Source organism: Leifsonia sp. TF02-11, assembly GCF_017565305.1.
GTDB lineage: Bacteria > Actinomycetota > Actinomycetes > Actinomycetales > Microbacteriaceae > Leifsonia.
Genome location: NZ_JAGEKP010000007.1, coordinates 1 through 115343 on the forward strand (window position 1 = coordinate 1; position 115343 = coordinate 115343).

The 115343-nt window shown below is 70.4% G+C and carries 104 protein-coding genes and 1 pseudogene (1 of these 105 running past the window's edge); 68 read left to right on the forward strand and 37 right to left on the reverse strand.

Annotated features, from left to right (window positions below; genetic code table 11):
* Positions 1-199: 199 nt before the first annotated feature.
* The 3 genes and pseudogenes from JNB50_RS10310 to JNB50_RS10320 all read right to left on the reverse strand — a co-directional run.
* A pseudogene (locus JNB50_RS10310) lies at positions 200-1099 on the reverse strand (NAD-dependent epimerase/dehydratase family protein); the annotation flags it as partial.
* Positions 1096-2433, reverse strand: a complete 1338-nt coding sequence (locus JNB50_RS10315; protein ID WP_208040050.1) for a Gfo/Idh/MocA family protein — start codon at positions 2431-2433, stop codon at positions 1096-1098. The gene JNB50_RS10315 and the pseudogene JNB50_RS10310, both read right to left, overlap by 4 nt.
* A gap of 109 nt (positions 2434-2542) precedes the next feature.
* Entirely contained in the window at positions 2543-3544 is a 1002-nt protein-coding gene (locus JNB50_RS10320; protein WP_208040051.1) for a LacI family DNA-binding transcriptional regulator, read from the reverse strand.
* A gap of 87 nt (positions 3545-3631) precedes the next feature.
* Between JNB50_RS10320 and JNB50_RS10325 the strand changes: the two genes are divergently transcribed.
* Both JNB50_RS10325 and JNB50_RS10330 read left to right on the forward strand, forming a co-directional pair.
* Positions 3632-4663, forward strand: a complete 1032-nt coding sequence (locus JNB50_RS10325) for a Xaa-Pro peptidase family protein (RefSeq protein ID WP_243768346.1) — start codon at positions 3632-3634, stop codon at positions 4661-4663.
* A 48-nt stretch (positions 4664-4711) separates the two neighbouring features.
* Positions 4712-5470, forward strand: coding sequence for a 3-hydroxybutyrate dehydrogenase (locus JNB50_RS10330; RefSeq protein ID WP_208040052.1), 759 nt, complete (start codon positions 4712-4714; stop codon positions 5468-5470).
* Positions 5471-5478: 8 nt separating this feature from the next.
* On the opposite strand, the gene JNB50_RS10335 is transcribed toward JNB50_RS10330, so the two are convergent.
* Together JNB50_RS10335 and JNB50_RS10340 are read right to left on the reverse strand one after the other, a co-directional pair.
* On the reverse strand, positions 5479-6120 hold the full coding sequence (locus JNB50_RS10335; RefSeq protein WP_208040053.1) for a CoA transferase subunit B: 642 nt from the start codon (positions 6118-6120) through the stop codon (positions 5479-5481).
* Between the two features lie 58 nt (positions 6121-6178).
* Entirely contained in the window at positions 6179-6886 is a 708-nt protein-coding gene (locus JNB50_RS10340; RefSeq protein WP_208040054.1) for a CoA transferase subunit A, read from the reverse strand.
* Between the two features lie 176 nt (positions 6887-7062).
* Between JNB50_RS10340 and JNB50_RS10345 the strand changes: the two genes are divergently transcribed.
* From JNB50_RS10345 to JNB50_RS10355, 3 genes are all read left to right on the forward strand, one after another.
* Complete coding sequence (locus JNB50_RS10345; protein ID WP_307794682.1) at positions 7063-7833, forward strand: IclR family transcriptional regulator; 771 nt, start codon at positions 7063-7065, stop codon at positions 7831-7833.
* Between the two features lie 200 nt (positions 7834-8033).
* Entirely contained in the window at positions 8034-9776 is a 1743-nt protein-coding gene (locus JNB50_RS10350) for an MFS transporter (RefSeq protein WP_208040056.1), read from the forward strand.
* Positions 9760-10224, forward strand: coding sequence for a MarR family transcriptional regulator (locus JNB50_RS10355; RefSeq protein WP_307794683.1), 465 nt, complete (start codon positions 9760-9762; stop codon positions 10222-10224). The genes JNB50_RS10350 and JNB50_RS10355 overlap by 17 nt, the downstream gene beginning before the upstream one ends.
* Before the next feature lie 90 nt (positions 10225-10314).
* On the opposite strand, the gene JNB50_RS10360 is transcribed toward JNB50_RS10355, so the two are convergent.
* The 3 genes from JNB50_RS10360 to JNB50_RS10370 form a co-directional block, all read right to left on the reverse strand.
* On the reverse strand, positions 10315-11904 hold the full coding sequence (locus JNB50_RS10360; RefSeq protein ID WP_208040058.1) for an amino acid permease: 1590 nt from the start codon (positions 11902-11904) through the stop codon (positions 10315-10317).
* An 87-nt stretch (positions 11905-11991) separates the two neighbouring features.
* Positions 11992-12837, reverse strand: a complete 846-nt coding sequence (locus tag JNB50_RS10365) for an EamA family transporter (RefSeq protein WP_208040059.1) — start codon at positions 12835-12837, stop codon at positions 11992-11994.
* Positions 12837-13406, reverse strand: coding sequence for a dihydrofolate reductase family protein (locus JNB50_RS10370; protein WP_208040060.1), 570 nt, complete (start codon positions 13404-13406; stop codon positions 12837-12839). The genes JNB50_RS10365 and JNB50_RS10370 overlap by 1 nt, the downstream gene beginning before the upstream one ends.
* A gap of 129 nt (positions 13407-13535) precedes the next feature.
* On the opposite strand from JNB50_RS10370, the gene recQ reads away from it, so the two are divergent.
* Positions 13536-15530, forward strand: coding sequence for a DNA helicase RecQ (gene recQ, locus JNB50_RS10375; RefSeq protein WP_208040061.1), 1995 nt, complete (start codon positions 13536-13538; stop codon positions 15528-15530).
* Between the two features lie 305 nt (positions 15531-15835).
* On the opposite strand, the gene JNB50_RS10380 is transcribed toward recQ, so the two are convergent.
* Both JNB50_RS10380 and JNB50_RS10385 read right to left on the reverse strand, forming a co-directional pair.
* Positions 15836-16411, reverse strand: coding sequence for a dihydrofolate reductase family protein (locus tag JNB50_RS10380; protein WP_208040062.1), 576 nt, complete (start codon positions 16409-16411; stop codon positions 15836-15838).
* An 89-nt stretch (positions 16412-16500) separates the two neighbouring features.
* Positions 16501-17313 (reverse strand): DeoR/GlpR family DNA-binding transcription regulator, encoded by an 813-nt coding sequence (locus JNB50_RS10385; protein WP_208040063.1) that lies wholly within the window; start codon positions 17311-17313, stop codon positions 16501-16503.
* A gap of 122 nt (positions 17314-17435) precedes the next feature.
* Here JNB50_RS10385 and melA point away from each other — a divergent pair, with 122 nt between their 5' ends.
* The 9 genes from melA to JNB50_RS10430 all read left to right on the forward strand — a co-directional run bounded on the left by melA (position 17436) and on the right by JNB50_RS10430 (position 28870).
* Positions 17436-18746 (forward strand): alpha-galactosidase, encoded by a 1311-nt coding sequence (melA, locus tag JNB50_RS10390; protein WP_208040064.1) that lies wholly within the window; start codon positions 17436-17438, stop codon positions 18744-18746.
* Between the two features lie 152 nt (positions 18747-18898).
* On the forward strand, positions 18899-19780 hold the full coding sequence (locus JNB50_RS10395; RefSeq protein ID WP_208040065.1) for an SIS domain-containing protein: 882 nt from the start codon (positions 18899-18901) through the stop codon (positions 19778-19780).
* A 62-nt stretch (positions 19781-19842) separates the two neighbouring features.
* Positions 19843-21177: an ABC transporter substrate-binding protein gene (locus tag JNB50_RS10400; RefSeq protein ID WP_208040066.1), complete on the forward strand. Its 1335-nt coding sequence runs from the start codon at positions 19843-19845 to the stop codon at positions 21175-21177.
* Positions 21178-21196: 19 nt separating this feature from the next.
* A complete protein-coding gene (locus JNB50_RS10405) occupies positions 21197-22159 on the forward strand; it encodes a carbohydrate ABC transporter permease (RefSeq protein ID WP_208040067.1) in 963 nt (320 codons plus the stop codon).
* A complete protein-coding gene (locus tag JNB50_RS10410; RefSeq protein ID WP_208040068.1) occupies positions 22159-23049 on the forward strand; it encodes a carbohydrate ABC transporter permease in 891 nt (296 codons plus the stop codon). The genes JNB50_RS10405 and JNB50_RS10410 overlap by 1 nt, the downstream gene beginning before the upstream one ends.
* The gene (locus JNB50_RS10415) at positions 23046-24005 is read left to right on the forward strand and encodes a carbohydrate kinase family protein (protein ID WP_208040069.1); all 960 of its coding nucleotides are present in this window, start codon (positions 23046-23048) and stop codon (positions 24003-24005) included. Before JNB50_RS10410 ends, JNB50_RS10415 begins: the two co-directional genes overlap by 4 nt.
* A 166-nt stretch (positions 24006-24171) precedes the next feature.
* Positions 24172-25965, forward strand: coding sequence for a glycoside hydrolase family 3 protein (locus tag JNB50_RS10420; protein ID WP_208040070.1), 1794 nt, complete (start codon positions 24172-24174; stop codon positions 25963-25965).
* A 167-nt stretch (positions 25966-26132) separates the two neighbouring features.
* Positions 26133-26585, forward strand: a complete 453-nt coding sequence (locus JNB50_RS10425) for a DapH/DapD/GlmU-related protein (RefSeq protein WP_208040071.1) — start codon at positions 26133-26135, stop codon at positions 26583-26585.
* Positions 26586-26749: 164 nt separating this feature from the next.
* The gene (locus tag JNB50_RS10430; protein WP_208040072.1) at positions 26750-28870 is read left to right on the forward strand and encodes an acyl-CoA dehydrogenase; all 2121 of its coding nucleotides are present in this window, start codon (positions 26750-26752) and stop codon (positions 28868-28870) included.
* 412 nt (positions 28871-29282) lie between these two features.
* Here JNB50_RS10430 and JNB50_RS10435 read toward each other — a convergent pair whose 3' ends face one another.
* Positions 29283-30263, reverse strand: a complete 981-nt coding sequence (locus tag JNB50_RS10435; RefSeq protein ID WP_208040073.1) for a malate dehydrogenase — start codon at positions 30261-30263, stop codon at positions 29283-29285.
* Between the two features lie 206 nt (positions 30264-30469).
* Between JNB50_RS10435 and pip the strand changes: the two genes are divergently transcribed.
* The 14 genes from pip to JNB50_RS10505 all read left to right on the forward strand — a co-directional run bounded on the left by pip (position 30470) and on the right by JNB50_RS10505 (position 50121).
* On the forward strand, positions 30470-31429 hold the full coding sequence (gene pip, locus JNB50_RS10440; protein WP_208040074.1) for a prolyl aminopeptidase: 960 nt from the start codon (positions 30470-30472) through the stop codon (positions 31427-31429).
* Positions 31430-31537: 108 nt separating this feature from the next.
* The gene (locus tag JNB50_RS10445) at positions 31538-36010 is read left to right on the forward strand and encodes a DUF4082 domain-containing protein (protein ID WP_307794684.1); all 4473 of its coding nucleotides are present in this window, start codon (positions 31538-31540) and stop codon (positions 36008-36010) included.
* 66 nt (positions 36011-36076) lie between these two features.
* Positions 36077-37162: a Gfo/Idh/MocA family protein gene (locus JNB50_RS10450; protein ID WP_208040075.1), complete on the forward strand. Its 1086-nt coding sequence runs from the start codon at positions 36077-36079 to the stop codon at positions 37160-37162.
* Positions 37159-38154: an NAD-dependent epimerase/dehydratase family protein gene (locus tag JNB50_RS10455; protein ID WP_208040076.1), complete on the forward strand. Its 996-nt coding sequence runs from the start codon at positions 37159-37161 to the stop codon at positions 38152-38154. The genes JNB50_RS10450 and JNB50_RS10455 overlap by 4 nt, the downstream gene beginning before the upstream one ends.
* Positions 38151-39302: a DegT/DnrJ/EryC1/StrS aminotransferase family protein gene (locus JNB50_RS10460; protein WP_243768347.1), complete on the forward strand. Its 1152-nt coding sequence runs from the start codon at positions 38151-38153 to the stop codon at positions 39300-39302. The genes JNB50_RS10455 and JNB50_RS10460 overlap by 4 nt, the downstream gene beginning before the upstream one ends.
* Positions 39299-39940 (forward strand): acetyltransferase, encoded by a 642-nt coding sequence (locus tag JNB50_RS10465; protein WP_208040077.1) that lies wholly within the window; start codon positions 39299-39301, stop codon positions 39938-39940. Before JNB50_RS10460 ends, JNB50_RS10465 begins: the two co-directional genes overlap by 4 nt.
* Positions 39937-41157, forward strand: a complete 1221-nt coding sequence (locus JNB50_RS10470; RefSeq protein ID WP_208040078.1) for a glycosyltransferase — start codon at positions 39937-39939, stop codon at positions 41155-41157. The genes JNB50_RS10465 and JNB50_RS10470 overlap by 4 nt, the downstream gene beginning before the upstream one ends.
* Positions 41154-42221, forward strand: a complete 1068-nt coding sequence (locus tag JNB50_RS10475) for a glycosyltransferase (protein WP_208040079.1) — start codon at positions 41154-41156, stop codon at positions 42219-42221. The genes JNB50_RS10470 and JNB50_RS10475 overlap by 4 nt, the downstream gene beginning before the upstream one ends.
* The gene (locus JNB50_RS10480; RefSeq protein WP_208040080.1) at positions 42218-43747 is read left to right on the forward strand and encodes an oligosaccharide flippase family protein; all 1530 of its coding nucleotides are present in this window, start codon (positions 42218-42220) and stop codon (positions 43745-43747) included. The genes JNB50_RS10475 and JNB50_RS10480 overlap by 4 nt, the downstream gene beginning before the upstream one ends.
* Positions 43744-44853, forward strand: coding sequence for a DegT/DnrJ/EryC1/StrS aminotransferase family protein (locus tag JNB50_RS10485; RefSeq protein WP_208040081.1), 1110 nt, complete (start codon positions 43744-43746; stop codon positions 44851-44853). Before JNB50_RS10480 ends, JNB50_RS10485 begins: the two co-directional genes overlap by 4 nt.
* A complete protein-coding gene (locus JNB50_RS10490) occupies positions 44850-45959 on the forward strand; it encodes a glycosyltransferase family 2 protein (protein WP_208040082.1) in 1110 nt (369 codons plus the stop codon). Before JNB50_RS10485 ends, JNB50_RS10490 begins: the two co-directional genes overlap by 4 nt.
* Before the next feature lie 7 nt (positions 45960-45966).
* The gene (locus JNB50_RS10495; protein ID WP_208040083.1) at positions 45967-47211 is read left to right on the forward strand and encodes a glycosyltransferase family 4 protein; all 1245 of its coding nucleotides are present in this window, start codon (positions 45967-45969) and stop codon (positions 47209-47211) included.
* Positions 47212-47263: 52 nt separating this feature from the next.
* Positions 47264-49192 (forward strand): DUF4082 domain-containing protein, encoded by a 1929-nt coding sequence (locus tag JNB50_RS25500; RefSeq protein ID WP_208040084.1) that lies wholly within the window; start codon positions 47264-47266, stop codon positions 49190-49192.
* Positions 49189-50121, forward strand: coding sequence for a glycosyltransferase (locus tag JNB50_RS10505; RefSeq protein WP_208040085.1), 933 nt, complete (start codon positions 49189-49191; stop codon positions 50119-50121). Before JNB50_RS25500 ends, JNB50_RS10505 begins: the two co-directional genes overlap by 4 nt.
* Here JNB50_RS10505 and JNB50_RS10510 read toward each other — a convergent pair.
* From JNB50_RS10510 to JNB50_RS10530, 5 genes are read right to left on the reverse strand one after another with little or no spacing between them, the layout of a single operon-like run.
* Positions 50068-51435 carry an O-antigen ligase gene (locus JNB50_RS10510; RefSeq protein ID WP_208040086.1) on the reverse strand — a complete coding sequence of 456 codons (1368 nt, stop codon included), beginning with the start codon at positions 51433-51435 and terminating at the stop codon, positions 50068-50070. The genes JNB50_RS10505 and JNB50_RS10510 overlap by 54 nt on opposite strands.
* The gene (locus JNB50_RS10515) at positions 51432-52160 is read right to left on the reverse strand and encodes a hypothetical protein (protein ID WP_208040087.1); all 729 of its coding nucleotides are present in this window, start codon (positions 52158-52160) and stop codon (positions 51432-51434) included. The genes JNB50_RS10510 and JNB50_RS10515 overlap by 4 nt, the downstream gene beginning before the upstream one ends.
* A 17-nt stretch (positions 52161-52177) precedes the next feature.
* Positions 52178-52879 carry a hypothetical protein gene (locus JNB50_RS10520; protein WP_208040088.1) on the reverse strand — a complete coding sequence of 234 codons (702 nt, stop codon included), beginning with the start codon at positions 52877-52879 and terminating at the stop codon, positions 52178-52180.
* Entirely contained in the window at positions 52876-53754 is an 879-nt protein-coding gene (locus JNB50_RS10525; RefSeq protein ID WP_208040089.1) for a glycosyltransferase, read from the reverse strand. Before JNB50_RS10525 ends, JNB50_RS10520 begins: the two co-directional genes overlap by 4 nt.
* Positions 53751-56453: a WecB/TagA/CpsF family glycosyltransferase gene (locus JNB50_RS10530; RefSeq protein WP_208040090.1), complete on the reverse strand. Its 2703-nt coding sequence runs from the start codon at positions 56451-56453 to the stop codon at positions 53751-53753. The genes JNB50_RS10525 and JNB50_RS10530 overlap by 4 nt, the downstream gene beginning before the upstream one ends.
* Positions 56454-56705: 252 nt before the next feature.
* Here JNB50_RS10530 and lhgO point away from each other — a divergent pair, with 252 nt between their 5' ends.
* The 6 genes from lhgO to JNB50_RS10560 all read left to right on the forward strand — a co-directional run bounded on the left by lhgO (position 56706) and on the right by JNB50_RS10560 (position 63040).
* Entirely contained in the window at positions 56706-57896 is a 1191-nt protein-coding gene (lhgO, locus tag JNB50_RS10535; protein ID WP_208040091.1) for an L-2-hydroxyglutarate oxidase, read from the forward strand.
* Positions 57897-58229: 333 nt separating this feature from the next.
* Entirely contained in the window at positions 58230-59759 is a 1530-nt protein-coding gene (locus JNB50_RS10540) for a sugar transferase (RefSeq protein ID WP_307794685.1), read from the forward strand.
* A 52-nt stretch (positions 59760-59811) separates the two neighbouring features.
* Positions 59812-60459 (forward strand): acyltransferase, encoded by a 648-nt coding sequence (locus JNB50_RS10545; RefSeq protein ID WP_208040092.1) that lies wholly within the window; start codon positions 59812-59814, stop codon positions 60457-60459.
* Positions 60456-61136, forward strand: a complete 681-nt coding sequence (locus JNB50_RS10550) for a hypothetical protein (protein WP_208040093.1) — start codon at positions 60456-60458, stop codon at positions 61134-61136. The genes JNB50_RS10545 and JNB50_RS10550 overlap by 4 nt, the downstream gene beginning before the upstream one ends.
* 93 nt (positions 61137-61229) lie before the next feature.
* The gene (locus JNB50_RS10555; RefSeq protein ID WP_208040094.1) at positions 61230-62243 is read left to right on the forward strand and encodes a hypothetical protein; all 1014 of its coding nucleotides are present in this window, start codon (positions 61230-61232) and stop codon (positions 62241-62243) included.
* Between the two features lie 86 nt (positions 62244-62329).
* On the forward strand, positions 62330-63040 hold the full coding sequence (locus tag JNB50_RS10560; protein ID WP_208040095.1) for an SOS response-associated peptidase: 711 nt from the start codon (positions 62330-62332) through the stop codon (positions 63038-63040).
* On the opposite strand, the gene JNB50_RS10565 is transcribed toward JNB50_RS10560, so the two are convergent.
* The 5 genes from JNB50_RS10565 to JNB50_RS10585 all read right to left on the reverse strand — a co-directional run bounded on the left by JNB50_RS10565 (position 63021) and on the right by JNB50_RS10585 (position 68193).
* A complete protein-coding gene (locus tag JNB50_RS10565) occupies positions 63021-64142 on the reverse strand; it encodes a hypothetical protein (RefSeq protein ID WP_208040096.1) in 1122 nt (373 codons plus the stop codon). The genes JNB50_RS10560 and JNB50_RS10565 overlap by 20 nt on opposite strands.
* A gap of 46 nt (positions 64143-64188) precedes the next feature.
* Positions 64189-65778 carry a hypothetical protein gene (locus JNB50_RS10570; RefSeq protein WP_208040097.1) on the reverse strand — a complete coding sequence of 530 codons (1590 nt, stop codon included), beginning with the start codon at positions 65776-65778 and terminating at the stop codon, positions 64189-64191.
* 362 nt (positions 65779-66140) lie between these two features.
* Positions 66141-67178, reverse strand: coding sequence for an L-glyceraldehyde 3-phosphate reductase (gene mgrA / locus JNB50_RS10575; protein WP_208040098.1), 1038 nt, complete (start codon positions 67176-67178; stop codon positions 66141-66143).
* Positions 67179-67271: 93 nt separating this feature from the next.
* Positions 67272-67430: a hypothetical protein gene (locus JNB50_RS10580; RefSeq protein WP_208040099.1), complete on the reverse strand. Its 159-nt coding sequence runs from the start codon at positions 67428-67430 to the stop codon at positions 67272-67274.
* 82 nt (positions 67431-67512) lie between these two features.
* Entirely contained in the window at positions 67513-68193 is a 681-nt protein-coding gene (locus tag JNB50_RS10585) for a hypothetical protein (protein WP_208040100.1), read from the reverse strand.
* Positions 68194-68395: 202 nt separating this feature from the next.
* Here JNB50_RS10585 and JNB50_RS10590 point away from each other — a divergent pair, with 202 nt between their 5' ends.
* A complete protein-coding gene (locus JNB50_RS10590) occupies positions 68396-68587 on the forward strand; it encodes a hypothetical protein (RefSeq protein ID WP_208040101.1) in 192 nt (63 codons plus the stop codon).
* A 41-nt stretch (positions 68588-68628) separates the two neighbouring features.
* Positions 68629-69567 (forward strand): helix-turn-helix domain-containing protein, encoded by a 939-nt coding sequence (locus JNB50_RS25745; RefSeq protein WP_208040102.1) that lies wholly within the window; start codon positions 68629-68631, stop codon positions 69565-69567.
* A gap of 7 nt (positions 69568-69574) precedes the next feature.
* Here JNB50_RS25745 and JNB50_RS10600 read toward each other — a convergent pair whose 3' ends face one another.
* Entirely contained in the window at positions 69575-69775 is a 201-nt protein-coding gene (locus JNB50_RS10600) for a hypothetical protein (RefSeq protein WP_208040103.1), read from the reverse strand.
* A 263-nt stretch (positions 69776-70038) separates the two neighbouring features.
* On the opposite strand from JNB50_RS10600, the gene JNB50_RS10605 reads away from it, so the two are divergent.
* The 5 genes from JNB50_RS10605 to JNB50_RS10625 all read left to right on the forward strand — a co-directional run bounded on the left by JNB50_RS10605 (position 70039) and on the right by JNB50_RS10625 (position 74734).
* Entirely contained in the window at positions 70039-70716 is a 678-nt protein-coding gene (locus JNB50_RS10605) for a GntR family transcriptional regulator (RefSeq protein WP_208040104.1), read from the forward strand.
* Positions 70716-71375: a GntR family transcriptional regulator gene (locus JNB50_RS10610; protein ID WP_243768367.1), complete on the forward strand. Its 660-nt coding sequence runs from the start codon at positions 70716-70718 to the stop codon at positions 71373-71375. The genes JNB50_RS10605 and JNB50_RS10610 overlap by 1 nt, the downstream gene beginning before the upstream one ends.
* A gap of 280 nt (positions 71376-71655) precedes the next feature.
* Positions 71656-72975, forward strand: coding sequence for a sodium:proton exchanger (locus JNB50_RS10615; RefSeq protein ID WP_208040106.1), 1320 nt, complete (start codon positions 71656-71658; stop codon positions 72973-72975).
* Positions 72976-73091: 116 nt separating this feature from the next.
* Entirely contained in the window at positions 73092-73523 is a 432-nt protein-coding gene (locus tag JNB50_RS10620) for a hypothetical protein (RefSeq protein WP_208040107.1), read from the forward strand.
* Positions 73520-74734, forward strand: coding sequence for a serine/threonine-protein kinase (locus JNB50_RS10625; protein ID WP_243768348.1), 1215 nt, complete (start codon positions 73520-73522; stop codon positions 74732-74734). The genes JNB50_RS10620 and JNB50_RS10625 overlap by 4 nt, the downstream gene beginning before the upstream one ends.
* 6 nt (positions 74735-74740) lie before the next feature.
* Here JNB50_RS10625 and JNB50_RS10630 read toward each other — a convergent pair whose 3' ends face one another.
* The 6 genes from JNB50_RS10630 to JNB50_RS10655 form a co-directional block, all read right to left on the reverse strand.
* Positions 74741-75259: a DUF2127 domain-containing protein gene (locus JNB50_RS10630; protein WP_208040108.1), complete on the reverse strand. Its 519-nt coding sequence runs from the start codon at positions 75257-75259 to the stop codon at positions 74741-74743.
* Positions 75260-75353: 94 nt separating this feature from the next.
* Positions 75354-76961, reverse strand: coding sequence for an ABC-F family ATP-binding cassette domain-containing protein (locus tag JNB50_RS10635; protein WP_208040109.1), 1608 nt, complete (start codon positions 76959-76961; stop codon positions 75354-75356).
* Positions 76962-77146: 185 nt separating this feature from the next.
* Positions 77147-78415 (reverse strand): saccharopine dehydrogenase family protein, encoded by a 1269-nt coding sequence (locus tag JNB50_RS10640; protein WP_208040110.1) that lies wholly within the window; start codon positions 78413-78415, stop codon positions 77147-77149.
* A gap of 5 nt (positions 78416-78420) precedes the next feature.
* Entirely contained in the window at positions 78421-79446 is a 1026-nt protein-coding gene (locus tag JNB50_RS10645) for a carbohydrate kinase family protein (RefSeq protein ID WP_208040111.1), read from the reverse strand.
* Positions 79422-79748 (reverse strand): hypothetical protein, encoded by a 327-nt coding sequence (locus JNB50_RS10650; RefSeq protein ID WP_208040112.1) that lies wholly within the window; start codon positions 79746-79748, stop codon positions 79422-79424. The genes JNB50_RS10645 and JNB50_RS10650 overlap by 25 nt, the downstream gene beginning before the upstream one ends.
* Positions 79748-80656: an SIS domain-containing protein gene (locus tag JNB50_RS10655; RefSeq protein WP_208040113.1), complete on the reverse strand. Its 909-nt coding sequence runs from the start codon at positions 80654-80656 to the stop codon at positions 79748-79750. Before JNB50_RS10655 ends, JNB50_RS10650 begins: the two co-directional genes overlap by 1 nt.
* A gap of 171 nt (positions 80657-80827) precedes the next feature.
* Between JNB50_RS10655 and JNB50_RS10660 the strand changes: the two genes are divergently transcribed.
* From JNB50_RS10660 to JNB50_RS10695, 8 genes are read left to right on the forward strand one after another with little or no spacing between them, the layout of a single operon-like run.
* On the forward strand, positions 80828-82132 hold the full coding sequence (locus JNB50_RS10660) for a sugar ABC transporter substrate-binding protein (protein ID WP_208040114.1): 1305 nt from the start codon (positions 80828-80830) through the stop codon (positions 82130-82132).
* Positions 82132-83073, forward strand: a complete 942-nt coding sequence (locus JNB50_RS10665; protein ID WP_208040115.1) for a carbohydrate ABC transporter permease — start codon at positions 82132-82134, stop codon at positions 83071-83073. Before JNB50_RS10660 ends, JNB50_RS10665 begins: the two co-directional genes overlap by 1 nt.
* A gap of 11 nt (positions 83074-83084) precedes the next feature.
* A complete protein-coding gene (locus JNB50_RS10670; protein ID WP_208040116.1) occupies positions 83085-83984 on the forward strand; it encodes a carbohydrate ABC transporter permease in 900 nt (299 codons plus the stop codon).
* Complete coding sequence (locus tag JNB50_RS10675; protein ID WP_208040117.1) at positions 83981-84994, forward strand: D-2-hydroxyacid dehydrogenase; 1014 nt, start codon at positions 83981-83983, stop codon at positions 84992-84994. The genes JNB50_RS10670 and JNB50_RS10675 overlap by 4 nt, the downstream gene beginning before the upstream one ends.
* The gene (locus JNB50_RS10680) at positions 84978-85757 is read left to right on the forward strand and encodes a DeoR/GlpR family DNA-binding transcription regulator (RefSeq protein WP_208040118.1); all 780 of its coding nucleotides are present in this window, start codon (positions 84978-84980) and stop codon (positions 85755-85757) included. The genes JNB50_RS10675 and JNB50_RS10680 overlap by 17 nt, the downstream gene beginning before the upstream one ends.
* Positions 85751-86593 carry a class II fructose-bisphosphate aldolase gene (locus JNB50_RS10685; RefSeq protein WP_208040119.1) on the forward strand — a complete coding sequence of 281 codons (843 nt, stop codon included), beginning with the start codon at positions 85751-85753 and terminating at the stop codon, positions 86591-86593. The genes JNB50_RS10680 and JNB50_RS10685 overlap by 7 nt, the downstream gene beginning before the upstream one ends.
* 14 nt (positions 86594-86607) lie before the next feature.
* Positions 86608-86967 (forward strand): hypothetical protein, encoded by a 360-nt coding sequence (locus tag JNB50_RS10690; RefSeq protein WP_208040120.1) that lies wholly within the window; start codon positions 86608-86610, stop codon positions 86965-86967.
* Complete coding sequence (locus JNB50_RS10695) at positions 86964-87644, forward strand: polysaccharide deacetylase family protein (RefSeq protein WP_208040121.1); 681 nt, start codon at positions 86964-86966, stop codon at positions 87642-87644. The genes JNB50_RS10690 and JNB50_RS10695 overlap by 4 nt, the downstream gene beginning before the upstream one ends.
* 61 nt (positions 87645-87705) lie before the next feature.
* Here JNB50_RS10695 and JNB50_RS10700 read toward each other — a convergent pair whose 3' ends face one another.
* The gene (locus JNB50_RS10700) at positions 87706-88401 is read right to left on the reverse strand and encodes a hypothetical protein (protein ID WP_208040122.1); all 696 of its coding nucleotides are present in this window, start codon (positions 88399-88401) and stop codon (positions 87706-87708) included.
* Between the two features lie 69 nt (positions 88402-88470).
* Between JNB50_RS10700 and JNB50_RS10705 the strand changes: the two genes are divergently transcribed.
* The 5 genes from JNB50_RS10705 to JNB50_RS10725 are packed head-to-tail and all read left to right on the forward strand — an operon-like array spanning position 88471 to position 93835.
* The gene (locus JNB50_RS10705; RefSeq protein WP_208040123.1) at positions 88471-89295 is read left to right on the forward strand and encodes a fumarylacetoacetate hydrolase family protein; all 825 of its coding nucleotides are present in this window, start codon (positions 88471-88473) and stop codon (positions 89293-89295) included.
* 36 nt (positions 89296-89331) lie between these two features.
* Entirely contained in the window at positions 89332-90699 is a 1368-nt protein-coding gene (locus tag JNB50_RS10710) for a hypothetical protein (protein ID WP_208040124.1), read from the forward strand.
* Positions 90696-92468 carry an IlvD/Edd family dehydratase gene (locus JNB50_RS10715; RefSeq protein WP_208040125.1) on the forward strand — a complete coding sequence of 591 codons (1773 nt, stop codon included), beginning with the start codon at positions 90696-90698 and terminating at the stop codon, positions 92466-92468. The genes JNB50_RS10710 and JNB50_RS10715 overlap by 4 nt, the downstream gene beginning before the upstream one ends.
* A gap of 3 nt (positions 92469-92471) precedes the next feature.
* Entirely contained in the window at positions 92472-92948 is a 477-nt protein-coding gene (locus tag JNB50_RS10720) for a hypothetical protein (protein ID WP_208040126.1), read from the forward strand.
* On the forward strand, positions 92930-93835 hold the full coding sequence (locus tag JNB50_RS10725) for a PfkB family carbohydrate kinase (RefSeq protein WP_208040127.1): 906 nt from the start codon (positions 92930-92932) through the stop codon (positions 93833-93835). Before JNB50_RS10720 ends, JNB50_RS10725 begins: the two co-directional genes overlap by 19 nt.
* Positions 93836-93851: 16 nt before the next feature.
* On the opposite strand, the gene JNB50_RS10730 is transcribed toward JNB50_RS10725, so the two are convergent.
* Together JNB50_RS10730 and JNB50_RS10735 are read right to left on the reverse strand one after the other, a co-directional pair.
* Positions 93852-95483 (reverse strand): glucoamylase family protein, encoded by a 1632-nt coding sequence (locus tag JNB50_RS10730; protein WP_208040128.1) that lies wholly within the window; start codon positions 95481-95483, stop codon positions 93852-93854.
* A gap of 99 nt (positions 95484-95582) precedes the next feature.
* Positions 95583-96098, reverse strand: coding sequence for a GNAT family N-acetyltransferase (locus JNB50_RS10735; RefSeq protein ID WP_208040129.1), 516 nt, complete (start codon positions 96096-96098; stop codon positions 95583-95585).
* A gap of 54 nt (positions 96099-96152) precedes the next feature.
* Here JNB50_RS10735 and JNB50_RS10740 point away from each other — a divergent pair, with 54 nt between their 5' ends.
* Together JNB50_RS10740 and JNB50_RS10745 are read left to right on the forward strand one after the other, a co-directional pair.
* Positions 96153-96626 carry an ASCH domain-containing protein gene (locus JNB50_RS10740; protein ID WP_208040130.1) on the forward strand — a complete coding sequence of 158 codons (474 nt, stop codon included), beginning with the start codon at positions 96153-96155 and terminating at the stop codon, positions 96624-96626.
* Between the two features lie 103 nt (positions 96627-96729).
* Positions 96730-97284, forward strand: coding sequence for a hypothetical protein (locus JNB50_RS10745; RefSeq protein ID WP_208040131.1), 555 nt, complete (start codon positions 96730-96732; stop codon positions 97282-97284).
* Between the two features lie 62 nt (positions 97285-97346).
* Here the strand turns inward: JNB50_RS10745 and JNB50_RS10750 are convergent, their stop codons facing one another.
* Positions 97347-97943 carry a hypothetical protein gene (locus JNB50_RS10750; protein WP_208040132.1) on the reverse strand — a complete coding sequence of 199 codons (597 nt, stop codon included), beginning with the start codon at positions 97941-97943 and terminating at the stop codon, positions 97347-97349.
* Between the two features lie 172 nt (positions 97944-98115).
* Between JNB50_RS10750 and JNB50_RS10755 the strand changes: the two genes are divergently transcribed.
* Positions 98116-99327 (forward strand): MFS transporter, encoded by a 1212-nt coding sequence (locus tag JNB50_RS10755; protein WP_208040133.1) that lies wholly within the window; start codon positions 98116-98118, stop codon positions 99325-99327.
* 37 nt (positions 99328-99364) lie between these two features.
* Here the strand turns inward: JNB50_RS10755 and JNB50_RS10760 are convergent, their stop codons facing one another.
* Both JNB50_RS10760 and JNB50_RS10765 read right to left on the reverse strand, forming a co-directional pair.
* Entirely contained in the window at positions 99365-99829 is a 465-nt protein-coding gene (locus tag JNB50_RS10760; protein WP_307794687.1) for a GNAT family N-acetyltransferase, read from the reverse strand.
* Between the two features lie 47 nt (positions 99830-99876).
* Positions 99877-100881 (reverse strand): LacI family DNA-binding transcriptional regulator, encoded by a 1005-nt coding sequence (locus tag JNB50_RS10765; RefSeq protein WP_208040135.1) that lies wholly within the window; start codon positions 100879-100881, stop codon positions 99877-99879.
* Positions 100882-101028: 147 nt separating this feature from the next.
* Here JNB50_RS10765 and JNB50_RS10770 point away from each other — a divergent pair, with 147 nt between their 5' ends.
* From JNB50_RS10770 to JNB50_RS10795, 6 genes are read left to right on the forward strand one after another with little or no spacing between them, the layout of a single operon-like run.
* Complete coding sequence (locus JNB50_RS10770) at positions 101029-102312, forward strand: ABC transporter substrate-binding protein (protein ID WP_208040136.1); 1284 nt, start codon at positions 101029-101031, stop codon at positions 102310-102312.
* Positions 102313-102368: 56 nt separating this feature from the next.
* A complete protein-coding gene (locus JNB50_RS10775; RefSeq protein ID WP_208040137.1) occupies positions 102369-103340 on the forward strand; it encodes a carbohydrate ABC transporter permease in 972 nt (323 codons plus the stop codon).
* A complete protein-coding gene (locus JNB50_RS10780; protein ID WP_208040138.1) occupies positions 103337-104107 on the forward strand; it encodes a carbohydrate ABC transporter permease in 771 nt (256 codons plus the stop codon). The genes JNB50_RS10775 and JNB50_RS10780 overlap by 4 nt, the downstream gene beginning before the upstream one ends.
* Positions 104104-104460, forward strand: coding sequence for an L-rhamnose mutarotase (locus JNB50_RS10785; RefSeq protein WP_208040139.1), 357 nt, complete (start codon positions 104104-104106; stop codon positions 104458-104460). The genes JNB50_RS10780 and JNB50_RS10785 overlap by 4 nt, the downstream gene beginning before the upstream one ends.
* Positions 104457-106214: a hypothetical protein gene (locus JNB50_RS10790; protein ID WP_208040140.1), complete on the forward strand. Its 1758-nt coding sequence runs from the start codon at positions 104457-104459 to the stop codon at positions 106212-106214. The genes JNB50_RS10785 and JNB50_RS10790 overlap by 4 nt, the downstream gene beginning before the upstream one ends.
* A 29-nt stretch (positions 106215-106243) precedes the next feature.
* Entirely contained in the window at positions 106244-109813 is a 3570-nt protein-coding gene (locus JNB50_RS10795; RefSeq protein WP_208040141.1) for a hypothetical protein, read from the forward strand.
* A 92-nt stretch (positions 109814-109905) separates the two neighbouring features.
* Here JNB50_RS10795 and JNB50_RS25010 read toward each other — a convergent pair whose 3' ends face one another.
* On the reverse strand, positions 109906-110478 hold the full coding sequence (locus JNB50_RS25010) for an LCP family protein (RefSeq protein ID WP_307794689.1): 573 nt from the start codon (positions 110476-110478) through the stop codon (positions 109906-109908).
* Positions 110391-111221 (reverse strand): hypothetical protein, encoded by an 831-nt coding sequence (locus JNB50_RS25015; RefSeq protein ID WP_243768349.1) that lies wholly within the window; start codon positions 111219-111221, stop codon positions 110391-110393. Before JNB50_RS25015 ends, JNB50_RS25010 begins: the two co-directional genes overlap by 88 nt.
* A gap of 251 nt (positions 111222-111472) precedes the next feature.
* Here JNB50_RS25015 and JNB50_RS10805 point away from each other — a divergent pair, with 251 nt between their 5' ends.
* Positions 111473-112570: an FAD-dependent oxidoreductase gene (locus JNB50_RS10805; RefSeq protein ID WP_208040142.1), complete on the forward strand. Its 1098-nt coding sequence runs from the start codon at positions 111473-111475 to the stop codon at positions 112568-112570.
* A gap of 36 nt (positions 112571-112606) precedes the next feature.
* Here JNB50_RS10805 and JNB50_RS10810 read toward each other — a convergent pair whose 3' ends face one another.
* Entirely contained in the window at positions 112607-112954 is a 348-nt protein-coding gene (locus JNB50_RS10810; protein WP_208040143.1) for a MerR family transcriptional regulator, read from the reverse strand.
* Between the two features lie 57 nt (positions 112955-113011).
* On the opposite strand from JNB50_RS10810, the gene JNB50_RS10815 reads away from it, so the two are divergent.
* The 3 genes from JNB50_RS10815 to JNB50_RS10825 all read left to right on the forward strand — a co-directional run.
* Positions 113012-114226 (forward strand): MFS transporter, encoded by a 1215-nt coding sequence (locus JNB50_RS10815; protein ID WP_208040144.1) that lies wholly within the window; start codon positions 113012-113014, stop codon positions 114224-114226.
* A 98-nt stretch (positions 114227-114324) separates the two neighbouring features.
* On the forward strand, positions 114325-115062 hold the full coding sequence (locus JNB50_RS10820) for an SDR family NAD(P)-dependent oxidoreductase (RefSeq protein WP_208040145.1): 738 nt from the start codon (positions 114325-114327) through the stop codon (positions 115060-115062).
* A 35-nt stretch (positions 115063-115097) separates the two neighbouring features.
* Positions 115098-115343, forward strand: the beginning of a protein-coding gene (locus JNB50_RS10825; RefSeq protein WP_208040146.1) for a TetR/AcrR family transcriptional regulator. 333 nt of this gene lie beyond the right edge of the window; only the first 246 of its 579 coding nucleotides appear in the window; the start codon lies at positions 115098-115100; its stop codon lies beyond the right edge, outside the window.

Here is a 115343-nt window from a genome sequence, read left to right on the forward strand (position 1 = left end):
CTGGAGAACTGCTGTCTGGGGAAGTGCTGTCTGGGGAAGTGCTGTCTGGGGAAGTGCTGTCTGGGGAAGTGCTGTCTGGGGAAGTGCTGTCTGGGGAAGTGCTGTCTGGGGAAGTGCTGTCTGGGGAAGTGCTGTCTGGGGAAGTGCTGTCTGGTGAAGAGCTGTCCGGGGAGCTACTTTCTGCATCAGGGCTTTCCGAGGACGTGCGGTCCAGTTCGGAACGCCAGTCGTGCCGGGGAAGCCAGCCGAGCAGTCGGTGCGCTTTCGCGGTGGAGAACGCGGGTGCGTTCCCCGTCAGCGCCGACGCCTGCCGTTCGGTGCCGGGGTGGAAGCGGGGCAGCAGCTCCGCGAGCGGTTCGCGCGCGAGCGCATCGGCCGCTCCGACGAAGAACGTCTCGCCGTTGGGGATCTCGGGGAGGGCATCGAGCAGCGCGTCGGTGAAGGTCGCGACGTCGCGGGCGTCCACGTAGTTGAACAGCGCCGGCGCGGACAGCGCGGGATCGTCGAGACGTTCGCGCACGGTGTGCCCCTGCTGGGTCGGGGCGCCCGCCCACTCTTCCGGGGCGATGACGAAACAGGGGCGGAATGCGGCGAAGCGGACGGCGTCGCCGGTCTGTCGCTGCAGCATCCCGATGCTCTGCTCGATGAGGAGCTTCGACAGGCCGTAGGCGTTCCAGGGCCGCACCGGTGAGTCCTCGTCGATCGGCAGCCGTTCGGGAGCCCATCCGGCGGGCGCGCCGTAGCCGATCACGGTCGGGCTCGAAGCCGCGACGACCCGCGTGATGCCGGCGCTGACGGCGCCACCGAGCACGGCCATCGCCAGGCCGGCGTTCGTGCGCAGGATGACGTCTTCCGGCGCGCTGAACGGCACGGCGATCGCGGCGAGGTGCACGAGGGCGTCGGCGCGCGATGCGGCCAGGGCGGCGGTCGCGGCGGCCGCATCGCCCAGGTCGACGGCGACCTGCTCGGCGCCGCTCAGTTCGGGGGCGTCGCTCACGGCCCGGTCGAGGGAGACGATCTCGTGGCCGGCGCCGAGCAGGCCGGCGACGAGACTGCGGCCGAGGCGGCCGGCGCCACCGGTGATGGCGATCCGGCTCACGCGCGCACGTGCTCGAGGGAGGGGATGCCGAGCTCGGCGACCTCGACGGGGAGCCCGGTCGCGAGGGACCGGTTCCCGGCGATGCCCACGGCGATGGACGCCACGCCGTCGCGCCAGCCGGCCGGCCGCGCGAGCGGGTCGTCGCCGGGGCCGACGAACACGTCGGAGAGCAGCAGGGCGTCCCCGCCGCCGTGTCCGCCCGCGGCGCCGTCGACGGGCACCTCGATGGCGGCCTCCCAGTGCCGCTGCACGAGCAGGCGCTCGCCCTCGGGGCGCACATGCTCCGACGTCCGCGCCTCGGTCGCGCTCGGATCGAGTGCGGGGTGCAGCCCGTCGCCTGCCAGGACGGCTCCGCGCTCGACCACGTCGAGCTCGGCCCGGCCGAGGGTGCCGTTCACCGCGACGCGATAGCCCTCCCACGGGGAGTGCGCGTTGAGGGAGTAGCTGAGCGTGGCGCCGCTGGTGTAGTCGACGATCAGCGCGAGGTTGTCCTCGATCGTGATGCCCGGCCCGAAGACGTCCCGGTCGCGCCGGTAGCCATCGTGCTGCTCGGCCGAGTAGTAGAGCGCGTCGAGTCGGGGATCGTCCCGCAGGTCGAGTTCGAACGGGTCGTGCGCTCCGTCGTGAGTGCCGCGCTCGGGGCGTGCGCCCAGGCCGCGCGCCGCCGCGCTCTCTGCGCCATAGAACCGGAGGCCGCCCGACGCGAACACTCGGCGCGGGGTCGAGCGGATCCACCAGTTCACCAGGTCGAAGTGATGGCTGGCCTTGTGGACCAGGAGCCCGCCGGAGTGCGTCTTCTCGCGGTGCCACCGGCGGAAGTAATCGGCGCCATGGTTGGTGTCGAGCACCCACGAGAAGTCGATCGACAGGACGTCTCCGATGAGGCCGTCCTGGATCACCCGTCGCAGTGCGCTGTTGCGCGGCGAGTAGCGGTAGTTGAACGTGAGGACGAGGTCGCGGCCGGTGCGCTCCACGGCGTCGGCGATCGCCGTCGCGGAGGCCGCGTCGATCGTCAGCGGCTTCTCGACGACCACGTCGGCCCCGGCGTCCATGGCCCGCACGATGAGCGCTGCGTGCTGGTCGTCGGGCGCGCAGATGAGGACCCGGTCGATGCGTTCGGCGCGGATCATCTCCTCCAGCGCCTCGGGGTGCCACACGCTCGGCTCCGCGAACCCGCGCGACGTCACGCGCTCCACGTAGTAGCCGGCGCGCACCGGGTTCGGCTCGCAGATCGCGACGAGCGCGGCCTGCTCTGGGTACGTCTCGGTGATCGCGTCGACGTACATCCGGGCGCGGTGACCGGAGCCGACGACGGCGTACCGGCGGTGAGTCATGGTGCTCCTCGTAAGCTCTGGGCTATAGTCAGTAAACGTTTTCTGATGCTCAGTAAACGTTTTCTCGACGAGCATAGCAGGGGAGGTCGCGATGTGTAATCGGTCGTGGTTACCTGTGCGCCGGCCCGGTGCTGGCACGCACGACGACCTGGGGCTCGAGTCGCACGGATCGTGGCGCGTCGTCGTGCGTCAGCGTCGCGTGCAGCGCGTGCCAAGCGAGCTCGCCGAGGGCGATCGCCGGCACGCTGGCCGTCGTGAGGGGCGGCGACGTGTAGCGGGCGAACGGGATGTCATCGAATCCGGCGATCGACAGCTGCTCCGGTACACGGATCCCGCGCGCGGCGACGGCGGAGAGCAGACCCATGGCCACGAGGTCGTTGAACGCGAGCACCGCCGTCGCCCCGGTGGCGATGACGGCATCCACAGCGGCCGCCCCGCTGTCGAAGTCGACGCCGGAGGACAGCTCGATCAGCTCGGTCTCGGGGTGCTCGGCCCGGAACGCGGACAGCGCCGCGAGCCGCGCCGAGTTGGAAGCGCTCCGGGCGACGCCGGCCAGATAGACGATCCGTCGGTGTCCGAGGTCGTAAAGGTGCTTCACGAGCTCGTGCAGGGGCGTCTGATAGTCGGCGGCGACCGTGGGGATCGTCTCGTCAGCGATCCGATTGACGAGCACGACGGGCTGCACCTCGGCAAGCAGCTCGCCGAGCTCGCCGTCCGGCATGCGTGGCGCGCACAGCACCAGACCGTCGGTGCGCCGTCGCGCCTCGACGGCGAGCGAACGCTCCTCCCCGACCTGCTCGGCCGAGTCGGCGATGAGCACGTGATAGCCGTCGGCCGCCGCCGCCCTGCTGAGCCCGCGCAGGATGGTCTGGAACGTGGGATTGCCGAGGTCGGGAACAACGACGGCGACCGTTTGTGTACGACCGAGCACCAGGCTCCGGGCCAGCGGATTGGCGGTGTAGTCGAGTTCCGCCGCTGCGTCGCGCACACGCGCCGCGAGCACCGGGTCCACGCTCGGGTTGCCGTTCATGACGCGCGAGACCGTGGCGAGCGAAACCCCTGCGCGCTTCGCGACGTCGATGATCGTCGTCTTCGGCGTTGCCCGTGCCACGCGTCCTCCCGTTCAGGGCTGAGGTCGCCTGTCGCGTCGCCCGGCCGCAATTCTATCCAGAAAGCGTTTTATCACCGAGGAGGACGAATGCCGGGATCGCTGGCCGATCGCCAGGAGAAGCAGCGACGGATCGAGGCGCTGCGTGACGGCCCACTGGTGCTCGCCTCGCACGAAGCAGTGTCGTGGTACCTCGACGGCATCCGCACGCATGTGTCGCTCGCCGGTCCGCCGGTACTATCGGTGCGCGTCGACGACGACGGCGACAGGATCTTCGCGGCAGAGAACGAGGCCGACCGACTCATCGCCGAGGAGCTGTTGCCGCAGGATGCCGCCCGGGTGGTGCGGGTGCCCTGGGTCATGCCGCCCTCCGCGGCGGCGGAGGCCGCGGGCGCGGCCGCGACCGAAGCCTCGGTCGCATCCGCCCTCCGCGCGGCGCGCGCGAGCCTGCTCCCCGGGGAGCGCGCCCGATACCGGGCTCTCGGCTGCGATGCGGCGGAAGCGCTGACGGAGGTCGCACCTTCATTGCGTCCGGAAACCACCGAACGGCACGCGGCCGCCGCGCTCGCGGCAGCGCTCGTCGAGCGGGGTATCGACCCGCTCGTGGTTCTGGTCGCCGGTGCCTCGCGGCTCGTACACCGCCACCCGCTCCCGACCGGTGCGGCGCTGGGTCGTCGCGCGATGCTCGTCGTGTGCGGCCGGCGTCGTGGCCTCATCGCCAACGCGACGCGGTGGATCGGCGACGGCGACCCGGCGGATGAGGCGATCCTCCGTGTCGAGTCGGCGTTCTTCGGCGCGTCGCGCCCCGGTGCCCGGCTCGACGAGGTCTTCGCGGCCGGTACGGCGGCGTACGCCACGGCCGGACTCTCCGCGGATGAGTGGCGTCGCCATCACCAGGGAGGGCCGACGGGGTACGCCGGTCGCGATCCGAGAGCGACGCCGGAGACGACGGACATCCTCCACGAGTATCAGGCCCTCGCCTGGAACCCGACGGCGCCGGGCGTCAAGGTCGAGGACACCGTACTCACGTCGGCGAGCGGCATCGAGGTGCTGACGGCGGATCCGCGCTGGCCGACGACGATGCACGGCGGGCTCGCGAGACCCGTCGCGCACCCGTTCTGACCATCCACGCCCCATGGCGAACCTACGAGGAACACGAGGAAGAGGAAGATGAGCAACGAGCTGTCGAGTCTCGCCGGTCGGCGAGCGATCGTCACGGGAGGCGCCAGCGGCATCGGCCTGGCCTGCGCACGCGAACTCGCGCGTCGGGGCGCGGTGGTCGTGATCGCGGATCGCGACCCGGGTCCCGCAGAGGCGGCTGCCGCGGAGCTGGGCGGGGAGGCGTGGGTCGTCGACCTCTCCGACACCTCGGCGCTCGAAGAGGTCGAACTGGAGGCCGACATCCTCGTCAACAACGCCGGAATCCAGCGCGTGAGCCCGTTGCCGGACCTCGATCCCGAGGTGTTCCGGCTGATCCAGCGGCTCATGGTGGAGTCGCCGTTCCTCCTCATCCGCGCGGTGCTCCAGGGGATGTACCGACGCGGGTGGGGCCGCATCGTCAACGTGTCGAGCGTGCACGGCCTGCGGGCGAGTGCGTTCAAGTCGGCCTACGTCACCGCGAAGCACGGCCTCGAGGGGTTGTCGAAGGTGACGGCGCTGGAGGGTGCCGAGCACGGCGTCACGAGCAACTGCGTCAATCCCTCCTACGTCCGCACGGCTCTCGTCGAGCGGCAGATCGCCGATCAGGCCGCCGCGCACGGGATCCGGGAGGACGAGGTGCTGGAGCAGGTGATGCTCACCGAGACGGCGATCAAGCGCCTCATCGAGCCGGAGGCGGTCGCCTCTCTCGTCGGGTGGCTGGCCTCCGATCACGCTGCGATGGTCACCGGGGCGTCGTACGCGATGGACGGCGGCTGGACGGCGCGGTAGAGGGCGGATCAGCCGTGCGGCTCGACGGTGAACCCGGCGCCGGTCGCCGATCGCACGTCGTCGACCGAGACCCCGGGGGCGACGGCCCGCAGCACGAGCGCGTCGTCGATCACGTCGAACACAGCGAGGTCGGTGATGATCCTGTCGACCACCCCGGTGCCGGTGAGAGGCAGGTCGCACCGCTCGACGATCTTCGGCGTGCCGTCTTTCGAGACGTGGTCGGTGAGCACGATGACCCGCAGGGCGCCGGCCACGAGGTCCATCGCGCCGCCCATCCCCTTCACGAGCTTGCCGGGGATCGTCCAGTTCGCGAGGTCCCCGTTGCCTGCCACCTGGAGCGCGCCGAGGATCGCCGTCGAGACATGGCCGCCCCGGATCATGGCGAAGCTCGCGGCCGAGTCGAACACGCTCGCGCCGGGAAGCAGGGTGACGGTCTGTTTGCCCGCGTTGATGAGGTCGGCGTCCTCCTCTCCTTCGAAGGGGAATGGGCCCATCCCGAGCAAGCCGTTCTCGCTCTGCAGGGTCACGCGCACACCTGGCGGGAGGTGGTTGGCGACGAGGGTGGGGATGCCGATCCCCAGGTTCACGTACTCGCCGTCGGTGAGCTCTGCGGCGGCGATCGCCGCCATCTCGTCGCGGTTCCAGGGCATGCGGTCTCCTCGTCCGGGCGTCAGGCCGTCAGGCTGTCACAGGGTCGGGTCGGGCGTCTCAGGCGGCCGTGTCGCGCGGCCGGGTGGTGCGCTGCTCGATCTCCTTGACCCGCGGGGTCGCGGTCACGAGCCGTTGCACGTAGATGCCGGGGGTCACGACGGTGTCGGGGTCGAGCCACCCGTCCACCACCTCCTCGGCTTCGGCGATGGTGAGGTGGCTCGCCGTCGCGACCAGCGGGTTGAAGTTGCGCGCCGCCAGCCGGTAGACGAGGTTGCCCTCGGCGTCGGCGCGCCAGGCGTGCACGAGTGACACGTCGGCGCGGATGCCGCGCTCGAGCACGTACGTCTCCCCATCGAACTCGGCGTGCGGCTTGCCCTCGGCCACCGGCGTGCCGACACCGGTCTTCGTGTAGAAGCCCGCAATTCCCGCTCCGCCCGCGCGCAGCCGTTCGGCGAGCGTGCCCTGCGGTGCGAACTCGACCTCCAGCGCGCCGGACAGGTACTGCTCGGCGAAGAGTCTGTTCTCGCCCACGTAGGACGCGATCACCTTCGCCACCTGACGGTTCTCCAGCAGCAGGCCGAGACCCTTGCCGTCGACGCCCATGTTGTTCGACACGATCGTCAGGTCGCGGGCCCCCGTGTCGCGGAGCGCCTCGATCAGGTCGGTCGGGTTTCCCGAGAGCCCGAACCCGCCCACGGCGACGACCGCGCCGTCGCGCACGATGCCGTGGATGGCCTCGGTTGCACTGGCCCACTGCTTCGACATGTCACTCCCGTGTGCTCGATGCCGTCCACAAAATGGTCAAGGATCGGCGGTGAGCACGACGCTAGAGCGGCCGGAAGTCGCTGTCAAAGGGAAAAGGGCCAGCAAGAGAGCAGATGCTCGCACTCTGATCGTGCAGGCTGACTATGCTCACGATATGGACAATCGGATGCCGGGCTGTGGTTGAGCCGATTCCCGGAGCGCAGGTCGTCTCCCGGGTCAGCCGGGTGCTCCGTGTCGTCTCCGAGCATCCCGGCGGGGTTTCGGCGACCGCCGTCGCGCACGCCACCGGCCTCACTCGTCCCACTGCGCACCGCCTGCTCACCTCGCTCGCGGCGGAGGGGTTCGTCGACCACGACCCGGGAGCGGCCCGCTGGTTTCTCGGACCCGAGCTCTATCTGCTCGGCGCGCTCGCCGCGGACCGGTTCGACATCACCGACGTCGCCCGCGAGAGCGTGCTTGCCCTCGCGGCCGAGACCGGCGAGAGCGCCTTCCTCTCGGCGCGGCGCGGCACGGAGACCGTGTGCCTGCTGCGGGAGGAGGGAAGCTTCCCCATCCGCTCGTTCGTGCTCTACGAGGGTGCCCGCTTCCCGCTCGGCGTGGCCTCGGCCGGTCTTGCGATCCTCTCGCACCTGCCCGACGACGAGATCGACGCGTACCTCGACGGGTCGCGGCTGGAAGAGCGATGGGGTTCGCAGCATGGCGCGGCAGCGGTGCGCGAACGGATCGCGCTGACCCGCGAGACGGGTTACGCGCTCAACCCTGCCCTCATCGTCGAGGGCAGCTGGGGCATGGGCGCGGCCATCTTCGACGCCACAGGCCGCCCAGCCTGGGCGCTCAGCCTCACCGGAGTCGAGTCACGTTTTCGTCCGGACCGACGCGCTGAACTCGGCGTGCTCCTGCTGGACCAGGCCCACAGAGTGACGGCCAAGCTCCAGGCGAGCAGCTAGTTACGTGCGAGTCCAGCAATAACTGGACCGAGCCGACGACAAGAACAGCAACGTCCTCGGCCGCCTTCCCTCACCGCCCTCAGAGTTATATAGTTAACGCATATAAACCATCCGCGCGCCGAAGCGCCCCTGCTCCGGCGCGCACCTCCGCCTGGGGCCGGCGACCACGACACCCGATACGAAACGCACGAAGGACTCCCTTGCCCCGCACCGGCATCTTCAGCAAAGACCACCCCCACTACCGCTGGGTGGCACTCTCCAACACCACCCTCGGCATGCTGATGGCGACGATCAACTCGTCGATCGTCATCATCTCGCTGCCCGCCATCTTCACCGGCGTCAAGCTGAACCCGCTCGAGCCGGGCAACGTCTCCTACCTGCTCTGGATGCTGATGGGCTACATGCTCGTCACCGCCGTGCTCGTGGTGATGTTCGGCCGGATGGGCGACCAGTACGGTCGCGTGCGCATCTACAACCTCGGCTTCGTGATCTTCACGGTCGCGGCCATCGCGCTCTGCCTCGACCCGTTCAGCGGCGGCCCCGGTGCCATGTGGCTGATCGCCTGGCGGTTCGTGCAGGGCATCGGCGGCGCGATGCTGTTCGCCAACTCGACCGCCATCCTCACCGACGCATTCCCCGCCAACAAGCGCGGGTTCGCGCTCGGCCTCAACCAGGTCGCTGCGATCGCCGGATCGTTCATCGGCCTCATCCTCGGCGGTGTGCTGGCCGAGATCGACTGGCGCGCGGTGTTCTTCGTGTCGGTGCCGTTCGGCGTCATCGGAACCATCTGGTCGTACAAGTCGCTGCACGAGGTCGGCCAGAAGAACCCTGGACGGATCGACTGGCTCGGCAACGTCACCTTCGCGATCGGCCTGATCGCCCTCCTCACCGGCATCACCTACGGCATCCAGCCCTACGGCGACAGCTCGCAGGGCTGGGGCAACCCCTGGGTGCTCGGCTCGATCATCGGCGGGATCCTGCTGCTGATCGCGTTCGTGGTGATCGAACTGAAGGTCCCGTCGCCGATGTTCGACATGCGGCTGTTCAAGATCCGCGCGTTCTCGTCCGGCATCTTCTCCGGGTTCCTCGCGGCGATCGGCCGAGGCGGCCTCCAGTTCATGCTCATCATCTGGCTGCAGGGGATCTGGCTGCCGCTGCACGGCTACAGCTACGAGTCCACTCCGCTCTGGGCGGGCATCTACATGCTGCCCATCACCATCGGCTTCCTCATCGCCGGGCCGATCTCCGGAGCGCTCTCCGACCGGTTCGGATCGCGGGCGTTCGCGACCGTCGGCCTGGTGCTGGTGGCCGCGACCTTCATCGGCCTGCTGCTGATCCCCGTGAACTTCGAGTACTGGCAGTTCGCGCTGCTCACCGGCCTGAACGGCATCGGCTCCGGTCTGTTCTCGTCGCCCAACCGCACGGCGATCATGAACAGCGTGCCGCCGAACGAACGCGGCGCGGCCTCCGGGATGGCGGGCGTCGCCCTCAACGCCGGGAGCTCGCTCTCCATCGGCATCTTCTTCTCGCTGATGATCGCCGGGCTCTCCGTCGCGCTGCCGACCGCGCTCAGCACCGGGCTGACCTCGCACGGCGTGCCGCAGAACGTGGCGACGCAGATCGGCGCGACGCCTCCCGTCGGCAGTCTGTTTGCGGCGTTCCTGGGCTACAACCCGATCGCCAGTCTGCTCGGCCCGACCGGACTCCTCCAGTCGCCCCACGTCGACGCGGCCACGCTCACGGGCAAGGAGTTCTTCCCCCAGCTGATCTCCGGCCCGTTCCACGACGGCCTCGTCGTCGTCTTCATCGCCGCAGCCGTCATGAGCATCATCGGTGCGATCGCCTCCTTCCTCGGCGGATCCAAGTATGTTCATGAGGAGGCCGCCGCAGCTGCGCGGCCGGTCCCGGTGGAAGGCGAGGAAGTCGGTGCAGGTCGAGCATGAGCGTCCGGAGCGGCCGGCGACCGGTGACGATGATGTCGCCGGCCGCCTGGCCCTGGCTGTCGGGCGGCTGAACCGCCGCATCCGCTCGGCCACGGGAGGCCTCAGCCACGGTCAGCTGTCGGCCCTGTCGACGATCGTGCGCAGCGGCCCGCTGCGACCGAGCGAGATCGCGGGCATCGAGGTGGTCGCCGCCCCGACGATCACCCGGGTGGTCTCCGACCTGGAGGCGCGCGGGCTCGTCGAGCGCAGCCCCGACCCCGACGACGGGCGCTCGTTCTTCGTCTCCGGCACCCAGGCCGGTGTCGACCTGCTGCTGGCGGCGCGCTCCGACCGCGCCAGGGCGGTCGCCGCGATCCTCGCGGAGCTCGCCCCGGAGGAGGTCGACGCCCTCAGCCGCGCCCTCCCCGCCCTCGAGCGGGCCGCGCACATCGCCCGCCCGGCCCCCTAAGCACCCGCGACGCTCCGCTGCCCTCCGCCGAAGGGCACGTCGTTGTCCCTTTCGCGCCCCGAAGGGGACAACGACGTGCCCCTCGGCGACCTAGCGCGGGGTGCGCGGATCGCGGGGACGGCGCGGGCTGCGCGGCGGGCGGGCGGCGATGACCGGGTGCGCGCCGGTGTAGCCCTCGCGAGCTTGCGCGATCGCGAGGATGCGCGAGCGCTGCGCGTACCAGCCGACGATGAGCAGCGGGATGATGACGACGAGTGACGCGACCGTGAAGGTCCCCGTCGGGTAGTCGAACGCCATCAGCACCAGCACCGCGGCCAGGAACGCGAGCGTCAGGTACGCCGTGAACGGCGCCCCGAACAGCCGGAACGTCGGACGGGCGAGCCGCCCCTCCAGCGACCAGCGGCGCAGCTGCATCTGGCAGAGGATGATCATGGCCCAGCTCGTGATGATGCCGAGCGAGGCGACGTTCAGGACGATGTTGAACGCCTCCGCCGGAACGATCAGGTTGAGGAAGACGCCCAGCACGCCGATGCACGCGGTCAACAGGATGCCACCGTACGGAACGCCGCGCGCGTTCATCCGCGCGGTGAACGCGGGCGCGGCGCCGGTCTGCGCCATCGAGTGCAGGATGCGGCCGGTCGAGTACATCCCGGCGTTCAGGCTCGACAGCGCCGCCGTGAGCACGACGAAGTTCATGACGGAGCCCACGATCGCGCTCAGCTCCGGACCGCCGAGGTGGCTGAAGAACGTGACGAACGGGCTCTCGCTGCCGCTGTAGACGCTCGCAGGGAGCAGCAGGGCGAGCAGGAGGACCGAGCCGCAGTAGAAGACCGCGATGCGGAAGACGACGCTGTTGATCGCGCGCGGCATGATCTTCTCGGGGTTCTCGGTCTCGCCGGCCGCGATGCCGACGAGCTCGACACCCGCGTACGCGAAGACGACGCCCTGCACGAGCACGATCGCCATCCCGATGGTCGCCACCCCGTGCGGCAGCAGCCAGCCGTTCGCGGCGAGCATGGGGAGTCCGGTCGGCCCCACATCGGTGGGCCAGCCGGCGGAGAGCACGATGATCCCGACGACCAGGAAGGCGACCAGCGCGCTGACCTTGATGATGGCGAACCAGAATTCCATCTCTCCGAACACCTTGACCGAGATCAGGTTGAGGCTCACGACCACGACCAGGGCGATGAGCGCGAGCAGCCACTGCGGCACGGCCGTGAAGAGCGTCCAGTACTTGACGTACAGCGCGACCGCCGTGGAGTCGACGATCGCGGTCATGGCCCAGTTGAGGAAGTACATCCACCCGGCGACGTAGGCCATCTTCTCGCCGTAGAACTCGCGCGCGTACGACACGAACGATCCCGACGACGGCCTGTGCAGCACCAGCTCGCCGAGCGCGCGCAGCACCAGGAAGGCGAAGAAGCCGCAGACCGCGTAGACGAGCACGAGCAGCGGTCCGCCCTGCTCGAGCCTCCCGCCCGCGCCGAGGAAGAGACCGGTGCCGATGGCGCCGCCGATCGCGATCATCTGCAGCTGCCGCGACGACAGCGACTTGTGGTAGCCCTCCTGCTCGCTGGAGAAGTCCTGCACCGCCTGAGACACGTCGCCCAGGTGCTCGCGGCGGTTCTCCAGGTCGTCTGCCGGGTCGTGCGCCGGTTCCGGCGGTGTGTCCTGCGTCATCGTCGTCTCTCCATAGGTCCGGACGCCAACAGTACTCGTGCCCGCGGGACCCTCCGCAAGAGGTCTTCGGTCGGGACCGGGAGGAGGTCAGGCGACCGCGAGCATGCCGGCGGCGGTGATCGCGAGCACGAGGCCGACCCACTGCACCGGCGCGATGCGCTCGCGCAGGACGACCGCAGCGAGCACGATGGTGCCGGCCGGGTAGAGCGCCACCAGCACCGACATCGTCGCCAGGTCGCCCGCGCGCAGCCCGATCAGGATGAGCACGTTCGCCGAGGCGTCCAGGAGGCCGGACCCCGCAGCGAGCACGACGCCCCGTCGGGTGAACTTCCTGGTCGCGCCCCGGATGGCGAGGAGGCCGATGACCGTCCACATGATCGCGGCGTTGACCGTGCGGTTGGCGACCAGCGGCACCAGCCCGGAGTCGGCAGGGGTCTGGTCGAGGATGATGAGGAACACGCCGATGAGCGCGCCGGCGGCGACCGCCATCGCGAGCGCGCGGGCGCTGGGCCGCACCGCTCCGCGCTCCGGCACGAACCCCACCAGCACGAGGGCCACGAGCGCGAGCCCGAGCGCGACGTAGCCGATCGGGGCGAAGCGGTCGCCGCCCACCAGCCCCCACACCAACGGCACGAGCGCAGACACCAGTGCGGTGAGCGGCGACAGGATGCTCATCGGGCCGATGGCGAGGCAGGCGTACAGCAGGGCGACGGCGGCCGTGCCGATCGCTCCGGAGACGGCGCCCCAGCCGAGCGCGGCCGCCGACCAGGTGCCGCCGACGAAGGGCAGGGCCACGAGCAGCAGGGCCAGGCCGCCGACCGCGCCGAGCGCCGTGGTCCGCAGCGGCCCGATCACGCGCGAGGCGACCCCGCCGACGAAGTCGGCGGAACCGTAGACGAGCGCGCTGATCAGGCCGAGGATCGCGGCCGGCATCAGCTCCGGGCCAGCCGGTAGACGTGCAGCACCGCGTCGCTGGAGAAGCGTTGCAGGCCGGCGAGCTCGTACGACCACTTGCTGCGGTCGTCCGGGAAGATCCGCGTGCCTCCGCCGACCAGCACGGGGTAGACGAGGAGGCGCAGCTCGTCCACGAGACCCCAGACGAGCAGCGAGCGGGCCAGCGTGGCGCTTCCGGCCACCAGGATGGGGCCGCCGTCACCCTCCTTGAGCGCGTCGACGCCTTCGCGGACGCCGGCCGCTGTCTCGAGCCTGGTCGCGTTCCAGCCGAGCTCGTCGGTGCGTGTCGTCACCACGGTCTTCGGCATCGCGTTCATCTTCTCGGCGAACTCGCCCTCGCGCGGAGGCCACGCCTCGGCGAACTGCTCGAACGTGCGCCGCCCGAGCAGCAGCGAGTCGGCGTCGCGGGTCTCCTGCAGCTTGAAGGCGAAGAGGTCGTCGGATCCGTACGGCATGGTCCAGCCGGCGTGCCGATGGCTCGTCTCGCCGCCCGGCGCCTCGACGACGCCGTCGAGCGTGAGGAACTCGGACACGATGAGCTGGCGCATGGGGCCGATCGTAGCGGAGCGGCCGGATCGGCCACAGCAGCAGCTCCTCCACAGTCGCGGCGTCGGCTCGGCGTTCCACAGATTCGGCGCTCGGGCGCTGCGGTCAGCGGCGCTCGTTACGATCGAGGAATGAGCTGGAACACGTGGGAACCCGACGGCCGGGAGGCGCCGCCCTTCGACGAGGCGCCGTTCGACGTCGAGCCGCCGCTGCCCGACTTCGGGGAGGACCCGTACGCGGATGTTCCGTTCGTCGACGAGCCCCCGGCGGAGGAGGCGCGGGTCGGAGCTCCGGTGGCGGTCCGACCGGCGCTGCCGAAGTTCGCGACCGCCGCCGAGGCGCTGCGCACGGTGTTCGGCTACGACGCGTTCCGCGGCCAGCAGGCGGCGATCATCGATCGCGTGATCTCCGGAGGCGACGCCGTCGTGCTGATGCCCACCGGCGGGGGCAAGTCGCTGTGCTACCAGATCCCGTCGCTGGTGCGCGAGGGCACGGGTGTCGTGGTGTCACCGCTGATCGCGCTCATGCAAGACCAGGTGGATGCGCTCACGGCGGTCGGGGTGCGTGCTGCGTTCCTCAACTCGACGCAGGACGCTGGGCAGCGCGCCGCCGTCGAGCGGGACTATCTCGCGGGCGAGCTCGACATCCTCTACGTCGCTCCGGAGCGCCTCTCGAGCGAGGCCACCAAGCGCTTCCTCGAACGCGGTCGTGTCGCCCTGTTCGCCATCGACGAGGCCCACTGTGTGTCGCAGTGGGGCCACGACTTCCGGCCGGACTACCTCGCGCTGTCCGAGCTGGCGGAGCGCTGGCCGGACGTGCCGCGCATCGCCCTGACGGCGACGGCCACCGAGGCGACGCACCGCGAACTCACCGAGCGCCTCCGCCTCGAGCGCGCGGAGCACTTCGTCTCCGACTTCGACCGTCCCAACATCCAGTACCGCATCGTGCCCAAGGCCGAGGTGCGCAAGCAGCTGCTCGACTTCATCACGGTCGAGCACCCGGGGGATGCGGGCATCGTCTACGCGCTCTCCCGCAACTCGGTGGAGCGCACGGCGGAGTTCCTCGCCGGACGCGGGCTCACTGCGCTGCCGTACCATGCCGGGCTCGACCCGCAGACGCGCGCACGCACCCAGGCGCGCTTCCTGCGCGAAGACGGCGTCATCGTCGTCGCCACCATCGCGTTCGGCATGGGCATCGACAAGCCGGACGTGCGCTTCGTGGCGCACATCGACCTGCCGAAGTCGGTCGAGGGGTACTACCAGGAGACCGGTCGCGCCGGGCGCGACGGCCTCCCGTCCACCGCCTGGCTCGCGTACGGCCTGCAAGACGTCGTGCAGCAGCGGCGCATGATCGACGAGTCGCCGGGCGACCTCGCGCACCGCCGCCGCCTCACGCAGCACCTCGACGCCATGCTCGCTCTCTGCGAGACGGTGCACTGCCGCCGGGTGAACCTGCTGAACTACTTCGGCCAGCGCTCGACGCCGTGCGGCAACTGCGACACCTGCCTCAACCCGCCGGAGACCTGGGACGGCACGGTTCCCGCCCAGAAACTGCTCTCGACCGTCGTCCGGCTGCAGCGCGAGCGCGGGCAGCGGTTCGGTGCAGGGCACCTCATCGACATCCTCCGCGCCAAGCGCACACCGCGCGTCGACCAGTACGGTCACGACGGGCTCGCCACCTGGGGCATCGGGGACGACCTCGGCGAGAGCCAATGGCGCGGGGTCGTCCGTCAGCTGATCGCCCAAGAGCTGCTGAAGCCGGAGGGGGAGTACGGCGTCCTCGCGCTCACCCCGGCAGGCGGCGAGGTGCTCTCCGGTGCGCGCGAGGTGGTGCTCCGCCGCGAGCCCGAGCGTGCGGCCCGGTCGTCCCGGGGTGCGCGCTCGACGGCGGCGGCCGACGTGGCTCCCGCCGACGCCGGCCTCTTCGAGGCGCTGCGCGCGTGGCGGGCGGGGGAGGCGAAGACGCAGGGCGTCCCCGCGTACATCGTGTTCGGAGACGCGACGCTGCGCGCGGTCGCCGCCGCCCGGCCGTCCACCCTCGACGAGCTCGACGGCATCAGCGGCATCGGAGCCAAGAAGCGCGAGGCCTACGGCGAAGCGCTGCTGCAGGTGGTCGCGGCCGCGTAGCCGGGTCTCCGTCGTTGCTTGCGCGCGGCGAGGAACCGCTGCAGGTGGGTGGCTGCCCGTCGCCAGCGGAGGAGTGGCTGCACGACCCGCCGCGCAGCGGCAGCTACCGGAGGAGTTCCGCCCCGATTCAGACCGGATCTCCTCCGTTGCCGGCCGGCACGCCGGCCGCGGGACCTGATCTCCTCCGTTGCCGACGGGCGCGAGCCGCGTGGCTTACGGAGGACTTCCAGCGTGAGCCACGGCAGATCTCCTCCGTTGGCTGCCGACACGCCGTCCGGCGGACGCGATCTCCTCCGTTGCCGACGCTAGTCCGGCGTCCCGACCTCGTACTCGAGCGCCACCTGGCCACCCGGGTGGATGTTCGAGGCGACGAGCCGCAGCGGGGTCACCGGCAGGGCGGTCGGGACGACGCCGCGTCCGCCGCCCAGCAGGCTCGGGAGGATGCGGAGCCGCAGCAGGTCGACCTCGTTCGCGAGGAACGCCGCGTCCGTCAGAGTGAGGCTGCCCCACAGGATGATCTCGCCGGGATACTCGCCCTTCAGCCGCTGCAGCGACTCGATCACGTCACCGCGCTCGACCACGGCGGGAGCGTGATCGCCCCACGGCGCCGCATCCAGACTGTTGCTCAGCACGTGCTTCGGGAGCCGGTTGATCAGCCCGGCGATGGGGTCGTCGGCCTCCGAGGCGGTCGGCCAGTACGACGCGAACATCCGATACGTGTTCGCGCCGAGCACGATGGCCTGCAGGTCGGCCAGCCGCCGCAGCTGCTCCCGGTCGACCTCGCCGCCGGTGGACTCGGGCGTGAGGAAGCTCATCCCGCCCTCGCCGTCCTCCGCGGTGCCGTCCGCCGATACGATCTGCTCCACGATGAGTCGGGCCATTGCATCCCCTTCGACCCCGCCACCCTAGGCAGCCGAGCGCGAGCCGGTCAAGGGTCGTGCGCGGGCAGCGGGACCGACCCCATACCCTCTCAGGCGTCCGCGACCACGACCTCCACGCCCGCCGCGCGCAGCCGGTCGAGCTCGCCGGGGTCCGCCGAGCTGTCGGTGATGATCATGGCCACCTGGTGGAGGTCGGCGATGGGGGCCAGGGCCACGTTTCCGATCTTGGAGCCGTCCGCCACGACGACCGTGCGCTGCGCTTTGGCCACCATGGCCCGATTGGTACGCGCCTCGGTCTCGTCGTGGGTGGTGACCCCCGACGTCACGCTGATGCCGTCCGCACCGAGGATCGCCGTGCCGACGTTGACGGCGTTGAACGTGTTCTCGGCGATCGCACCGACCAGCTCGAGCGATTGCGGGCGCAGGAACCCGCCTGTCATCACGACGCGGACGCCCGCGAACCCCGAGAGGAGGTTGGCGATCGTCAGCGAGTTGGTCACCACCGTGATCTCGCGGTGGTTCGCCAGGGCGCGGGCGACACTCGCCGTGGTGGTACCGCCGCTGAGCGCGACGACGTGACGCTCGGCGGGGAGGCGCGCGACCATGGCCTTGGCGATGGCGCGCTTGGCCTCCTGGTAGCGCGTGTCGCGCAGCGCGACCGGGAGCTCCTGGCCGCGTTCGAGCGCGGCGGCCCCGCCGTGCGTGCGCAGCAGCAGTTGCTGGTCGGCGAGGTCGGAGAGGTCCCTCCGCGCGGTCGGCGCCGAGATGTCGAGCGTGTCGGAGAGCTCGGCCAGGCTGATCGTGCCGCGCTCCGAGACGAGTTCGAGGATCTCGAGCATGCGCCGGGCGCGGCGCCCCGAGCTGACGCGGGCGATCGCCGATTCGGCGGACGGAGCGACCATTGCAGTGTCCTTTCGAGCGACTCATCCAGCGGAGCGATCAACCGATCATTTCAGGTGATCACTTCGGGCGCTATTCGATCATAATGTTGCGCGGAGTGAACACAATACCGCAGGATCACCCCATGCCACAGATTGTGTTCCTCGGTGCAGGCAGTGTCGTCTTCACCCGTCAGCTGCTCGCCGACCTGTTCCGTTTCGACGACCTCCCGACCCTGCGGATCGTGCTGCACGACATCGACGCCGAACGCCTCGCCGTCGCCGCAGCGACGGCCGAACAGCTGGTCGAGCGGTTCGGGAGGACGGCCGAGCTCGTCGCCACCCTCGACCGTCGCGAGGCCCTCGCCGGCGCCGACTTCGTCATCAACATGATCCAGGTGGGCGGCATCGACGCCACCCGCATCGACCTGGAGGTCCCCGCCGCGGCCGGCCTGCTGCAGACCATCGGCGACACCACCGGAGTCGGCGGCGTGTTCCGCGGCCTGCGCACCTTCCCCGTGCTGTCGGGCATCGCCGCCGACATGCTCGACCTCTGCCCCGACGCCTGGTTCCTCAACTACACGAACCCGATGGCGATGAACGTCTGGTGGATGTCGGTCGTCGCCCCCTCCATCAAGACCGTCGGCCTGTGCCACAGCGTCTACTGGACCGTCCACGACCTCTGCGAGCTGATCGGCGTGCCGATGGAGGGCACCCACTACCGCGCAGCCGGCGTCAACCACCAGGCCTGGCTGGTCGAGTGGTCGCGCGACGGGCAGGACCTCTATCCGCTGCTGCGGGAGGCCATCGAGCGCGATCCCGAGCTGCGCCGCCGCGTGCGGGTCGAGATCTTCGAGCGCATCGGCTTCTACCCGACGGAGACCAGCGAGCACTCCTCGGAGTACCTCTCCTGGTTCCTGCGCTCGCCCGAGCAGATCGAGCGCTTCCGGCTGCGGCCGCTGGAGTACATCGGCATCTCCGAGGAGAACGTCGCCGAGTTCGAGCACGCCAAGGCCGCGCTCGCCGCGGGGGAGGCCCTGGAGCTGGAGGAGGGCGCCGCCGAGTACGCGCCGCAGGTCATCCACTCGATCCTCACGGGCACCGAGCGCGTCATCCACGCGAACGTCGTCAACCGCGGCCTCATCGGCAACCTGCCGGAGGGCGCCGTGGTGGAGGTGCCCAGCCGGGTGGACGCGAGCGGCGTGCACCCGCTGTCGTTCGGCGACATCCCGCCGCAGGGCGCCGCGCTCAACCGCACCTATCTGTCGGTGGCGGAGCTCGCCGTGGAGGCCGCCCGCACGGGCGATCCTGCGCTGGTGCGTCGCGCGGTGCTGACCGATCCGAACGCGAGCTCGTCGCTCACGCCGGAGGAGATCTGGGCGCTGTGCGACGAGCTGACCCGCCGCCACGCCGAGCGCCTGCCCGTCGCCCTCGGCGGCACGCTCGCAGCCGACTGAGGGCGATTCGAAACCTGTTTGTTACAAACGATCACTCTGAGTGAGCGAACTGAGCGGTTTCGTTGTCAAACGCTCAAATCCCAGCCAATGATGAAGAAGGCGCGACGCCGCGACACCCGCGCATCGCGCAGCACCGCACGAAGGAGCATTCCGTGACACTGACCTCCCGCGAGATCGACAGCCAGCCCGCCGTCTGGCGCGAAGCCCTCGACCGCCACGCCGACCGCGCCCGCGACCTGCTCACCCTGCCGGGTGCGCGCGTGCTGGTGCTCGGCTGCGGCACCTCGGCGTTCGTCGCCGAGTCGTTCGCCGCGCTGCGCGAAGGGGCAGGCTTCGGGATGACCGACGCCGCCTACGCGTCCGAGCCGTGGCCGTGGCGCGACTACGACGCGGTCGTCGTCCTCAGCCGTTCCGGCACGACGACCGAGGCGATCGAGGCGATCGACGGCCTCCCCGACGGCGTGCGTGTGATCGCGGTCACCGGAGTCGCCGACTCCCCCGTCGCCGAGCGCGCCGACGACGTGCTGCTGCTCGACTTCGCCGACGAGGAGTCGGTCGTCCAGACCCGGTTCCCCACCACCTTCCTCGTACTGGCGCGTTCCGCGCTCGGCGAGGACGTCAGCGGCCTCCCCGCCGAGGCCGAGGCGGCGCTCGCCGAGCCGCTCGACCTCGACACCGCGTCGCTCGAGCACTTCGTCTACCTCGGCAGCGGCTGGACCTACGGCCTCGCGCAGGAGGCCGCCCTCAAGATCCGGGAGGCCGCCCAGGCCTGGGCCGAGTCGTATCCGCTGCTCGACTACCGGCACGGCCCGCTCGCGGTCGCGGGTGAGACGTCGCTGGTCTGGATCATCGGGCGCAGCGAGCCCAGCCTGGTGGAGGACATCGAGCGTGTCGGCGCGACCGTCCGCAGCAGCCGCCACGACCCGCTCGTCGAGCTGGCGAACGCCCAGCGCCTCGCGGTCGAGCTCGCCGCCCACCGCGGCCTCGATCCCGACAACCCCCGCCACCTGACCCGCTCGATCGTGCTCGGCTGAGCGCGAGCGCGAACCGCGCAGCCCCCGCACCGTCGACGCAGACCACCCGAGAGGAACCGAAGATGCTACCTCGCCTCCAGAAGACGACCCGCCCCGCCCGCCGCAACGCCCTCCGTGCCGCAGCAGCCCTCACCGCGACCGCCGCCCTCGTGGCGCTCGCCGGCTGCAGCGGCACGCAGGGCGCGACCACCCTCGATACGTCCGCGAAGGTCACCATCCAGGTGTGGTCGGGGCAGGCCGACGCCGCGGAGAAGACGATCGAAGGTCTCGCCAAGGAGTTCGAGAAGGCGCACCCCAACGTCACCATCGACCTCTCGCCGGGCGCCTCATCGACCGACGGCCTGCTGCAGAAGCTCTCGGCCGGCTTCGCGGGCAACCAGTACCCCGACATGTCGTACGCGTTCGGGTCGTGGGCCGGTCAGCTGGAGTCGACGGGCCGCACGCTGGACATCTCCGCCGACGTGAAGAAGCCCGGCGTCAACTGGGACGAGTTCACGCCGGCCGCCCGTGGCACCGCGCAGCCCTCCGGGTCGAAGGTCATCGGCTTCCCCGCGGTCGTCGACAACATCGGCCTCCTCTACAACAAGACGCTGTTCGACAAGGCAGGCCTGGCCTACCCGACCGCCGACTGGACCTGGGAGGACTTCCGCACGGCGGCCAAGAAGCTGACCGACCCGGCGAACCACGTCTACGGCTACGGCTACTCCGTCTCGGGCAGCGAGGAGACGACCTGGCAGTTCTGGCCGCACCTCTGGCAGAACGGCGGGTCGATCCTCGACAGCAGCGGCAAGGCCGCCTTCAACTCGACCGCCGGCGACGAGGCCCTGACCTTCCTGCGCTCGATGGCCGTCGACGACAAGAGCGTGTACCTCGACCAGACCGACGAGAAGTTCGGGCAGCTGTTCGTCAGCAACCGCATCGGGATGATCACCTCCGGCCCCTGGGAGCTCTCGGACCTCAAGACGGGAGGCACGAGCTACGGCGTCGTCCAGCTCCCCGGCACGAAGGGCGACCACCAGACGGTGTCCGGCCCCGACATCTGGGCGCTGTTCGACCACCACGACAAGAACCGCGCCTACTGGGTGACGCAGTTCGCGCAGTGGCTGACCTCGGCCCAGCAGGACGAGCGCTTCAACGTGGCCCTCGGCAATCTCCCGTTGCGCAGCTCGGAGGCCTCCTCTGACGCCGTCGCGAAGCAGACCGCCGAGTACCCCGGCTACGACGTCTTCGTCGCCAACTCCAAGAACGTCAAGGAGACGCGCCCGACCAGCAAGAGCTACGCCGCGCTGTCGGTCGCGGTCGGCAAGGCGATCTCGCAGGTGCTGCAGGGCCAGGGCGAGCCGGGACCGTCGCTCGACCAGGCCGCGAAGACGGCCGATGCCCAGGCGAAGAAGTAGGAAGCCGGAGCGAGCAGCCATGGCCGACCTGACCGTGTCGAGACAGGCGCCGCCGGCGCAGCAGCCGGCGGCGACCGGCGCCGAGCGCAGCCGCCGGTACCGCCGCAAGCAGGGCGTGACCGCCGCACTCACCGGCTGGGGCTTCGTCGCCCCGGCGACGGTGATCATCCTGGGGCTGTCGATCTTCCCCGCGCTGTGGGCGTTCGTGCTGTCGTTCCAGAGCTGGGACGGCTTCAGCCAGGCCACCTGGGTGGGCGGGCAGAACTACGCCGACCTGATGAGCGACGCCGACTTCGGCAACGCGGTGCTCAACACCGTGGGCTTCACGCTGCTGTTCGTGCCGGCCTCCGTGCTGCTGGGGCTGTTCCTGGCCGTCGCGCTGAACCGTCGGATCCGCTGGATGGGCTTCTACCGCACGGCGATCTTCGTGCCGTTCGTCGCCTCCGCGGCCTCGACCGGCATCCTGTCGACCTACCTGTTCAGCCCGCAGTTCGGCCTCGTGAACAACGTGCTGCGGGTGCTCGGCCTCCCGCAGCAGGGCTGGCTCGACGACCCGCGCCAGGCCATGATCGTCATCGCCATCATGTCGCTCTGGGGCGCCGCGGCGTTCACCACCGTGATCTACCTGGCAGCGCTGCAGGATGTGCCGGCCGACCTGATCGAAGCAGCCCGCATCGACGGGGCGAACCGCTGGCAGACCTTCTGGCGCATCGTCTGGCCGCAGCTCGCGCCCGTGACCGTGTTCGTCACGATCTGGCAGACGATCGAGGCCATCCAGCTCTTCGACCTCGTCTACACCACCACCAAGGGAGGGCCGCTCAACTCCACGGAGACGATCGTGTACTTCCTCTACGACAAAGCGTTCCACGCGCTGCAGTTCGGGTACGGCTCCGCGGCCGCGTACGTGCTGTTCGCTGTCACGCTGCTCACCACGATCGGCGTCGTGCTGTACTCGCGGCGCCGGGGATCGGAGGCGATCTGATGGTCAGCGTCCTCGACCAGGTCTCGTCGGCGACCGAGCGCGTCGCCGCGCAGACCGGCAACGGCCGCAACAAGCGCAGGATGCGGTTCAGCGGCTGGCACTTCGTGCTGTTCCCGATCGCGATCCTCTTCCTGGTGCCCTTCCTGCAGATGACGCTCGCGTCGTTCTCCCCCGCGAAGGAGCTGGTGGCCTTCCCGCCGCCGTTCATCCCGTCGCATTTCACGCTCGACGGCTACGCCAAGCTGTTCGGCACGACGGGCATCATGCTCTGGCTCGGCAACACGGTCATCGTGTCGGGGACCGCGATCGTCTCCAATCTGATCCTGTGCTCGCTGGCCGGCTACGGCTTCGCCCGGCTGAAGTTCGCCGGGCGCAACTTCGGCTTCCTGATGATCCTCGCCACGATCATGATCCCGACCCAGCTGTTGATGATCCCGACATACATCCTGTTCGCGAACCTCGGCCTCCTCAACGGCCTGGGCGCCGCGATCGTGCCGTGGCTGGCGACGGCGTTCGGCATCTTCCTGATGCGGCAGTTCTTCCTCTCGCTGCCCGCCGAACTGGAGGAGGCCGGCGCGATCGACGGCTGCAACCGCTGGCAGATCTTCTTCCGGATCGTCCTGCCGCTGGCCCGGCCGGCGCTCGCCACGCTCGCGATCTTCACGCTGCTCGGCGCCTGGAACGACCTGGTCTGGCCGCTCATCGCGATCAACAACCAGCAGGCGTTCACGCTGCAGCTGGGCATCGCCAACTTCCAGGGCGCCCACCAGACCGACTGGAGCCTCATCATGGCGGGCAACGTCATCGCCACCCTGCCGCTCATCCTGTTCTTCCTGTTCGCGCAGCGGCACTTCATCGCGACGATGACCTTCTCCGGGCTCAAGGGATGAGCGCGGCCGGTGGCGGCGCCGTCGACGTGCTCGTGGTCGGCGACGCCAATCCCGACCTCCTGCTCACCGGCGACACGGTTCCGCGGTTCGGACAGGCCGAGCAGCTGCTCGACACGGCCGACCTGCTGCTGGGCGGCAGCGCGTCGATCGTCGCGTGCGGGCTCGCCCGGCTCGGCGCACGCACCGCGCTCGCCGCGGTGGTCGGCGACGACCGCTTCGGAGCGTTCGTGCTCGACGAGGTGCGCGCGGCAGGGGTCGACGTCTCCGCGGTGACCGTCGATGGGGCCGTGCCGACCGGACTCTCCGTCGTGCTCTCCGAGCCGCACGACCGCGCCATCCTGACCCTGCCCGGCACCATCCCGAGCCTGACGGCGACGGCGGTACGGGCGGCCGTCGAGCGGTTGCGGCCGCGTCACGTGCACGTCGCGTCGTATTTCCTGCAGCCGGCGCTCGCGGCGGCGCTGCCCGAGCTCCTCGACTGGCTGGCCGCGCGCGGCTTCACGGTCAGTCTGGACACCAACTGGGACCCGTCCGAGCGCTGGAGCGGGCTGGAGGACGTGCTGCGGCGGGTCGCGGTGTTCCTCCCCAACCGGGAGGAGGCCCTGGCGATCGCGGCCGCCGTCACCGGCACGGCTCCGGCCGGTCTGGACGAGGCCGCGAGCGCGCTCTCGACACTCGGCTGCCGCGTCGTCGTGAAGGCCGGCGCGGAAGGCGGCATCGCCTTCGACGGCGGCGCGCGCGTCGCCGCGGCCGGCGGCCTGCGCGTGGAAGTCGTCGACACCACCGGCGCGGGCGACAGCTTCGACGCCGGCTACCTCGCGGCGCTGTCCGCCGGCGTCGCCGACGAGCAGGAGCGGCTGCGCTGGGCGGCGACCGCCGGTTCGCTCTCGGTGCGCGGCCGCGGCGGCACCGCCGCCCAGGCCACCCGCCCGGACCTGCTCGCGCCGGTCCCGTAGCGCTCTCCCTGACCCGTGCTCCCGAGGGGCACGTTGTTGTCCCCTTCGCACGTCGAAAGGGACAACAACGTGCCCTTCGCTGTTGCTCGGGTCAGGCTCACGGCGAAAACCAAGTAACGGTCGGTTTATGATGTGAGCGTTACCCGTGACGCCCATTGGAGTGCGAATGACCGACACCGCCCAGACCACCAGCCCCGAGTCGACCGCAGAGGTCGACGTCCGCTTCCGCGACGCGAGTCTCCCGATCGAGGAGCGCGTCGAGAACCTGCTCGCGCAGATGACGCTCGAGGAGAAGGCAGGCCTCTTCTTCCAGACGATGATGACGATCGGCGAGGGCGGGACCGTCGCCGGCCCGGACCCCGCGTTCGGCATCGCCGACAGCACCGAGATGATCCGCGACCGGCACCTGACGCACTTCAACGTCTTCGGCGCCGCGAGCACGGCCGCCGAGATGGCGGAGTGGCACAACCGGGTCCAGGAGGTCGCGGCGAGCACGCGGCTCGGCATCCCGGTGACCTTCTCCACCGACCCGCGGCACTCGTTCAGCGACAACCCGCTCGCCGCGATGATGGCCGGTCCCTTCTCGCAGTGGCCCGAGACCATGGGGCTCGCGGCCATCCGCGACGAGGAGCTCGTGGAGCGGTTCGCCGACATCGCCCGCCAGGAGTACACCGCCGTCGGCATCCGCGTGGCCCTGCACCCGCAGATCGACCTCGCCACCGAACCACGCTGGGCGCGCCAGTCCGCCACCTTCGGAGAGGACCCCGACCTGACATCGCGGCTCGGCGCCGCGTACATCCGCGGATTCCAGGGCTCCGAGCTCGGACCGGACTCGGTCGCCACCATGACCAAGCATTTCCCCGGCGGAGGGCCGCAGAAGGACGGCGAAGACCCGCACTTCCCGTACGGCCGCGAGCAGGTCTACCCCGGCGGCCAGTTCAAGACGCACCTCAAGCCGTTCGAGGCCGCCTTCGACGCGGGCACCAGCCAGATCATGCCGTACTACGGCATGCCCGTCGGCACCGAGTACGAGGAGGTCGGCTTCGGCTTCAATAAGTCGGTCATCACCGGTCTGCTGCGCGAGCGCTACGGCTTCGACGGCATCGTCTGCACCGACTGGGGGCTGATCAGCGACGGCGAGATCGGCGGCGAGCCCTTCCCGGCCCGCGCGTGGGGCGTCGAGCACCTGTCGCCGCGGGAGCGGATGCGCAAGATCCTCTACGCGGGAGCCGACCAGTTCGGCGGCGAGTCCATCCCCGAGCTGCTCATCGACCTGGTCCGCAGCGGTGAGGTCGCGGAGGAGCGGCTCGACGTGTCCGCGCGACGCCTGCTGCGCGAGAAGTTCCGGCTCGGCCTGTTCGACGCGCCGACGGTCGACCCGGCCCGTGCGGCCGCGATCGTCGGCAACGCCGAGTTCGTGGCGGCGGGCGAGGCCGCCCAGCGCGCCTCCGTCACGCTGCTGAAGAACGACGGCGTGCTGCCGCTCGCCCGTGGCGCCAAGGTGCTCGTGCGCGGCTTCGATCCTGAGCTCGTCGCGTCCTACGCGACGGTCGTCGACACCGTCGAGGAGGCCGACGTCGCGCTGGTGCGCCTCCACGCCCCCTACGAGCAGCGTTCGACGATGTTCGAGAACTTCTTCCACGCGGGCTCGCTCGACTTCGCGCAGGAGACGGTGGACGAGGTGCTCGCCATTGCGCGCGCCGTCCCGACGGTAGTGCAGGTGTTCCTCGACCGTCCGGCCATCCTGACGCCGATCGCGGGCGAGGTTGCCGCGATCTCCGCCGACTACGGCGCGAGCGCCGTCGCCCTGCTCGACGTGCTGTTCGGCGACGCGGCCCCGCAGGGCAGGCTGCCGATGGACCTCCCGTCGTCGATGGATGCCGTGCGGGCGAACCGGCCGGACGTGCCCTTCGACACGGCCGACCCGCTGTACCGGTTCGGCCACGGGTTGAGCTACTAGCCGGGCGCGGTCGTCCGCGTTCAGCAACTTTCGAGCCTTCGCTCTGGTCGCCCCGCGGTTGCGGGCGTACAGTGCCCGTTCCGTGGGGCGATCAGGGAATCTTTCCTCCGCCTCCACGGTTATGTCAGGTGGCATAATTTCGCGACGATCTCGAAGGAGGGGACGAAATGGCACGGAGGATCGAAGAGCTCGAGGACGAGACCGGCGCAGTCATCAAGTACAGAAGGCACGCGAACGGGCGAGGCCTCGTCTCGCCGTCGGCGCGTGTCGCCGAGTCGGCGCACGTCGAGCCCAGCGCCTACGTGGAGGCCGACGCCCGGATCGGGCTCGACGCCTACATCGGCGCGGGCAGCTGGATCGACAGCGGAGCGACGATCGGCGACCGCACGTTCGTGGGCGCCAACGTCCACGTCGGCAAGGGCTGCATCGTCGGCAGCGGAGTGCGCATCGGCAGCAACGTCAAGATCGGCGAAAACGCGATGATCGGCAACGGTGCTCGCGTCGACCGTGACGAGCAGGTGCCGGCCGGCGCCGTCATCGAGCTGCGCGGTGCCGCGGCGACGCGTGCTGCGCTCGCCGCCCCGCCGAGCGGCCCTCGACTGACCCGTCGGGCGGCCTGATCGTTGTCGACATCCGCTGATCAGGCGGATGGCGATTTGGAGCTTCCCACAAACGGCCCGCGGACCCCGCGGGCCGTTTTTGTAGCCGCGGCACCGACGGTTTCCGCTCGCGGCCCGGCAGTCGTAGCGTGGCGGGCACCGTAGAGAGATCGAAGAGGGAACTCATGGTTGACACTGCCGAGCGCGCCACCGCCAAGCCCAGCACCACCTCCGTCGCAGACTCCGCCGCATCCGAAGCGGCCGCTGCTGCCGCCGCCACCGCACCCACCGGCGCCGGACCGCACGTCGACGTGGAGGCGCTGGGCCGCCAGCTGCTGGGCCGGTGGGCCGAGGCGCGGCTGGCCTCCCGCGAGCTGTCGGCGCGGCCGGAGCTGCAGAAGGTGGAGGGGCTTTCGGTCGCCGACCACCGCTCGCGCGTCTTCGAGCAGCTCAAGCTCCTGGTGGAGAACGGACAGGTGCACCGCGCCTTCCCGAAGTCGGTCGGCGGCGGTGACGACCACGGCGGCAACATCGCCGCGTTCGAGGAGCTCGTCGCAGCCGACCCGTCGCTCCAGATCAAGTCGGGTGTGCAGTGGGGGCTCTTCGGCGCCGCCGTGCTGCACCTCGGCACCCAGCACCACCACGAGACCTACCTGCCGGCGATCATGTCGCTCGACGTTCCCGGCGCGTTCGCGATGACCGAGACCGGCCACGGTTCGGACGTCGCGGCGGTCGCGACCACCGCGACGTACGACCCCGAGACGCAGGAGTTCGTCATCGACACTCCGTTCCGGGGAGCGTGGAAGGACTACCTCGGTAACGCCGCCGTGGACGCGACGGCCGCCGTCGTGTTCGCCCAGCTCGTCACGCAGGGCGTGAACCACGGCGTGCACGCCTTCTACGTGCCGATTCGCGACGCCAACGGCGACTTCCTCCCCGGTATCGGCGGAGAGGACGACGGCCAGAAGGGCGGCCTCAACGGCATCGACAACGGGAGGCTGCACTTCACCGGTGTGCGCATCCCGCGCACCGACCTGCTGAACCGCTACGGCGACGTCGCGGAGGACGGCACGTACACGTCGCCGATCGCCAGCCCGGGCCGCCGCTTCTTCACCATGCTCGGCACGCTCGTGCAGGGCCGCGTCTCGCTCGACGGTTCCGCGACCATCGCGTCGAAGATCGCACTGAAGATCGCGATCACCTACGCCGACCAGCGCCGCCAGTTCACCGCGGGCAGCGACACCGACGAGGAGGTCATCCTCGACTACCAGCGCCACCAGCGGCGGCTGCTGCCGCTGCTCGCCACCACGTACGCTGCCGGGTTCGCGCACGAGGTCTTCCTGAGCAAGTTCGACGACGTGTTCAGCGGCAAGGCCGACAGCGACGCCGACCGGCAGGACCTGGAGACCATCGCGGCCGCCCTCAAGCCGCTGAGCACCTGGCACGCGCTCGACACGCTGCAGGAGGCGCGGGAGGCCTGCGGAGGCGCCGGCTTCCTCACCGAGAACCGCATCACCTCCCTGCGGCAGGACCTCGACATCTGGGTCACGTTCGAGGGCGACAACAACGTCCTCCTGCAGCTGGTCGCCAAGCGGCTGCTGACCGACTTCAGCCGCAAGTTCGCCAAGGCGGACGCCGGCGCGCTGGCCCGCTACGTCGTCGTGCAGGCGGCGGGCAAGGCGTACCACGGCACCGGGTTGCGCAGCGTCGGCCAGACCGTGCGCGACTTCGGTTCGACGGCGCGGTCGGTCAACTGGCTGCAGGAGTCGGCGACGCAGCGCGAGCTGCTCACCGACCGGGTGGAGACGATGATCTCGGAGATCGGCGGACGCCTCCGCCCGGCCTCCAAGCTCGGCAAGAAGGCCGCGGCCGACCTGTTCAACCCGCAGCAGAACGAGCTGATCGAGGCGGCGCGCGCCCACGGCGAGCTGCTGCAGTGGGAGGCGTTCACCGAGGCGCTGGAGCAGGCGCCCGACGCCGGCACCAAGCAGGTGCTGACCTGGCTGCGCGACCTGTTCGGCTTCGGTCTGATCGAGAAGCACCTGGCCTGGTACCTGATCCACGGCCGCCTGTCGCCGCAGCGCGCTCAGGCCGTCTCGGCGTACATCGACCGGCTGCTTGCGCGCCTGCGCCCGCACGCGGTCGACCTCGTCGACGCGTTCGGCTACGGTCCCGAGCTCGTCCGCGCGAAGATCGCGAGCGGCGCCGAGGCCGAGCGCCAGGCCGAGGCCCGCGCCTACTACGCCGAGCGCCGCGCGAACGGCACGCTGCCCACTCCCGAGAAGGCGCCGGCGAAGCACCGCTGACGCGGTCGCGGTCAGCATTCGTCACGAATCCCCACACCCTGTGAGGCACGGCGACATTCGTGACGAATGTCGTGTTTCGTGCCACGAATGTCGGGATTCGTGACGAATCTGCGTGCGCGGGGGACGTGGATGTCGCGATTCGTGACGAATGTCGTGTTTCGTGCCACGAATGTCGGGATTCGTCACGAAGGTGCGTGCGCCGGGGAGCGGGCGTCGGGATTCGTGATGAATGTGCGTGCGCCGGGGAGGCGGGTGGCGCGATTCGTGACGAATCTGCGTGCGCCAGGGAGGTGGATGTCGGGATTCGTGACGAATGTCGTGTTTCGTGGCACGAATGTCGGGATTCGTGACGAATGTGCGAGGCCGCGAGGCCGCGAGGCGAGGCGCCGCGAGGGGCGCGGCGCGGCGGGCGCTACAGCAGGCCGAGGGCGCGGACGGCCTCGCGTTCGGCGACCAGCTCGGCGACCGACGTGTCGATGCGTTCGCGCGAGAACGGGTCGATGTCGAGGCCCTGCACGATCTCCCAGCGGCCGTCGACCGAGCGCACCGGGAACGACGAGATCAGGCCCGTCGGCACCCCGTAGGAGCCGTCGGAGACCACGGCGGCGGACGTCCAGTGCGCGCCGGTGCCGTTCACCCAGTCGTGCAGGTGGTCGACGGCGGCGCTGGCGGCGGAGGCCGCCGACGACGAGCCGCGCACCGCGATGATCTCGGCGCCCCGGTTCGCCACCCGCGGGATGTACTCGTCGGCGAGCCATCCCTCGTCGACGAGCTCCGTCGCCGGGCGACCGTTCACGGTGGCGTGGCTGAGGTCGGGGTACTGGCTGGCCGAGTGGTTGCCCCACACGATCACACCGTCGATCGCCGACACGGGCACCCCGAGTTTGGCCGCGAGCTGCGCGACCGCGCGGTTGTGGTCGAGCCGCGTCATCGCGGTGAACCGCTCGGCCGGGATGTCGGGGGCGTGCGCGCTGGCGATCAGCGCGTTGGTGTTGGCCGGGTTGCCGACGACGAGTACGCGGACATCGTCCGCCGCCCCCGCGTTCAGCGCCGAGCCCTGCGGTCCGAAGATGCCGCCGTTCGCCTCCAGGAGGTCGGCGCGCTCCATCCCGGCGGTGCGCGGGCGGGCGCCGACGAGCAGGGCGGCGTTCACCCCGTCGAACGCCGCGCGGGCGTCCTCGGTGACGTCAACGGAGTGCAGCAGCGGGAACGCGCCGTCCTGCAGTTCGAGGGCGGTGCCCTCGGCGGCGGCGCGACCCGCCGGGATCTCCAGCAGCCGGAGGCGCACGGGCACGTCCGGCCCGAACAGCTGCCCTGAGGCGATTCGGAAGAGGAGGGCGTAGCCGATCTGTCCACCGGCGCCGGTGACGGCGACGGTCACGGGGGTGGTCATGCTGCGAGCCTAGCGCGTCGGCAACGGAGGAGTCCTGCCGTCGCGGGCGCCCGAATCGCAGGGAACGGAGGAGGTGGGGCCGCTGCCGGACCGGGAATCCTCCGTTCCCGACCGGCGCCCGCTGGCCCGCGGGCGGCGGCCGGCGATTTCGGTGCGGCCCGGCCCGGATCTCCTCCGTTGCCCTCGCGCACCGCTACAGTCGCACCATGCGCAGCCTCTACCCCGAGATCGAGCCGTACGACAGCGGGATGCTGGACGTCGGCGACGGCCAGCAGGTGTACTGGGAGGCCAGCGGCAACCCGGACGGCAAGCCGGTCGTGTTCCTGCACGGCGGGCCCGGCGGCGGCACCACGCCCTCCCACCGCCGGCTGTTCGACCCGGAGCGGTACCGGATCGTCCTGTTCGACCAGCGCAACTGCGGCAAGAGCCTCCCGCACGCCAGCGATCCCGACGCCGACCTGTCGACCAACACCACCTGGAACCTCGTGGCCGACATGGAGAAGCTGCGCGAGCACCTCGACATCGAACGCTGGCAGGTCTTCGGCGGGTCGTGGGGGAGCGCGCTGGCGCTCGCGTACGCCGAGACGCATCCGGAGCGGGTGTCCGAGCTGATCGTGCGCGGCATCTTCACCCTTCGGCCGGCGGAGCTCGACTGGTTCTACGAAGGCGGGGCGGCCGCGCTGTTCCCCGACCTGTGGGAGGGCTTCGTCGAGCCGGTCGCCGAGGAGGACCGCGGCCACCTCATCCGCGCGTACAGCAGGCTGCTCGCCGACGAGGACCCTGCCGTGCACGGACCGGCCGCCATCGCCTGGTCGCGCTGGGAGTCGTCCACGATCACCCTGTTGCCCCGCCCGGAGGTCGTCGAGAGCTTCACCGAGGAGAAGTACGCGGTCGCCTTCGCGCGCATCGAGAACCACTACTTCATGAACGGAGGCTGGTTCGAGGAGGACCAGTTGATCCGCGACGCGCACCGGCTGGCGGACATCCCCGGCGTCATCGTGCAGGGCCGCTACGACGTCTGCACGCCGGCGATGACCGCGTGGGACCTGCACAGGGCGTGGCCGCAGGCCGACCTGCAGATCATCGCAGACGCCGGCCACGCCTACGATGAGCCCGGCATCCTCGACGCGCTCATCGAGGCGACCGACCGGTTCGCCGACCGATGACAGCCGTGCACTGACACGGCCCCCTAAAAAGGGGGCGAGCAATCCTCGAGAAATTGTGACAATCTCTCATGTGTGAGAATTGCTCAGTCAAGAGGGCGTCGCGGGCTGGTGCTGGACAGGCGCTGGGCCCCGATCGTCACCATCGCCGCGGCGATGGTCGTCGTCCTGACCGCCTGGGTGGCCGTCGTGATGGGCACTCCCGCGAAGGCCGACAGCGGCTGCAACGCCACGAGCAACCCGGTGGCCTGCGAGAACGCGCTGCCAGGGACCGACCCGTCCGTCTGGGACATCGACGGTTCCGGCGACAGCAGCATCCAAGGCTTCTCGACGGACATCAGCGTCAATGTGGGCGGGACGATCGGCTTCAAGATCGACACGGACGCTCGCGCGTACACGATCCAGATCTTCCGCACCGGCTACTACCAGGGTCTCGGTGCGCGCAAGATCGCCGACGTCACCCCGTCCGCCGCGCTGCCGCAGAACCAGCCGTCGTGCTATACGGACTCGACGGTGGAGCTGGTCGACTGCGGCAACTGGGCGCTGAGCGCCTCGTGGACCGTCCCGCCGACGGCCGTCTCCGGGGTCTACATCGCGCTGCTCACCCGGTCCGACACCGGAGGACAGAGCCAGATCACCTTCGTCGTGCGCAACGACGCGAGCACCTCCAAGGTCCTGTTCCAGACGTCCGACCCGACCTGGCAGGCTTACAACACCTACGGCGGCTACGACTTCTACCAGGGCGGCGCGAACGGCCGCGCGTACAAGATCAGCTACAACCGGCCGATCGTCACGCGGGGCAACAACTCCGGCCGGGACTTCTACTTCAGCTCCGAGTACGCGATGGTGCGGTTCCTGGAGAAGAACGGCTATGACGTCTCGTACTTCAGCGGTGTCGACACCGACCGCTACGGGTCGGAGCTCCTGAACCACAAGGTCTTCCTCTCGGTCGGGCACGACGAATACGTGTCCGCCGCGCAGCGCGCCCACATCCAGTCCGCCATCAACGCCGGCGTCAACGCCCAGTTCCTGTCCGGCAACGAGGTCTACTGGCACACCAGGTATGAGCCCTCGGTCGCCGGGACGGCGACGAGTTACCGGACGCTGGTGTCGTACAAGGAGACCTGGAGCAACGCCAAGATCGACCCGACGCCGGAATGGACGGGCACGTGGCGCGACCCGCGGTTCGCGTCCACGGCCAACGGCGCCGGACTGCCGGAGAACGGTCTCACCGGCACCGCGTACATGTCGAACTTCACCGACCTCCCGATCACCGTCACCAAAGCGCAGGGAACGACACGCCTCTGGCGCAACACCGGCCTGTCCAGCATGAGCGGGGCAAGCACCGCCCTCGCCGCGCACACAGTCGGCTACGAGTCCGACGAGGTCCTCGACAACGGATTCAGTCCGGCCGGCCTGATCCGGCTGTCGAGCACGACCGGCCCTGCGCCCGATTACCTGCAGGACTTCGGAACGGTCACCGCACCGGGCACGACCACCCACTCGATCACGCTGTACAAGGCGGCGAGCGGAGCCCTGGTCTTCGGAGCGGGAACCATCCAGTGGACGTGGGGACTGGACGCCCAGCACGACGGCGCAGGAGCGCCGGCCGACCCGCGGATGCAGCAGGCCGAGGTGAACCTCTTCGCCGACATGGGCGTTCAGCCGCAGACGCTGTCGCCGGGATTGGTGCCGGCGACTGCGAGCATCGACACCACGCCGCCGATCGTGACCATCACGAGCCCGGCAGCGGGAGCGACCGTCGCCAACGGGGCGAGCGCCACCGTCAGCGGCACAGCGACCGACATCGGAGGTGTCGTGGCCGGCGTGGAGGTCTCCACCGATGGCGGCACTACCTGGCACTCAGCGACGGGCACGACGTCGTGGTCGTACACGTACGTCCAGCACGGGCTCGGCAGCGTGCCGCTGCAGGTGCGGGCCTCTGACGACAGCGCGAACGTGTCGACCCCGGTCTCCCGATCCGTGAACGTCACCGGACCGGCGACCTTCTTCGGCGTGCAGGCCCCGGCGACCGCGGACTCGGGCGACCCGACCGCCGTCGAGCTGGGCCTGCGCTTCACCCCGACGCAGAACGGCTACATCAGCGGCGTCCGCTTCTACAAGGCGAGCACGAACACCGGAACGCACACCGGTTCGGTGTGGGATGCGAACGGTAACCGGCTCGCGACCGTCACCTTCTCGAACGAGTCCGCATCGGGGTGGCAGACGGCCGCCTTCGTCTCGCCCGTCGCTGTCACGGCGGGCACGACGTACACGGTGTCGTACTCGGCGCCGAACGGTCACTACTCGGCCACCTCCTACCAATGGCCGTACGCGAACCAGACGAACGCGCCGTTCACCGTCGCCGGCGGCTTCGGAGCCGTGAACGGCGTCTACAACACCGCCGTCGGGCAGTACCCGCAGAGCCAGTTCCAGCAGGCCAACTACTGGGTCGACCCGGTGTACGTCGCGACGGACACCTCACCCCTGGTCGCGACCGGCCAGTGGCCGCTGCCCGGTTCGTCCTCCGTGGCCGCCTCGACCACCATCGGCGCCGTGCTGTCGCGGGACGTCCCGCCGGCGAACATCTCCGTCACCGTGAAGGACCAGCTCGGCAACACCGTCGCCGGCACCGTGGGCTACGCGTCGTCGACGCGGACCGTCACGTTCACCCCGAAGGCGGCGCTCAGCGGCTTCGTCACCTACTCCGTGACGCTGACCGCGACGGACGCGAACAACATCACCCTGTCGTCGGGCGGCTCCTGGAGCTTCACGACCGCCAAGCCCGACACCGCGGCGGGAGTCTGCCCGTGCGGCGTCTTCACCGACACGACGGTCCCGTCGGTGCTGCAGGTCTCCGACTCGCCCGTCACTCTCGGGATGACGTTCAGCAGCAGCTCGAACGGTCAGGTCACCGGCGTGCGCTTCTACAAGAACCAGGCCAACACCGGCACCCATGTCGGCACTCTCTGGTCCGCGTCGGGAACCAAGCTCGCCCAGGCCACCTTCACCAACGAGTCGACGGCCGGATGGCAGACCGTGCTCTTCAGCTCGCCGGTGAACATCACGGCCGGGACGAAGTACGTCGTCTCCTACCGGACGACGACCGGCAGCTATTCGGTCACGCCGAACCAGTTCGCCTCGGCCGTGACGAGGGGTCCGCTGACCGCTGGGATCGGCGCGGGGACGTACAACTACACCGATGCCTACCCGACGACCTCCGTCAACACGAGCTATCTGGTCGACGTGGTGTTCACCAAGCCGCCGGACCCGATCTCGGTGGTGTCGGAGTCGCCGGCCAACGGCGCCGTCGAGGTGGACCCGTCGTCCACGATCGCGATCACGCTGTCGTCGCCGATCTCGTCCTCGGGATGGACGCTGAACGTGGCCAACGGCTCGACCGCCGTCGCGGGCAGTTCCGTGCTCTCGCAGGACGGCACCACCATCACGTTCACCCCGTCCGCTCCGCTCGCCGCTGGAGCGACGATCGCGGCGACCCTCAGCGGAGTGACCTCGACGCAGGGGGCGAGCCTCGCCACTCAGACGTGGTCGTTCGCGGTCAAGAACACAGCGCCGTCGGCGTACACGCTCTTGGGAAGCACGGTGCCGGCCACCCCGTCCGCCACCGACGACTCCTCTGCGGTCGAGCTCGGGATGAAGTTCCTCGCCAGCCAGGCGGGAAGCGTGACGGCCATCCGGTTCTACAAAGGAGCGGGGAACACCGGCACCCACGTCGGCGCGCTGTGGAACGCCTCAGGAACCCAGCTGGCGACGGTCACCTTCACCAACGAGACGGCCATCGGCTGGCAGACGGCGCAGCTCTCGTCGCCGGTGACGCTCACGCCCGGGGCGGTCTACGTGGTCGGGTACCTGGCGCCCAACGGCAACTACTCGTACACGACGAACGCGTTCGCGTCCACGGTGACCTCCGGTCCGCTGACGGCACCGGGCGGCAGCAACGGCGTCTACCTCTACGGCTCGTCCGGCGGCATGCCGACCTACTCGTACAAGTCGACGAACTACTTCGTGGATGTCGTGTTCGCGCCGGCGCAGACGTCGGGGACCGGGAGCACGGGCGGCTCGACCGGCGGCTCCGGCGGGACGACCACCACCCCGAATCCCGGTGTGTCGATCTTCCCGAGCACAGCGGTGCCCGCCAACCCGAGCTGGCCCGACTCGCCGGTCCAGCTCGGCGTCCGGTTCACCGCATCGACGAACGGTCAGATCACGGGCATCCGCTTCTACAAGGGCTCGAGCGACACCGGCACCCACACCGCCTACCTCTGGTCGGCGACCGGTGACCTGCTGGCGACGGCCACCTTCTCAGGAGAGACTGCCAGCGGCTGGCAGGACGTGTACTTCGCCACCCCGGTGGCCGTGACCGCCGGAACCGAGTACCGCGCGAGCTACTTCACGACGGCCAGCACGTACGCGGTGGACAGCGGAACCCTCGCGAACCCGGTGGTCAACGGGCCGCTGTCGACCGTGGCGAACGGCGGCGTCTACACGTACTCGCAGAACTTCCCGAACAACACGGTCTCGAACAACTACTGGGTGGACGTGCACTTCGTCGCGTCGCAGTAGTTGCGCACAAGCCAGGGATCGCCACCCGAAGACGATCCCGACGACAAGAAAGGTGCTGGGGGCACTATGGACAAGCAACTGCGAATCGCGGTGATCGGCGCCGGCTACTGGGGTCCGAACCTCGCTCGGAACTTCTCGTCGAGCCCGGACTGGCAGCTGGTCGCGATCTGCGACCTGGACCGCCAACGGGCGGAAGGCCTCGCCGCACGCGTGGGAGGGGTCGACGTCGTCACCGACGTCGACGACCTCCTGGGACGGGACGACCTCGACGCGGTCGCCATCGCCACCCCCGCCCGCACGCACCACGGTCTCGCCATCAAGGCGCTCGCCGCAGGCAAGCACGTGATGGTCGAGAAGCCGCTCGCCGACGCCGGTCACCGGGGTCGCGCCATGGTTGACACGGCGTCGGCGAACGGTCTGGTCCTGATGGCGGATCACACCTACTGCTACACGCCGGCGGTCCTGAAGATCCGCGAACTCATCGAAGAGGGCGCCCTCGGCGACATCCTCTTCATCGACTCGACGCGCATCAACCTCGGGCTCATCCAGCCCGACGTCGATGTGTTCTGGGACCTCGCACCGCACGACCTCTCGATCATCGATTTCATCCTCCCAGGTGGGCTGCGACCCGACGAGCTCTCCGCTCACGGCGCCGACCCGCTCGGCGCGGGGAAAGCGTGTGTCGGCTACCTGGTGCTCCCGCTCGCCAACGGGGCGATGGCGCACGTGCACGTCAACTGGCTGAGCCCCACCAAGATCCGCCAGATGGTCATCGGCGGCACCAAGCGGACGCTCGTCTGGGACGACCTGAACCCGCAGCAGCGGATCAGCGTCTACGATCGCGGCGTCGATCTCTCCCTGCAGGCCGTCGACGGGGTCGAGCGCACCGCAGCAACGGTCTCGTACCGGCTCGGCGACACCTGGTCGCCCGCCCTCCCGGAGCGGGAGGCGCTGGGCCAGATGGCCGCCGAGTTCGCGGAGTCGATCCGTGAGCGCCGCGCTCCGCGCACGGACGGCACAGCCGGCCTGCGGGTGCTGTCGGTGCTGGAGGCGGCGAGTCGCAGCCTCGCCGGGAACGGAGCGGTGGTCCCGGTGGAAACCGTCGCGTCGGCCGCCGTCGCGCCGGCCGACGAGCTGGCTGGTGCGCGGTGACCGCCCTGAGCGGAGCCGACGTCCTGGTCACCGGAGGCGCCGGCACGATCGGCTCACAGATCGTCGACCAGCTCCTGGACGCGGGCGTCGCCCACATCGACGTGCTGGACAACCTGGTGCGCGGCCGTCTCGCCAACCTGGATGACGCGCTCGCGTCCGGACGGGTCACCCTCGTCGAGGGAGACCTCCGCGACCGCGACCTCGTCCACGACGTCACCCGCGGCAAGGACCTCGTCTACCACGAGGCGGCGATCCGCATCACGCAGTGCGCAGAGGAACCGCGTCTCGCGCTGGAGGTGCTGGTGGACGGGAGCTTCAACGTCTACGAGGCCGCCGTCGAGCACGGCGTCGACAAGCTCATCAGCGCGTCGAGTGCGTCCGTCTACGGCCTGGCCGAGGAGTTCCCGACCACCGAGCGTCACCACCACCACAACAACGACACCTTCTACGGCGCAGCCAAGTCGTTCAACGAGGGGATGCTGCGCAGCTTCCGTGCGATGAACGGCCTCGACTACGTCATCCTGCGCTACTTCAACGTCTACGGGCCGCGCATGGACGTTCACGGCCTCTACACCGAGGTGCTCGTGCGCTGGATGGAGAGGATCGCGGACGGCAAGGCGCCGCTCATCTTCGGCGACGGCCGGCAGACGATGGACTTCGTCTACACCGAGGACATCGCGAGGGCGAACATCCTCGCCGCGACCGCGGACGTCCGCGAGGGCGTCTACAACATCGCCAGCGGCTCGGAGACGAGCCTGCTCGGGCTCGCCGAGGCGCTGTTGGCCGCGATGGACTCCGACCTCGACGTGGAGCACGGCCCGGAGCGCGCCGTCAACGGCGTCACCCGCCGGCTCGCCGACATCACCGCTGCTCAGCGCGATCTCGGCTTCACCGCCGAGGTGCCGCTGCAGGAGGGCCTGCGCGAGCTGGTCGCCTGGTGGCGTCCGCTGCGGGAGGAGATCGCCGCAGGACGAGCGCTGGTGAACTCATGAGCCGCATCAACGTCATGAAGCCGTGGCTGGGCGAGGAGGAGATCGCCGCGGTCACCGAGGTCATCGCCTCCGGCTGGGTCGCCCAGGGGCCGCGCGTCGCGCGTTTCGAGGAGGAGTTCGCGGCGGCGATGGGCGTCGACCACGCGGTGGCCACGTCGAACTGCACCACCGCGCTGCACCTCGCCCTCGTCGTGGCCGGAGTCGGGCAGGGCGACGACGTGGTCGTCCCGTCCTTCTCCTTCATCGCCACGGCCAACGCGCCGACCTACGTCGGCGCCCGCCCGGTGTTCGCCGACGTGGACGCCGCCACCGGCGACCTCACGGCAGAGACGGTCGCCGAGGCGCTCACTCCGCGCACGCGCGCCGTCATCGTCGTCGACCAGGGCGGTGTGCCGGCCGACCTCGACGCGATCAGAGCCGTCTGCGACCCGCGCGGCATCGTCGTCATCGAGGACGCCGCGTGCGGTGCCGGCTCCACCTACCGGGGACGACCCGTCGGCGTCGGCGCGGACGTGACGGCGTGGTCGTTCCACCCGCGCAAGCTGCTCACCACCGGGGAGGGCGGGATGCTGACGACCGGCGACCGGGCCTGGGCCGAGCGTGCGCGCCGACTGCGCGAGCACGCGATGAGCATCTCGGCCGCCGACCGCCAGGCGAGCACCCTCGCCCCCGCGGAGGAGTACACCGAGATCGGCTTCAACTACCGGATGACCGACCTGCAGGCGGCCGTCGGCATCGTGCAACTCGGCAGGCTGCACCGGATCGTCGCCAGGCGGCGTGAGCTCGCCGCGCGCTATGCGGAGCTGATCGCGCCCATTCCCGGCCTGCGGCCCGTCGCCGACCCGTCGTGGGGGACCGGCAACTTCCAGTCGTACTGGGTCGAGATCGAACCGGCCTTCGGGGCGACGCGCGAGCGGACCCTGGAAGTGCTCGCAGAGGCGGACGTCTCCGCCCGACGGGGGATCATGGCGGCCCACCGCCAGCCTGCTTACCGCGGACTCGACACGGGCTCCGCGCCGCTCCCGGTCACGGAGCGGCTCACCGACGGGTCGCTCATCCTGCCGCTCTTCCACGAGCTGACGGACGCCGAGCAGGTCCGTGTCGTCGACGCTCTGCTGGAGGCATCGGAGCTGCGGGGTGCGGCATGAGGGACCTCGTCCTCATCGCCGCCAGCGGACTCGCGCGCGAGGTGATGGCCATGCGGCAGGCGGGGCATCGGGTGATCGGCGTCCTCGACGACGACGAGACCCTGCACGGGCATGACGTCGGAGGTGTGGAGGTGCTCGGCGGCATCGAGCTCGCCGGAGGGCTCCCCGGATCGTTCGCGGTCTGCGTCGGGTCCGGAGCGGCGCGCCGTGGCATCGTCGACCGGCTGGGCCGGCTCGGGATCGGGCGCGAGCGCTTCGCGACGCTCGTGGACGATGCGGCGCACGTGTCGGCGAACAGCCGGATCGGCGAGGGGAGCATCATCCTTGCCGGCACGGTGCTGACCGCCGACGTGCGAGTCGGCCGTCACGTCGTCGTGATGCCCAACTGCACCCTCACCCACGACGACATCGTCGAGGACTACGCCACGCTGGCGGCCGGGGTCGTCCTCGGCGGAGCGGTGCGCATCGCGAGCGCGGCCTATCTCGGCATGAACGCGTCCGTGCGCCAGCGCGTCAACGTGGGCGGCCAGGCGACCGTCGGGATGGGCTCCGTGATCCTGAACGACGTCCCGGCCGGCGAAACCTGGGCCGGCGTGCCGGGGCGCCCCCTGAGCGAGCGAACGGGGGTCCTCCGATGAAGGTCCTCGTCTACGCGCACACACTCGAGATCGGCGGCAGCCAGATCAACGCCATCGAGCTGGCCCACGAAGTGTCGAAGCGCCCGGGATTCGAGGTCGCGGTGTTCGCGCCGGACGGCGTGCTCGCCGACGACATCCGTGCACGCGGCCTGCGCTACGTCCCCGCGCCCGATCGGCGCATGGCGCCCTCCCCGTCGGCGACCGCCGCTCTGACGCGCCTCGTGCGTCGGGAGCGCTTCGATCTGGTGCACGCCTACGAATGGAACACCACACTCGACGCCGTCTTCGGGCCGGCGCTACTGTACGGCACCCCTCTCCTCTCGACCGTGCTGTCGATGGACGTCCCGTACCTCATCCCCGACTGGGTGCCGATGGTGGTCGGCACCCGCGCGCTGCAGCGCGATGAGAGCCGGACGCGCCCGGATGTCACGCTCATGGAGCCGCCCATCGACATCGACCGAAACGCCCCCGCGGATGCCGCCACCGTGGCGCGGGTCCGCGGCGAGTGGGGGATCGGGCCGGACGAGACGCTCATCGTCGCCGTCGGGCGGCTCGCGGCGAGGTTGAAGCTGGAAGGCCTGCTGGAGGCCATCGCCGCCGTCGGCGCGCTCGCAGCCTCCCGTCCGGTGCGCTTCCTCATCGTGGGCGACGGCCCGATGCGCCGAACGGTGGAGGACGCCGCGGCCCGGGTGAACCGGGAGCGCGGTCGCCCCGTCGTCGTCCTCGCCGGAGACCAGAGCGATCCGCACCCGTTCTACTCAGCCGCCGACCTGTGCGTGGGGATGGGCGGTTCCGCGCTCAGAGCGCTCGCGCACGCCAAGCCGCTGCTCGTGCAGGGCGAGGGCGGATTCTGGCTCACCCTGACCGAGGAGAGCATGCCGGTCTTCCTCGACCAGGGCTGGTACGGAGTCGGACCGGGCTCGGGAGGCGAAACCCGGTGCCGGTCGGCGCTCGAATCCCTGCTCGCGTCCGGTCAGGAGCGCCTCGCGGAGCTGGGGCAGCTCGGCCGCGACCTCGTCGTGGAGCGGTTCAGCCTCGCTGCGGCGGCCGGCGCTCTCGTCGCCGACTACCGGCGCGTCGTCGATCGGCGCATCCCGGCCGCGGCCCGGGCGGCCGCCGCCGCCCGCGACGCGACCCGGCTGGCCAAGCACGCCGTCGCGGTGCGCACGGTGCACCGTCCGGCCACCCGCACCGTCGCGATCGGAGCCGTTTCATGATCCGCACCGTCCCCGTCCCCGCCGTCGACCGCGACGACCTCCCGCGCGTGTCCGTCGTGGTGCCCTGCTACAACTACGCCCGGTACCTCCGGGCGTGTGTGGAGAGCATCCTCGCCCAGGAGGGGGTCGACGTCGACGTCACCATCGTCGACGACGCGTCGACCGACGACAGCGTCGCCATCGCCACCGAGCTCGCCGCCGACCCGCGCGTGACGCTCATCCGGCACACCGAGAACCGCGGTCACATCCAGACCTTCAACGACGCTCTCGACGCCGCCGGCGCCGACCTCGTGGTGAAGATGGACGCCGACGACATCGTGCCCCCCGGCGCCCTCGCCCGCTCCGCACGGCTGATGCGGGCGTACCCGACCGTCTCGTTGGTCTACGGGCTCCCCGAGACCTTCGAGACCGACGTCCCCGCCGCCGATCCCGCGTCGGTGACCTGGTCGGTGTGGGCCGGTCGGGAGTGGCTGGGCCACCTCGCCGACCGTGCGCACAACGTCATCATGCAGCCCGAGGTGATGATGCGCCGCTCGGCGCTGCGGGAGGTGGGCGGCCACCGGGCCGACCTGCCGGAGGCGAGCGACCTGAACCTCTGGCTGCGGCTGGCCTCCGTCGGCTCCGTGGCCAGGGTCAACGGTCCGGTGCAGGGCTTCTACCGGGTCCACGCCCAGAGCATGCAGCGGACCATCCACGCCGGTTTCCTCTCCGACCTCCGCGGCCGCGTCGCGGCCTTCGAAGCGTTCTTCGACTTCGACGCGGCACGGAACGGCGAGGATGCGCAGCTGCGGCAGCGCAGCCGCCGTGCGCTCGCCGCCGACGCGGTGAGACTCGCGCAGCGCGCCCTCGACCGCCGCGCCGAGACCGAGCCGATCGCCGAGTACCTCGCCGTGGCCGAGTCCCTCGACCCGTCCGTCGTGTCGAGCCCGGCCTGGCGTGATGTCGCCGAGCGTCGGTGCCCGAGGATCTCTCCCGTGCGCCGGCTCGCGGCCGGAGCGGGAGCCCGGGTGCGCAAGGCGGGCGACTCGCTGCAGTGGCGGCGCTGGCGGAGGACGGGGCTGTGACCGGCCTCGGGCGCCGCGTCGCCAGCAGCGCCGCGTGGAGCAGCGGCGGCGTCGTGCTGACCAAGGTCGGACAGTTCGGTGTCGGGATCGTCGCCGCGCGCCTCCTCGCCCCGCACGACTTCGGTGTCTTCGCCGTCACCCTGATCGTCTACTCGATCGTCGTGAACGTGAGCGAGCTCGGGGTCGGCTCGGCCGTCATCCGGCACAGTGGACCGGTCGACGACCTCGTGCGCACGGCCGTCACGGTCGCTGTCGCGACCTCCGCCCTCCTCGCCCTCATCATGTTCGGCAGCTCCGCGCCGCTCGCCGGCCTGCTGGGCGCGCCGGCCGCCACGGCCCCGATCGCGGTCATGTCGATCGCCGTGCTGCTCGCCGGCCCCAGCGCCATCCCGAGCGCTCTGCTCACCCGGGAGTTCCGCCAGGACCTCCGCTTCCGCGCCGACGCCCTCAACTTCGTCGTGGGCAGCGCCACGCTCATCCTCTTCGCCGTGTGGGGCTGGGGTGCGCTCGCCTTCGCCTGGTCGAGGGTCGCCGGGCAGCTGGTCTCGACGGTCGCTCTGATCCTCATGGCTCCGAAGGTGCGCCCCGGTTTCCACTCGGAGCAGGCCAGGGCGCTCGTCCAGTTCGGGATGCCGATGGTCGGTGCCAACCTCACCGGCTACGCGATCGGCACGGTCGATGTCATCGCCCTCGGCCGGATGCGCGGGGCCGTTCCGCTCGGCTACTTCACGCTGGCCAACAACGTCGCATCCTGGCCGCTGGGCTTCTCGCAGAGCGTGCTCTTCAACCTCGGCCTGCCGCTGCTGTCCCGGGCCAAGAACGACGCGCGGTTGTTCGCGCGCTATCTGAGCACCGCACTTCGGACGAGCACCGGACTCTTCTTCTTCGTCGCCGCGATGTGCTCCGCGCTCGCCGCGCCCCTGATCCAGACCCTCTACGGGGAACGCTGGGCCGCCGCCGCTCCGGTGCTCGCCCTCCTCGCCGTCTACGGCGCTGCCCGCACAGTGCTCGCGCTGCTCTTCGACGCGATCGTCGCCAGCGGCTCCCCCCGCCTGCTGTTCTGGGTGCAGGCGCTGTGGCTCGTCCTCCTCATCCCGGCGATGATCGGCTCCGTCGCGCTCTGGGGGCTCGAGGGCGCCGCCCTCGCCGACGCGGGCATCGCCGCCCTCGTGGTGGTCCCCGCGTCCCTGCTCGCCGTCCGGATGGCGTCACGGATAGCCGTGGGGCCTCTCGCCGCCGGGCTGGTGTGGCCGACGATCGCGTCCGTGGCGAGCGGCCTCGTCGCCTGGGGCGTCGCCTCGCTGCTGCCGCAGCTCCCCTGGTTGGGCCTCGTTCTGGGGGGTCTGGCCGGAGCAGCCGCGTACGGCATCCTGATGGCGCGGTGGCTGCGCCGCCTCTACACCGACGTCCGCGGCACCCGCGACGGCACCGCTGTGGAGGTTCCAGAGACCGCAGGGGACGTGGTGGTCGCCGCCGCCGCCGCCGATGCACCGACCGGCGGCAGAACGAAAGAGGAATCGCGATGATCGTCACGCAGTCCGTCCCCGCGGGGGACCTCTCCCTCCAGCACCGGGAGATCGAGGACGAGGTCCGCGAGGGCTTCGCACGGGTCTTCGCCAGCAGCGGGTACATCCTCGGGCCGGAGGTGGAGGCCTTCGAGCAGCAGTACTCCGAGTACAGCGGCGTCCGCGAGACGGTCGGGCTCGGCAGCGGAACGGACGCCGTCGAGATCGCCCTGCGCGCCGCAGGCGTCCGCGAGGGCGACGAGGTCATCGTGCCGACGAACACCTTCGTCGCGACGGCGGAGGGCGTCGTCCGCGCCGGTGCCCGTCCGGTGCTGGTGGACTGCGATCGCGACTACCTGATCGATGTCGAGCGGGCCGCCTCCGCGATCGGCCCGCGCACGCGCGCGATCGTCGGAGTGCACCTGTACGGCCAGCTCGCCCCGATCGAGGAGCTCGCCGGGATCGCCCCCGGTCGCGTGCTCGTCATCGAGGACGCCGCCCAGTCGCAGGGCGCGTCGAGGAACGGCGCCGTCTCCGGAGGGCTGGGGGTCGCGGCGGCGACCAGCTTCTACCCCGGCAAGAACCTCGGCGCCTACGGCGACGCCGGCGCGATGACCACCAACGATCCGGAGATCGCCGAGCACGCCAGAAGGCTCCGCAACCACGGCGGTGTCGCGCGGTACGAGCACACCGAATTCGGCACGACGTCGCGGCTGGACAGCCTCCAGGCGGTGGTGCTCTCGGCGAAGCTCCGCCGCCTCGACGCCTGGAACGAGCAGCGCCGCGCCGCGGCCGCCCGCTACGACGAGCTGCTCGCGGACCTGGACGTGACGACACCCGCCGTCGTGCCGGGAAACGTGCACGTCTTCCACCAGTACGTGGTGCGCGTCCCGGGGCGCGACGCGGTGCTCGCCCGCCTCAACTCCGCCGGTGTCGGCGCCGGCCTGCACTACCGGACCCCGCTGCACCGTCTGCCCGCCTTCGCCGGCGATGGCTACGACCCGCACGACTTCCCGGTCGCCGAGGAGTTCGCGGACCGACTGCTCTCGCTCCCGATCTATCCGGGCATCACGGCCGAGCAGCAGGAGGTCGTCGCCGACGAGCTGCGGAAGGCGATGGCATCGTGACCGCCCGGGGGACCTTCGCGCTGCGACCGGCGAGCACCGAGCGCGGTGGCGCCGTGGCGCAGAGTCCGCACGGGCGCCCGACGGTGAGCGTCGTCGTCCCGACGTACAACTACGCCCGCTACCTTCCCGATGCCGTGGGCAGCGTCCTCAGCCAGAAGCATGTGGAGGTCGAGGTCATCGTCGTCGACGACCACTCGACCGATGACTCGCTCGCCGTGGCGCGGCGTCTCGCGGCCGGGGACGACCGCGTCCGCGTGATCGCGCGGCCGGCGAACGCCGGACCGGTCGCGACGTTCAACGCCGGCCTTGCAGAGGCGCACGGCGAGTTCCTGGTGCGCCTGGACGCCGACGACGCACTCACGCCGGGGTCGTTGGCCCGCGCCGTCGCGCTCCTCCAGCGGCACCCGGAGGTCGGGCTCGTCTACGGGCACCCCGTCCACTTCGAGGGCGACCTCCCCACCACGGCCCGTGAGCGGGTGACCGAGTGGGTCATCTGGAAGGGAGCGGACTGGCTGGAGTCCCGGTGCCGCCTGGGGACGAACTGCATCACGTCGCCCGAGGTGGTCATGCGCTCGTCGGTGGTCGCCGAGGTGGGCGGGCAGCGCGATCTGGCGCACACGCACGACATGGAGATGTGGTTCCGCATCGCACGCGCGTCGGACGTGGCCTGGGTGGCCGGCGTCGATCAGGCCTGGCACCGGGAGCACGCGGCAAGCCTGTCGGCACGCGAGGTCGGCGTCATGACCGAGTTCTCCGAGCGGGCGGCGGCGTTCGAGACGCTGCTGACCGACGGCGTCGGAGATTCCGAGGAGGCCGCCCGTCTGCTCGGGCTCGCACACCGCGCCCTCGCGAACGAGGCACTGGTGCGCACCACGCAGGCGTACTCGGCGGGTCGCGGCGACACCGAGGAGACCGCGGCCTACCTCGCGTTCGCGCGAACCATGACCGACGACCTGGCCGCCCTGCCGCGCGGACGAGCGGCCGAGCGTGCCATCCGCCTCGGCCGGAGTCGGGCGCGCTTCTCACCTTCGCTGTTCGCGGCGGCCGTCTCGCACCGGATCGAACTCGTCACCGGCCGTGCCCGGTGGCGCGCACGAGGCATCTGAGGCGACGATGCCCGACACGCTGATCGCCCGATTCTCCCGTCTCCGCCGCCTGGGCAGCACCGAGGCCGCCCGCCGTGTGCTGCAGAAGCTCTCGGCCCGGCTCTCGGACGGCGAGCCGGACCTGCCCATCTCGCCGGAGGACATCGCCGACTCCGTGACCGTGCGGGCCCGCCTGGAGTCGCTCCCGCTGCCGGCGAGGGCGGAGCGCATCCGCATCGGGTGGGTGTGCACGCCGCCGGCCGCCGGCTCCGGCGGGCACACCACCCTCTTCGGGATGGTGGCGGCGCTCGCGGAGCGCGGAGCGGACTGCACGCTGTTCCTCTACGACCGCGACGGAGCCGACATCTCCCGGCATTTGGAGGTGCTGCGCACCAGCTGGCCGACCCTCAGGGTCGCGGTGGCGGACGCGCGATCCGGCATCCGCGATGTCGACGCGTGCGTCGCCAGCTCGTGGGAGACCGCCCACGTGCTGGCCTCGCGACTGCGTGTGCGCGTCCCGGTGTTCTACCTCGCGCAGGACTTCGAGCCGTACTTCTATCCGAAAGGCTCGCTCGCCACGCTGGCGGAGGACACCTACCGGTTCGGCTTCGACACCATCGCGCTCGGTCACATGGTCGGGGGCGAGCTCGAGCGCATCGGGGTGCCGAGCGTCGTCGCGCCGTTCGGCTGCGACACCGACGTCTACCGGCCGTCAGAGCTCCACGACCGTCCGGGCGTCGTGCTCTACGCCCGCCCCGGCGTGGACCGCAGAGGATATCTCGTGGCGAAGCTCGCCCTCGAGCGCTTCCACGCGGCACGCCCCGACGTCCCGATCCACCTGTACGGCGCCCCGGTGACGGGCTGGACCATCCCGTACGAGCACCACGGCAAGCTGTCCCCGGCCGAGCTCAACGCGCTCTACAACCGCTGCAGTGTCGGCCTCGCGCTCTCGTACACCAACATCTCGCTGGTCGCCGAGGAGATGCTCGCGGCCGGTGTCGTCGCCGTCGTGAACGACTCACCCCTCGCCAGGGCCGACCTCTCGAACCCCGGAGTCGCCTGGGCCTTCCCCACGCCGCAGGGCATCGCCGACGCGCTGGAACGCGTCGTCGACGACCCGCCGAAGCCGGACGACATCGTGCGGATGGCGGACTCGGTGCGCCGAGGATGGGGCCCCGCTCAGGCGATCGTCTCCGATCGCATCCTCTCGGCCGTCACCCCGTCGTCGCCTTCCCCTGTCCCCCCAACGGGTCACTTTGACGTGCTATCATGATCCGATTCTTGGCGCGACCTGAATTGACAACCATTACTCTGAGGAGTCTTTCATGTCTCGCGCCCTGATCACCGAGCAGCGTCGCCGCGCTCGCCACATCCGGCTCCGCGCTCGAACCATCGTCCTCGCATCGCTGGCCGTGCTCGCGGTGATCGTCGCCCCCCTCGCAGTCATGGCGGCGCCGCGCGCCGCAGAGACGTACCTCGGCAACGCCGTGCCGACCACCGACACCGACCCGGACAACATCCCGGTCGAACTCGGGATGCGGTTCAGCCCCACCGTCGACGGCCGGGTCACCGGAGTCCGCTTCTACAAGAGCACGGGCAACAGGGGAACCCACACCGGATCGCTCTGGGATTCGCGCGGCAAACGAATCGCCAAGGTCACCTTCTCGGGCGAATCGGCGTCGGGCTGGCAATCGGCTTCCTTCGCCAAGTCGGTGTCCGTGACCGCCGGCGCCTGGTACACCGTCTCGTACCTCGCGCCCGTGGGCCGCTACGCCGACGACACCGGGTACTTCACGCCGCAGGATCAGCGAGGCCATCTGGTCGCCGACGTCGGCAGCGGTGTCTACCGCTACGGCCCCAAGGGCGGATTCCCGACTTCGAACTGGAAGAACTCCAACTATTACGTCGACGTCAACTTCGTCCCGAGCGGCGAACTCCCGCCCGTGACGGGCACGCCGTCGTCCGCCCCGACGCAGACACCGTCGATCACGCCGTCCCCTACTCCGACCCCAACCCCCACGCGCACGCCGACGCCCACGAACACGGGCACGGCACCGCCGTCGGGCGGAAACGCCGCGCTCGGCCTGCCGACCATCCCGTGGGAGGGCGGCCCGGCCTTCTACGACAAGTTCGCGATCAGCAAGGCGGGCGGCTGGACCGACCCGTCGTTCTTCCCGATCGGCATCTGGTGGGACAGTCTCGACACCGACGCGAACGCGAAGTTCGACAAGAGCTATGGCATCAACAGCTACATCGAGACCAATCCGACCGTGGACTACTCCGTGTTCGCGGACAACGGGCTGAAGTGGATCGGTGGAAAGCTGAACGAGACGTTCCCGGACAACGGCAGCGCGTGGTCGGGCAACTTCCTCGGCGACGAGATCGACGGCCGCTACGACCCGCCGGCTGCCGGGATCGAGTATCTGGGTCAGCAGGCAGCCGAGGTCGCGGGCAACGGCCGGTTCTCATACGCGAACTTCACCGCGATCGTCGCGAGCAACTACAACGCAGCGCAACTGGCGGCGGACGAGAAATACCTCAGCCTGGTCGACGGCCCCGTCTCGGTGGACGCCTACTGGTACACCGACCCGCACTGCAGCCAGACGCCGTACCGCGACTACTCGTACGTGCCGGTGAACCAGGCGCACTGCCGCACCGCCTCCAGCTACGGGAAGACTGTCGACTCGGTGCGCGCCAGAGTGGCGGCGGCCGGGCAGCTCAAGCCTGTCTGGAACTTCGTCGAGATGATGGGCGGCGACCCTTACTACATCTCGCCTGCGCAGCTGAAGGGTGCGGTGATGAACTCGATCATCCACGAGGCGCGCGGCATCGTCTACTTCAACCAGAGCTTCACCGGCACATGCGTCAGCGGCAACCTGCTGCGCACGGTTCAGGTCGACCCCAAGGGGTGCGCGGCGGCGAACGCCAACGCGATGAAGCAGGTCAACACCGTCATCCAGTCGCTCGCCCCCGTCCTGAACACGCAGTCGTATAAGTACAGCTTCGGCCCGAACCTGGACACGATGCTGAAGTACAAGGACGGCTCGGCGTACGTCTTCTCGATGATCAGCGGCGACCAGAACTCGTCTCCGGGATCGCGCACCTTCGCGCTTCCGCCGGCGCTCGCCGGCGCGACCTCGGTCCAGGTGCTCAACGAGAACCGCACGATCCCTGTCGTGAACGGCTCGTTCACGGATACCTTCGCTCAGGAGAGCGACTTCCACGTCTACAAGATCACGCCGCCCGCCCGATGAGCGCACTCGAAGGCGTCGCGGCCCGTTACCTGGGGAGGGACCACATGGGCACGACGGGCCGCGGCGACTTCGAGCACGTCATCCTGACTCGGTTCAACGTGCGGATGGAGATGTACCCGCACGCGGCGACGGACGAGTGGCTGCAGGAGCGGCTGGCCCTCTTCCGCCGCTACTGTCTGCCCTGCGTCCGGGCACAGACGGTGCGCGATTTCCGCTGGCTCCTCTTCTTCGACGCCGGCAGCCCCGATTGGTTCAGGGCCGAGGTGGAGGCGCTCGGCGACGCCCGCTTCCAGCCGGTCTGGGTCGACGGGTTCTTCGACGTCGACGTCGTGAAGGAGGCGCTTCGCCCCGCCCTCACCGCGTCGCACCTGATCACGACCCGGCTCGACAACGACGACGCCATCGCCGACGACTTCGTCGAGCGCGTCCAGGCGGAGTACGAAGGTCAGCGGATGGAGTTCGTCAACCTGGTCGACGGATCGCAGCTCGCCGACGGCAAGGTGTACCTGCGCCCCTACCCGCGGAACCCCTTCGTCTCGCTGATCGAGGAGGTCGGCTCAGAACGCCCGACGACCGTCTTCGCGTCGCGTCACTTCGCCATCGACACCGTCGCGCCGGTGCGCAACGTCAAGACCCCGCACCCGATGTGGCTGCAAGTGATCCACGACGACAACACCCTCAACGAGCGCGTCGGGCTCCGGGCGCGGCGCGCTCGGGTGCAGCCGTACTTCTCGAGCGAGTTGGGACTGCGTCCCGGCGACCCGCAGTATCTGCGCGACCGGATACGCGACGGCGGAAGGATCGTGATGCGCTTGCTCCGCAAGCCGTCGCGGATCGTCGACCTGGCCGCCTCGGTGTTCGCTCCGCGCTCCGGATCACGCGGCGACGGAGGAGCGGCGGCCGTCGGCCCTGAGCGGTCCGGCCGCTGACGGCCGGAACGTGCGCCGCGCGGCGCCGCACAGGCCGAAGAGCACGAACAGCGTGCCCGCCGCCATCGGGAACGTGAGCCCGTCGAAGAACGCGAACAGGACTCCGGTGGCGACGACCGCTGCGACGAGCGCCTGGGAGAGCTCCTTCTGCAGTTCCGTCACCGCCGTGCGCCGCGCGGTCGCGGCGCTCCAAACGGAGAACCCGAGGAGCGCGGCCACGGCGAGCAGTCCGACGATCCCCAGCTCGATCGCCAGGACGAAGTACTCGTTGTCGAGGATGTAGTAGACCGGCAGGAAGGTGCCGAACCCCTTGCCGACGACCGGGAAGCGCTGGAAGAACTCCAGAGCGCTCGCGAAGCCGTCGATCCGGGAGACGGTGCTCGTGTCGGTCGAGATGCCGCCGAACAGCCCGCGGAGCGTGCCCAGCATCCCCGGCACCGTGAAGCCGATGGCGGTGACGCCGACTGCGGCGGTGACCAGGGCGGCGAGCTTCCGCTTCCACGGCCAGGTGACGAAGAGGACGAGCAGGGCGGCGACCAGCCCGATGATGGCCGACCGTGACACCGACAGCAGGATGGCCACCGCGATGACAGCGGCGTTGAGCACGTGCAGTGCGCGGTGACGGGTGTCGCGGCGGAGCGCGAACGTCAGGGCGACGGGGAAGGCGGCGGCGAGCACGACGCCGTACTCCAGCGGGTGCGTGGCCGTTCCCGAGGCCCGGATGAAGCCGCCGCGGGTGTCGACACCGGCGAGCGCGTCGTCGGACATCCCGGGCACTGCCAGCCAGCCGAGGAGTGAATCTCCGGTGGTGAACTGCGCGATTCCCAGCGTCGCCATCAGTCCGCCCAGTGTGGCCAGCCGGCGGAGCACCGTGATGAGGCCGTTCGCGGTCAGGATGCCGTCGAGCGCCGTGACCACGATCCCCAGGAGCGCGACCGTGCGGATGACGCCGTTATCGGCCACGGTGACCTCGTTCGTGGGAATTCCGCGCAGCATCGCCCAGGAGTAGCTCGCCAGCACCGCCACGGCGAACCCGGCCGCCGCGTAGCGGAGCGGCTGGCGGACGCCGACGTGCCGTTCCGTGCGCTGGAGCTGGTACCACATCCAGCCCAGGGTGCAGAAGAGCGCCCACATCGTCGCCGGCCGTCCGGCGGCCGAACCGAGCGACGAGATCGACAGGCTGGAGGGGACGGCGTAGAGCAGCACGAGGTAGACCGTGAGCGCCGTGACCCCGTATCCCGCCTGCGCGCGCGCATCGGCTGCGGCGGCGGCCTCGGCCGTCGTTGCCGGGGTGCTCGGCGAGGTGGTGCTCATACCGCGTCTTCACGCCCCGACGGCTCGTCGTGGTGACGCCCGTGGTCGCCGCCGCCCGCGCGGGACCGACTCCAGACGCGCGAGGGGCGGCTCTGCTGGCCCGCGGCGGCGAGGCTCGCCTTGAGCGCCTTCGCCTCCTGCCGCTGACGCTTCAGCATGCCGATCAGCCCGTCGAGCAAGCCGACGAGCAGGACCACCGCGACGAGCGAGCCGACGGCGATGAACCCGAGCGTGGTGTACCTGGCCTTCTGGATGAGCTTGGGAGCGTCGTCCTGGGTGAGCGTGAGGCTGCTGATCCGCGACTCGGCCGGCACCTGCGCATCGTTCTGAAGCGTGTTCAGCGTGGTGGGGACCGCCGCGACGACCGCGTCGAGCACGCGGGCCACGTCGTTGTCCTTCACGCCGTCCACGGTGACGACGACCACCGGCCCGCTGGTCGTCAGGTCGCGGGCGACGCTCGCGGTCACATTCGGGTAGTCCGCGAGGATGTCGCCGGTCACGGTCTTGGAGTTCATCGAGCGGACGAGGACGTCGGTGGCCTGGCTGAGCCCGCCGAGGTAGTAATAGGGGTTTCCTCCGACCGGGACGCTGCCCTTGCCGGGGATGAGGACCACGCTCGCGGTCCTCTCGTACGTCGGCGAGGTCTTGTTGTACGACATCAGGCACAGCACCGCGGCGAGCAGGAGTGCGGGTACGGTGATGTACCAGCGCCTCAGGAGGCTCATTCCGATCCTCTTGGCGTTCATGACGGGATCTCCCCCCTGTAGGCAGCCAGCGTGAGCTGCAGTTCGCGGTCGAGTTTGCGGTAGCGGCGAAGTCGGGCGAGCAGATCGATGAGCACGGTGCCGCCGACGGCCGCGAAGACCGTCAGGAGCCCGACCGCGCCGAGCGCGCGCATCTTCATGGCGTTGGTCGTGAAGGAGTATCCGATCGATGGGCTCGCGGGGGAGACGTCGACCGAGATGCGGTTCTCCGCGGAGACCCCGGTCACCTCTTGCTGGTGGGCGGCGATCGCGCGGATCCGGGCGATCTCCGTGGCGAGCGTTGTGCGCACCCACTCGGGCGTCGGCCCTGCCGCCTTCACGTTCAGGCCAGGGGTGTCGAAACTGTACTGCCACTGGCCGCCCATGTTCGGGAGCAGGACGCTGCTCCCGCGGGTGATGCCCGCGCCCTGGAGGGTCGCGCTCTCGCCGAGGCGATCGGCGGGCTTGCCGCCGTCGTAGATCCTCTCGACGGTGGCGGCGAAGGCGACGAGCGAACTGCGCTGCCAGTCCTGTGCGATCGAGACGCCGCTGCCGGGGGAGCGGAAGTAGACCGTCGTCCCGGTGTAGTAGACCCCCGGCTGGTGCGACAGCGTGAGGAAGGCGATGCCACCGCAGAGCACGATCGCAATGGCCGCATACCAGCGCGCCCGCAGGATCTGGAAGACGTCCCACGTGGTCATGTCGCCGCCTTCCGTCGGCGTCCGCTCGCGAAGTGCAGCTTCACGGAGTCGAGACCGCGAGGTCCGAGGACGGCGATCGTGGCGGCCTTCGCCGCGCTGCGGACGGACTCGCGCGTCGCGCGCGCGGGACCGGAGACCAGGCGGTCTCTGAGGAGAGCGCCCCGCGAGGGCGCGGGGACCTCGTCGAGCAGCCCGGGGAAGAGGTCGGCGTAGGCCGCCGGGCGTGCCAGCCGGCCCCGGACCCGATTGCTCACGTTCTCGCCGTGCACCACCTGCAGCCAGCCGGGTGCGCCCGCGAGCGTCAGCGCCTTCATCGAGAGCGGGAGGCGGTTGTGCCAATCGGACCAGCACGTCACCGCACCCGCCCAGGGCTCGGCGACCGTGCAGAACGCGTTGTAGCGGTCGACGCGAGTGTAGACGCCGTGGCGGTCGGCGATCAGGCCCCGTCCGGCGTAGACGGCGGTGCGCTGTCCGTGCGGCGCAGCCGCCTGGATCCGCTCCACGAAGTCGGTCGCGAGCGCGTCGTCGTTGTCGAGGTTGGTGGTGATCAGACCGAGCCGCGGCGTCCCGATGGCGTGCTCGATGTCCTGCAGCATGTCCTTGGTCGTCACCACGTCGCGGAAGACGGGTGTGAACGACCCTGCGGCGGCGTGCGGTTCGATCCACTCTGTGAGCCAGGAGGGGCTCTCCGGGTCGAAGTAGATGATCCAGGTCGCGTCGGTGACGGTCTGGGCGAGCACGGACGGCAGGCAGTACTTCTCGAACAGCGCGACGCGCGAGCGCAGCCAGCCGTCCTGCGCGCGGACGATGCTCTCGTACCCGGTGGAGGGGAGGTTGAAGCGGGTGAGGATCACGTGGTCGAAATCGTCGCTCATCGGACGTCGCTCCTGCTGCTCGCATCGCGTTCCCAGCCCTGGGCGACGCGTGCGGGTCTCCTGGCCACCAGGGCGAAGACGATGTAGACGAGTGCGTCGGCCGCGCTGAGCGGGCCGCGGACGCTCCCCATCACCCGCCGCAGCGTGCGACCGGGCGTCGTCCCGCCGACCTCGGCATTGCCGCGCTGGACGCGGCGCAGCGTCGCGGCGAGGTCTCTGCTGGTCCGCGGTGTGCGCACGATCGCCGGGGTGGTCGGCAGGATGAGCTTCTCCCCATCGGCGAACTGACCGTCGATCCAGAGGTCGTCCGCGATCAGCGCGGGGAACTCGGCGAACCGTCGGTGGCCGTCCTCCGAGACGGCGTAGGCGCCCGCGCCCCACAGTGCGGCCTCCGGCGAGGCCGCACGCACGCGGGCCCGGTAATACGCCCGGACGAGCGGATCGGCGCCGGCGGTGTCGTACCGGAGACCGGGGCGCGCGGCGAGGGCGCCGCCGTTCTGGAGCGCGCCGAACACCGCCGCGACCGCGCCGGGAGAGATCTCGATGTCGGCGTCCAAGTACATACGGGGCCAGCGGGTGGCAGCGCGGTCGCCGGCGTTCAGGGCGGCGGGCTTGGACGGCTCGGCGAGATCGAGCACCCGGACGTTGGGGTGGCCGCCGGCCGCGTGAGCGGTCCCGTCCGTGCAGCCGTTGCAGGCGACGATGACCTCGAGGGAGCCGCTCTCGATCGCCGGGGCGAGGGCGCGGAGCGTGCGCCGGATGACCGCCTCCTCGTTGTGGGCCGGGATGATGATGCTTCCGGCGGTCGTGTCGTCCGCGCGCTCCTGCTGCCGGTCCTGCGCTGCCTGCGTCGGCTCCGCGCTGCTCGTCGCGTGCGGGAGCGACTCCCACGAGACGGGGCGCAACAGCGCTTTCAGAGCGGCGCGCTGAGCGGGCTGGTTCGCACGGAGGGCTGCGTGCAGGACGGCGACCGCGTGCACTCCGAACACCCGTGCGGGCGATGACGTCGCTCGCGCGTAGCGGACGCGGTTGACCGCCATCAGCGCCGTGAACTCGGGACGGACTCCCGAGCCGCCCTGCTCGTGCCGGACGATCGCGTCCGGGGTGAACCAGACGGTCTCGCCTGCCTTGCGAGCGCGGTGGAAGTACTCGGTCTCCTCCGAATAGAGGAAGAAGCGCTCGTCCCAGGGGCCGAGCCGGTCCGCCAGGTCGCGGCGGATCAGGAGTGCTGCTCCCGTGGCCCAGTCGATCCGGTGCGGGTAGTCGTAGCTCGTCGTGTCCCAGTCGATCTCGGAGAGCCGCGCGCCGCGCCCGCGCCACCGCTCCCCCCAGAGGGCGTCGCCCAGTGAACGGGTGACCGTGGGCTCACGGCGCAGGGACGGGTACGGCGCTCCGGTGCTGTCGCGGATGGCAGGCACCACGATTCCGGCGCCGGTCCGGTCCATCCGGCCGAGCAGTGCGCGGACCGCTCCCGGCTCGACCGTCAGGTCGGGGTTGAGCACGAGCAGGGCATCCGATGCGCCGGCGGCGCCGAGCGCCGCGTTGATGCCGCCGGCGTAGCCGACGTTGCCTGCGACCCGGACGATCGTGATGTCCGGCTGGTCGGCCAGCCGGGCCACCGTGTCGTCGGTGGACGAGTTGTCCGCCACGACGAGGCGGAGTCGCGTCGTCCGCGCCTCGACGCGGAGGGACGCGATGAGCGCGTCGATGTGCGACGCACTATTGTACGTGACGGTGACGACGGTGACCTCGGCGGTCTCGGCGGGGCCGGCGAAGGTACCGGAAGGGTCGGCCGGAGGAGCAGCGGCCGGGATCGCCGGGGTGATCATCCCCGCGGGGAGAGCGGTCGAACCGGACGATCCCAGGGGGATGACCTCGATGCGGGAGCGTCGGACGGCGGCATAGGCCGGCGGACCCTGGACGAGGTAGCGCTGCGCGAGCCGTCGCGGCTCCAGGGCGAACCGCCACGCCCACTCGAGTCCGTGATCCGACACCCAGCGCGGTGCGCGCTCGATGCGTCCCGCGAGGAAGTCGACGACGGCGCCGAACGCCAGGAGGGTGCGCGCGCCGGTGAGCTCGCCGTACTCGGCGATCCACACTTCCTGGCGCGGCTTGCCGATGCAGACGACCAGGACGTCCGTCCCCGCCTCGGCGATCTCCTGCGCGATGAGGCGGGAGGAGACCGGATCGGCGAGCTCACGAGCGGAGGGCGACCACATCCCGGACACGGAGAGTGCGGGACGCTCCAGCGCGAGCCGCTTCCGGAGTGCGTCATGCGTCTCGGGAGATCCGCCGAGGAACCCGACGCGCATCCCGTGCTCCACGACACGTTCCAGGAGGGGGCCGATCAGGTCGCTCCCGGCGAGGCGCGGCCACGACGCCCCGGTGTCCCGTTCCAGTTTGCGCGCGATCGGGGCGCCGTCGATGAGGTTGAGCCATTCGACGCCGCCGCTGCTGCGCGAACCGGTGCCGTGCCAGCGGCCGTTGTGGCCGAAGTGGTGGATGTGGTCGAGGTTGACCGAGCACACAGCGAGCGGTGTCGCCTGCGGGATGTTCCAGTGGCCCTCGATGATCCGCAGTGCGTCGTCGAAGCTCATCAGGTCGACGGCGGTGCCGGCGATGGTCACCCGCGACGGGGTGTCGAGCTGGACCGCGGCGGCGTCGGACCCGCGCGGTGCGGGCGTGGCTCTGCGGCTCATCGCGCAGCTCCCTTCGGGTCGGAGTCCTCGCGCGGTTCCGTCGGCGTGTTCGTCGCCACGAGACCTGGCGATAGAAGTGATCATCACTCACTTCCAGGTCAATCGTACGTGAGAGTGAGGAATTCTCGATTACCCCAGAGCGGGGGTGAATCATTCTCATCTTTATCGGGATATGGGTAGTATCGCGCCGTCGGGGCGTGCTCGGCGGTGGGCACCACGCCCTGCGCCGCGCTCGGCCGGGAGGGAGAACGCATGGGACGGATCGTCGTAATCGGCGGGGGCATCCTCGGCCTCGCTGTGGCGGCGCGCGCCGCACATGCAGGCCACCCGGTGACCGTGATCGAGAAGGAAGAGCGCCTGGCGGCGCACCAGACCGGTCACAACAGCGGCGTCGTCCACGCCGGGCCCTACTACAAGCCAGGCTCGCTCAAGGCCCGGATGTGCACGGCAGGCAACGCGTCGATGGTGGCCTTCGCCCGCGAGCACGGCATCCCGCATGCCGTGACGGGCAAGCTCATCGTCGCGGTCGAGGATCGTGAGCTGCCCGGCCTGGGCGAGCTCCACCGCCGCGCGATCGCCAACGGCGTCCCCTGCCGGCTCATCGGCCCCGACGAGGTCGCGGACTTCGAGCCCAACGTGTGGGCCCTCGGTGCGTTGCGGGTGGAGACGACCGCGATCATCGACTATCCGGCCGTGTGTCGGGAGCTCGCCCGCCAAGCCGAAGAGCACGGAGCGGAGATCCTCCTCGGCACGAAAGTCACCGGCATCGCGACCCTGCCGGGCGGCGTCGTCGTGGAGCACACGAGTGGCGAGACCCGGGGTGACCTCCTGGTGAACTGCGGCGGTCTCCACGCGGACCGGATCGCCGCGCTCGCCGGGGTCGAGCCCGACGTCCGGATCGTGCCCTTTCGCGGCGAGTATTACGAGCTCAGGCTCGAGCGGCGACAGCTCGTACGCGGCCTCATCTACCCCGTCCCGGACCCGGCGCTGCCGTTCCTGGGGGTGCACCTCACCCGCATGATCGACGGCTCCGTGCACGCTGGACCGAACGCGGTGCTCGCCCTGGCGCGCGAGGGCTATCGCTGGCGCGATGTCGACCTCCGCGACCTGGCCGACTCGATCGGCTATCCCGGACTGCTCAGGATGGCATCCCATCACCTCGGCACCGGTGCTCGGGAGGTGGCGCGCTCGTTGAGCAAGCGGCTCTTCGCGAGCAGTCTGGCCCGGCTCGTGCCGGAGATCGTCGCCGACGATCTGACGCGGGCGGGAGCCGGCGTCCGCGCCCAAGCGGTGCGGAGGGACGGGAGCCTGGTGGACGACTTCGTGATCCAGCGCTCCGAGCATCAAGTGCACGTGCTGAACGCCCCCTCGCCGGCGGCGACCAGTGCCCTGGAGATCGCGGCCTCGATCCTGCAGGCCGCTGGGCTGAACGCGGCGCGCTGACTCCGCCGCCCCCCGGAAAGGGGGTGGCGGGCCCCTCCCAAAAGCGATGTATTCTCACTTTTGCGACAGGTGAGGAAAGATCACTTTTTCGGTCTCCACCTCGTCCACCCGAAATGCACCTGTGGAACCCGAAAAGCAGGGGGCGAACGTGAGAACTGCGAGCAACCCGAGCCCGCGACACCCCGCGCACAGCGCGTGGCGGCGTCCCACGAGCGCCCTCCCACGCGGGGCCGGCGGCGGCGAAGCCGTTCGAGACCACGGCTTTCCCCCAGCCGTCGCCGGCCCTGTCCACGGGCGTGCATCGCAATTCGTTCCGGGGAAGGGGAACACGCAGTGACCGTCATCCGCCCGCGCCAGCTGACCCGAAAGCTGTCCGGCCGCACCTCCTCGACGTGGCGTCGCTCCCCGGGCGACGAACAGGCGGAGGAGTACCGGCATCAGGGGCGGCCGTGGTCGCACTCGTACCTCTGGCGGCTCCGCACCACGGACACCGCCATCATCGTCGCCGCGATCGGCGCGGCCTTCGTGCTGCGCTTCGGCCCGGACGACGTCGCGACGCAGGTCTCCGGTCTGCCGGTGCCGTACCTGATGATCTCGCTGCTGATCGGCCTCAGCTGGTCGATCGCGCTGTCGGCAGGGCACACGCGTGACGCGCGGGTCTGCGGTATGGGTCTCACCGAGTACCGCCGCGTCGTCTCGGCGAGCGCGCTGACATTCGGCGTACTCGCCATCGTCTTCCTGGTCGCGAAGGTGGACATCGCCCGCGGCTACTTCATCCTCGCTCTCCCGCTCGGCGCCGTCGCACTCCTCGCCAGCCGATGGCTGTGGCGCAAGTGGCTGATCGCGCAGCGCCGCTACGACCACTACCTCTCCCGGGCGATCGTCGTCGGCGACGCCGAAGACGTCGGCTACGTCGCCTCGCAGATCCAGGCCAAGTCCGGTGCCGCCTACCACGTGGTGGGCGTCGCGCTCGACGACCCCGACCGCTCGGCGGTCTCGATCGACAGCAGGGAGCTGCCCGTGGTCGGCGGGCTCGGCGACGTGCGCGAGGCGACCACCCGGCTCGGCGTGGACACGGTCATCGTGGCCGGCCAGCCGCGCGGGGGAAGCCGGTTCATCCGCAATCTCGGCTGGGCGCTCGAAGGCACGTCGGCCGACCTCGTGCTGGCCTCGCGGCTGACCGACGTCGCCGGTCCGCGCATCCACTTCCGCCCCGTCGAAGGGCTGCCCCTCATCCACGTGGAGATTCCGCAGTTCGAGGGCGGCAAGCACGTGCTCAAGAGGCTGCTCGACATCGTCGTCTCCGCCGCGGCCCTGCTCGTCCTGGCACTCCCGATGCTGGTGATCGGTCTCATCATCCGTATCGGCGATCCGGGTCCCGCCCTGTTCCGCCAGGAGCGCGTCGGCCGCAACGGCACGACGTTCACGATGCTCAAGTTCCGCTCGATGGTGGTCGACGCCGAGGCCCGGCTGGCCGCTCTGAGCGAGAAGAACGAGGGCAACGGACTGCTGTTCAAGATGAAGAACGACCCCCGGGTCACCCCGATCGGCCACTTCATCCGCAAGTTCTCGATCGACGAGCTGCCGCAGCTGTGGAATGTGCTCGTCGGCGACATGAGCCTTGTCGGCCCGCGCCCGCCGCTGCGACGCGAGGTCGACGCGTACGAGAGCCACGTCCACCGTCGGCTGTACATCAAGCCGGGTCTCACGGGGATGTGGCAGGTCAACGGCCGCTCCGACCTCTCCTGGGAGGAGAGCGTCCGCCTCGACCTGTACTACGTGGAGAACTGGTCGCTCACGGGCGACCTGGTGATCCTCTGGCGCACCGCCCGCGTGCTCCTGCACCCCACCGGCGCCTACTGACGCCGCCGCACTCTCCGACCACCGAACGAGCATCGACCTGGGGGCGACGCTGATGACGATCACACAACACGAAGACCGGCCGACACTCGCACCGGGCGCCGATGTCGACCCGCGCGCCCGGGTCGGCGCACGCACGCGCGTCTGGCATCTGGCGCAGATCCGCGAGGACGCCGTCGTCGGCGACGACTGCATCCTCGGGCGCGGTTCCTATGTCGGGCCGGGCGTGCGCATCGGCGACAACTGCAAGCTGCAGAACTACGCGCTCGTCTACGAGCCGGCCGTGCTCGAAGACGGCGTCTTCGTCGGCCCGGCCGCCGTGTTCACCAACGATGTCTTCCCGCGGGCGGTGAACCCGGACGGAACGCTCAAGTCGGCCGACGACTGGCACGCGGTCGGCGTGACCGTTCGCGCCGGAGCGTCGATCGGCGCACGGGCGGTCTGCATCGCACCGGTCGAGATCGGATGCTGGGCACTCGTCGCGGCGGGCTCCGTCGTGCGAAACGACGTGCCCGATTACGCGCTGGTAGCCGGTGTCCCTGCCCGCCGCATCGGCTGGGTCGGCGAGGCGGGCTTCCCCCTCGTCGCCCTGGACGACGGCGATCCCGACGCTTCGGGCGGGCGCCGCTGGCGGTGCCCGGAGACCGGTGCGCTATACCTCGAGGCGCACGGCGTGCTCAGCAGGGAGGGGCAGGAGCCGTGACCGGGACATCGCGACGCAGGCCCTCGCACCGCACCTGGATCATCGTCGGCCTGTCCGCGGCTGTCGTGATCGCAGTCGGCGCCTTCGCACTCGGCCAGGTGCCCGTCACGGCGGGCCGGACGACCGCCGCCGACGCGCCGTCGTCACCCGGTGGGCAGAGCGGCTCGGGCTCGGGCTCGGCCTCTCCCGGCGCCGGCGGTACCGGATCCGGTGGAACGGCGACGGAGCCGCCTGTCGGAAAGCGATACACGACGGAGGTCATCCCTGCGCAGCCGACGCCCACGCCCGCACTCCCGTCATCCACGCCGCTGCCGTACCCCGTGAGCGCCCCGCTGCCGGCATCCGCGAGCGCGACGGGCAAGCTGGTCAGCGGATACCCGTCGGGCGTGCTGCCGCAAGCCCCTGGGTCGAGCATCCAGAGCAGTTCGGTGTCGTCGCAGGCGAGCCATCTGCAGGTCAGCCTGCAGGCGAAGACCGGCCAGGGCGTCACCGACATCGTCACGTTCTACCGGGCGGCGCTGGCCAAGTACGGGATGTACGACTCGCCGGCGCCCGCGCAGGGCGGAGCCACCTCCGTGCGGTTCGAGCGCGACGGCGACTCCGTCACGCTGACCGCCACTCCCGGTGACTCCGGAACGAGCTACGTGGTCTTCGGCACCTTCACCGCGAAAAGCTGACCGTGTCCGTGCGGCTCGTGTCCCATGCTCCGGGCGTCCCGGCCCCCGCACGCGTGCTTGCGGCGCCCTGCGCTCCGCTCGGATGATGACACTATGAAACAGCGCACGCAGCGCTGGCTCGTCTCCGGAGCCACCGTGGTGGTGCTCGGCGCGGCTGTGACCTACGGCGTCGTGGCGTACGCCGACTACCGCTCGCGCGTCGACCAGGCCGTCGATGCCGCGGCGACGCCGACGCCGACGCTCCCGACCGGGCAGCTGCTGGTCTTCCGCAGCACCGCCCCCGGCGCGGGCTATGGTCACGTCGCCTCCGTCCCGCTCGCGGATACGTCGGCGAAGCGGACGGACACCGGACTCGCCTGCGACCGGGTGTATGCGACCCACGAGAACCTGATGTGCCTGCACACCGACAGCGGGACCGTGACCTCGTTCACGGCGACCCTGTACGACGGCTCCGGCGCGAAGCTGAAGAGCTGGCCGCTGCCCGGGGTGCCCAGCCGCACCAGGATCTCCGCGGACTCGTCCCTCGTCGCGCAGACCTCGTTCGTAACCGGCTCGTCCTACGGCTCCGAGGCGTTCTCGACGGAGACCACGATCTCGGCCGTGCGCGGCACGGACTACGGAAGCCTCGAGGATTTCACGCTGCTGGTCGACGGAACGGCGGTGACCGCGGACCGGGACTTCTGGGGAGTCACCTTCGCCTCCGACGACAACACCTTCTTCGCGACCGCGGCCTCGGGCGGCCACACCTGGCTGGTGCGCGGCAACCTTCGCGGTCGCACGATGGTCGCGATCCACGATGGCGCGGAATGCCCGTCGCTCTCGCCGGACGGCACCAAGATCGCCTACAAGAAGAACACCTCGACGAACCCGGCGGTCAAGCACTGGACGCTGGCGGTGCTCGACTTCGCGACAGGGGTGGAGACGCGGCTCCCGATCACGGACAGTGTCGACGACCAGGCCGAATGGCTGAACGGCTCGACGCTGCTGTACGGCCTCGCCAACCCGGCGAAGCCCGGGGACAGCACCGTCTACAGCGTCGCGATCGACGGGACCTCCGCACCACAGGTGTTCCTGCACCACGCCTGGTCGCCCTCGGTGGTGCGCTGAGGCCGACCGTGTAGGCCGGGGGCATCGGGCCTCTCGCGGCGTCGGCGGCCTCTCGCGCCGTCGGTGGTCGCGCCTAAGCTGGCCGCATGTGCGGACGATTCGCGTTGGACTCCGAGACCGACGAGATGATCCAGGAGTTCGTCGCAGAGGGCGGAGACTTCCGCAACTGGCGACCGAGCTGGAACATCGCGCCGACCGACCCCATCCCCGTCTTCCTCGAGAGCAAGAAGGGGGACGAGCCGAGCGTGCGCCGGCTCGAGCTCGCACGGTGGTCGCTCGTCCCGTCGTGGTCCAAAGAACTCAAGACCAAGGTGCCGACCTTCAACGCCCGCGCGGAGACCGCGGCCGAAAAGCCGATGTTCAAGGCCTCCGTCGCATCCCGGCGCGCGATCATCCCGGCCCGCGGCTACTACGAGTGGCAGACCGACCCGGAGACCAAGAAGAAGACGCCGTTCTTCATCCACTCGGCCGACGGCGAGCTGCTCGGCTTCGCCGGCCTGTACGCGTGGTGGGCTGATCCCGCGCTCGCGCGCGACGACCCGGAGCGTTGGCACCTCACGGCCACCATCCTCACGTCGGACGCGGTGCAGACACTGTCAGACATCCACGACCGCAACCCGGTGCCGCTGCCGCGTGAGCTCTGGGATCACTGGGTCGACCCGACGGTGGTCGGCGACCAGGCGCTGGTCGACGAGGCGGTGCGCGCCGCGCTGCCGGTGGCGGATGCGCTCGTGTTCGACCGCGTGGGGCCGGTCGTGGGCGACGGGCCGGAGCTGATCAGGCCGATCGACGGCTGACGGCGAGCTTCGCGTCGTGGGCGTCGCTCCCCGCCGCCTCCGTGATCCGCAGGAACACGATGATCCAGCTGAAGATGAGCACGGCGGCGACCAGCTCGACCGCGGTGAGGTTGTAGTAGCCGACCGCGAAGAACAGGGCCACCAGCACGATCACGCCGATGAAGACCCAGCCGAGCACGTAGAACGCGCGCGGGAGGTGGGGCATCATCCAGCGGATGCCCACGGCGAGGATGCAGAAGACGACCGCCATCCCGGTCGCCGCCGTGTTGTGCAGCAGGAAGAAGCGGTCGACAGGGAACAGGCCGACGCAGGCGAGCATCGCACCGACGATGATGAGGCCGGTGCGCACCTGCAGTTCGCCGCGGGTCGGCCTCCGCTCGAGGCTGCCGCTGTCGGTCGCGTACCGCGCGATGGCCGTGACGACGACGCCTCCTACGATCACGGTGATGTTGAACGTCGCCGCCGACAGGTCGTCGCTGATGCCGAGCACACTCAGATTCTGCTTCCACCAGTGCGGGTTGGAGGCGGTGAGCATGCTCGTCAGGGCTCCCACCACCAGGAAGATGGCGAGCACCGCCGAGAGGAGCAGCGGGTTCATGTTGGCGGCGGACAGGAACACGTAATACGCCGAGACGGCCGCTGCGGTGCCGACGAGCAGGGTGGCCGGGAGGGCGAACACCTGCGCGTCCTGGAAGCTCCGCGCGAGCACGTCGCTGAGCACCGTCCAGAGCAGCAGGACGACGACGGCGTGCGCGACCGAGATCGCGAGCGAGTCGAACACCTCCACGGCCGCACCCAGCCGCGACCGGTGCTCCTTGGGGCGGCTGAACCAGGGGATGCTCCAGGTCGTGATGCGACCGCCGCCGTAGGAGACGAGGGCGACGATGCAGCAGGCGATCGCGGCGAACTGGCCGACGGATCCCGCGCCCGCGATCGAGAGATCGTGACCGGCGAACACGAAGAAGGCCACGACTCCGACGGCCACGAACGCCAGCGCACCCATGCCAAGCGCGAGCGATTCGACGGAGGCGGCCTGCAAGCGGCGGGAGAGCCGATCGGCTCGGTGTTCTCCGACGCTTTCCGCCGAGACCGCGGTGTTCATGCTCCGAGCATAGGCGGGGCGGACCCGCTCTGCCGAGAGGGCACCGTCACCTGGTCAGTTCGATGAGCAGCGTCCTGTGCGTCGGGATGCTGCGCCCGGTCTCCTCGAAGCCCAGGGCCTGCAGCTCCGCGAGCCCGTCGTGGTCGAGGCTGCCGTCCACGTCGTTCTCGACCAGCCAGACCCGGTGCACGCCGTCGAAACGGCCCAGCTCTGCGGCCTTCGGGATGGAGTAGACGCGGTCGGCCCAGCCGATGTTGCGGTAGTACGGCGTCCGGAGGGTGGGGTCGCTGACCGCGGTGAAGCCCGCGGGGTACGTGCGCATCGCGAGCCGCGGACGCTGGGACGGCCTGGTGGACTCGTCGAAGACGACGGCGTCGCCCGGCACGGCAGCCGCTCCCATCGCCGCGCTGACCTCGGCCCAGTCGGAGTTGTTCTTCGAGTACGGGCCGCGCTGCGACAGATACACCGGGGCGCAGACGGCGACGAACGCGAGCAGCCCGGCACCGGTCACCGCAACGGCGGGCACGCCGGCGCGGCGGGAGACGAGGCGCCCGAGCACGAGCAGTCCCTCGGCGATCAGCAGCGCGGCGGCGGGGGCGGCGAACGTCGAGTAGCGCGCCGTGTACATCGGGAAGGCGAGGTTGACCAGCAGCAGCGTGCCGGTCGGCAGGATCAACCAGCACGCGCCGACCAGCGTGGCGGACACCGGAAGGGGAGCCCGCTCGGCCGTTGCCGCCGTCGACGTCCCCCGTCGCCCGGCCCGTCCCCAGCGTGCGTACGCGGCGGAGCCGACGGCCAGCGCGATGCACGCCCAGGCCGCCAGCGCGACCCAGCCGTCGCCGAACCACGGCATCCACAGCAGCGTCGCCGGGTCGATCGGCTGGTTGCCCAGGTAGCCGATCTGACTGCGCTCGAAGTAGGCGAGGAGCACGAGCGGCGCGACCGCGACCAGTGCACAGCCGGTTGCAACGGCCCAGGCGCGCAGGGCGGGACGCGACGCTCGTGAGAACAGCAGGATCGCAACATGCGCGACCGCGATCGATGCGGTGTAAAGGAAGAGGTAGGACGTGAGCGCGAGCCCGACCCCATACACCGCCCAGCAGGCGCGGCGGACCGACGCGGGCACCGTCCTGCCGCCTCCGTCGACGAGCCAGAGCAGCAGCACGGTGAGCCAGCCGGCGGCCGCGGCGGTGAAGGCGAACGACCGCGCCTCCTCGCCGGCGTAGGTCATGCGCGGGACCACGCACGCGACGATGCCGGCGACGACCGCGGCCTTCGGGCCTCCGCGGCGCCCGGCCAGCAGCGTGACAGCGGCGACCGCGAAGCCGATCGCGACGGCGCTCGGGAAACGGAGCGCGAACGGGCTCTCGCCCGCAAGCCGGATCCAGCCGTGCATACCGAGGTAGTAGAGGCCGTGCACGGCGTCGACGTGGAAGAGCATCGGCAGGAGGGTGGCGACGGGGCGCCGGGCGGACATCAGCGTCGTCGCCTCGTCGCCCCAGAGCGACGGGATCCAGCTGCCCGTGGCGCACACGATCGTCGCGACGAGCCCGAACACGGCTGCGATCGTCCACGGCCGGACCGCCCGGAGCGGCTCGGTGTCCGTCCGGCGGTCAGTTGTGGTCAGCGTGCTCATTTCCACCAAGAATCGCGTCGCCCCCAAGTATCGCGTCCACTCGTTCTCGCGCGCGCTCGTTCTCACGCGCTCGCGAACGCACTCCAGCCAATCAGACGACTCCGGGGAGTCCCTGGGGAAGCACTGCGGAAACACACAATCTGCGGATATTTCACCCGCCGGTGCGATGGAATTCACCGGATCGTCGACTGCCCGGACCCCGGGGGCCGACCTCAAGCCGGCCACCCGGGATCCGCCCCACACACATCGGGAAGACGGTTGCCCGTGATCGACACCACGCCGCATCCGATGTGATGCGATCACGGTACGTCGGCCCGCGCGGCCCGGCGAGGGGATTTACGCGGACCGGCGGCGGTGGTAATTCAGAGCTCTCCGCGGCGTGCGCCCGCCCAGAGGTCGATACCGGCGTCGATGGCGAGCCCGTCGATCGCGGCGAGCTCCTCGGGGGAGAACGAGACGTTGTCGAGCGCGCCGACGTTCTGCGCCAGCTGCTCGACGCTGCTGGCGCCGATCACGAGCGACGTCACGCGCGGATCGCGGAGCGCCCAGGCCAGTGCGAGCTGCGCGAGCGTCTGCCCGCGCGAGGACGCGATCGCGTCGAGGCCGCGCAGCCGCTCGACCGCCTCGTCCGTCAGCCATCCGGCGTCGAAGGAGGTCCCGGCGGCGGCACGCGAGCCCTCCGGCACCCCGTTCAGGTACTTGCCCGTCAGCATGCCCTGGGCGAGCGGCGTGAAGCCGATGACGCCGACCCCCAACTCGTCGACGGCGTCCAGAAGGCCCTCGGTCTCGATCCAGCGGTTGAGCATCGAGTACGACGGCTGGTGGATGAGGAGCGGAGTCCCCAGCTCGCGCAGGATCTCCGCCGCCCTCCTGGTCTCCTCCGCGCTGTAGGACGAGATGCCGACGTAGAGCGCCTTGCCGCTGCGCACCGCGGTGTCGAGCGCCTGCATCGTCTCCTCCAGCGGGGTGCTGGGGTCTGGTCGGTGCGAATAGAAGATGTCGACGTAGTCGAGACCGAGGCGGGCGAGCGACTGATCGAGGCTGGCGAGCAGGTACTTGCGGCTGCCTCCGCCCTGTCCGTACGGCCCCGGCCACATGTCCCAGCCGGCCTTCGACGACACGATGAGCTCGTCGCGGTACGGGCGGAGGTCCTCGCGCAGGATGCGCCCGAAGTTGACCTCGGCCGCGCCGTACGGCGGTCCGTAGTTGTTGGCGAGATCGAAGTGGGTGATCCCGAGATCGAAGGCGCGGCGGACGATGGCGCGCTGGGTGTCGAGCGGGCGGTCGTCGCCGAAGTTGTGCCAGAGGCCGAGCGACAGTGCGGGGAGGTCGAGGCCGCTGCGACCGGTGCGGCGGTACTGCATCCGGTCGTAGCGGGAGGCGTCAGGGAGGAAGGTCATGCCACCAGCCTCCCTGGTGCGACCCAATTCGTCCAACAGGGCTGCCCGATCCGATTGTCCGTCCGCACGGATGAATGTGTGGCGTGGCCCGCGTCAGCTGCGGGAGGCGCCTCGACGCAGCCAGCCCACGATGGCCGTGATGATGAAGAAGACGATCCCCAGGATGGCCAGCCACAGGAGGCCCTTCACGGCGAAGCCGAGGATCGCGAGGATGAGCCAGATCACGAGCAGGATGATGATGAGAGCAACCATGCGACCACCGAACGCCGTCGCGACGGGATCGTCAATGGGCTGGACGAAGCGGGTGCTGACGGGTAGGAGCTGATGGGCTCGGTCAGGGCCGGCCGATCCCGTACACCATGAGGGCGAGATCCGAGCGGGCGTCCGTGAGTGCGCGGGCTCCTGGGCTGTCAGGGCAGTAGACCAGCACCTCCAGGTCGTGCCGGCTGTGCGCCGCGCCGTCCGTCCAGCGGTCGCCGTCGTCGAGCGGGTCGGCGTCGCGCGCGGCGAGGTGCCCGAGCATCCCGCTCGCGTCGGCGACCGGCGCCCCCCGGCGTGCATCGGTGGCGCTTCCGCCGATCAGCACCTTCCCGGTGGTCGTGTCGATCACGGTGACCAGCAGCAGCGGGGTGGCGTTCGGCGACGTGCCGACCTGACCGGTTCCCGCGGCGTCCACGGGGACCACCGCGACCGTGACCGCCGCTGCGACGTCGGGATCGTTGTCGGCGATGCCGACCTCGAGCCGGAAGGTGCGGCCGGGATCGTACCGGTCGTCGAGGGCGAGCGGCACGAACGCGGCGGATGCGTGCGAGGGCGTCGCGACGTCGCGGCCGTCGATGGTGACGAGGTCGACGGGGCCGGACGGCGCTGCGGCACCGTTGTCACCGGTGCCTCCCGCGTCGACGACGAGGTCGGCGCCCGCGGTGAGCGCGCTGTAGGTCGACGCGGCCGCGAGGGCGACGGCCGCGATCGCGACGAGACCGGCGACGACCGGGACGAGGGTGCTGGTGCGCATGTCGGGCTCCAGGAAAGTGGTGGGTTGTCAGAGAGTGTCCCTCCCGGCATGCGTGTTTGGATACGGAATGCCGACAGAACCACCCGCGGTTCACCCGCAGGGCGGCTCGGGCCTCACCCCTCCGGCGGTCTTCCCCGGCGTCGTACCCCTGGCGTGCCGGGCCGGCGTGTTGCAGGATCGTCAGCAGACGGAGGGAGACCCCATGGACATGTCGAACACCGGAGGGACGGAGTACCCCGACGAGGCCGGCTACCCCGACGGCGAGGGCACGCTCGACGAAGGCACGGGAGCGTTCCACGACGAGTCGGAGGGCGGCGTCGAGGTGGAGGTCGAGGAGCCGCAGGGCGTCGACCAGCTCGACGAGTTCGATCGGCCGGACGCTCGGGACGAGTAGTCACCCGAGCCGGTGGGCGCCACCGGAGTACTGTTCACCATGTGGACGACCTCAGACGCGTGCGGAGCAGCACCGCCGACCCGGAAGAGGCCGACGCGCTGATGCGCGAGGCGCAGGGGCGCTTCGCGTTCTCGCGTGACCCGGGAGCCGACTTCTCGTTCCGCGCGGAGCTGGCGGGCGATGACGGCCTGACGGTCGGGGTGTACCGGATCGGCGGCGACTGGGTGTCCGACGGCGAGTTCGATCAGTTCAGCGTGTCCGGCGTCTTCGCCGGCGACTACCGCTGGGAGATGGACGGCGAACGCGACTCGTCGTACGGCGTCCCGTTCCTCACCCGCCCCGGGCACGACCTCTACGGCCACGGCGAGAATCTGTCCATCGTGAACGTGTACATCGCGCCGGAGCGGCTGAGGGAGGTCGCTCGGGTGGTCTACGCCGATGACGCGATCGTGCCGGCGTTCGACTCGCCGCGCCCCGTCGACCTGCGGCGCGGGAGGTACATGCTGCAGCTCGTCCAGGTCGCGGCCGAGTTCTTGCGGTCGGGGACCATCGACGACGCGAGGGTGCGCGCCGGGCTGTCGCACGCGCTCGCCGTCGGTGTGCTCGAGTGCTTCCCCCTGACCGGTGAGCGCCGCGCCCGCCCGGCCACGGCGCGCTCGCAGTTGAGCATCCACCGGCGCGCGACGAGGTTCGTCGACGACTATCTGTCCCTGCCGATCAGCGTCGGCGACATGGCGGCGGCCGCAGGCGCGTCGCAATACGACCTGGACGCGGCCTTCCGGTCGCGGACCGGCTCGAGCGCGGCCCACTACCTCCGCAGTGCCCGCCTCGCCGCCGCGCACGCCGACCGCACCAGGGAGGCGGCGATCGACGACGCCGTGCTGGCCCACCGCTGGGGCTTCGCATCGGAGGACCGCTTCCGCCGCGCCTACGACTCGGCGTACGGCGCGGGCCGGGGCACAGGGGTGGAGTCCTTCTAGAGCGCTTCTACGACGCGTCCGGCGAGCGTTCGCCGGTTTCCGGCCCACCGGTGGCGATCGCACGCCCGTAGGCGTCCCGCGCCAGCCGCTCCACGAACGCCTCGGGAGTCAGTCCGCTGTCGGCGGCACGGCGCAGCAGCCGCAGGTAGGCGTCGCGGTCGAGTGTGATGGCGAGTTCGCCGGGGCCGGCGTTTCGATCGAGGAACATCGTGGCCGTGACTCCCGTCGCTGGAGCAGATGGTCGGGGTCCTGCGCACCCGAAGCGCAGGACCCCGACCGAGCAGCGAGATCAGGGCTCGCCGCTCGGAGGACGGAGAGCATCGTGGGGGGCCGGTGCTCTCCGCGCGGTATTCGCACTGTCCGTGCAGTATAGGCGCCGGCTGGAACTTTAATCCAGATTGAAGTTCCAGTTTCGGCGGCGCCAGTCAGTACGATAAGCGGCAGGGATCCGCTATTCGCGAGGAGGTCTGGATGCCGGTTCCCGGCTCACCGGGCGGCGCGCCCGCACGACGGCTCGCGCGCGACCGTGCCTACGACGCCCTGAAGAACGCCATCCTCACTCGCACGATCCTTCCCGGCGAGCGCCTCGACGACGACACGCTACAGGCCTGGCTCGGGATGTCGAAGACTCCGATCCGCCAGGCCCTGCACGCGCTCACGGTCGAGGGATTCGTCGAGACGGTCGCGCAGTCGCACACCCGCGTCGTCGAGCCGCGCGTGGAGGACGCCGTCGCCAACCTGCAGACGATCGGCGTCGTGGTGCTCGGCATCCTCGACTTCGTGTTCGACGAGCTCGACCAGAGCGGGCGCCTGGAGCTGATGCGCGAGCTCGACAGGCTCATCGACGCGCTGGAGCGCAAAGACATCGAGGGCTCCATCGCCGCGTCGCAGGAGTACTACGCGCGCTTGCTGGCCTCCTGTCCCAATCGGGTTCTGATCGACTTCTCCGCACGGACGCTCTCGGCGCGCGCCTACTACGTGATGGTCGCGTACCGGGCCCTCGACGTGCAGTGGGACGAGGCGACCGCGGCGTACCGTGTGCTCCGCGACGCCGTCGCGGCCGGTGACGCCCAGGCGGTCGCCGACGCGACGAAGCTAGTGTTCCGCATCGAACTGCCCGACACGGCGGCCCCGAGGGCGGCGTCGTGATGCCCGTTCCCGCCGCTTCCGGAGGCTCGGGAGCTCCGCGTGAGCTGATGCGCGACCGGGTCTACGCCCAGCTCAAGGACGCCATCCTCACGGGCGTCCTCCTCCCGGGCGAGCGCCTCGACGAGGCAGAGCTGCGTGCCTGGTTCGGTGTCTCCGGCACCCCGATCCGGCAGGCCCTGCACACCCTGAGCCTGGAAGGCCTGGTGCAGACCGCCCCGCAGTCGCACTCCGCCGTCATCGCGCCGCGGCCGGAGCAGGCGCTGGAGACGCTGCAGACGATCGGTGTGCTGCTCGCCGGCGCCACCCTCCTGGCCCTGCCGAGGCTCGACGCCGACGGCCGCGCCGCGATCGGCACGCAGATCGACGAGGTGATCGCTCAGCTCGGTGGAGGCGCGGTGCCGGCCATCCAGCGATCCGCCGAGACGCTCTTCACCTCGATTCTGCGCTCGTGCCCGAATCCGGTGCTGATCGAGCTCGTCGCGCGCGCGGCGCCGTCGCTCGGCTATCACGTGAGCGTCGCCTATCAGGGCCTGCACGCGGACGTCCGCGACATGGCGCACGGGTTCGAGGCGCTCAAGGACGCCGTCTTCCGCGGCGACGACCGGGAGGCGGTCATCGCGACGAAACGGATCTTCGCCGTGCCGCACCCGACCGCCTGACCGGTCTAGCCCTCGAGTTAGGCCGGGCGAAACGCTGGCAATCCGCCTGAGCGGGCGGGCGCGGGCGCCGCCGTCCGGAAGGAAGGGGACCGCGAAGGGGAGTAGCTCCGCACCCGGCTCCCGGGTGTGCGGGCACGTCGACATACTGGCTCGCGTCGAAGCGGCCCGGCGTGCCTCCCGTGCCACAGCGGCCGGGCGAGCGAGACCTTCGGTCCCACCACGGTGACCGGACTCTCCTTGCTGCGTGCTGTCCGGCGCCCTCGACCGAGAGGCCGCACAGATGACGAGAACGCAGAGCACGAGAGGCGAGGCCCGGGCTGCCGCCTCCGGGACGCCCCGACGACTGCTGATCCCGCTGGGCGTGGTGGCGCTCGTGGCCGCGCAGGGTGTCGTCCTGCGCCTGAGCGGGATCGAGCCCGCGCCGATCGTGGGCATCCTGATGTTCGGCCTCGCCATCGTCGCGGCCGCGTTCGCCCTGGCCTGGGCGGGGGAGGCTGCCGAGGTCGACATCTCCGGAGGCCTGGCCGTCGGACTGCTGGCGATCATCGCGATCCTGCCGGAGTACGCGATCGACCTCTACTTCGCGTTCACCTCCGGGTCGGACCCGAGCCAGGCGCAGTACGCCGCGGCGAACATGACCGGGTCGAACCGGCTGCTGCTCGGTTTCGGCTGGCCGTTCCTGCTGCTGGTCGCGTTGCTGGTCTATCGGACCGCGCGTGCCCGACGCCGGCCCATCGACCCCGGGGTGAGTGTGCGCCCGTTCGCGGTGCGCCTCCCCGCGGACAACCGGGTCGAGCTCGGCCTGCTCGTGATCGCGTCGGTGCTCACGCTGGTCATCCCGCTGACCGGCAGCATCCCCGTGGTGCTCGGCGTCGGGCTGCTCGCACTGTTCGGCTACTACCTCTGGCGGGTGTCGAGAAGCGAGAGCGAGGAGCCGGAGCTCGTCGGCGTCCCGCGGGCGATCGGGGCGCTGCCGACCATCGGCCGCCGGGTGACCGTCATCGGCATCTTCGTGGTCTCGGCCGTGGTCATCCTGCTGCTGGCGGAGCCGTTCGCGCACAGCCTGGTCGCCGGAGGGCGTGCGGCGGGCATCGACGACTTCCTCCTCGTCCAGTGGCTCGCGCCGCTCGCGTCGGAGGCTCCGGAGTTCGTCATCGCGATCGTCTTCGCCACGCGCGGCAAAGCGGCGATGGGTCTCGGCATCCTGCTCGCCAGCAAGGTCAACCAGTGGACGGCCCTGGTCGGCACGCTGCCCATCGCGCACCTCCTGGGCGGTGGCGGCTGGGCGCTGCCGCTCGACGGCCGGCAGGTCGAGGAGTTCGTGCTCACCGTGGCGCAGACGGTGCTCGGAGTCGCGATGCTGATCGGGCTGCGGTTCTCCGGCCGCTGGGCCGCTGCGCTCGTGGTGCTCTTCGCCGCCACGTTCGTGTTCACCTCCACGGAGGCGCGCTGGGTGGTCTCGGCCGTCTACGCGATGCTGGCCGTCGTGCTGCTGGCGTGGCACGCGCGTCGTGTGCCCGCGACGCTGGCCGCGCCGTTCCGCCGGATCGGCACGTCGGGGACGAGGTCGCCGGAGCCGGTCGAGGAACCCGTTCGCTGAGGAACCCGTTCGCTGAGCAGCCCGTTCGCTGAGCATCCCCGGTGTGGCAGTGCTCTCGGCTCGACAGCGGCCGGTTCAGCGGCTACCGTGCTTGAGGCCGTGAGGAGGTGACGAGCATGCGACCAGCCCGTGGACGCTACCGCCGTCCCCTCGTCGTCGCCGCCACCGTGCTCGCACTGGGGCTCACCGGCTGCGCGGGAGGAGACGGCTACTCCGCACAGACCGCGAGGACCCTCCAGCACGGTGTGCTCGCGGTGGCGACCGCCGCAGAGGCGAACGACCTCGCCGGTGCACAGGCACGGCTGGCCGCCCTCGCGAAGCTGAACGACGCCGCCCTGGCGAAGGGCGAGATCAGCAGTGCCCGGCATGCGGCCATCGAGTCCTCTATCGTCGCCGTGCGCGCCGACCTGACCCAGCTGCAGGATCAGGTCGAGAAGGAGCGCCTGCAGCAGCAGCTCCAACAGCTCCAGCAGCAACAGCAGCAGCACGACCAGAAGGGGAAGGGCAAGGGCAAGGACAAAGGCGACGACCAGGGCGGTGACGGATGATGCCGACCACCGACGGGATGCAGCAGCCGGCGACCGCTGCGGCCGGGACCCTGATCGCCGACCGGTACCGCATCCTCGACCGCATCGGCCGCGGCGGCCTGGCCGACGTCTACCGCGCGACCGACGAGGCTCTCGGCAGGGAGGTCGCGCTCAAGATCTTCCGTCCGGAGTTCGCGTCCGCGGCGGACCTCCGCCGGCAGCAGGACGAGGTGCGCATCCTCGCGACCCGGTCGCACCCGTCGCTGGTGACGCTGTTCGACGCGATCTCGGCCGCCGACGGCCGCGCGGTGCTCGTACTGGAGTACGTGAAGGGCACGGACGTGCGCGCGCGGCTGCGATCGGGGGCGATCACCGCCCCTGCGGTCGCCGCGATCGGCGCCGACATCGCCCGTGCGCTCGCGTACCTCCACGGTGCGGGGGTCGTGCACAGGGACGTCTCGCCGGCGAACGTCCTCCTCCCCGAGTCGACCGCCTCCGGTGTCGCCGCGAAGCTGACCGATCTGGGCATCGCGCGTCTGGTGGACGACGCCAAGGTCACGGCGACCGGCACCGTGATCGGAACGGCGAGCTACCTCAGCCCCGAGCAAGCCTCCGGCCGGCCGCTGACCCCGGCGACCGACGTGTACTCGCTGGGACTCGTGCTGCTGGAGTGCCTCACGGGACGGCGGGAGTTCCCCGGCACGGCCGTGGAGTCCGCCACGGGACGGCTGTCGCGCGACCCCGTGATCCCGGAAGCGCTGGGCGGCGCGTGGGCGGAGCTGTTGCGGGCGATGACGGCGCGTGACCCCGCACAGCGGCCGACCGCGGGGGAGGCCGCCGTGCAATTGAGCGCACTCCTCGCCGAGGAGGCGCCGACGGCTGTGCTGGCCGCGCCGGAGGAGGTGCCGACGGCGCCGCTGGCGGCGAGGGACGTCACGACGACGCTGCCGCCGACGCTCCTGCTGCCGACCCCTGCGGCACCGGAGGCTGACGCCGACGAGCCTTCACGCTCGGGGCGAGCGACGACCACCGGACGCCGCAGGACCCTCGCGATCATCCTGGCCGTCGACGCCGTGGCGGCCGTCGTCGCCGTGATCCTGACGATCGGCGCGCTCACCGGGTCGGCGCAGCCCAGCCCCGACCCGGTCGGCAGCTACCCGGCGGTCGGCGGCACGCTCGGCACCCACCTGAAGCAGCTCGAGCACCAGGTGTCGACGTCGTACGCGCCGTGAGCCGCGCTATTCCGCCACCGGCCGCCGGAACACCCACGCGACCGTCCCGCGCCACGTCGTGCGCAGTTCGCGCCCGCGGCGCCATTCCCGCCAGGTGAGCCAGATGATGACCGCGTCGAAGGCCGTCAGGACCGCGACTCCGATCGACGGTTGGGTCACCAGTTCGTAGACCTGGAAGATCAGGAAGGCCCCAAGCGCCGCCATCGCCCACGGGTAGATGCGACGCGACCCGACGAGCAGCGCGATCACGATCGCGAGCTTCACGATGCCGTGGACGAGCAGGTAGACCGCGGCGAACACGATGCTGCCGTGCTGGAGGTGGGCAGCACCGTGCACGATGAGGTTGGCGATGAGGTCGTGCGGGTCCTCGGCCAGTTCGCCGGACGTCGCACGGGCTGCCGCGTGCTGCAGCTTCGCCGGGGTGACGAAGAGCAGCACGACGCCGCCGACCAGCTCGACCAGGCCGTCGAGGCCTTTGAACAGCACCCCGATGAGGAAGACGAGGTCGAGGATGCGGTCTCTCATCGAGCCTCCTGTGTCGTCGGCGGTGCCGTTCCCTGTCGCGTCCGCGGTCGACTCCGACGATAGCCCTCGCCGAGATCGGCGCGCTCATCGACGCTCAGGCGGGAGGTGCGATCTCCGTCAACGTTCCGTTCGGCCTCAGCTCCAACCTCCGGGTCAGCCCCAATCGGTCGAGGAACCGCTCGTCATGGCTGACGACGATCACCGCACCCTGGTACTCGCCGAGCGCGTCGACGAGCTGGTCGACGCTGGCGATGTCGAGGTTGTTGGTGGGCTCGTCCAGCACGAGCAGCTGTGCGGGAGGGTCGGCGAGGAGCAGGCGTGACAGCAGTACTCGGAAGCGCTCGCCGCCGCTGAGCGACGCGACAGGGCGGTGGACGTCGTCGCCCTTGATCAGCAGACGGCCGAGGCGGTTCCGGATGAGCGAGTCCGGTACGTCCGGCGCGATCTGCCGCACGTTCTCGAGGGCTCCCACCTTCTCGTCGACGCCGCCGAGGGTCTGGGCGAGGTAGCCGACGCGCGTCGTGTGCAGCCGTCCGCCGGCACGACCGGGCACGACCTCGTCGCCGCCGACCAGGGCCTCGAGCAGCGTCGTCTTGCCGACGCCGTTCGCGCCGACGATCGCGACACGCTCCGGGCCCTGCACGGTGAAAGTCCGGTCGGTCCCGACGAGTTCGGCGATCCGTCGCCCGGCGGGGACGTCCGGATCGGGCAGCTGCAGGGAGATCCGCTGATCCGGGCGCACCCGCGCGGCGGCCTCCTCCCTGGCCGCCTTCGCGGCGTCCAGGCGGTCGTCGAGCCCGCTGCGCAGCTTGCCGGCGGAAGCTTCCGCGCGAGAGGCGAGCCCGTTCATCAGGATCTTCGAGCCCTTCTTGTTGGCGTTCGCGGTCGAGGCGTTCCTGGCCCGTTTCGCCAGGCGGCTCTCGGCCTCCGCCCGCTGCCGCTGCTCGGCTTTGACCGCTCGCTCGGCCGAGGCCGCCAACTGCAGGGCCGACGCCTGCTGGGCTTCGAGAGCTGCTTTCCACTCGCTGTACGGGCCGCCGAACACGGTCAGCCGACCGGCGTACAGTTCCGCGGTCCGATCCATCCGATCGAGGAGCTCCAGATCGTGGCTGACGACGACGAGCGTCCCCGGCCAGGTCTCGAGCAGCTCCGCGAGCATCGACCGGGTGGGGCGATCCAGGTTGTTGGTCGGTTCGTCGAGCAGAGTGATCGGGAACCGGCGGACCCGCAGCCCTGAGATCGCGATGAGCATGACCTCTCCTCCGGAGAGCGTCCGCACCTGACGGTCGAGATCGGCGGACGAGAACCCGATCGCGCGCAGCTGTTCGTCGGCGCGCGCCTCGATGTCCCAGTCCTCGCCGATCGTCTCGAAGTGTTCCTCGGAGACGTCGCCGGACTCGACGGCCCGGATGGCGTCGACGACCTCCTGGATTCCGAGCAGACCGGCGACGGTGGTGTCGCCGCGCCACGTCACCGACTGACGGAGGTAGCCCACCTCGCCGGTCGTCGACACCGTGCCGGAGGTCGGTGTCAGCTCGCCGGCGATGAGACGGAGCAGCGTGGATTTGCCGGCCCCGTTGTTCCCGACGAGTCCGGTGCGGCCCGGCAGGAACGAGCCGCTGACGTCGGTGATGGCGGACCGGCCGTCTGGCCAGCTGAAGGAGAGGGCGGACAGGACGATGGAAGACGTGCTGGTAGACATGGCAGAACCTCGAAGATGACGAGAAAGATCGATCGGATGAGCGGGAGCCCGATCGCTCCGGCGGCGCGAGATGGCCACCGGCGACCGGTGGCTACGCTCTGTCGATCTCGTCAATCAGCACGAGGTCACCCTACCAAGCTCGCAGGGTGACTCGCTCAGTCCGTCAGGACTTCGATCGCTACAGCTCAGGGTTCGCGGAGTCCCCAGGTCTGTCCGTAGCCGCCGTCGGACTCGGCGCGCTCCATGAGTTCGAGGTAGGGGCGGGCGGGGAAGGCTTCGGGGCCGAGGACTCCGGCGCCTTTCCAGGTGCCGGCAGCGAGGAGTTCGAGGGCGATGACGGGGTTGAGGGCGGTCTGCCAGACGACGCATTGGGCTTCGTATTCGCGCATGGTCCACTCGTTGTCGGCGACGTGGTAGAGGTAGACGCTGCGGGGGAGGCCGTCTTTTCCGGTGCCGGTGACATGGACGCCGGCGCAGGTCTTGCCGGTCATCCGTGGGCCGATGGTGGCGGGGTCGGGGAGGGCGGCGGCGACGACGTCGCGCGGGGCGACCTCCACCGGACCGGCGGCCGAGCGGACGCGGAGGGGGTCGGTGGAGTCGAGGCCGAGGAGGTGGAGGGTCTTGAGGACGCCGATGAACTCGTCGCCGAGTCCGTACTTGAAGGTGACGCGTTCGGCGTCGAGCCAGCGGGGCATGAGGAGGACTTCCTCGTGCTCGACGTTGACGCACTCGACCTCGCCGATGCCTTCGGGGAAGTCGAAGACCTCCGGTTCGCTGAACGGCGCGGTGGTGAACCAGCCGCGGTCCTTCTCCCAGACGACCGGTGGGTTGAGGCATTCCTCGATGGTGGTCCAGATGCTGAACGAGGGGGCGAAGATCTCGTTGCCGTTCTCGTCGCGGACGACGAGGTTGGCGCCGTCCCTGGTTCCGAGCTCGTCGATGTGCGAGAACAGTTCGTCGGCGGCGTAGCGGGCGAAGACGTCGGAGAGGCCGGGCTCGACGCCCATGCCGACCAGGGCCAGCCGGCCGGCGGCCTCCCAATCGTCGGCCTGGGCGAACTGGGCGTCACCGAGTTTGATCCCGGTCTGGCCGTAGGGGTCGGTGTCGTGGGGGTGGGACAGGCTCATCGCCATGTCGAGGTAGTCGGCCCCGGCGGCGAACGCTCCGGCGAAGATCGACTCGACGAACTTCGGTTCCACCGCGTTCATCACGTGCGTGGCACGGTGTTCGCGGGCGACCGCGGCGACCGATTCCGCATCGGAGGCGTCGATGCGGGTCGCGGTGAATCGGGCCGCGACCTGCTCGCCGTGCCGGTCGCGGATCCACTGCACCGTGGCCTCCGCTCTGGCCTGGTCGTAGTCGCTGACCACGATCGCCTCGAAGAAGGAGCGGCGGGCGGCGATCTTCGCGATGGCGTTACCGACACCGCCGGCACCGATCAAAAGGATGCGCATGAGGTTCATTCTCCATTCCGTGCGACGCGGAGTGCCGCTGCGAGAGTGCGGGCTGTCGCCCAGTCGGGTTGGGCGCCGGTGCCTCCGGCGCCGCGGGTGGATGCGGAGCCGCACGAAACGGCGACCGCGAGGGAATCGGCGACGGGGAGGCCGCGCAGCCGGGCGGCGATGAACCCGGCGGCCAGGGTGTCCCCGGCCCCGACGGTGTCGACCAGGGTCCCTGCCACCTCCGGGATGCCGACCGCGAAGGTCTGGCGGCCTTCGTCGGCGAGGGAGGACGCTTCAGCACCCTCGGAGCCGAGCTTGCGGACCACCACGCCTCCCCGCGGCATGATCTCGAGGAGGGAGCGCACCGCTGCGTCGGCGTCGGCGGTCCCCGCGATCCCGCAGAGCTCCTGGTCGTTGCCGAAGAAGACGTCGACCTCCGCGAGCGCGTCGAGGACACCGCGGTCCCATTCCTCTTCCGGGTCGAAGTTTCCGTCGAGGGAGGTGGTGAGCCCCAGCGCGTGTGCACGGGCGAACAGCGAGCGCGCGTCCGGCCACAGGTCGGTCTGCAGGAAGTAGCTGCCGATGTGGAGGTGTCGGGCACTGCGGAGGATGTCGTCGGACGCGTCGGCGGCCGTGACCCTGCCGATCGAGCCGAGCGAGGTCAGGATGGCCCGGTCTCCGTCCGGGCGGGTGAGATGTGTGGAGACGCCGGTGGGCGCGCTGCCGTCGACGCGGACGAGCCGAGTCCCGACCCCGAGGCGCTGCAGCTCCGCGTCCAGGAACCAGCCGAAGGTGTCATCGCCGCGCACGCTCATCAGGGCCGTGCGGGTGCCGAGCGCAGCCGCGCCGCACGCGGTGATCGCCGAGGAGCTGCCCATCGTCAGGGTCGTCGCCGGCACCAGCTGCTCGTGCTGCCCGAAGCGGATGTCGCTCTCGAGCGGGATGATCAGATCGACGCAGAGCTCGCCCACGACGAGGAGGTCTGCGACCAGAAGGTCGGCGGTCGACGCCTCGGCGGTCACCGGGTCAGGGGCAGCGCCCATTCGACCCACACTCCTTCGATCTCGACGCGCTGGTCGCGTCCCCAGTCCAGCATGGCCTGTTCGGCCGCGGCAAGAGCCGCACGCATCGGTTGCTCGCCGCGGTCCGAACCGTGGATGGTGGCGATCGGCCACGGGCCCGCTGCCCCGTCGCGCCCGCTCGCGACCATCGAGCGGACCGGCGTGGCGAGGGCGATCACGTCGCCGTCACCGAGACCGAGCGCGTCGGCGACGGCGTCCGCCACAGCGCGCAGCAGCGTCTCCTCCGCGGCGTGCTCAGCGGCGGAGATGGTGACGAGCGGCATCAGCTGGTCGTCAGGACGGAGCGGTTGAGGAACGGCGGGGTGTCGGGGTTGCGGCCGAGGTGCAGGGCAAGGGCGAGCGCGAGCCGGTGCACGAGCACCAGGTTCGCCTGCGGGTCCAGGTCGTTGCCGTAGACCTCGGCGCCCGTGGCGCGGATGTCGTCGGCGACGATGTCGGGCAGCTCGCCGAGCGCCCAGACGAGCGTTCCTGGGCCGGCGCAGGAGATGGGGCCGTGCTGGTACTCCCAGACGGGATAGGACTCCGTCCAGAATCCGGCGGACTCGCGTACTTTGAGTGCCGCCTCGTAGGCGAGACCGACGCTCCAGCGGTGCCCGAGGAAGACGATGTGCCGCAGGGAGGCCGGATCAGCGGGCAGGGGGAGCTCCAGAGCGGCGCGGCCGTCGGCGACGAGGTCGTCCGGGACGGCGTCGATCGAGGCGCGCAGCGTCGTGAGACCGGTCGTCGCGTAGCGGGTCTGCACGATGGACGTCTCGTCAGCGAAGCCGAGGTGGATGATGCGCCCGGCGAGCAGTTCTCCGAGCGGGGTGTCCAGGTCGCCGATGATGCCGGTGACGCGGTGGGTGTCGCCGTACCGGCGGACGATGTCGATCACGTCGGCCGTCGTCCCTGAGCGGGAGATGACCACGATGTGCTCGTCGTCGTCCACCCAGGTGAGCTCGGTCGGGATGGCCGCTCGGGTGCGCCCGATCCCGGCGTCGTTGCGCAGGTAGGCGTAGGAGTCGCCTATGTAGTACGAGGTGCCGCAGCCGACGACGAGGACTTTCTCGCCGGCCGTCGGGAGCAGCGACGACTGCTCGGCGGGCAGAGCGAGCGCGGTCGCCCAGACGTCTGGCTGACTCGTGAGCTCGGCCCGGGTGACGGCGCCGGGGGCGTCGGTGAATTCGTTCATACTTGTGTCCTTGGTCGGTGGAAGATCTCGAACGATCTGAGCAGATTCAATCAGAAATGAGCAGATGATGGAAGTTCTTGACTAATTGAGCTTGTTTGATGAATACTGCCTGAAACAAAGTGGCGCAGCGCAGCACCGCGTGTCGCCTCGATCACAAAAGGAGATCGCAGCGTGAAACTCAGTAGGAAGAGGGCACTCGCCCTCGTCGGGGTGGCCGTCACCTCGGCGCTGGCACTCGCCGGGTGCTCCGGGTTCGGTGGAGGTTCCGGTGGCGACGCGGCCACCGGATCGCTCACCTTCACCACCTGGGCGAGCAAAGCCGAGCAGGATTCGTTCACGAAGCTCATCAAGCAGTTCGAATCCGAGCACAAGGGCGCCACGATCAAGCTCAACGTCGTGCCGTACGAGCAGATGTTCTCGAACATCGACGCTCAGCTCTCCTCGGGCGCGGCGCCCGACGTGTTCCGGGTCGACTACGGCAACCTCGGCGTCTACTCGAGCCAGGACCAGCTCCTCGACCTCAGCTCGTACTTCACGAAGAGCGAGATCGCCCAGTTCCAGCCGGCGATGTGGCAGGCCGTCTCGTACGACGGCAAGCCGTACGGCGTCCCCCACCAGACCGACGTCTCTGCGCTCCTGGTGAACAAGGACATGCTGAAGCAGGCCGGCATCGACCCGAGCTCGCTCCCGAAGACCCAGGCCGACGCCTGGACCTGGGACCAGTTCGCCGCCGTCGCCGCCAAGCTGCGCGCCGCGCTGCCCGCGGACAAGTACCCGTTCGTCTACAACTGGCAGCAGGCCGGCGCCGCCCGCTGGCTGAGCTGGCTCTTCCAGGCCGACGGAAAGCTCATCGGCGCGGACGGCAAGACGCCGGAGATCGACTCGGCCGCCGGCACCAAGGCGCTCGATTTCACCAAGAGCTTCTTCCAGAAGAACTGGGTCCCGCCGACGAGCTCGGTCAAGTCGGCGACCTACGCCGACTCGCTGTTCTCCGAGGGCACCGCTGCGATGGGCTTCCTCGGCTCGTTCCTGGTCCCGGACATGGCGAGCCTCGCCAAGTTCGACTGGACGGCCATCCCGATGCCGAAGGATGCGCGCGGCGCCACCGACCTCGGAGGTAACGCCCTGGTGGCGACCAAGGCGACGAAGAACCCGAAGCTGGCGGCCGAGTTCCTGAAGTTCATGGTCCAGGCCGACAGCATGTCAACCTTCTGCGCGGCGACGAACGAGTTGCCCACACGCACCGACCTGAGCGGCGACAAAGTCAAGTACGACATCCGCCCCGACGTGATGCCCGTGTTCGTCGATCAGGCCTCCACCATCGAGCCGAGCGACGTCAAGCAGGTCACGTCCCCGGCGATGGCGGCCATCAACACCGCCCTCCAGGATCAGCTGGATGCCGCGTTCATCGGCGGCCAGTCGACGAAGGACACGCTGACCAAGCTCTCCGACGCAGTGAAGGAAGCAACGAAGTAATGTCCACTCTGACCGCCCGCGGACGGCGCGACACCATCGAGTCGCGTCGTCCCCGGGCGGCGCGCCGCGCCGCCCGCATCAAGGAATCGCTCGTCGGCTGGGGGTTCCTCGGGCCGAACCTCGTGCTGATGGCGACGTTCCTGTTCCTCCCGATCCTGTGGGCGCTGCAGCTGTCGTTCCAGGAGACGAAGGGGTTCGGCACACCGCAGTGGGTCGGCTGGGACAACTACGTGCGCCTGATCACCGACCCGGTCTTCTGGCAGAGCATGTGGAACACCATCGTGTTCACCGTGCTGACCGTGCCGATCGACCTGGCCGCCGGGCTCGGTCTGGCGGTGCTGCTCAACTCGGTGCTCCCCGCTCGCGGCGTGTTCCGTACCGTCATCGTGCTCCCGATGGTCATCTCGGGCGTCGCCTCCGGCATGATCGCGATGATCCTGTTCTACGAGTCGAGCGGACTCATCAACAAGATCCTGAGCGCGCTGGGCCTCAGCCCGGTCGCCTGGCAGTCGCAGGGCGCCCCCGCGATGATCTCCGTGGTCATCGTCGCCATCTGGCTGCGCGTCGGCTTCAACATGATCATCTACCTGGCCGGACTGCAGTCCATCTCTCCTGAGCTGTACGAGGCCGCGCGCATCGACGGCGCCAGCAAGTGGCAGCAGTTCCGGAGCGTGACCGTGCCGCTGGTGGGCCCGTCCACGTTCTTCCTGCTGATCATGAACGTCATCGCGTCGTTCCAGGTGTTCGACCTGATCTTCGTGATGACGGGCGGAGGCCCGGGCAACTCGACCTCGGTGCTCGTCACCTACGCCTATCGCAACGGCTTCCAGATCCGGGAGCAGGGCTACGGCGCGGCGATCGGCATCGTCATCCTGCTCATCACGCTCGTCTTCACGTTCGTCCAGTGGAAGACCAGCCGGACCCGCGACCTGGTCGAGTAAGAGGAACCCCCATGACACAGACCTCAGGAACCCTGCTCGAGATCGCCGACGCGGCCGGCCGCGCCCCGCGGCCGGGCCGCAGACGCTCGCCCGACGAGGGCCGCCGCGGCATGGCCTGGCGCGTCCTCGTGGCCGTCGTGGTCTCGGTGATCGTCATCTTCCCCCTGTACTGGATGTGCGTCGTCGCGTTCTCGCCGCGGGGCGAGGTGTTCGAGCCCGGCCTCCACCTCGTTCCGAGCACCTTCACCCTGGAGAACTTCCAGAACGTGCTCACCCAGTACCCGGTCGTCACCTGGTTCGGCAACTCGGTCGTGATCGGCGTGTTCGTGACCGTGTTCACCGTGGTCGTGAACCTGCTCGCCGGCTACGCCTTCGCCCGCCTCCGCTTCCGCGGCCGCAACGCAGTCTTCCTGTTGGCCCTCGCCACCATGATGATCCCGGTGCAGGCGATCATGGTCGCGCAGTTCAAGCTCACCGTCGGCCTCGGCATCTTCGGGACCTACTGGGGTGTCATCCTGCCCGGTGCGGCCGCGGCCTTCGGGATCTTCCTCGCCCGCCAGTTCTTCATCGGCATCCCGGACGAGATCGTGGAGGCGGCGCGCATCGACGGCGCCGGCCACATCCGGATCTTCCTGCAGGTCGTCCTCCCGCTCTGCAAGCCCTTGATCGCCGTGCTCACGCTGCTCACGCTGCTCGGCAGCTGGAACGACTTCGCGTGGCCGCTGATCGCCCTGAAGGACAACGACCTCTTCACACTGCCGATCGGGATGCTCTACCTGAAGAACCAGACCGCACCGGACTACAACTCGATCATGGCCCTCGCCCTGATCTCGGTTCTGCCGATGGTGATCCTCTTCCTCGCGTTCCAGCGCTACTTCGTCCAGGGCTTCGCCCGAACAGGAATCAAATGACCCTCACCTACCTCTCGACCCTCGCGCTGCCGGACTCGTGGTTCGCGGAGCTCCGCGCCCGCCTGCCGGAGGTCGACGTGCACCGGCTGACGCCGCGGGAAGCGGCGGCGGCGTCTCCGGACCTCCTGGCGCGCGTCGACCTGCTGCACACCACGGAGTGGTTCCCCGAGCCCGAGCAGACGCCGGCGCTGCGCTGCGTCCAGCTCGACACCTCGGGCGTCGACCACGTACGCGGTACCCGGCTCTGGGACAGCGGCGTGGCGATCGCGACCCTCGGCGGCATCGCGCCGGTGCCGATGGCCGAGTACGCGCTGATGGCCGTGCTCGAGCTCGCGCACCGCATGCCGCTCATCCAGCAGCACAGGAAGGACCGCAGCTGGCCGTCGAACGCCGACCGGCTGGCGTCGCTCACGCCGCGACAGCTGCCGGGCGCGACGCTCGGGATCGTCGGCTACGGCCGCATCGGGCGCGAGATCGCCCGCCTCGCGAACGCCTTCGGCATGGAGGTCGTCGGTCTCAGCCGCACCGGCCGTCCCGTCGCCGGCGACGCCAAGTTCGACACCGGCCGGCGCGCTGCGACCGAGGACCCGACCGAGATCCTGCCGATGGAGCGGCTGGACGAGGTGATGCGCCGAAGCGACGTGCTCGTCGTGGTGGTCCCGCTCACCGAGCTCACCCGTGACATGATCGGGGCTGAGCAGCTGGACCTGCTCCCGGCCGGAGCGCTCGTGGTCAACATCGCGCGTGGCGGCATCGTGGACGAGTCCGCCCTGCTTGAGCGGTTGCGCGACGGACGGATCGGGGGTGTGGCGGTGGACGTCTTCGACGACGAGCCGCTGCCGCCGAGCTCGCCGTGGTGGTCGGAGTCCGGAGCTCTCGTCACCCCGCACGTCGCCGGGCTCGCACCGCAGTACCATGCCCAGACCCTCGACCTGGTGGTCGAGAACCTGACCAGGCTCGCCGAGGGGCGGCCGATCGTGAATGAGGTGGATCGTGTCTCAGGCTACTGAACCCCTGCTCGGACCGAAGAGGCAGCGCGAGCTGCTCAACTACATCCGGGCCTACGGGACGGGCTCCGTGACTGAGATGGCCCGGCTCCTCGGGGTGAGCACGTCCACGGTCCGGCGCGACCTCAACGACCTGCAGGACCGCGGGCTGATCGAGCGCGTCCACGGGGGCGCAGCCCCGCTGACCGACGACGTCGAGCCGCTGCGCCCGCTGCGGGAGGTCGCCTTCGCCGCCGAGAAACGCCGGATCGGCGAGGCCGCCGCCGCGCATGTCTCCGACAACTCGACCATCCTGGTCACCGGAGGCACGACGACGGAGGCCATGCTGCCGTTCCTCGGTACGGTGCGCGGCCTCACGGTCGTGACCAACAGCCTCATGGTCGTGAACCGGCTGGCCCAGTACTCCGACATCGAGATCATCGTGCTCGGCGGGCTGCTCCGCCGACAGGAGATGAGTCTCCTGGGGCACCTCACGATCGCCGGGCTCGGCGAGTTCGGCATCGACCAGGTCTACTCGGGCGCCTTCGGCATCGACCCGGAGATCGGCGTCACGGGGACCAACCTCAGCGAGACCCAGACCGACCGCTCGCTGGCGTCGTCGGCCCCGCAGCTGATCATGCTCGCCGACCACAGCAAGCTCGCGCAGCGCGGCCCCGCGCGTCTCGTCCCGATCACCGCCATCGACACGCTCATCGTCGACGACGGTGCGGACGGGGAGACCGTGGAGCGATTCCGGGCGGCGGGCGTCACGGTCGAGACATGCTGAGCGGACCTGGCGAGCTGCTCGGCTCCGGGCTTCCCGCCGTCGTCGCCTGCAACGTCATCACTCTGGAGTTCGCCGAGGGCATCGTCCGCGGCGCAGAGGAGGCGGCCCTCCCGGTGCTCCTCTCGGTGAGTCACAACGCGATCCGCTTCCACGGGGGCCTCGCGCCGCTCGCGGCGGCGTGCGGTGCGCTGGCTCGCCGGGCAGCGGTGCCGGTCGGGCTGCACCTCGATCACTGCGAGGACGGCGACCTCGTGCTGGAGGCCGCCGCCCTCGGCTTCACGTCCGCCATGTTCGACGCCTCGGCGCTGCCCTACGAGCAGAACGTCGCGGAGACCGCCCGCATCGCGCGGCTCGGCCGCGAGCGCGGCCTGTGGATGGAAGCCGAGCTCGGCGAGATCGGCGGCAAGGACGGCGCCCACGCCTTCGGCGTGCGCACCGATCCGGAGGACGCGGCTGCCTTCGCCACGGCGACCGGCGTCGACGGGCTCGCGGTCGCGGTCGGCACCTCGCACGCGATGCGGGAACGCACCGCGACCCCCGACCTCGACCTGATCGCGCGGATCGCCGCGGCCGTGCCGGTCCCGTTGGTGCTGCACGGTTCGTCCGGCGTGCCCGACGACGGAATCCGCGCAGCTGTGGCCGCCGGCATCCGCAAGGTCAACGTCGGCACGCAGCTCTCCGCCGCCTACTCCGGCGCCGTCGCCGCCGCGATCAGCGGGGCGGCGGACCCTCGACCGGCGATCGCTTCCGGGCGCGAGGCGATCGCCGCCACCGTCGAGCGACTGCTCGGGGTCGTCTCCACGCCCGTGGACGCCACCGTGCCCGCCGCACTCTGAAAGGAACCACCCGCATGTCAGCAACCGTCACCGGACCGAGCACGCACGAGGGCGAGCCGACGCCGGCCGCCCTGCTCGCCGCCGACGACATCGTCGGACTGATGCGCGCCTGCCACGACCGTCGGCTGGAGCGCGAGGGCATCCCCATGGTCCTCGGCATCGCCGACGAGCGCGGCGCGCTCCCGGTCGCATCCTCCGGCGCCCAGCTGGACGAGGGTCGGGCGTTCGCCGACGTCTTCGACCGGTACTCCGCCGCCCTCGTCCCGTGGGCGCGCGACGACGACGAGGGCGCGGTCATCACCGCGATGCAGGTCCTCGCGTTCACCCACTTCACGCCGGGTGCGGCGCCGATCACCGAAGGAGACGCCCGATGACCCGGCCGTCGTTCACCGCGCAGCGCGAACAGCTGAGCAGAGGCCACTTCATCCGGGTGGTCAACTACCACTCCACGCCGCGCGTCGCGCGCGACGAGCTCGCCAGGGAGCTCGCGGGATTCGCCCGCGACTACGCCACCGTGACCCTGGACGACCTCGACCGCTTCTTCGAGACGGGGGAGTGGCACAAGGACAAGCCGGGCCTGATCCCGGTGTTCTACGAGGGGTACCGCAACTCGGCGACGGTCGCCGCCCCGCTCTGCGACGAACTCGGGATCACCGGCTGGTTCCCGATCGCGACCTCCTTCGTCGACTGCGATGTCGAGCACCAGGAGGCCTTCGCACGCGCGCACTGGATCTCGCTGGTCGAGGAGGACGCCCAGGGCGGTCGCATCGCGATGGACTGGGACGAAGTGGCCGAGCTGAGCCGCCGCCATGTCGTGTTCCCGCACACCGCGCACCACGAGGGATTCGACACCGTGCTCTCGGACGAGGACATCGTGCGCGAGGTCGTCGACTCCAAGCGGCAGCTGGAGGCCGTGACCGGGCAGGAGGCGCCCGCCTTCGTCTGGCTGCACGGCTCCTCGTACGGACAGAGCCCGCGGCACGATGCCGCCGTGAAGGCCGCCGGGTACCGGTATCAGTTCGCCAACACGATGATCCACCGGGTGAACTGACACTCGACACCGGTAGAGGCCGCTGGATCCGATGGTCCGGCGGCCTCCGGTGGCCCTGGCCTCAGTGCACGGGAGCGCCGACCCCGAGGTGGCGCAGGGCGCCCTCCCGGTCGCGCCAGGTCAACTCGATGGTTCCGCCGGCACGGTCAGAGCGGGAGGCCCGTGCGGACCCCGGCACGATGTCCCCCTCGGAGACACCCTTCGCCACGAGAAGGGCGGCGGCCTGCGTGCCGGCGTCGAGGTCCGGGCCGTTGTCGGCAGCGGTCCACACGCGGTCGGGATAGCCCTCGGATCCGGAGGCGATAACCCGCACTCCCTCTTCGCCGTCCATCGTCACTGTGAGCCGGCCAGCGGCGTGCACCGCCTCGAAGCGCTCGACACCGTCGGCGACGTGCCCGGCGCGGCACTGGAACCCGGGACCGGGCGACCAGTACCAGCTCTCCAGCACCCCGTCCGCGCGCAGCGCGAGCACCTCCAGGTGGTCCGGCCCGAGCGTCGACTGCAGGATCTGCGCCTGGCGGTAGCCGGCGCCCCGCGCGAACGCTAGGCCGGCGCTCCACGTGCCGGGCGGGACCTCCGGCGTCTCCAGCGGATCGGTCGCGAGGTCGGAGTTGAACCAGAAGACCCAGAGGCCGTCCCGCGCGTCGCAGGTGACGAGCTCGAGGTTTCCGCGGGCGCCGTAGACACCCTGGGCGAGGGACGCGGGGCCGGTCGTGGACCGTTCGCGCCCGACCGTCGTAATCGTTTCTGAAAGCATCTGCTTATTCTTGCTCATTTCTGACTGTTTGTGACAGTATGGACGAGCATCCAGCCCCGAAGGAGAGATATGAGAATCGCACGAGCCCGCATCCAGGGAACGGCCCGCACCGTCGTCGAGCAGGACGGCGTCGCCCGTGTCGCTCCCGAGGGCGTCGGAGTGCTGGACGCGATCGAGCGCGGCGCCTCCGCCGACTGGCCGACCGTCGACCGGGAGGGCCTCGACCTCGCGGCTCCCGTCGACCGCCCAGGCAAGATGATCGCCGTCGGCCTCAACTACGCCGACCACACCAGCGAGACCGGCTTCACCCAGCCGGAGCGCCCGCTGACGTTCGCGAAGTACACCACGTCGATCACCGGCCCGTACGACGACATCGTGGTTCCCGCCCACCTCACGGAGCAGGTCGACTACGAGGCGGAGCTCACGCTCCTCATCGGCCGCCGCTGCGGCGGTGCGACCCCCGCGACGATCGACGACGTCGCCGGCTACACCGTCGCCAACGACGTCTCGGCCCGCGACGTGCAGTTCGCCGACGTGCAGTGGAGCCGTGGCAAGTCGTTCGACAGCTTCACGCCGCTCGGCCCATGGCTGGTCACGCCCGACGAGTTCGGCGCACAGGCCGGTCACCGCATCCACACCTCCGTCAACGGCGAGGTGCTGCAGGACGACGACACCGGCGGGATGATCTTCGACATCCCGGCCATCCTCGCGTTCGTCTCCGACGGCGTGACCCTGGAGCCCGGCGACCTCATCCTCACCGGCACCCCGGCCGGCGCTGGCGCGTTCCGCGTCCCCGCGCGTTACCTTCAGGACGGCGACCTGGTCGTCTGCGGCGTCGAGGGAATCGGCGAGCTGCGCAACCGCGTCGTTCGCCGGGCGACCGCGGCGGCCTGAGCCGGCGGAACGACAGAGCGCGAAGAGGAGAACAGTATGACCAGCACCGACCGCGTCCTCGTCCTCATCGGGGCCGGGTCCGCCGTCTTCACCCGCGGGCTGCTCGCCGACCTGATCGGTGCGGACGACCTCGGCTCCTGGGAGATCCGCCTCGTCGACGTCGACCCGGTCGCGCTCGACGTGGCGACCCGCCTCGCGCAGGCCATGGTCGAGGCGCGCGGCGTCGGCGAGACCATCCGCGTGACCAGAAGCACCGACCGCCGTGCGGTACTCGCCGGGGCCGACTTCGTGGTCACTTGCGTCGGAGTCGGCGGACGGCCGGCGTGGCAGCGCGACCACGAGATCGTCCAGCGCCACGGCATCCACCAGCCGGTCGGCGACTCGATCATGCCGGGAGGCATCTCCCGCCTCCTGCGCACGACACCCGTTCTCGTCGAGATCGCGCGCGACATCGCCGAGCTCGCGCCGGAGGCGTTCTTCTTCAACTACTCGAACCCGATGACCGCGAACGTGCAGGCCATCCATCAGGAGACCGGGCTCGACGTGGTCGGCCTCTGTCACGGGATGCACCACATCCAGCGCGAGCTGGCACAGCTGATCGACGTGCCCTTCGAGCGCACCTCGACCCTGTACGCGGGCATCAACCACCTCACGTTCATCTACGACTTCCGGCTCGACGGGCGGGACGCGTGGCCGCTCATCCGCGAGCGCGTCGACCGCGAGCTGGGCGAGGCGCCGGACCCCGCCGACATCGGGAACATCTTCTACGACACCCCGACTGCCTGGCACAACCCGTTCGCCTGGGAGCTGTTCCGGCGCTACGGCGCGTTCGCCGCCGCGGGCGACCGGCACGTCGTGGAGTTCTTCCCCGAGCGGTTCGCGGGCGGCGACTACTACGGCAAGAAGCTCGGCGTCGACGCGTTCTCGCTGCCCGAGATCCTGGAGTGGGGCGAGGACCGGTATCAGGGCATGAAGCGCCAGGCTCTCGGCCAGGAGCCGCTCGACCGGAGCATCTTCGAGCGCAGCGGCGGCGAGCAGGAGCAGCTGATCGCGATCATCCGCTCGATCACATTCGACTCGCGCGCGATGTTCAGCTGCAACGTCGTCAACCGCGGGCTCGTCCCCGGGCTGCCCGACTGGTCCGCCGTGGAGATCCCCGGCGTCGCGACCGCGCGCGGCATCCGGCCGATCGAGGTCCCCGACCTCGGCAAGCCGCTGACCGCGATCCTCGCCCGCCGGCTCAGCTCCGTCGACATCGCCGTCGAGGCCGCCCTGACCGGAGACCGCGACCTCGTCGTCGAGGCGATGATCGCCGACGGCGCCGTCGTCGACGTCGACCGCGCGGCAGCGCTCACCGACGACCTCCTCGCCGAGCAGGCGCGGTTCCTCCCGAGGTTCGCATGAGCGCCCGCAACCTCGGCAAGGAGGAGCGCGAGGCCGAGGCGCGCGCAGGGGGGGCACCGCTGCGCAGCCAGGCCTGGTTCGGCGCCGAGGGCAAGACCGGGTTCATGCACCGCTCGTGGATGCGGAGCGAGGGACTCCCCGACGACACGTTCCGCGGCCGGCCGGTGATCGGGATCGCGAACTCGTGGAGCGAGCTCACCAGCTGCAACATCCACCTGCGCGCGCTCGCCGACCACGTCAAGCGCGGCATCTGGCAGGCGGGCGGCGTGCCCTTCGAGTTCCCGACGACCTCGGCGGGGGAACCACTCGTGCGGCCTACGGCGATGCTGCTGCGCAACCTCATCGCGATGGACCTCGAGGAGACGCTGCGCGCCAACCCGCTCGACGGCGTCGTGCTCCTGGCGGGCTGTGACAAGACCACCCCTGCCTACCTGATGGGCGCCGCCTCGGTCGACCTCCCCACACTGCTGATGACCGGCGGCCCCATGCTGAACGGCAAGTACCGCGGCCAGGACATCGGTTCCGGCACCTCGGTGTGGCGGTTCACCGAGGCGTACCGGGCCGGCACCATCTCGGCGGAGGAAGTCGCGGAGGCCGAAGGCTGCATGGCGCGCAGCCAGGGCCACTGCATGACGATGGGAACGGCGTCGACGCTCGCGTGCGTCTCGGAGTACATGGGGATGCAGCTGCCGGGCACCGCCGCGCTGCCCGCCAACGACTCCCGTCGCGCGACGGCAGCGCATCTGGCGGGCCGGCGCATCGTCGAGATGGTCGAGGAGGATCTGCGCCCCTCGCGCATCCTCACGCGCGAGGCGTTCGAGAACGGCGTGCGCGCGAACGCGGCGCTCGGCGGTTCGACCAACGCGGTGATCCACCTCCTCGCGCTTGCGCGCCGGGTCGGCGTCGAGCTGACGCTGGACGACTTCGACACGCTCGTCCGCGATGTCCCGGTGATCGCCGACCTGATGCCGAGCGGCCGGTTCCTGATGGAGGACTTCGAGTACGGCGGCGGCACGGCGGGCTTCGCCGAGACCCTCGGCGACCTGCTGCACCGCGACACCCTGACCGTGACCGGAGCGACCCTCGGCGAGAACTACGCCGGCGCGCAGGTCTACGACCGCGAGGTCATCCGCCCGCTCGACAACCCCGTCAAGCCGGCGGGCTCGGGCATCGCCGTGCTGAAGGGCAACCTCGCCCCTCGCGGTGCGGTCATCAAGCAGTCGGCGGCCTCACCGTCGCTCATGGTGCACCGGGGCAGGGCGCTGGTCTGGGACTCGCTGCCCGAGTACCTGCGCGACGCCGACGACCCCGACCTCGACGTGACGCCCGACGACATCCTCGTCGTGCGGAACGTCGGCCCGAAGGGCTACCCGGGGATGCCGGAGGTCGGCAACCTCCCGCTGCCGCGCAGCATCCTCGAGTCGGGGGTCGAGGACATGGTGCGCATCTCTGATGCCCGGATGAGCGGCACGTCGTACGGCACTGTCGTCCTCCATGTCGTCCCGGAGGCGGCCGCCGGCGGTCCGCTCGCGCTCGTGCGCACCGGCGACATCATCAGCCTGGACGTGCCCGCCCGTTCGCTGGCCGTCGAGGTTGACGACGCCGAGCTCGAGCGGCGGCGGGGCGAATGGACCGAACCGCAGGTGCCGGGCAGCGACCGCGGCTGGGTGCGCCTGTACCGTGAGCATGTGACCCAGGCCGACGAGGGGCTCGACCTCGACTTCCTCCAGGGCGCCAGCGGCGCCGCCGTCGCCCCGCAGGCGTTCTGACCGATGGGTCGGCGAACGCTCGTCATCGGCGCCTCTGGCATCCTTGCGCCGCTCGCGGCCGCGCTCGCGGCAGCGGGAGACGAAGTCACCGGCGTCGCCCGCACCCGGAGCGCCCCGCCCGGCGTCGCCACGGTACTGGTCGACGCCGGGTCGCCCGACGCGCTGCGGTCGGCGCTGGGCGGAGGCGACTGGGAGTGCGCGGTTGTCTATGCGCCTGCGGTGTCCGCGGATTCGCTCGCAGCCGTGGCCGCTCTCGTGTCCGGCCGCACGGTGGTCGTGCGGACCTCGGCGTCGGCCGACCCCGCCCGCGGCCCGCTGCGAATCCCCGACGACACCCTCCAGCTCGGCTGGACGTCGGCTCCGGACGGCGGGACGCGCTGGCACAGCCCGGAGGAGGTCTCGGCGGCGGCGCTGCTGGTGCTCGCGGACGGTGACGGACGGGTGCTCGGTCGCGTGCGGCCGTGGGACGAGCGGCCGTGATCCTGGTCCTCGCTCTCTCGCCGAGCCTCGATGTGACCTACGAGCTCCCGGTGCTGCGCCGCAACACCGTCAACCGGGTCGGCGCCGTGACGCGCGTGCCGGGAGGCAAGGCGCTGAATGCCGCGCGGGTCGCGGCGTCGCTCGGCGCGGAGGTGGAGGTCGTCGTGCCGCTGGGCGGCGCGTCCGGCGCCTGGATCTCGGGCGCGCTGCGTGACGAGGGGATCGCCGCGACCGTCATTCCGGTCGGCACAGAGACGCGCACCTGCGTCGCGGTGGTGGAGGACGACGGTGCGGCCAGCTCGACCGACCTGTACGAGGCCGCGGCGCCGCTCGACGTCGACGCCTGGTCGGCTCTTGCCGCGGCGGTGCTCGACACGGTGGCGAGACGCCGGCCGACGTGGCTCCTCCTCTCCGGTTCGCTGCCGGAGGGCGCCCGGCCCGCCGCGGTCGCCGAGCTGCTCGGCAGAGCGCGGTCCGCGGGCGTGCTCACCGCCGTGGACTCCTCGGGGGAGGGCCTGCGAGCGCTGGCCCCGGTCGCCGACCTGATCAAGGTCAACCGGGCGGAGGCCGCCGAGCTTCTCGACCGCGACCGCTCTCCGCAGGAGGCCGCGCGTGCGCTCGCCGGTCGCTGGGCCTGCGACGCCGTCGTCACCGACGGTGTCCGCCCCGGTGGAGCGGTCGCCGGCGGCGTCGCCCTCCCGGTCCGGGCACCATCGCGTGCCGGGCGGTTCCCGGCGGGGAGCGGAGACGCGTTCCTCGGAGCGCTCGTGGCCGCGCTGCTCGCCGGCGGGGATGCGGCCGTGGCACTGGCCGCGGCCGCAGCCGCAGCGGAGGCGAACGCACGCGTGCCGGGCGCAGGGGTGCTCGACCCGCTCCCCGCCGGCTGAGCAGAACGGTCGATGGCTACCTCAGCGTCATCGTCTCCATCGACAAGTAGGTCTTCGCCGCCCACGACGCCGGATCGTCCGCGAAGTGCCGGCGGAGTGCGCCGCCGCGCAACGCGTTGTCGATCGACATCATGATCATCGACTGGTCGAGCACCAGGCGGCGATGGCCGATCGAGCCGGTGACGGGGTTCACGGCGTCGAAGAATCCGCCATCGGAGCTGTAGACGCCCGGGTAGAGCGCGCGCAGCTTCGCGATGTTGGCGTAGGAGTCCTGCGGCAGCACACCGAGGGTGGTGAAGGAGGCGTGCGGGGTGACCACGTCCTCCGCCGAGCAGGTCGGGCACTGGGCCAGCGCCTGACCGGTCGGGAACGTCCGCCCGGCTGCGCCGTAGACGCCGTAGCCGCCGGTGTCGTCTGCGGTGCTGGAGGGCGACATCCCCCAGACCGGGTAGCCGAGCGTCTGCGTCGCGTACTTCTCCTGCACCTGGGCCGTGCGCACGTCGGCCAGGCCGAAGCCGTTCTGCCCCCAGGTGGTCTCCGGGACGATCTCGTTGGCGAGGGTCGCCTCGAACATGCCGCCGCCCCAGGTGGGGAGGAACGTTAGGCTCGTTCCGGGATAGGTGTAGTGGCCCTCCCAGACGGTGAACACTTTCCCGCTCTGCGGGTCGGTGTACTTCTGCCAGTCACCGGCGACCGGCCACTGGCCCTGCCACGAGAAGTCGGGGTCGGTGCTGCACTGCTGCGGCGGGAGGGTGCGCCAGGTGCGCCACCACACGTCGCCGGGCATCTGGTGGAGGCCCATGCCGATGTACATCGCGATGCGCGGGTCGCTGTAGAGGGCGCCGTTGTGATACCCGGCCGGCCCCTGGCCGGCGTAATAGCCGCCGTACATCTGGCCGGTCGGCTGGTTGCCCGGGATGTCCGGGTTCGTGTTGCAGGCGGTCTGGGCCCGGTCGTCGTAGAAGATCGAGAAGTCCATCGGGGCGATCAGGGCGTCGATCTGCTTCCGCAGCTCCGGCAGCGCCTGGCGGGCGACCAGCAGGCCCGACGCGTACCAGCCGTTGTCGACGGCCGACAGGAACGAGCAGTTGTCCTGCTTTGGGGTCGTCTCCGTCGCGCAGTCCGCGGCGCCCGGGTTCAGGATGGAGTGGCCGGTGGCGGTGTCGTACCACTGGAACAGGAAGCCGTGCGACGAGCGCAGCGTGGCGACCCCGGTGAGCGTCGAGGAGACCAGGGCGCGTTCCTCCGGTCGTTTGATGATCCCGAGGTCGCCGGCCGACACAACGGCCTCCAGGTACACGCCGATGTTGGCGGCTGAGGTGTACGCGCCTCGCGTGGTGCCCGGCCCGAGGTTGTCGAGCGGCAGGTGGGTCGTGGGGTCCACGTCCTGTCGGTAGAAGTTCCAGGTGTCCCTGGCGACCTGCAGGAGGTCGGCCTTCTGGGCGGGGGTGAGCGGCGGTTGGGCGCTCATGCCCTGCATCCCAATGGTGCCGCCCGCGTCCGGCGCGGGTGCGACGGGCCCGGGCGTGGGCGCGGCGGTCGCGGCTTGAGCGGTGGCGAGCGAGCCGGCCACCAGGCCGAGTGCGACGGACAGTCGCAGGATCACGGTCGCCCGGCGGGTGTGCCGAGCGGGGCGGCGTCTGGTCATGAACGGTCTCCGTTTCGTGTCGACGTTGATCACTTCGCGGACCGTATGCGCATACATTCGATCGCGCAAGTGCCTGTTGATGACAGTGCGACTCAGACCTTACGCCAGGGCGTCCCGTGGTTGAGGGCTGCGAACCAGGCGGATCTCGCGCACACCGTCGTCCACCTTCTCGGTTCCGTCGGGGCGGAACCCCTGGCGGCGGTAGAAGGCCTGAGCACGGGGATTCGGGTCGGCGACCCACAGCATGGCTGCTTCGTCAGGTGCGAGCACCGCGTGGAGCAGGTCGGCTCCGAGGCCCGTTCCGTGCTCGGCGCCGAGCAGATAGAGCACGTACAGCTGGAGCGGACACGGAGCATCGTTCTCGAGAGAAGGGCCGGCAAGCGCGATTCCGACGATCGCGCCGTCCGCACTCTGCGCCACGGCGGCCCGGTTCCCCTCGAACCTCGGATCCGTGAGCATCGCCCTCCAGAACCGTTCCCTGGCCTCCACGAGACCGGGGCCATCCAGGACGGCGTCGCGCATCAATCCGCGATAGGTCTCCTGCCACGACCGGACATGAACCTGCGCCATCATCACCGCATCGCCCGCGGTCGCGGGGCGCACAGAACCGGTCATGCCGAGACTCTACGCGACTCGCGGGCTCGCGCCGCGGGCTCATAAGCTCGATACGTGATCGACCTGGCAGACGCGCACCGGCTCTGGGGCAGCTATCGTGCCGTCGCCCGCGACGCGCCGGCCGAGCTTCCCACGGTCGGTCCGTTCGGCGACACGCCGGAGCTCGCGGATGAGCTGCTCGCGCTCGTCCTCCTCGGCCGCAAACGGGCGACAGCGACACTCCTGGCGGAGTTCGCGGCCGAAGGAGACGAGCTGCCGCGGATCGGCGACCACTGGATCGTCACCGACTCGGTCGGTCGACCGCGCGTCATCCTGCGCACGATCGAGCTGCGCATCGGGCCGTTCCTCTCCGTCGATGCCGGGTTCGCGTTCGACGAGGGCGAGGACGACCGGACCCGGGCATCATGGGTCCGCGAGCACCGTCGATACTGGCAGCGCCAGTGCGCGCGACTCGGCCTCACCTGGTCCGAGGATGCTGACGTTCTCTTCGAGCGCTTCGAGGCGGTGTTTGCGGCTCCGCGCGTCTGAGCGACGGCGTTTCGCCCTGACGCTTTGGTGTGTATTGTTTGTGATCTTACGTGTTTCTAGATCACAGTGCTAGAAGACGACCTCCACGCCATGGAAGGTGAGCATGTTCTTCGAAGACGAGCAGAAGGCGGCCGAGTGGCCTCGGGACATGGCCATCCGCGTCTCGGACGGTTCGAGCCTCCTCCCGCTGTTGTGGCTGAGGCATCACGCCATCGGCAATGCCGAGCCCTCGCTGCCGCCGGCCGCGCTCCCCGGTGAGCCGGTTTCATCAGCGGATGCAGTACTGGTTGGACGATGGGAGCAGCTCTGGAAGCGCGCTCTGGATCACGTGCGACTCGTCCAGGAGGTGGATCCTCGGTCGATGTCCGAGCGTTCTGACCTCTGGTCCATGCCGAGTATTTCTGCGCTCACCGACGCGGTCGACCTGGAGGTGAACACTGGTGTGAGTCTCTGGCGTGCGAGCCTGAACGCCGCCCCGGGCGCCGAGCGGGCAGTGACCGACAGCCTCCGTCTTGCGTGGGAACGGGGTTTGCGGGTCGTGCTCGAGCTCCCGTTGAGCGCTCCCTATGAAGCAAGACTGAGTGGTGCGAGTCTGGTCGTTTCGGCTGTGACGCGACGTGACAGGGGTCGATATTCGGATGCGTTGAAGAGGTTCTGACGTAGCGAAAGAGGAGCAGGCGCCATCGCGCTGACTGATGGCTCCAGCTCCTCTCGCGTTGGTCAGGAGTGGAAGTTCTCGCCTGGCGAGCCCGACACGCACACCGTCCCATTGTTCATGACGACATTGGAGCCGGGGAGGACGTTGGCGAAGTCGCCGCCGCCCGAGAATGACCAGCTGCTGCTCCAGGATGCTCCGCTCGGGCCGGTCCAGCTGAATGACGGGAGGCCGCTCCATCCCCATACCTGCACGGTCCAGCTCTTGGCGATTACCGGGCGAGGCACGACATAGCCGGTGGAGATGAAGCCCGAGTTTCCCTTCGAAACGGCGTTGATCCAGGAATTGCCACAGGGGCCCTCTACCCACGTCGTTCGGCTCTTTGCGGCGCTGCGCACAAGCTGCTGCTCGAACTCAATCGCGTCGTCGCTCACCGGGATCGACTGCTGGGTGCCATCGGCGTTGGTGACGATCGTGTAGCCGTTGGCCTCCGCCACGTCGAGATCGAACCCTGCTGGGACCATGGCCGCAGAGAAGTTGAGGGTCTCTGAGACCTCGGGTGCTTCAGCGGCGCCGGCGGCGACCGCCCCAGCAAGGGCGAGGGCGCAGCTCTGCAATACCGCGAGCCCTGCGCGGATCCCCATGCGCGTGGAGTTCATCATGAATCGTCCCTTTCGTCGTTGGAGGAAGACGTCAGCCCCTACATGCCTACAGTAACCAGATGAAATCTGCAATTTCAGGAGTTGGGACGCCCGATACTGCTAGGTTCTCGCCGCGGCGAAGTCGTTCGCCGGAACCCTCGTCTCCGGGCCCGAAGCCGACGACCATCCGCAGGTGCAGAGAGTCGAGGCGATCGTGCGACTGACCGCCCTGGCTGCGGCCAATGGCGTCTCGGCGGCGGGGGAGACCCTGACGGTGGTGGCGCTGATGCTGGTGCTGCAGGGACGGCCCGATGGGAGCTTCGCGGTCGCGGCTCTCGTGTTGTTGGGTCTCCTGCCGAGCGTGTTCCTCGGGCCGATGCTGGCGCCGCTGCTGGACAGGCTGGAGACCTCGGTCGTCCTGGTCGTCACGCTCGCATTCCGGTGCGTGGTCGGGGTGGCGTTGGCGTTCGCGGTCGACGTGCCGTGGATCCTCCTGCTCGTCGGAATCGGGAGCGTGGTGTCTGCGATAGATTCGCCTGCGCTGATGCTCCTGGTCCCGCCCGCACAGAAGCCGGGAGCGAACCCCGCCGTCGGGTACGCCCGGATGGACGCGTTCCGCAGCGTCGGCGTCTTGGTGGGGCCGGCGGCGGCCGGCCTCCTCGTCGACGTGCTCGGGATCCGGCTGGTGCTGCTGGTCGACGCGGCGACCTACGGGCTCATCGCCTCGGTGATCGCCGTGCTCGGCGTGCGTCGCCGACCGCCGGCGCAGAAGGCTCAGGCGCGTCCGTCGTGGTTCCGCCAGGTGCGGGTGGGGCCGGCGGCACTGCGCCAGAACCGGACGGTGGCGACGGCCGTGATCGCGTTGGCTGCGGCCATCCTCTTCACCTCCCTGATCACGGTCGCCGAAGTCGACTACGCCACGACTGTGCTGCAGGCACCTGCCGCGGTCTACGGGGCGTTGGTGAGTGTCCGAGCCGTCGGCCGGCTGGCCGCGGCCACGCTCGTCGCGCCGCGGCTTCCTGCACGGCTGCAGCCGGCAGCGCTCGGCGCCGGCGGCCTTCTGATGGGAATCGCGCTGCTGGCGCTGGGCCTGGCGCCGAGCATTCCGCTCGCGTTCGTCGGCCTCTTCCTCGTCGGCGCCGCGAACGCGCTCCAGTCGATCGCGATTCGCTCCATCGTCGTCGGCGCCGTCGAGACGGGGGAGCAGGGGCGCGCTTTCGCCGCGGTGATCGCCCTCAACAACGCGTCCACGATGGCCGGCACCGCGGCCGCCGCGCCCCTGGTCGCTCTCGCCGGCCCTGCGGCGACGCTCGCCATCGCCGGGGCCGGCACCCTCGCCGCCACCGTCCCGGCGCTCGGCGCGCTGCGCAGCCGCACGGTCACCGGGGCACCGGAGCAGAGTTGACCCCGCCTGCACACGGCCCGGGCAACCGGCGCACGCGTCAGCGCCCGGCGTCGCCGAGCCGTTGCGACCAGGCGACCTCGCGCTCGAGCTGGCCGGTCTCGACGAAAAGGCGGACCTGGTGCGCGTCCGGGAGGGCAGCAGCCAGCTCGTTTCGGTCGGCGCTGGTGAACCCCAGTTTCTGCCAGAACGGTCCGGATCGGCGCGAGAACAGCCAGGCTCGTGTCGCTCCCGCCGCACGCGCGTGATCCATCGCATTTCGAGCCAGTCGGGACCCGGTTCCGGCGGTGCGGTGTCGGGGTGCCACGGCGACGCTGCGGATCAGCGCGTGCCTGCGGTCCTCGCTCAGCTCGAATCCCGTGCTGCCGACGATCTCGCCGTCCGTGTCGCGTTCGATCCACAGCTGGACTGTCGGCTCCCCCAACCCGGCGAGCGTCAGATCGACGTCCCGCAGGAATCCGCGCAGATCATCGACGTCATCCAGGCTCGCGCGCACCACAGTCACAGACCGATTGTCCGACATCCGGCGCGCACCGACCACGCCGAGGCGCGTCACGTGGTCTCGCGCTGCACCAGTGTCGGCTTGAACAGGGTGCGATGGTGGGCGTGGTCGGGCTGCCCCTGCATCTCTTCGATGAGCAGGCGCATGGCCTCCATGCCCATCTCGCGCGTCGGCTGGCGCACCGAGGTGAGGGCGGGGGAGAGTGCCGCGGCGTAGGCGATGTCGTCGTACCCGATGATGGCGACGTCGCGCGGGGCGACCAGGCCGGCTTCGTGCACGGCTTGGAGGGCGCCCATCGCCATCACGTCGTTGGCGGCGAAGATGCCGTCGAACGGAGCTTCTCCGCTCGCGAGCAGCTCGGAGACGCAGGCGCGCGCCGCCGCGGCGGTGAACGCCTCCGCGTGGACGAGGTCGAGGAGGATGCCGGCAGCGCGCCCGCGACTCACTGCGCCGTCGATGCGCGCGTGGGCCTGGTGGATGCGCCGTGGACCGGTCACGATGAGGAGGCGCCGGCACCCGCGCTCGATCAGGTGGTTGACCGCGAGCTCCCCTCCGATCCGGTCGTCCACCGCGACGGAGCAGAACGATTCGAGGTCCGCGCCGTCGTCGATCAGCACCGAGGGGATGCCGCCCTCCCGGAGCTGGTCGAGGCGGGGGTGGATGTCGCCGATCGGGGCGAGGATCACACCGGACACGCGCTGCTCCTGGAAGAGATCCAGGTACCGGGCTTCGTTGTCCGCCTGCTCGCGGCTGTTGCCCAGCACGGTCGCGTAGCCGATCTCGGTGGCCACGGACTCGGCGCCGTCGACGAACTCGGTGAAGAACGGGTTGCCGATGTCGAGGACGAGCAGGCCGACCATGTCGGACTTGCCGACGCGGAGGGCGCGTGCCGAGGTGTTGCGGACGTAGCCGAGGTCGTCGATCGCCGTCCGCACGCGCTCGGCCGTCGCCTCCGCGAGCAGCTCCGGCTTATTGAAATAGTTTGAAACGGTCCCGACCGAGACGCCTGCGCGTTCCGCGACGGCTCCGATGCCGATAGTGGAAATCTGTTGCACCCCTCTCTTGGCCAGTCCTGGCGGGGCACTCTGAGCACATCCGCGCTTGACGTCTGACCAATCTAGCCATTATCGTGACTTGAATCCATTCAATGGAACATCGAATCACCCGAAGAATTCCCTTGCCGAAGAAGCTGAGGAGAGGCAATGAAGAAAACGCTCGTCGCAGCCATGGTCGCCGTCACCGCGGTGGCCCTCGCCGGATGCTCGTCCGGCCCGGCGGAGTCCGCCGTATCGACGGCCGCTCCCACCGGGACCATCCAGTTCCAGAGCTGGACCCCCACCCAGGAGACGTTCGACCAGATCTCCGCCGGATTCACGAAGGAGAACCCGAAGGCGAAGGTCACCGGAACGCTCTCGCCCTTCGAGGACTACCAGACCGCCCTTCAGACGCAGCTGCGCAGCGGCGGCGGCCCCGACGTCTTCGTCGTCCAGCCCGGCGCCATGCTCAACCAGTACCGCCAGTACATCGAGCCCGTCGACGCGTACGAGGCGGCGTTCGACGGCAAGGAGTGGGAATCCGCGTACAACGCCGGGCCGCTGAAGCGTTCGCAGGTGGGCGGCAAGACCTACGGACTCCCCGTCGGCTACGGCGTTGCGGGCTTCCTCTGGGTCAACAAGACCATCCTGAAGCAACAGGGCATCGCCGTCCCGAAGACGTATGCCGAGCTGAAGGCCGCGGCGGCGAAGCTCCACGACGCCGGCATCGCGCCCATCGCCTTCGGCGGCAAGGACACCTGGCAGGACGTCGACTACTTCCTCGCGACCGCCGCAGCCATTGACGCGAAGGCCACCTACGCCGCTCTCGACGGGTCGGGGAAGTGGACCGACCCGAGCATCGTTTCCGCGTTCGAGAAGTGGAAGGCCCTGTTCGCGGACGGCCTGACGCAGGAGGGCGCCGCAGGCGCGGCCACCTACACCGACACCTATGACCTGTTCACCAAGGGCAAGGCGGCGTTCTTCGCCAACGGCAGCTGGAACCTGGACATGTACAAGAACTCGCTCCCCCTCGTCTCGGGCTACGACATCGACGCGATCCCGCTCCCCGTGGACGGCGTGGCAGGCGGCGCGCCGGTCATCGGCGATGTGACCGGCATCGTCGTCGTCAACAAGAACAGCAAGAACAAGTCCGCCGCGTTCCAGCTCGCCCGCTACATGAGCCGCGGTGCCGGGGCGCAGACCCTGACCGACGCCGCCCTCGACTTCCCCGTCACGAAGAACGGGCCGACGCCGCAGGGTCTGCCCGAGCAGGCCTCGACCGCCCGCGCCTCGATCGAGTCGCTCATCGCCGACCACCTCGCCGGCTACCGCCAGGTGCCGTCGGCGTCGGTGAACACCGCGCTCGGCGATGCGCTCGTCGGCGTCATCAGCTCGGGACTCTCGCCGGCCGACGCGGCGAAGCGCGTGCAGGAGGCCGCCGACAACTCCTGAGCCGTCCGTGCAGGGCGGCGTGATCGACTCGCGACGCAATCGAAAGGAACACGAGCATGACCTCCCCGTCCACCATCCAGGCCGAGCGCCCCGGAGCGGCACCCGCGCGGCCGCCGGCGTCGGCGGCACGGCGTCGCAGACGCCCCACCGCCGACGCGGGGTGGCGGAAGGGGTGGCTGGGCCCGGCGCTGATCGTCCCCGCGATGCTGATCTTCCTGGTCTACATCGCCTACCCGGTCGTCGCGAACCTCGTGCTCAGCTTCTTCGGGAACAGCGACCTCGACCCCGCCCTGTCGTTCGTCGGCCTGAAGAACTACGAGTGGGTCGCGACAGCGCGTCCGTCGCTGCTCGCGTTCCGCAACGTGCTCGTGTTCGCCGTGCTGACCGTTCCGGTGCAGATGGTCCTCGGCCTCCTGTTCGCCGTCGCCCTGCAGGGCAAGGGGATCGTCCGCGGGATCCTGCGGACGCTCCTCTTCCTCCCCGTCGTGCTGACGCCGGTCGTCGTCGGCTACCTCTACGCCGACCTGCTCGAGGCGTCGAACGGTCCGGTCAACACCGCTCTCCGCAGTCTCGGTCTCGGCGTCGCGGCGCAGCAGTGGCTCTCCGACCCCGCGCTCGCCCTCCCGGTCGTCGCGTTCGTCAATGTGTGGATGTGGACGGGCTTCAGCATGGCGATCTACCAGGCGGCGCTGTCCGCGATCGACGACGAGGTTCTCGAGGCGGCCTCGCTCGACGGAGCCAACCGGTTCCAGAGTCTCTGGCACGTCCTCGTGCCCATGCTCCGACCCGCGCACTTCTCTCTGCTGATCCTGGGCGTGATCGGCACGCTCAAGACCTTCGACCTCGTGTACGTGCTCACCAGGGGCGGTCCGGACAACGCCAGCCAGGTCCCGACCACGCTCCTGTTCCAGACGCTGCTCGACGGCCGCGACGGCCGGGCCGCCGCCATCGGCACCGTCGTGTTCCTGCTCGCCATGATCTGCACGGCGTTCCAGCTGCGCCAGTACCTGAAGGGGGACCGCTCATGAAGGCGGGCCGGATCGCCGTGACGATCATGCTGTTCGTCACCATCGTGTGGATGCTGCCGCTGTACCGGCTCGTCTCCGTCTCCCTGTCCGGCGGCGGGGTCGCGAACTACGCCGCCGTCGTCGCCAAGGAGGGTATCGGGCGCTACCTGCTCAACAGCGCCGTCGTGACGGCGTTCACCGTCGTGCTCGTGCTCGCGCTGGCGTCCGTCGGAGCCTTCGCCTTCAGCAAGCTCCGCTTCCGCGGGAGGAACGTCGTCTACGGCCTCCTGCTCTCGGGCCTGATGATCCCGGTCGCGGCGATCCTGGTCCCGCTCAGCGGCATCCAGCAGGCGCTGGGGCTGTACAACACGTATCCCGGGCTGATCCTGCCGTACACGGCGCTCGCTCTGCCCTTCGCGCTCGTGATCCTGCGCGGGGCGTACGACGGGCTCCCCGACCAGCTGCTGGAGGCGGCGGTGGTGGACGGGGCCAGCACCTGGCGGGCGTTCCTGCGCGTGATGCTCCCTCTGACGACGCCGACGCTCGTCATGGTCGGGATCTGGACCTTCCTCAACTCGTGGAACGAGTTCCTTCTCGCACTGCTCTTCATGTCGGCCCCCGAGATGCGGACGGTGACGGTGGTGCCGGCCAGCTTCCAGCTGTCGTTCTTCGTCGACGTTCCGAAGATCTTCGCCGCGCTCGTGATCATCCAGCTCCCCGTGGTCCTGCTCTACGCCCTCCTGCAGGGCAAGTTCCAGCGCGGCCTGACGGCGGGAGCGGTCAAGTGACCCAGAAGGTCTGCTTCCTGCTCCGCATCGACCCGGCGGCGAGCGACGAATACGTGGAGCGGCACGACAGCATCTGGCCCGAGATGCTGGAGGCCCTGCACGAGAGCGGATACCGCAACTACTCGATGTTCCTCGACCCGACCGGGCTGCTCGTCGGCTACCTCGAGACGGACGACTTCGCCGTCAGTAGCAGCAGGATGGCCGCCCACCCGGTGCAGCAGCGCTGGAGCGATTCGATGGACGCGATGTTCCTCCCCGTCGACCCGGACCGCCCGGTCGGCGCCATCGCGCCGCTCCGGCACGTCTTCGACCTCGACCGGCAGCGGGCCGCGCACCCGGAGGGCGTCGCGTGATCGCGCGCTCTGTCCGCATCGCCGTCCTGGGGACGCCGTCGCAGCCGGAGACCGACTGGTCGGCCGCGCGCCTCCGCGATCTCCGACGGGACGGGTTCACCGACATCCAGGTGAACATCGCCTGGTCCTACCGGCCGGCCGATGAGGTGCTCACCCTCGAGGACCTCGTCGCGGTCGAAGGCGCTCCGGCGTCCGGAGGCCGCGACGGCGACGGCGGGCGCGCCCGACGCCTCGCGGCGGTCCGCACGCGAACCGAGGCGGCGCACGACGCCGGACTACGGACGCTCCTCCACGTCGGCCTGCCCTACCAGGGCCGCGCCGGCTTCGACGGCGAGGCCCTGCCGCAGTGCGTCTCCGACCCCGCGACCGCGGAGCGCTACGACGCCGCTCTCGGCGAGCTCGCCGACCGGTTGCCGGATCTCGACGACCTCCTGATCTACACGTACGACCAGGACGCCTGGCTGTGCAGCGAGTTCGGGGACTGCCCGCGCTGCTCCGGCGTGCCCCTCCACCGCCGCCTCCCGGCGTTCCTCGCGTCGCTCGCCACCCGGTGGCGCCGGCTCCGGCCGCACGGCCGGCTGTGGTGGGAGCCCTGGGAGCTCTCGGCCGGGCAGGCCCTCGCCTGCATCGACGCCCTCGCGGGCGTGCCGATCGGTCTCATGCTGCACAGCAACGTCGGCGAAGTCATCTCGACGGCCGCCGCCGACCGCTTCGTGCGGTCCGCCGTCGCCGGGGCGGCGCGCGGGGGCGTTCCCGTGGTCGTCGAGGTCTTCCTGTCGTCGTCGAACGAAGAGGTCGAGCCCTGGCGGCACCTGCCCGTCCCCGGAGTGACACTGCGGCAGCTCAGGGCGGTCGAGGCGCTCGACGGTGTCGCCGGGATCAAGGAGTACTTCGGGTTGCAGGCCGACCCGTTCGACGTGAACGCCCTCGCCGCGGCGGCGCACTTCGCCGATCCCGGCGCTGCCGACGACACGGTCCTCGAGCTGCTGGCCGCCCGGTTCGAGCGGCCCTGGCTGGCGCGGTTCTGGCGGCTCGCCTCGGAGGCCTACGAGCTCTACCCGTGGGACGCGTCGTGGTTCGTCCGCCAGCTGGGCCGGAGCGAGCCCGTGCACGCGCTGTCGGCGGCGACGGTCCGCGGCACTCAGACCGCGGCGTCCGAATGGGACACGCCGGCGTGGCGGTCCACTCGGCACGCGGTGTTCCAGCGCGTCGACGACAGCGAGCCGCACCCCTGGCTTCTCGAGGATGTGCAGCTGCGGTTCCAGGCCGCGGCCGACCGCATGACCGAAGCGCTCGCGGGGGTTCCCCACAGCAAAGCCGGCGGGGAGGCGACCGATCCGGACGACGCCGTGGCCGCTCACGTCCGCGCCCAGGTGAGCGAGGCCGAGGGGTTCGTCACCCGCACGACCGCCTACGCCTGTCACCTCAGGGCGACCGCGCTGGCGGCCCTGATGCGCTCGGCGCCACCGGAACGGATAGCGCCGCTGACGGAGGAGCTCCGAGCCGTCCTGCGCCGCGACGCCGACAACCAGGTCCGCGAGCTGCGCCGCCGCGCGGCCCGACCCGACGACGTGGCTCCGCCGTCGGCGCTGCAACTCGCCGAGCGCTGGGTGGTCCCCGCGCGGGACGACCTGAGCGAGATCGTCGCGGCGATCGCCCTGCTCGACGACGACCCTGTCGCGTTCCTCGACCGCTACCTGCTCCCGCAGCCCGGGACGGCCGACGCCGGCCAGTTCAGCGTCACGTCCCGCTGACCCGTCCATCACGTGCAAGGAGGCACACGATGAAGCACGCCGCACTGTTCACCGCGGGAGGGGTCGTGGCCGCAGCCGCGGTCGCGACCGCCGTCGCCCTCGTCGTCCCCGCTCTGGTCTCTGCTCCGCCGGTCCGGCTCGCCGCGCCCGTCGCGACCTCGACCCCGCATCCGACGAAGGTGCAGGCGGCTCCGGCGGTCCCGGCCGTCGCGACGGACCCGACGACGACGCCCGCGCCGACTCCTGCCCCGTCGGATCGGACATCGTCGCGGGGATCCGCGGCCCCCGCGCACGTTCAGCCGGCCGGCGGGGCAGTGGGCAGCTCACCGGGATCGGTCGACGTCGACCCCACCGCACGCACGCTGACGGTGAGCAGCCCGCGGGTGACCCTGGCGGTCGACTATTCGTCCGGTGTGCGCCTCACCTCGCTGTCCGTCGACGGACGCTCCGTGGCCGATGCGGCCGGTTCGACGCCATCCGCGTTCCGGCAGGCCGACGGCACCACGGTGACGAGTGCCGCGGCCACCGACGCCACGGCTTCAAGCGCGGGCGGAGCGACGACCCTCGCCTTCAGCGTTCCACTGGCCGCGGGAAGCGTCGCCGAGTCGTGGACCTTCGATGTCGTGGGCGCGAGCGTCCGCTGGTCGATCGCGCGGACCTACCATCTCGCCGGCGCGACAGCGTTGACTCCCACGACCGGCGCGATCACCTGGGGTGCGGACACCTGGGAGAACGTCCGTCGTCCCGCCGACGGCGGGAACATCCCGGTCGGCGGCGCCGCCCTCGACGCAGCCTCGGACGTGTTCACCGCGCACGACGCGCTCGGCCGCAACGGGATCCTGCTCGAGCGTGCGCCGAACCATGCCGTGTTCGACACCTCGCGACTCGTCTACCTGACCCACGGGTCCGCCGTCGGGCTGTCCGTGACGGCGTCCTCGACCGGCACCGTCGCGGCGCTGCTGGCCCGAGAAGGCACCCCCGCGGCTCGGGGCGGCCTCACCGGGGGCTGGCGTCTGACGTCCGGCGAGACCCCGTACGCCAACGGGAATCCGAAGGGATACAAGGGCCGATTCTCCGAGGTCGCCGGCCAGGAACTGCTCGCGCCGTCCACCTATTCGGACGGTGCGACCGAGCAGGCCGCCTTCACCGTCACCCCCGTGGCCACGGCCGACTACTACGGCTCGGACCAGCTCGCCGGATTCGACGACGCCGCGCTGCGGAACCTGATCGGCGACTTCGGCCGCACGATCGTGCAGGGCGCAACGATCGGAGCCAGCTCGGAGCGTTCCTTCCGTGCGGGCGAGGCCCCCGGCTTCACGTCACCGTGGAACGTGTGGTCGCTCGAGCTGCTGCAGGATCCCGGAGCCTTCGCCTCCATGCGCGGCCAGTTCGACGACATCTTCGCGGAGCCCAAACGCAACCCGGACGACATCAACGCCCCGGTCGGCGGCAGACTCGGCGGCCTGCAGGACACCACAGGACGCCTGCACTGCTGCGATCCCTACGGGAAGCTGCTCGACGACGCGCAACCCACGTACGAGACCACCGACAACACGCTCAATGCCGTGTTCTCCGTGGCGACGCTCTACAACCTCGACCCCGACAAGGCCTGGCTCAGCGGCCTGAAGGACTCCGTCCGGCTGGCGCTCGGCTACGCGGAGAACGACCTGCTGATCCGGTCGGGCCCGACGGCCGGCCTGTTCGCCAACGCCCGGTGCGCCGATCCGCAGAGCCCGACGGGATGCTTCACCGACTGGTCGGAGTGGAACGATCAGTACGACATCGGTCAGGTCAGCGCCTACCAGAACGTCTTCGCCTACGGCGCACTCACCCGCTGGGCGGAACTCGAACGGAACGTGCTGGGCGACACCGCCAGAGCCGACCACGACGACCAGCTGGCGGCGAATCTCAAAGCGGCATACAACCGCGCAGCCGCGGACGGAGGCTTCTGGTCGCCGGCGACCACGTCGTTCGCCTACACGCGTGACGCCTCCGGCGCGATCGCGAAGGACTGCTCCAACCTGTTCGCCAACGGCTACGCGTCGATGCTCGGTCTGGTCGACGGCCAACGAGAGCTCAGCTCGGCGCTCGCGGTCTCCGGCCGCTACGGCACACTGGAACAGACCGGCTATGTCTACGATCACGGCGCCCAGGGCGGCACGGACTTCACCTGGAAGCTCCCGGGATCCAGCGCCGCCGACTGCGCATCCGGCGAGAAGCTGGACGACGGCGTCACCCCGCGGATGTATTTCCCGTTCTTCGAGGACGGCGGTGTGCACCTCCTCAACGTCCAGGCGTACGCCCCGCTCGCGACCGCGACCGGGGACGCGAGCACACTCGTCGACCAGGCGCGCACCGTCGTCGAGCGCTATACGCAGGACGGCTTCCTCGGCTGGAGCAACATCCAACCAGACACCCTCCAACCGCGACGCGACATCTGGCAGGAACCGTTCATGGTCAACAATGTGCTCGGCGTCTGGCCGCTCTACCACGATGTGCTCGGTTTCCAGCCCGCCTACGACCGGCTGGACATCGCTCCCGCGATCGACGCCTCGCTCGTCGGCAGCCACGTCACCTACCGGCTCCGCGGAACGCAGGACGTCGCCGTCACCTACAACGGGGTCGCGGACTACACCGTGACGACCTCCGGAACGACGCCGATTCACGTGGGCTGGGCGCGCGTGGCCGGCGAGCAGTACACCGTGACGGTCGACGGGACGGCGCGCACGGTCACGGCGGGCGCCGACGGGATGGTGCGCGTCGACGGCCTGCCGAGCGGAACCCATCGGTACGCCCTCACCGGCGCGGCACCGCGGACGGAGGACGATACGGCCGTCCAGTTCTCGTCGCAGTGGTGGGCGGCGCCCGGCGACGGATTCCTCGGCGGGAGCCTGCGCGGCACCTCGGCGGCGGGGGCGACCGCCCGCGTCGACTTCACCGGCACCGGCATCGACGTCCTCGGCTCGGTGGGCGCGGACAAGGGACGGGCAGCGGTCTCGATCGACGGCCATGACCTCCCGGACGCCGACTGGTACTCCGCGACGTCGGCGAACGGGGCACGGACCGTCAGCGTCAGGGGTCTGGCGCCGGGCGCGCACGTGCTCACGCTGACCGTCCTCGGCACGCACTCCGCCGGAGCCCAGGGCGATCAGGTCACCGTCGATGCCGTCACCGTCATCGGGGGCGCCACCACCCCGCCCGATCCGGCGGCCGGTGCCGAGACGGCCGTCCCCGCGGCCCAGCTGACCTACTCCTCCGGTTGGTGGGCGGTCGGCGACCCGGCCTTCCGCTTCGGGCAGCTGCGCGGGAGTTCTCAGGCCGGCGCCTCCGCCGAGCTCACCTTCACCGGCACAGGGTTCGCGCTTTCCGGCTCCATCGGCGGGGACAAAGGCATCGCCGTCGTCACGGTCGACGGTGTCGAGGTCGGCCGCCCGGACTGGTACGCGGACACCCCGGCGAACCAGCGACGGGTCTTCGAGCTCGACGGCCTCGCGCCGGGCACGCACATCCTCCGCGTCGTGGTGGCGGGCGAGCACGGGTCAGCCTCGGTGGGCGACCAGGTCAATCTCGACGCGGTTCTCGTGCGCACGGGGACGTGAGTGCGTCGTGGCGAAGGGCGGGACGCCGCCGACGTCGCCCTGCCGACGGAGGAGGGGAGCGCTTCGCCGGCAGGGCACGCCACGTCGATCGCTCAGGAGCCGGGAGCGAACGGCGCAAGCGTGTCGGTCGCGAGCGCGGTGCGCACGCGGGCGAGGGCCGCGGGGTCCACGTTCACGATGGACTGCCCGTCGGCGGACGTCCCGGTGCCGGCGGTCGGCAGCGTGAAGGTGTGGATGGCCGACGCACCGGAGAGGCGCAGGCTCGCCGCGAGCGCGAGCATGCTCGGCAGATCGAAGGCGGAGTCGACGCTCACGGCGGATCCGGCGGCCCGGGCGAAGGTCAGCATCGCGGCCGGGTCGGTGAGCACCGCGCGATGGATGAGGGTCGTGGCGAACCCCACCAGCAACGCCTGCTGGTCGGCCACGCGCTGGTAGTCGGCCGTCGGGAACGCGTACCGTTCCCTGGCGAACGCCAGGGCCTGATCCCCGTCGAGGTGGTTCATCCCCGTGACGAAGGTGTAGTGCGGCGACTTGACCGTGGTGAAGGCGACGGGGCTGTCGACGTCGACGCCCCCGGCTAGCGCCGGGCCGGGTCCAGATTGACGCCGATGCCGGAGGTCAGCTGCGGCTCGTCGGAGTACATGAACAGCTCCGGGTTCAGCCACACCAGCTGGGTCTCGGTGAGGCCGAAGCGGCGCGACACCTGGTAGATCGTGTCGTACGGATTCGGGACGTAGTAGGCGAGCGTGCCGCCGTCGACGACGGTCCGGCCGTGCGCGTACGTCTGCACGCCGCCGTCCGCGACCGTGAGACCGGGGTACGCGGACGGCAGGCTCCAGGTGATCGCGGTCGCCGCCAGCACCCGCGCGTCGCCGGAGGGGGACTCCTGGAGCGAATGCAGGAACGTCGGATCCCCGGCGTACGGCGCGGCGAGCCCGAGCGTCAGGACCAGCTCGCCGGAGGCGTCCGTCCCGCTTCCGGTCGGTAGGAGCCCGAAGAAGGCGGCGTCCTGGATGTTCTCCGGCTTGCCGTCGCGTCGCTGTCCGGTCATCATGAGATCGAGTCCGGTCAGGTCGGTCGTCGCGGGGTCGTCCGGACGGATGTGCACTTCGATGTCGCGATCGGCGCCCACCACGATGCGGACCGCGCCGGTCACCGGACGGTCGGCGACCGGGTTCGCGATCGGCTCGTGGTCGACGACCCTGAGCTCGCCTGTGCCGATGGTCTGGCCGGCGACGAGCAGATTCGGCAGCTGCTGCTGGATCGAGGCCGGAGCGGCGCTCGACGTCGCATTCGGCGTCGGACTCCGGTGGGCCGCAGGCGCTGCCGCCGCGCACCCCGACACCAGCCCGACGACACCGATCACGACCACGGCCGCGGTGACGCGACCGACCCCCCGGAAGACCATGGCCCGACACTAACAAAACTCCGGGTGGCCCGTGTCGCCAGTCGGTGGTGCGAGAAGGGTGCATCCGTTGCCTTCGTAGCCGGAGAGGCCCACCTCTGCGCCGATCGGTGTCGATGTTCAAACGTTGTGTTACCCGTTGTTTCCCGCGCCCGCGACCGTCGTCGCCTCGGTCGCGATACTGGCACCATGACGGCGGTACGGAGCGCGTGGACGATCGAGAACGTCGCGTGGACCCTGGTCGTGGTCGCCGGATGAGCGCGCGGACCGTCGACGTCGCCGTGGTCGGCGCCGGAGCCATGGGAGCGGCCACCGCCTGGCACCTCGCGCGGGCAGGTCGCGAGGTCGCGGTGTTCGAACAATTCGAGGCCGGCCATGTTCGCGGCGCATCGCACGGGGCCTCGCGCAACTTCAACGTCGCGTACACCGAGCCCGAGTATCTCGCCTGGCTCCGCGACGCACGGACGCTGTGGCGCGAGCTGGAGGCAGAGTCGGATACCGCGCTCCTGGAGACGACCGGTATCGTCACGCACGGGCGCGGGCGGGATCTCGCCGCCGCGGGCGCCGTCATCTCGGAGGGCGGTTTCGAGGCGGAACTGCTCGACGCCTCCTCCGCCGAGGCACGGTGGCCGGGCTTCCGTTTCGATGGACCGGTGCTGCACAACCCCGGTGCAGGCCGCCTGGATGCCGACGCCTCGGTCAGAGCGTTCCTGAGCGGAGCCGTGGCATCCGGCGCCGATGTCGCGTGGCGTGCGGCGGTCGCCGATGTCGAGGTCCACGGTGACGACGACGTTCGCTTCACGGTGACGGATGCGGACGGGCGCCATCGGGTTCACGCGCGACGACTCGTGTGCACGGCGGGCGCATGGACCGCGAAGACGCTCGCCGGAGTGAAGGGCGTGACCCTCCCCGCGTTGCGGGTGACGCAGGAACAGCCGGCGCACTTCCGGCCCCTCGATCCGTCGGCCTCCTGGCCCGGGTTCAACCACCAGCCCGCCGCCGACGATCCCCGGACGGCGTGGTTCGCCGCCCCGGTGTACGGCATGCTGACGCCGGGGGAGGGGGTCAAGGCTGGCTGGCACGCCGCCGGACCCGAAATCGATCCCGACCGCCGCAGCTACGTTCCCGACCCTGCGCTGACCGCTGCGCTCGTCCGGTACGCGCGGGAGTGGCTCCCCGGGGTGGATGCCTCGACGTTCAACGAGATCACCTGCACCTACACGTCGACCGTCGACGCCCGCTTCGTGCTCGAGCGTACGGGGCCCGTGGTCGTGGGCGCCGGTTTCTCGGGACACGGCTTCAAGTTCACGCCCGTCATCGGGCGGATTCTCGCTGCACTCGCCCGGAATTGAAGGGACGGGCGAAGTCCCCGCCACGTGCGCGAATTGTCAGCGCGTCGCCAGGACGGCGCGCACCGCATCCCTGCTCCGGGAGAGGCAGGCGATCTTGTCCTCGATCGCCGCGAGTTCGTCGCTGAGGATCCCGACGAACTCGCGGTCGCAGTCCGCCGTCCACCGGCCTGTTCCGTCCTCAGTGGACAGGACGAGCTCGACCAGTCGGGTTGTCAGCCCCGACCGGATGAGGCTGCCGATCGTCTTCGCGCGCTCGACGGACTCGTCCGTGTAGGTGCGATAGCCGTTGGACTCCCGCTCCGGTCGCAGCAGGCCTTGCGCTTCGTAGTACCGCAGCATCCGCGTGGAAACGCCGGTGCGACGTGAGAGCTCGCCGATCTTCACGGGGCCTCCACCATCCGACTTGACCTTGACATTGATGTCAAGGTCTACCGTCCGACTATGACACGATTCTGGCCACCCCTGCTAGCCCTGAGCGCGGCGACGTTCGCCACCGTCACCGCGGAGATGCTGCCCGCGGGGGTCATCCGTCAGCTCGGCTCCGGACTGGCGGTCGGCGACAGCGCGGCCGGCCTGCTGGTCACCGCCTGGGCTTTGACGATCGCCGTCACCAGCATCCCGTTGGTCCGGGCGACGTTGCGATGGCGTCGGAAACGACTCGTGCTTGCGTGCCTCGCCGTCGTGTCCCTTGCGAACCTCGCCACCGGGCTCGCGCCCGTGTATGCGGCTGCGCTCGTCACCCGGATCGTCGCAGCGGCGGCGCATGGCGTGTTCTGGGCGGTGGTCGTCGCTTACGCTGCCGCGCTGGTGGATCCGGAGCGGGTCGGCCGTGCCGTTTCCGTCGTCCTCGCGGGGCCGGCCCTTGCCGGGCTGGTCGGCCTTCCGGCAGGCAGTGCCGTGGCGAACGTGCTCGGCTGGCGCGTGGCCTTCGTCGTGACCGCGGCGGTGTGCGTCGCGTCCGCGGCGCTGATCGCCGTCGTCCTGCCGGACGTGACCACGGGCACCGACACGGGCGCGGGCGCAGGCGCAGGCGCGCGACGTGGCGGCTGGGATCGGACCGCTCGGCCTGTCCTCGTGACGGCGATCGGCGGGGCGCTCGCCCTGGTGGGCTACTACGCGACGTTCACCTTCATCGTCCCGCTCAGCATGCTGGCCGGCTTCTCGTCGGGGAGTGTTCCGGGACTCCTGGCTGCGGCGGGTGCCGGAGGGCTCGTGGGGGTGGTCGTCGCCGGCCGCGCTGCGGACCGTTGGCCCGGGGGAGCTTTGATCGTCACGACGGCGGCGCTCGCCGCCGCGATCGCCGGGCTCGCGATCCACGACGAGCCGGCGCTGTTCGTGGTCGATGCGGTGCTCTGGGGCGCTCTCATCGGCGTGCTTCCGGTGGTTCTCCAGGCTCGCGTACTGCGGTTGTCGTCCGACGCATTCCGGCCGATCGCGGGGAGCGTGCTGGTCACGGCGCTCAATCTCGGCATCGGACTCGGTGCGGCCCTGGGGAGTCTGACCACGCGGCTCGGGCTGTCGACGTGGCTTCCGTCGATCGCCGGGTCGGTGACCATCGCCGCCCTGGTTCCGCTGGTGATCGCGTCCGGCCTGGCGCGGCGCGTCGGCGTCCGGCCGCCGCATTCCGCGGAGGCGGTCTGCGCGAGCGAGCCCTGAGGCTCGTCGGGCGCGGTTTCACTGGGCACTTGCGCAATTAGACAGACCAGTCTAAAGTTGCCTTTAGACAGATCGGTACAAACGAAAAGGACGATCTCATGGAAACCCAGAACTCATGGTCGCTCGCAGGAAAGACGGCACTCGTCACCGGAGCGACCTCCGGCCTCGGGCGGGCCGCTGCCTTCCAGCTCGCCGCTCAGGGCGCGAGCGTCGTCGTGCACGGCCGCAATGTCGACCGCGGCGTGCAGGTCGTGGAAGAGATCGAGCTGGCCGGAGGTCGAGCGCGATTCGTGGCGGCCGACCTCTCCGACACCGGCCAGGCTCTGCAGCTGGCGGAGGACGCGGGTGCGGTCGACATCCTGGTCAACAACGCCGGGCTCGCGTGGTTCGGGCCGAGCGACCAGCTCTCGGCCCAGACGCTGGGCGACCTGTTCACCGGGAACGTGGAGTCGGCCTACCTGCTGACCTCCCGGTTGGCCGCTGCCATGGCCGATCGCGGCGACGGGGCGATCGTGAGCGTCTCCAGCATGGCCGCCAACGTGGGCCTCGCCGGCGGCGCGGCCTACAGCGCGACCAAGGCCGCGCTGTCCGCACTCACACGTGCCTGGGCCGCTGAGTTCAGCCCGCGCGGAGTGCGGGTCAACGCGGTCGCTCCCGGCCCTGTGGCGACCCCTGGCGCGAAGGGGGACACCGTGGCGCTCGGCGAGACGACCATCATGGGGCGCCCGGGAACCGACCAGGAGATCGCCGACGCCATCGGGTTCCTCGCCTCCCCGGCGGCGAGCTACATCACCGGCGTCACCCTGGCGGTCGACGGCGGTCGCGCGGCCATCTGACCGAGCGTCGTGCGCCGAAAGGTACAGTGATCAGGATGACCGATTCCCCTTCCAAGAAGCAGTCGGCGCGTGAACGGCTGCTGCGGGCGAGCGACGAGCTCTTCTACAACGAGGGCATCCACACCGTGGGGATCGACCGGGTGCTCGAGAAGGCGCAGGTCGCCAAGGGATCGCTCTACTACAACTTCGAGGGTGGGAAGGACGAGCTCGTCTCCGCCTATCTCGCCGGTCGCCACGCCGCCTGGGAGAAGACGATCGACGACGGTATCGAGGCGGCCGGG

Coding starts and splice junctions, on each gene's coding strand:
- JNB50_RS10315 (WP_208040050.1), bottom strand. CDS start 2,433: ATGACTCACCGCCGGTACGCCGTCGTCGGCTCCGGTCACCGCGCCCGG.
- JNB50_RS10325 (WP_243768346.1), top strand. CDS start 3,632: ATGCCGGGATCGCTGGCCGATCGCCAGGAGAAGCAGCGACGGATCGAG.
- JNB50_RS10330 (WP_208040052.1), top strand. CDS start 4,712: ATGAGCAACGAGCTGTCGAGTCTCGCCGGTCGGCGAGCGATCGTCACG.
- JNB50_RS10335 (WP_208040053.1), bottom strand. CDS start 6,120: ATGCCCTGGAACCGCGACGAGATGGCGGCGATCGCCGCCGCAGAGCTC.
- JNB50_RS10340 (WP_208040054.1), bottom strand. CDS start 6,886: ATGTCGAAGCAGTGGGCCAGTGCAACCGAGGCCATCCACGGCATCGTG.
- JNB50_RS10360 (WP_208040058.1), bottom strand. CDS start 11,904: ATGACGCAGGACACACCGCCGGAACCGGCGCACGACCCGGCAGACGAC.
- JNB50_RS10365 (WP_208040059.1), bottom strand. CDS start 12,837: ATGCCGGCCGCGATCCTCGGCCTGATCAGCGCGCTCGTCTACGGTTCC.
- JNB50_RS10370 (WP_208040060.1), bottom strand. CDS start 13,406: ATGCGCCAGCTCATCGTGTCCGAGTTCCTCACGCTCGACGGCGTCGTC.
- recQ (WP_208040061.1), top strand. CDS start 13,536: ATGAGCTGGAACACGTGGGAACCCGACGGCCGGGAGGCGCCGCCCTTC.
- JNB50_RS10380 (WP_208040062.1), bottom strand. CDS start 16,411: ATGGCCCGACTCATCGTGGAGCAGATCGTATCGGCGGACGGCACCGCG.
- JNB50_RS10385 (WP_208040063.1), bottom strand. CDS start 17,313: ATGGTCGCTCCGTCCGCCGAATCGGCGATCGCCCGCGTCAGCTCGGGG.
- melA (WP_208040064.1), top strand. CDS start 17,436: ATGCCACAGATTGTGTTCCTCGGTGCAGGCAGTGTCGTCTTCACCCGT.
- JNB50_RS10400 (WP_208040066.1), top strand. CDS start 19,843: ATGCTACCTCGCCTCCAGAAGACGACCCGCCCCGCCCGCCGCAACGCC.
- JNB50_RS10405 (WP_208040067.1), top strand. CDS start 21,197: ATGGCCGACCTGACCGTGTCGAGACAGGCGCCGCCGGCGCAGCAGCCG.
- JNB50_RS10410 (WP_208040068.1), top strand. CDS start 22,159: ATGGTCAGCGTCCTCGACCAGGTCTCGTCGGCGACCGAGCGCGTCGCC.
- JNB50_RS10415 (WP_208040069.1), top strand. CDS start 23,046: ATGAGCGCGGCCGGTGGCGGCGCCGTCGACGTGCTCGTGGTCGGCGAC.
- JNB50_RS10420 (WP_208040070.1), top strand. CDS start 24,172: ATGACCGACACCGCCCAGACCACCAGCCCCGAGTCGACCGCAGAGGTC.
- JNB50_RS10425 (WP_208040071.1), top strand. CDS start 26,133: ATGGCACGGAGGATCGAAGAGCTCGAGGACGAGACCGGCGCAGTCATC.
- JNB50_RS10430 (WP_208040072.1), top strand. CDS start 26,750: ATGGTTGACACTGCCGAGCGCGCCACCGCCAAGCCCAGCACCACCTCC.
- JNB50_RS10435 (WP_208040073.1), bottom strand. CDS start 30,263: ATGACCACCCCCGTGACCGTCGCCGTCACCGGCGCCGGTGGACAGATC.
- pip (WP_208040074.1), top strand. CDS start 30,470: ATGCGCAGCCTCTACCCCGAGATCGAGCCGTACGACAGCGGGATGCTG.
- JNB50_RS10450 (WP_208040075.1), top strand. CDS start 36,077: ATGGACAAGCAACTGCGAATCGCGGTGATCGGCGCCGGCTACTGGGGT.
- JNB50_RS10460 (WP_243768347.1), top strand. CDS start 38,151: ATGAGCCGCATCAACGTCATGAAGCCGTGGCTGGGCGAGGAGGAGATC.
- JNB50_RS10465 (WP_208040077.1), top strand. CDS start 39,299: ATGAGGGACCTCGTCCTCATCGCCGCCAGCGGACTCGCGCGCGAGGTG.
- JNB50_RS10470 (WP_208040078.1), top strand. CDS start 39,937: ATGAAGGTCCTCGTCTACGCGCACACACTCGAGATCGGCGGCAGCCAG.
- JNB50_RS10475 (WP_208040079.1), top strand. CDS start 41,154: ATGATCCGCACCGTCCCCGTCCCCGCCGTCGACCGCGACGACCTCCCG.
- JNB50_RS10485 (WP_208040081.1), top strand. CDS start 43,744: ATGATCGTCACGCAGTCCGTCCCCGCGGGGGACCTCTCCCTCCAGCAC.
- JNB50_RS10495 (WP_208040083.1), top strand. CDS start 45,967: ATGCCCGACACGCTGATCGCCCGATTCTCCCGTCTCCGCCGCCTGGGC.
- JNB50_RS25500 (WP_208040084.1), top strand. CDS start 47,264: ATGTCTCGCGCCCTGATCACCGAGCAGCGTCGCCGCGCTCGCCACATC.
- JNB50_RS10505 (WP_208040085.1), top strand. CDS start 49,189: ATGAGCGCACTCGAAGGCGTCGCGGCCCGTTACCTGGGGAGGGACCAC.
- JNB50_RS10510 (WP_208040086.1), bottom strand. CDS start 51,435: ATGAGCACCACCTCGCCGAGCACCCCGGCAACGACGGCCGAGGCCGCC.
- JNB50_RS10515 (WP_208040087.1), bottom strand. CDS start 52,160: ATGAGCCTCCTGAGGCGCTGGTACATCACCGTACCCGCACTCCTGCTC.
- JNB50_RS10520 (WP_208040088.1), bottom strand. CDS start 52,879: ATGACCACGTGGGACGTCTTCCAGATCCTGCGGGCGCGCTGGTATGCG.
- JNB50_RS10525 (WP_208040089.1), bottom strand. CDS start 53,754: ATGAGCGACGATTTCGACCACGTGATCCTCACCCGCTTCAACCTCCCC.
- JNB50_RS10530 (WP_208040090.1), bottom strand. CDS start 56,453: ATGAGCCGCAGAGCCACGCCCGCACCGCGCGGGTCCGACGCCGCCGCG.
- lhgO (WP_208040091.1), top strand. CDS start 56,706: ATGGGACGGATCGTCGTAATCGGCGGGGGCATCCTCGGCCTCGCTGTG.
- JNB50_RS10545 (WP_208040092.1), top strand. CDS start 59,812: ATGACGATCACACAACACGAAGACCGGCCGACACTCGCACCGGGCGCC.
- JNB50_RS10555 (WP_208040094.1), top strand. CDS start 61,230: ATGAAACAGCGCACGCAGCGCTGGCTCGTCTCCGGAGCCACCGTGGTG.
- JNB50_RS10560 (WP_208040095.1), top strand. CDS start 62,330: ATGTGCGGACGATTCGCGTTGGACTCCGAGACCGACGAGATGATCCAG.
- JNB50_RS10565 (WP_208040096.1), bottom strand. CDS start 64,142: ATGAACACCGCGGTCTCGGCGGAAAGCGTCGGAGAACACCGAGCCGAT.
- JNB50_RS10570 (WP_208040097.1), bottom strand. CDS start 65,778: ATGAGCACGCTGACCACAACTGACCGCCGGACGGACACCGAGCCGCTC.
- mgrA (WP_208040098.1), bottom strand. CDS start 67,178: ATGACCTTCCTCCCTGACGCCTCCCGCTACGACCGGATGCAGTACCGC.
- JNB50_RS10580 (WP_208040099.1), bottom strand. CDS start 67,430: ATGGTTGCTCTCATCATCATCCTGCTCGTGATCTGGCTCATCCTCGCG.
- JNB50_RS10585 (WP_208040100.1), bottom strand. CDS start 68,193: ATGCGCACCAGCACCCTCGTCCCGGTCGTCGCCGGTCTCGTCGCGATC.
- JNB50_RS10590 (WP_208040101.1), top strand. CDS start 68,396: ATGGACATGTCGAACACCGGAGGGACGGAGTACCCCGACGAGGCCGGC.
- JNB50_RS10600 (WP_208040103.1), bottom strand. CDS start 69,775: ATGTTCCTCGATCGAAACGCCGGCCCCGGCGAACTCGCCATCACACTC.
- JNB50_RS10605 (WP_208040104.1), top strand. CDS start 70,039: ATGCCGGTTCCCGGCTCACCGGGCGGCGCGCCCGCACGACGGCTCGCG.
- JNB50_RS10610 (WP_243768367.1), top strand. CDS start 70,716: ATGCCCGTTCCCGCCGCTTCCGGAGGCTCGGGAGCTCCGCGTGAGCTG.
- JNB50_RS10615 (WP_208040106.1), top strand. CDS start 71,656: ATGACGAGAACGCAGAGCACGAGAGGCGAGGCCCGGGCTGCCGCCTCC.
- JNB50_RS10620 (WP_208040107.1), top strand. CDS start 73,092: ATGCGACCAGCCCGTGGACGCTACCGCCGTCCCCTCGTCGTCGCCGCC.
- JNB50_RS10625 (WP_243768348.1), top strand. CDS start 73,520: ATGATGCCGACCACCGACGGGATGCAGCAGCCGGCGACCGCTGCGGCC.
- JNB50_RS10630 (WP_208040108.1), bottom strand. CDS start 75,259: ATGAGAGACCGCATCCTCGACCTCGTCTTCCTCATCGGGGTGCTGTTC.
- JNB50_RS10635 (WP_208040109.1), bottom strand. CDS start 76,961: ATGTCTACCAGCACGTCTTCCATCGTCCTGTCCGCCCTCTCCTTCAGC.
- JNB50_RS10640 (WP_208040110.1), bottom strand. CDS start 78,415: ATGCGCATCCTTTTGATCGGTGCCGGCGGTGTCGGTAACGCCATCGCG.
- JNB50_RS10645 (WP_208040111.1), bottom strand. CDS start 79,446: ATGGGCGCTGCCCCTGACCCGGTGACCGCCGAGGCGTCGACCGCCGAC.
- JNB50_RS10650 (WP_208040112.1), bottom strand. CDS start 79,748: ATGCCGCTCGTCACCATCTCCGCCGCTGAGCACGCCGCGGAGGAGACG.
- JNB50_RS10655 (WP_208040113.1), bottom strand. CDS start 80,656: ATGAACGAATTCACCGACGCCCCCGGCGCCGTCACCCGGGCCGAGCTC.
- JNB50_RS10665 (WP_208040115.1), top strand. CDS start 82,132: ATGTCCACTCTGACCGCCCGCGGACGGCGCGACACCATCGAGTCGCGT.
- JNB50_RS10670 (WP_208040116.1), top strand. CDS start 83,085: ATGACACAGACCTCAGGAACCCTGCTCGAGATCGCCGACGCGGCCGGC.
- JNB50_RS10675 (WP_208040117.1), top strand. CDS start 83,981: ATGACCCTCACCTACCTCTCGACCCTCGCGCTGCCGGACTCGTGGTTC.
- JNB50_RS10685 (WP_208040119.1), top strand. CDS start 85,751: ATGCTGAGCGGACCTGGCGAGCTGCTCGGCTCCGGGCTTCCCGCCGTC.
- JNB50_RS10690 (WP_208040120.1), top strand. CDS start 86,608: ATGTCAGCAACCGTCACCGGACCGAGCACGCACGAGGGCGAGCCGACG.
- JNB50_RS10695 (WP_208040121.1), top strand. CDS start 86,964: ATGACCCGGCCGTCGTTCACCGCGCAGCGCGAACAGCTGAGCAGAGGC.
- JNB50_RS10700 (WP_208040122.1), bottom strand. CDS start 88,401: ATGCTTTCAGAAACGATTACGACGGTCGGGCGCGAACGGTCCACGACC.
- JNB50_RS10705 (WP_208040123.1), top strand. CDS start 88,471: ATGAGAATCGCACGAGCCCGCATCCAGGGAACGGCCCGCACCGTCGTC.
- JNB50_RS10710 (WP_208040124.1), top strand. CDS start 89,332: ATGACCAGCACCGACCGCGTCCTCGTCCTCATCGGGGCCGGGTCCGCC.
- JNB50_RS10715 (WP_208040125.1), top strand. CDS start 90,696: ATGAGCGCCCGCAACCTCGGCAAGGAGGAGCGCGAGGCCGAGGCGCGC.
- JNB50_RS10720 (WP_208040126.1), top strand. CDS start 92,472: ATGGGTCGGCGAACGCTCGTCATCGGCGCCTCTGGCATCCTTGCGCCG.
- JNB50_RS10730 (WP_208040128.1), bottom strand. CDS start 95,483: ATGACCAGACGCCGCCCCGCTCGGCACACCCGCCGGGCGACCGTGATC.
- JNB50_RS10735 (WP_208040129.1), bottom strand. CDS start 96,098: ATGACCGGTTCTGTGCGCCCCGCGACCGCGGGCGATGCGGTGATGATG.
- JNB50_RS10745 (WP_208040131.1), top strand. CDS start 96,730: ATGTTCTTCGAAGACGAGCAGAAGGCGGCCGAGTGGCCTCGGGACATG.
- JNB50_RS10750 (WP_208040132.1), bottom strand. CDS start 97,943: ATGATGAACTCCACGCGCATGGGGATCCGCGCAGGGCTCGCGGTATTG.
- JNB50_RS10770 (WP_208040136.1), top strand. CDS start 101,029: ATGAAGAAAACGCTCGTCGCAGCCATGGTCGCCGTCACCGCGGTGGCC.
- JNB50_RS10775 (WP_208040137.1), top strand. CDS start 102,369: ATGACCTCCCCGTCCACCATCCAGGCCGAGCGCCCCGGAGCGGCACCC.
- JNB50_RS10780 (WP_208040138.1), top strand. CDS start 103,337: ATGAAGGCGGGCCGGATCGCCGTGACGATCATGCTGTTCGTCACCATC.
- JNB50_RS10795 (WP_208040141.1), top strand. CDS start 106,244: ATGAAGCACGCCGCACTGTTCACCGCGGGAGGGGTCGTGGCCGCAGCC.
- JNB50_RS25015 (WP_243768349.1), bottom strand. CDS start 111,221: ATGGTCTTCCGGGGGGTCGGTCGCGTCACCGCGGCCGTGGTCGTGATC.
- JNB50_RS10805 (WP_208040142.1), top strand. CDS start 111,473: ATGAGCGCGCGGACCGTCGACGTCGCCGTGGTCGGCGCCGGAGCCATG.
- JNB50_RS10815 (WP_208040144.1), top strand. CDS start 113,012: ATGACACGATTCTGGCCACCCCTGCTAGCCCTGAGCGCGGCGACGTTC.
- JNB50_RS10820 (WP_208040145.1), top strand. CDS start 114,325: ATGGAAACCCAGAACTCATGGTCGCTCGCAGGAAAGACGGCACTCGTC.